This window comes from Bradyrhizobium sp. AUGA SZCCT0222, from assembly GCF_018130205.1.
GTDB lineage: Bacteria > Pseudomonadota > Alphaproteobacteria > Rhizobiales > Xanthobacteraceae > Bradyrhizobium.
This window is the reverse complement of the sequence record NZ_JAFCLX010000032.1, coordinates 1-82,836: the sequence shown is the minus strand read 5'-3', so window position 1 is coordinate 82,836 and position 82,836 is coordinate 1. Positions and strand designations below refer to the sequence as shown.

Annotated in this window: 86 protein-coding genes and 1 tRNA gene; 68 read left to right on the top strand and 19 right to left on the bottom strand. The window is 62.7% G+C overall.

Features of this window, described 5'->3' with window-relative positions:
• Positions 1–382 precede the first annotated feature (382 nt).
• Positions 383–1,168 carry an SDR family NAD(P)-dependent oxidoreductase gene (locus JQ629_RS25160; RefSeq protein ID WP_212414907.1) on the bottom strand — a complete coding sequence of 262 codons (786 nt, stop codon included), beginning with the start codon at positions 1,166–1,168 and terminating at the stop codon, positions 383–385.
• A 197-nt stretch (positions 1,169–1,365) separates the two neighbouring features.
• Between JQ629_RS25160 and JQ629_RS25155 the strand changes: the two genes are divergently transcribed.
• Positions 1,366–2,094 carry a histidine phosphatase family protein gene (locus tag JQ629_RS25155; protein WP_212414906.1) on the top strand — a complete coding sequence of 243 codons (729 nt, stop codon included), beginning with the start codon at positions 1,366–1,368 and terminating at the stop codon, positions 2,092–2,094.
• Between the two features lie 117 nt (positions 2,095–2,211).
• Positions 2,212–2,979 carry an SDR family NAD(P)-dependent oxidoreductase gene (locus JQ629_RS25150; RefSeq protein ID WP_192733886.1) on the top strand — a complete coding sequence of 256 codons (768 nt, stop codon included), beginning with the start codon at positions 2,212–2,214 and terminating at the stop codon, positions 2,977–2,979.
• 124 nt (positions 2,980–3,103) lie between these two features.
• Here JQ629_RS25150 and JQ629_RS25145 read toward each other — a convergent pair whose 3' ends face one another.
• Positions 3,104–4,327 (bottom strand): serine hydrolase domain-containing protein, encoded by a 1,224-nt coding sequence (locus JQ629_RS25145; protein WP_212414905.1) that lies wholly within the window; start codon positions 4,325–4,327, stop codon positions 3,104–3,106.
• A gap of 174 nt (positions 4,328–4,501) precedes the next feature.
• Between JQ629_RS25145 and JQ629_RS25140 the strand changes: the two genes are divergently transcribed.
• The 14 genes from JQ629_RS25140 to JQ629_RS25075 all read left to right on the top strand — a co-directional run bounded on the left by JQ629_RS25140 (position 4,502) and on the right by JQ629_RS25075 (position 24,516).
• Positions 4,502–4,577 (top strand) — tRNA-Trp (locus JQ629_RS25140).
• Positions 4,578–4,605: 28 nt separating this feature from the next.
• Positions 4,606–4,881 carry a hypothetical protein gene (locus tag JQ629_RS25135; RefSeq protein ID WP_212414904.1) on the top strand — a complete coding sequence of 92 codons (276 nt, stop codon included), beginning with the start codon at positions 4,606–4,608 and terminating at the stop codon, positions 4,879–4,881.
• Positions 4,882–5,204: 323 nt separating this feature from the next.
• Positions 5,205–5,396, top strand: coding sequence for a preprotein translocase subunit SecE (secE, locus tag JQ629_RS25130; RefSeq protein WP_192733883.1), 192 nt, complete (start codon positions 5,205–5,207; stop codon positions 5,394–5,396).
• A gap of 20 nt (positions 5,397–5,416) precedes the next feature.
• Positions 5,417–5,947 carry a transcription termination/antitermination protein NusG gene (gene nusG / locus JQ629_RS25125; protein ID WP_192734252.1) on the top strand — a complete coding sequence of 177 codons (531 nt, stop codon included), beginning with the start codon at positions 5,417–5,419 and terminating at the stop codon, positions 5,945–5,947.
• Between the two features lie 137 nt (positions 5,948–6,084).
• The gene (rplK, locus tag JQ629_RS25120) at positions 6,085–6,513 is read left to right on the top strand and encodes a 50S ribosomal protein L11 (protein WP_065728804.1); all 429 of its coding nucleotides are present in this window, start codon (positions 6,085–6,087) and stop codon (positions 6,511–6,513) included.
• A 6-nt stretch (positions 6,514–6,519) separates the two neighbouring features.
• Positions 6,520–7,212, top strand: coding sequence for a 50S ribosomal protein L1 (rplA, locus tag JQ629_RS25115; RefSeq protein ID WP_192733881.1), 693 nt, complete (start codon positions 6,520–6,522; stop codon positions 7,210–7,212).
• An 81-nt stretch (positions 7,213–7,293) separates the two neighbouring features.
• Positions 7,294–8,247, top strand: a complete 954-nt coding sequence (locus JQ629_RS25110; protein WP_212414903.1) for a 2-hydroxyacid dehydrogenase — start codon at positions 7,294–7,296, stop codon at positions 8,245–8,247.
• Positions 8,248–8,852: 605 nt separating this feature from the next.
• Complete coding sequence (rplJ, locus tag JQ629_RS25105) at positions 8,853–9,371, top strand: 50S ribosomal protein L10 (RefSeq protein WP_211998079.1); 519 nt, start codon at positions 8,853–8,855, stop codon at positions 9,369–9,371.
• Between the two features lie 52 nt (positions 9,372–9,423).
• The gene (gene rplL / locus JQ629_RS25100) at positions 9,424–9,801 is read left to right on the top strand and encodes a 50S ribosomal protein L7/L12 (RefSeq protein WP_192733878.1); all 378 of its coding nucleotides are present in this window, start codon (positions 9,424–9,426) and stop codon (positions 9,799–9,801) included.
• 457 nt (positions 9,802–10,258) lie between these two features.
• On the top strand, positions 10,259–14,377 hold the full coding sequence (rpoB, locus tag JQ629_RS25095; RefSeq protein WP_212414902.1) for a DNA-directed RNA polymerase subunit beta: 4,119 nt from the start codon (positions 10,259–10,261) through the stop codon (positions 14,375–14,377).
• Positions 14,378–14,532: 155 nt separating this feature from the next.
• Positions 14,533–18,732 carry a DNA-directed RNA polymerase subunit beta' gene (gene rpoC / locus JQ629_RS25090; RefSeq protein ID WP_212414901.1) on the top strand — a complete coding sequence of 1,400 codons (4,200 nt, stop codon included), beginning with the start codon at positions 14,533–14,535 and terminating at the stop codon, positions 18,730–18,732.
• Positions 18,733–18,879: 147 nt separating this feature from the next.
• Positions 18,880–19,971 (top strand): helix-turn-helix transcriptional regulator, encoded by a 1,092-nt coding sequence (locus JQ629_RS25085; RefSeq protein ID WP_212414900.1) that lies wholly within the window; start codon positions 18,880–18,882, stop codon positions 19,969–19,971.
• Between the two features lie 311 nt (positions 19,972–20,282).
• Positions 20,283–22,337, top strand: a complete 2,055-nt coding sequence (locus JQ629_RS25080) for an FAD-dependent oxidoreductase (RefSeq protein WP_212414899.1) — start codon at positions 20,283–20,285, stop codon at positions 22,335–22,337.
• A gap of 139 nt (positions 22,338–22,476) precedes the next feature.
• Positions 22,477–24,516 carry an ABC transporter ATP-binding protein gene (locus JQ629_RS25075; protein WP_212414898.1) on the top strand — a complete coding sequence of 680 codons (2,040 nt, stop codon included), beginning with the start codon at positions 22,477–22,479 and terminating at the stop codon, positions 24,514–24,516.
• Here the strand turns inward: JQ629_RS25075 and JQ629_RS25070 are convergent.
• Complete coding sequence (locus JQ629_RS25070) at positions 24,456–25,682, bottom strand: FAD-dependent oxidoreductase (RefSeq protein ID WP_212414897.1); 1,227 nt, start codon at positions 25,680–25,682, stop codon at positions 24,456–24,458. The genes JQ629_RS25075 and JQ629_RS25070 overlap by 61 nt on opposite strands.
• A gap of 699 nt (positions 25,683–26,381) precedes the next feature.
• Between JQ629_RS25070 and rpsL the strand changes: the two genes are divergently transcribed.
• The 33 genes from rpsL (at position 26,382) to JQ629_RS24905 (ending at position 47,549) form a co-directional block, all read left to right on the top strand.
• A complete protein-coding gene (gene rpsL / locus JQ629_RS25065) occupies positions 26,382–26,753 on the top strand; it encodes a 30S ribosomal protein S12 (RefSeq protein WP_057849132.1) in 372 nt (123 codons plus the stop codon).
• Between the two features lie 15 nt (positions 26,754–26,768).
• On the top strand, positions 26,769–27,239 hold the full coding sequence (rpsG, locus tag JQ629_RS25060) for a 30S ribosomal protein S7 (protein ID WP_192733871.1): 471 nt from the start codon (positions 26,769–26,771) through the stop codon (positions 27,237–27,239).
• Between the two features lie 30 nt (positions 27,240–27,269).
• Positions 27,270–29,342 (top strand): elongation factor G, encoded by a 2,073-nt coding sequence (fusA, locus tag JQ629_RS25055; RefSeq protein WP_212414896.1) that lies wholly within the window; start codon positions 27,270–27,272, stop codon positions 29,340–29,342.
• A gap of 39 nt (positions 29,343–29,381) precedes the next feature.
• Positions 29,382–30,572 (top strand): elongation factor Tu, encoded by a 1,191-nt coding sequence (tuf, locus tag JQ629_RS25050; protein WP_192733869.1) that lies wholly within the window; start codon positions 29,382–29,384, stop codon positions 30,570–30,572.
• 89 nt (positions 30,573–30,661) lie between these two features.
• Entirely contained in the window at positions 30,662–30,970 is a 309-nt protein-coding gene (rpsJ, locus tag JQ629_RS25045; protein ID WP_002712302.1) for a 30S ribosomal protein S10, read from the top strand.
• A gap of 53 nt (positions 30,971–31,023) precedes the next feature.
• The gene (gene rplC, locus JQ629_RS25040; RefSeq protein WP_192733868.1) at positions 31,024–31,746 is read left to right on the top strand and encodes a 50S ribosomal protein L3; all 723 of its coding nucleotides are present in this window, start codon (positions 31,024–31,026) and stop codon (positions 31,744–31,746) included.
• A gap of 1 nt (position 31,747) precedes the next feature.
• Positions 31,748–32,368, top strand: coding sequence for a 50S ribosomal protein L4 (rplD, locus tag JQ629_RS25035; RefSeq protein ID WP_192733867.1), 621 nt, complete (start codon positions 31,748–31,750; stop codon positions 32,366–32,368).
• Positions 32,365–32,664 carry a 50S ribosomal protein L23 gene (locus JQ629_RS25030; protein ID WP_192733866.1) on the top strand — a complete coding sequence of 100 codons (300 nt, stop codon included), beginning with the start codon at positions 32,365–32,367 and terminating at the stop codon, positions 32,662–32,664. The genes rplD and JQ629_RS25030 overlap by 4 nt, the downstream gene beginning before the upstream one ends.
• A gap of 12 nt (positions 32,665–32,676) precedes the next feature.
• On the top strand, positions 32,677–33,510 hold the full coding sequence (gene rplB, locus JQ629_RS25025) for a 50S ribosomal protein L2 (protein WP_211998086.1): 834 nt from the start codon (positions 32,677–32,679) through the stop codon (positions 33,508–33,510).
• 12 nt (positions 33,511–33,522) lie between these two features.
• Positions 33,523–33,801 carry a 30S ribosomal protein S19 gene (rpsS, locus tag JQ629_RS25020; protein ID WP_027536815.1) on the top strand — a complete coding sequence of 93 codons (279 nt, stop codon included), beginning with the start codon at positions 33,523–33,525 and terminating at the stop codon, positions 33,799–33,801.
• A 10-nt stretch (positions 33,802–33,811) separates the two neighbouring features.
• Positions 33,812–34,198 carry a 50S ribosomal protein L22 gene (gene rplV / locus JQ629_RS25015; protein WP_212269286.1) on the top strand — a complete coding sequence of 129 codons (387 nt, stop codon included), beginning with the start codon at positions 33,812–33,814 and terminating at the stop codon, positions 34,196–34,198.
• Between the two features lie 17 nt (positions 34,199–34,215).
• A complete protein-coding gene (gene rpsC / locus JQ629_RS25010) occupies positions 34,216–34,914 on the top strand; it encodes a 30S ribosomal protein S3 (protein ID WP_192733863.1) in 699 nt (232 codons plus the stop codon).
• A gap of 30 nt (positions 34,915–34,944) precedes the next feature.
• On the top strand, positions 34,945–35,358 hold the full coding sequence (gene rplP / locus JQ629_RS25005) for a 50S ribosomal protein L16 (protein ID WP_027536812.1): 414 nt from the start codon (positions 34,945–34,947) through the stop codon (positions 35,356–35,358).
• Positions 35,359–35,363: 5 nt separating this feature from the next.
• Entirely contained in the window at positions 35,364–35,570 is a 207-nt protein-coding gene (gene rpmC / locus JQ629_RS25000; protein ID WP_192733862.1) for a 50S ribosomal protein L29, read from the top strand.
• 10 nt (positions 35,571–35,580) lie between these two features.
• Entirely contained in the window at positions 35,581–35,829 is a 249-nt protein-coding gene (gene rpsQ / locus JQ629_RS24995; RefSeq protein ID WP_192733861.1) for a 30S ribosomal protein S17, read from the top strand.
• Positions 35,830–35,909: 80 nt separating this feature from the next.
• Entirely contained in the window at positions 35,910–36,278 is a 369-nt protein-coding gene (gene rplN / locus JQ629_RS24990) for a 50S ribosomal protein L14 (protein ID WP_011473865.1), read from the top strand.
• Complete coding sequence (gene rplX / locus JQ629_RS24985; protein ID WP_212035207.1) at positions 36,278–36,592, top strand: 50S ribosomal protein L24; 315 nt, start codon at positions 36,278–36,280, stop codon at positions 36,590–36,592. The genes rplN and rplX overlap by 1 nt, the downstream gene beginning before the upstream one ends.
• Positions 36,585–37,142 (top strand): 50S ribosomal protein L5, encoded by a 558-nt coding sequence (gene rplE / locus JQ629_RS24980; RefSeq protein WP_192733859.1) that lies wholly within the window; start codon positions 36,585–36,587, stop codon positions 37,140–37,142. Before rplX ends, rplE begins: the two co-directional genes overlap by 8 nt.
• A 44-nt stretch (positions 37,143–37,186) precedes the next feature.
• The gene (gene rpsN, locus JQ629_RS24975) at positions 37,187–37,492 is read left to right on the top strand and encodes a 30S ribosomal protein S14 (protein ID WP_192733858.1); all 306 of its coding nucleotides are present in this window, start codon (positions 37,187–37,189) and stop codon (positions 37,490–37,492) included.
• A gap of 14 nt (positions 37,493–37,506) precedes the next feature.
• The gene (gene rpsH, locus JQ629_RS24970; protein ID WP_192733857.1) at positions 37,507–37,905 is read left to right on the top strand and encodes a 30S ribosomal protein S8; all 399 of its coding nucleotides are present in this window, start codon (positions 37,507–37,509) and stop codon (positions 37,903–37,905) included.
• A 14-nt stretch (positions 37,906–37,919) separates the two neighbouring features.
• Positions 37,920–38,453 (top strand): 50S ribosomal protein L6, encoded by a 534-nt coding sequence (gene rplF / locus JQ629_RS24965; RefSeq protein ID WP_192733856.1) that lies wholly within the window; start codon positions 37,920–37,922, stop codon positions 38,451–38,453.
• Between the two features lie 11 nt (positions 38,454–38,464).
• A complete protein-coding gene (rplR, locus tag JQ629_RS24960) occupies positions 38,465–38,824 on the top strand; it encodes a 50S ribosomal protein L18 (protein WP_192733855.1) in 360 nt (119 codons plus the stop codon).
• Between the two features lie 62 nt (positions 38,825–38,886).
• The gene (rpsE, locus tag JQ629_RS24955; protein WP_028349043.1) at positions 38,887–39,462 is read left to right on the top strand and encodes a 30S ribosomal protein S5; all 576 of its coding nucleotides are present in this window, start codon (positions 38,887–38,889) and stop codon (positions 39,460–39,462) included.
• Between the two features lie 41 nt (positions 39,463–39,503).
• Entirely contained in the window at positions 39,504–39,695 is a 192-nt protein-coding gene (gene rpmD, locus JQ629_RS24950) for a 50S ribosomal protein L30 (protein WP_212414895.1), read from the top strand.
• Between the two features lie 83 nt (positions 39,696–39,778).
• Positions 39,779–40,267 (top strand): 50S ribosomal protein L15, encoded by a 489-nt coding sequence (gene rplO, locus JQ629_RS24945; RefSeq protein ID WP_212269284.1) that lies wholly within the window; start codon positions 39,779–39,781, stop codon positions 40,265–40,267.
• Positions 40,268–40,414: 147 nt separating this feature from the next.
• Complete coding sequence (gene secY / locus JQ629_RS24940; protein WP_192733852.1) at positions 40,415–41,746, top strand: preprotein translocase subunit SecY; 1,332 nt, start codon at positions 40,415–40,417, stop codon at positions 41,744–41,746.
• Positions 41,743–42,951, top strand: coding sequence for a preprotein translocase subunit SecY (locus JQ629_RS24935; RefSeq protein ID WP_212414894.1), 1,209 nt, complete (start codon positions 41,743–41,745; stop codon positions 42,949–42,951). Before secY ends, JQ629_RS24935 begins: the two co-directional genes overlap by 4 nt.
• Positions 42,948–43,805: an adenylate kinase gene (locus JQ629_RS24930; protein WP_212414893.1), complete on the top strand. Its 858-nt coding sequence runs from the start codon at positions 42,948–42,950 to the stop codon at positions 43,803–43,805. The genes JQ629_RS24935 and JQ629_RS24930 overlap by 4 nt, the downstream gene beginning before the upstream one ends.
• A 184-nt stretch (positions 43,806–43,989) precedes the next feature.
• Positions 43,990–44,358 carry a 30S ribosomal protein S13 gene (gene rpsM / locus JQ629_RS24925; RefSeq protein WP_192733849.1) on the top strand — a complete coding sequence of 123 codons (369 nt, stop codon included), beginning with the start codon at positions 43,990–43,992 and terminating at the stop codon, positions 44,356–44,358.
• Positions 44,359–44,479: 121 nt separating this feature from the next.
• Positions 44,480–44,869: a 30S ribosomal protein S11 gene (gene rpsK / locus JQ629_RS24920; RefSeq protein ID WP_192733848.1), complete on the top strand. Its 390-nt coding sequence runs from the start codon at positions 44,480–44,482 to the stop codon at positions 44,867–44,869.
• A 118-nt stretch (positions 44,870–44,987) separates the two neighbouring features.
• Positions 44,988–46,019 (top strand): DNA-directed RNA polymerase subunit alpha, encoded by a 1,032-nt coding sequence (locus tag JQ629_RS24915; RefSeq protein ID WP_192733847.1) that lies wholly within the window; start codon positions 44,988–44,990, stop codon positions 46,017–46,019.
• Between the two features lie 186 nt (positions 46,020–46,205).
• Positions 46,206–46,622 (top strand): 50S ribosomal protein L17, encoded by a 417-nt coding sequence (rplQ, locus tag JQ629_RS24910; RefSeq protein ID WP_192733846.1) that lies wholly within the window; start codon positions 46,206–46,208, stop codon positions 46,620–46,622.
• A 132-nt stretch (positions 46,623–46,754) separates the two neighbouring features.
• On the top strand, positions 46,755–47,549 hold the full coding sequence (locus tag JQ629_RS24905; protein ID WP_212414892.1) for an SDR family NAD(P)-dependent oxidoreductase: 795 nt from the start codon (positions 46,755–46,757) through the stop codon (positions 47,547–47,549).
• A 103-nt stretch (positions 47,550–47,652) separates the two neighbouring features.
• Here JQ629_RS24905 and JQ629_RS24900 read toward each other — a convergent pair whose 3' ends face one another.
• From JQ629_RS24900 to JQ629_RS24885, 4 genes are all read right to left on the bottom strand, one after another.
• Positions 47,653–48,060 (bottom strand): hypothetical protein, encoded by a 408-nt coding sequence (locus tag JQ629_RS24900; RefSeq protein WP_212414891.1) that lies wholly within the window; start codon positions 48,058–48,060, stop codon positions 47,653–47,655.
• A 218-nt stretch (positions 48,061–48,278) separates the two neighbouring features.
• A complete protein-coding gene (locus JQ629_RS24895) occupies positions 48,279–49,772 on the bottom strand; it encodes an amidase (RefSeq protein ID WP_212414890.1) in 1,494 nt (497 codons plus the stop codon).
• A gap of 7 nt (positions 49,773–49,779) precedes the next feature.
• Entirely contained in the window at positions 49,780–50,757 is a 978-nt protein-coding gene (locus JQ629_RS24890) for a Bug family tripartite tricarboxylate transporter substrate binding protein (protein WP_249135258.1), read from the bottom strand.
• A 128-nt stretch (positions 50,758–50,885) separates the two neighbouring features.
• A complete protein-coding gene (locus JQ629_RS24885; RefSeq protein WP_212414889.1) occupies positions 50,886–51,899 on the bottom strand; it encodes a zinc-binding alcohol dehydrogenase family protein in 1,014 nt (337 codons plus the stop codon).
• 120 nt (positions 51,900–52,019) lie between these two features.
• On the opposite strand from JQ629_RS24885, the gene JQ629_RS24880 reads away from it, so the two are divergent.
• The 4 genes from JQ629_RS24880 (at position 52,020) to JQ629_RS24865 (ending at position 55,910) form a co-directional block, all read left to right on the top strand.
• Positions 52,020–52,397 (top strand): winged helix-turn-helix transcriptional regulator, encoded by a 378-nt coding sequence (locus JQ629_RS24880; RefSeq protein ID WP_212414888.1) that lies wholly within the window; start codon positions 52,020–52,022, stop codon positions 52,395–52,397.
• A gap of 74 nt (positions 52,398–52,471) precedes the next feature.
• Positions 52,472–53,863 carry a DegQ family serine endoprotease gene (locus JQ629_RS24875; RefSeq protein ID WP_212414887.1) on the top strand — a complete coding sequence of 464 codons (1,392 nt, stop codon included), beginning with the start codon at positions 52,472–52,474 and terminating at the stop codon, positions 53,861–53,863.
• Entirely contained in the window at positions 53,860–55,203 is a 1,344-nt protein-coding gene (locus tag JQ629_RS24870; RefSeq protein ID WP_212414886.1) for a replication-associated recombination protein A, read from the top strand. Before JQ629_RS24875 ends, JQ629_RS24870 begins: the two co-directional genes overlap by 4 nt.
• A 107-nt stretch (positions 55,204–55,310) precedes the next feature.
• Positions 55,311–55,910 carry a tetratricopeptide repeat protein gene (locus JQ629_RS24865; RefSeq protein WP_349631318.1) on the top strand — a complete coding sequence of 200 codons (600 nt, stop codon included), beginning with the start codon at positions 55,311–55,313 and terminating at the stop codon, positions 55,908–55,910.
• Positions 55,911–55,916: 6 nt separating this feature from the next.
• Here JQ629_RS24865 and JQ629_RS24860 read toward each other — a convergent pair whose 3' ends face one another.
• Positions 55,917–56,819 (bottom strand): alpha/beta hydrolase, encoded by a 903-nt coding sequence (locus JQ629_RS24860; RefSeq protein ID WP_249135260.1) that lies wholly within the window; start codon positions 56,817–56,819, stop codon positions 55,917–55,919.
• A 293-nt stretch (positions 56,820–57,112) separates the two neighbouring features.
• On the opposite strand from JQ629_RS24860, the gene JQ629_RS24855 reads away from it, so the two are divergent.
• The gene (locus JQ629_RS24855; protein ID WP_212035189.1) at positions 57,113–58,312 is read left to right on the top strand and encodes an RluA family pseudouridine synthase; all 1,200 of its coding nucleotides are present in this window, start codon (positions 57,113–57,115) and stop codon (positions 58,310–58,312) included.
• Positions 58,313–58,449: 137 nt separating this feature from the next.
• A complete protein-coding gene (locus tag JQ629_RS24850; RefSeq protein ID WP_212414883.1) occupies positions 58,450–59,676 on the top strand; it encodes an amidohydrolase family protein in 1,227 nt (408 codons plus the stop codon).
• 1 nt (position 59,677) lies between these two features.
• On the opposite strand, the gene JQ629_RS24845 is transcribed toward JQ629_RS24850, so the two are convergent.
• Positions 59,678–60,133, bottom strand: a complete 456-nt coding sequence (locus JQ629_RS24845) for a hypothetical protein (RefSeq protein ID WP_249135257.1) — start codon at positions 60,131–60,133, stop codon at positions 59,678–59,680.
• 147 nt (positions 60,134–60,280) lie between these two features.
• Between JQ629_RS24845 and JQ629_RS24840 the strand changes: the two genes are divergently transcribed.
• The 4 genes from JQ629_RS24840 (at position 60,281) to JQ629_RS24825 (ending at position 64,028) form a co-directional block, all read left to right on the top strand.
• Complete coding sequence (locus tag JQ629_RS24840; RefSeq protein WP_212414882.1) at positions 60,281–61,057, top strand: ATP12 family chaperone protein; 777 nt, start codon at positions 60,281–60,283, stop codon at positions 61,055–61,057.
• Between the two features lie 69 nt (positions 61,058–61,126).
• Positions 61,127–62,707: a flagellar hook-length control protein FliK gene (gene fliK, locus JQ629_RS24835; protein WP_212414881.1), complete on the top strand. Its 1,581-nt coding sequence runs from the start codon at positions 61,127–61,129 to the stop codon at positions 62,705–62,707.
• The gene (locus tag JQ629_RS24830; protein ID WP_212414880.1) at positions 62,704–62,970 is read left to right on the top strand and encodes an EscU/YscU/HrcU family type III secretion system export apparatus switch protein; all 267 of its coding nucleotides are present in this window, start codon (positions 62,704–62,706) and stop codon (positions 62,968–62,970) included. The genes fliK and JQ629_RS24830 overlap by 4 nt, the downstream gene beginning before the upstream one ends.
• Before the next feature lie 239 nt (positions 62,971–63,209).
• A complete protein-coding gene (locus JQ629_RS24825) occupies positions 63,210–64,028 on the top strand; it encodes a penicillin-binding transpeptidase domain-containing protein (protein ID WP_212414879.1) in 819 nt (272 codons plus the stop codon).
• Between the two features lie 179 nt (positions 64,029–64,207).
• Here JQ629_RS24825 and JQ629_RS24820 read toward each other — a convergent pair whose 3' ends face one another.
• Both JQ629_RS24820 and JQ629_RS24815 read right to left on the bottom strand, forming a co-directional pair.
• Positions 64,208–65,209, bottom strand: a complete 1,002-nt coding sequence (locus JQ629_RS24820) for a dienelactone hydrolase family protein (RefSeq protein ID WP_212414878.1) — start codon at positions 65,207–65,209, stop codon at positions 64,208–64,210.
• Positions 65,210–65,283: 74 nt separating this feature from the next.
• Positions 65,284–65,634 (bottom strand): DUF4260 domain-containing protein, encoded by a 351-nt coding sequence (locus JQ629_RS24815; RefSeq protein ID WP_502753292.1) that lies wholly within the window; start codon positions 65,632–65,634, stop codon positions 65,284–65,286.
• 192 nt (positions 65,635–65,826) lie between these two features.
• Between JQ629_RS24815 and JQ629_RS24810 the strand changes: the two genes are divergently transcribed.
• A complete protein-coding gene (locus JQ629_RS24810; protein WP_192733829.1) occupies positions 65,827–67,359 on the top strand; it encodes an acyl-CoA carboxylase subunit beta in 1,533 nt (510 codons plus the stop codon).
• Between the two features lie 105 nt (positions 67,360–67,464).
• Here JQ629_RS24810 and JQ629_RS24805 read toward each other — a convergent pair whose 3' ends face one another.
• Together JQ629_RS24805 and JQ629_RS24800 are read right to left on the bottom strand one after the other, a co-directional pair.
• Positions 67,465–67,626 (bottom strand): hypothetical protein, encoded by a 162-nt coding sequence (locus tag JQ629_RS24805; protein ID WP_212414876.1) that lies wholly within the window; start codon positions 67,624–67,626, stop codon positions 67,465–67,467.
• Positions 67,627–68,109: 483 nt separating this feature from the next.
• Positions 68,110–69,114, bottom strand: a complete 1,005-nt coding sequence (locus tag JQ629_RS24800; RefSeq protein WP_212414875.1) for an alpha/beta fold hydrolase — start codon at positions 69,112–69,114, stop codon at positions 68,110–68,112.
• Positions 69,115–69,388: 274 nt separating this feature from the next.
• Here JQ629_RS24800 and JQ629_RS24795 point away from each other — a divergent pair, with 274 nt between their 5' ends.
• Positions 69,389–69,736: a hypothetical protein gene (locus JQ629_RS24795; RefSeq protein ID WP_212414874.1), complete on the top strand. Its 348-nt coding sequence runs from the start codon at positions 69,389–69,391 to the stop codon at positions 69,734–69,736.
• A gap of 48 nt (positions 69,737–69,784) precedes the next feature.
• Here JQ629_RS24795 and JQ629_RS24790 read toward each other — a convergent pair whose 3' ends face one another.
• Both JQ629_RS24790 and JQ629_RS24785 read right to left on the bottom strand, forming a co-directional pair.
• Complete coding sequence (locus tag JQ629_RS24790; RefSeq protein WP_212414873.1) at positions 69,785–70,303, bottom strand: hypothetical protein; 519 nt, start codon at positions 70,301–70,303, stop codon at positions 69,785–69,787.
• Positions 70,304–70,558: 255 nt separating this feature from the next.
• Complete coding sequence (locus JQ629_RS24785) at positions 70,559–71,764, bottom strand: glycerophosphodiester phosphodiesterase family protein (protein ID WP_212414908.1); 1,206 nt, start codon at positions 71,762–71,764, stop codon at positions 70,559–70,561.
• A 211-nt stretch (positions 71,765–71,975) separates the two neighbouring features.
• Here JQ629_RS24785 and JQ629_RS24780 point away from each other — a divergent pair, with 211 nt between their 5' ends.
• Positions 71,976–72,290 (top strand): hypothetical protein, encoded by a 315-nt coding sequence (locus JQ629_RS24780; protein WP_212414872.1) that lies wholly within the window; start codon positions 71,976–71,978, stop codon positions 72,288–72,290.
• 235 nt (positions 72,291–72,525) lie between these two features.
• Positions 72,526–72,897 carry a twin-arginine translocation signal domain-containing protein gene (locus JQ629_RS37965; protein WP_212414871.1) on the top strand — a complete coding sequence of 124 codons (372 nt, stop codon included), beginning with the start codon at positions 72,526–72,528 and terminating at the stop codon, positions 72,895–72,897.
• 214 nt (positions 72,898–73,111) lie between these two features.
• On the opposite strand, the gene JQ629_RS24770 is transcribed toward JQ629_RS37965, so the two are convergent.
• From JQ629_RS24770 to JQ629_RS24760, 3 genes are all read right to left on the bottom strand, one after another.
• Entirely contained in the window at positions 73,112–73,495 is a 384-nt protein-coding gene (locus JQ629_RS24770; RefSeq protein ID WP_212414870.1) for a hypothetical protein, read from the bottom strand.
• A 95-nt stretch (positions 73,496–73,590) separates the two neighbouring features.
• Positions 73,591–73,854 (bottom strand): GCG_CRPN prefix-to-repeats domain-containing protein, encoded by a 264-nt coding sequence (locus JQ629_RS24765; protein ID WP_212414869.1) that lies wholly within the window; start codon positions 73,852–73,854, stop codon positions 73,591–73,593.
• A gap of 182 nt (positions 73,855–74,036) precedes the next feature.
• Positions 74,037–74,735 (bottom strand): ArsR/SmtB family transcription factor, encoded by a 699-nt coding sequence (locus tag JQ629_RS24760; protein WP_212266116.1) that lies wholly within the window; start codon positions 74,733–74,735, stop codon positions 74,037–74,039.
• Positions 74,736–74,887: 152 nt separating this feature from the next.
• Between JQ629_RS24760 and JQ629_RS24755 the strand changes: the two genes are divergently transcribed.
• Positions 74,888–75,196 (top strand): NIPSNAP family protein, encoded by a 309-nt coding sequence (locus tag JQ629_RS24755; RefSeq protein ID WP_212414868.1) that lies wholly within the window; start codon positions 74,888–74,890, stop codon positions 75,194–75,196.
• Positions 75,197–75,262: 66 nt separating this feature from the next.
• A complete protein-coding gene (locus JQ629_RS24750) occupies positions 75,263–76,075 on the top strand; it encodes an isocitrate lyase/PEP mutase family protein (RefSeq protein WP_212414867.1) in 813 nt (270 codons plus the stop codon).
• A gap of 98 nt (positions 76,076–76,173) precedes the next feature.
• On the opposite strand, the gene JQ629_RS24745 is transcribed toward JQ629_RS24750, so the two are convergent.
• The gene (locus JQ629_RS24745) at positions 76,174–76,581 is read right to left on the bottom strand and encodes a hypothetical protein (protein ID WP_212387978.1); all 408 of its coding nucleotides are present in this window, start codon (positions 76,579–76,581) and stop codon (positions 76,174–76,176) included.
• 161 nt (positions 76,582–76,742) lie between these two features.
• Between JQ629_RS24745 and JQ629_RS24740 the strand changes: the two genes are divergently transcribed.
• From JQ629_RS24740 to JQ629_RS24730, 3 genes are all read left to right on the top strand, one after another.
• Complete coding sequence (locus tag JQ629_RS24740; protein WP_212266120.1) at positions 76,743–77,384, top strand: trimeric intracellular cation channel family protein; 642 nt, start codon at positions 76,743–76,745, stop codon at positions 77,382–77,384.
• 311 nt (positions 77,385–77,695) lie between these two features.
• Positions 77,696–81,187: an indolepyruvate ferredoxin oxidoreductase family protein gene (locus tag JQ629_RS24735; RefSeq protein WP_212414866.1), complete on the top strand. Its 3,492-nt coding sequence runs from the start codon at positions 77,696–77,698 to the stop codon at positions 81,185–81,187.
• A 281-nt stretch (positions 81,188–81,468) separates the two neighbouring features.
• On the top strand, positions 81,469–81,813 hold the full coding sequence (locus JQ629_RS24730; RefSeq protein WP_212414865.1) for a hypothetical protein: 345 nt from the start codon (positions 81,469–81,471) through the stop codon (positions 81,811–81,813).
• Positions 81,814–82,836 lie beyond the last annotated feature (1,023 nt).

Below are 82,836 nucleotides of genomic sequence, written 5' to 3'. Positions count from 1 at the left end.
CACGGCATAAGCCGTAAAGCCATTGCGCAGGGAAGGCCGGGTGTTCACCGCTGCCCTGTATGCTCGTGTGCAGCCTACTTAGTGCAAACCGCACACGGGACCGCGGGTGCAGCGCGCACCCGGTCTTCCCTGCGCCCTCTATTTGAAGGGCGGGAAGTTGCTGGCAAAGCTCGGGCGCAATGCGTCGCGAGAAAGCGAAACTGCGTTTAGACCACGGTGCATCTACAATCACCGCCGTCGTCCCGGGCTTGACCCGGGACCCATAACCACAGGAAGAAGTTTTGCGAACGGTCTCTGTTACAAAGCCTCTACCGAGAGATCACGCGGTATGGGTCCCGGCGTTCGCCGGGACGACGCGTTGATGGAGTTGGGGACGCAGCAATCAAACCGGCTTGCCCGCATACGGCATCGACGCCGTCAAACCGCCGTCGACCGGGATCGCCTGGCCGTTGACGTAGGACGCGTCGTCGCTGGCGAGGAACAATCCCATCGCCGCGAGTTCATGCGGCTGGCCCGCGCGCTTCAAGGGATTGAGCTGGCCGATCTTGCCGTCGGTGCCGCGCTGTTTGGCGTTGTCGAAGATCGGCTTGGTCATGCCGGTTTCGATCAGGCCCGGGCACACTGCATTGATGCGCACGCCGGTGCCGGACAGCGAATAGGCGGTCGTTTGCACCAAACTGATCACGCCGGCCTTGCTCGCGCCATAGGGATGTCCGCTGGCGCCGGCCTTGAGACCTGCGACGGAAGCGGTGCAGACGATCGAGCCGGACTTCTGCCTGATCATGTGTGGCATCGAATGCTTGATCGCGAGGAACGGTCCGATCAGGTTGATGCGCAGCACTTCCTGCCAGTGCTCCACCGTCTGTTCGGGAATCGGAACCAGCCCGCCGCTGACGCCGGCATTGGCCCAGATCGCATCGAGCTTGCCGTATTTCGACACCGCCTTGTCGATGAAGGCCTTCACGTCGGCTTCCGATCCCGCATCCGCCATCACGGCTTCGACAATGCCGCCGGCGTCACTGACGAGCTTTGCGGTTTCCTTCACCGCTTCGCTGCGATCGACCGCAATCAGTTTTGCGCCTTCCCTGGTGAACAACAAGGAGGCTGCGCGTCCGATGCCGCTGCCTGCGCCGGTGATGATGACGGATTTGCCTTCGAGGCGGCCCATGAGTTTCTCCCTGGTGTGGATTTGGTTATAGCGTTTTCAAGCGAAGTGGCTACCGGTTCGCGTGAAGAAAACGCGTCAGACATAGATACGCTTGCCGCCTTGCGGAATTTCAAACAAGATTTCAAACGCTGAAGTCACTTGAGACGTTGCGTGCTCTGACGTACAGCGACAGTGAACACTATTGAAGGGTGCCAGCGATGTCCAATACCGACAAGTCAGTAGCTGCTCCGAAGGCCGGAGTGGTTACCACGCGCTGGTGGTGGGTGCGGCATGCGCCGGTCCGTGAGGATGGCGGCTGCATCTACGGACAAAAGGATCTGGGCTGCGACACCAGCGATCGCGTGGTGTTTGATGCGGTCGGAAAAATCCTGCCGCGGGGCGCGGTCTGGTATTCAAGCAACCTGAAGCGCACGCATCAGACCGCGGATGCGATCTGGGCCGCCGGATTTCCGAGGCCCGCGGACATGCCGCACATCAAGGACTTTGCCGAACAGCATCTCGGCGAATGGCAGGGCATGAATCGCGCGGCGTTTCTGGCCAGCCGTCCCGCCGGTAGTCATTGGTTCGCGGCGATCGACGAACCCGCGCCCGGCGGCGAGAGTTTCATGGATCTCTACAACCGTGTCTGCGGCGCGATCGAGCGCATCACGAAGGAGCATGCCGGCAAGGACGTGATTGCCGTGACCCATGGCGGAACGATCAAGGCCGCGGTCGGTCTTGCGCTCGGTGGGTTGCCGGAAAAGGGCCTCGCCTTCGACATCGATAATTGCTCGGTGACGCGGCTCGATCACGTCGCAAGCGAGAACCATTCGATCTGGCGGCTGCCGATGGTCAACCAGCAGCCGTGGATTGCGGACGCCTCGCACAATGCGATGCATCAGCCGGCCGGGCCGGAGATCGTGCCGCCGGCGACGAAGCTTGCGTGAGGCGTCATTCCGGGACGGTCCGAAGGACCGGGCCCGGAATCTCGAGATTCCGGGTTCGATGCTTCGCATCGCCCCGGAATGACATTAAGTTGAAAAACCAACAACTGGGAGAGAGACATGAGCTTGTTCGACATGAAGGGCAAAGTCGCCGTCATCACCGGCTCCACGCGCGGCATCGGCCTTGCCATCGCGGAACGGATGGCCGAGCACGGCGCCAAGGTCGTGATCTCCTCGCGCAAGCAGGACGTCTGCGATTCCGTCACCAAATCGATCAACGAAAAATTCGGCAAGGGTACGGCGGTCTCGATCGCGGCGAATATTTCGAGCAAGGAAAACCTCCAGAACCTGGTCGATGAATCCAACCGCGCCTTCGGCAAGATCGACGTGCTGGTCTGCAACGCCGCGTCCAATCCTTACTATGGTCCGCTCGGCGGCATCTCCGACGATCAGTTCCGCAAGATCCTGGACAACAACATCGTCGCCAACAACTGGCTGATCAACATGGTCGTGCCGCAGATGATCGAACGCAAGGACGGCTCGATCATCATCGTGTCTTCGATCGGCGGTCTGAAGGGTTCGACCGTGCTCGGCGCCTATGCGATCTCGAAGGCTGCCGACATGCAGCTCGCGCGCAACCTCGCCTGCGAGTATGGCAAGCACAACATCCGCGTGAACTGCATCGCGCCCGGCCTGATCAAGACCGATTTTGCCAAGGCGCTGTGGGACAATCCCGATACCCTGAAAGCCTCAACCGCGCGTTCGCCGCTGCTCCGCATCGGCACCCCCGACGAGATCGCCGGCGCCGCCGTGTTCATGGGATCGGCGGCCGGCGACTTCATGACCGGCCAGACCATCGTGATCGATGGGGGAGCTACGATTAGTTGATCTCTATTTTGTCGTCCCGGCGAAGGCCGGGACCCATACGCCGTGTCGCCAATTATCGCTGACGACACGTCGTTACGGATGGGCCGCAGAGTATGGGTCCCGGCCTGCGCCGGGACGACAAGAGTCACTCCACCGCCGCGTACACCAAATTCCGCAACATCGTGCGGATGTACTCCCGCTGGCCCGGGCCCTGCATCATGAACACCGCGAACAGGTCCTCCTTCGGGTCGATCCAGAAGAACGTCCCGGCCATCCCGCTCCAGAAGAAGTTGCCGCGCGAGCCCGGGAACGGCGCCATGCCGTCATGGGTGCGGACCGCAAAGCCGAGGCCAAAGCCGTGGCCGGCCGGCATCAAGGGCGAGTCGACCTTGACTGACGGGGCGAGGTGATCGGACGCCATCAGTTCCAGCGTCTTGCGGCTGACGATCCTGACGCCGTCAAGCGTGCCGCCATTCAGCAGCATCTGGCTGAAGCGGGCATAGTCCATCGTGGTCGACACCAGTCCGCCGCCGCCGGATTCCATCACCGGCTTATCGAGCATGTTGAAGAGCTGGACCTTGTCGCCGTTCCAGGGATCGGTCGGGAACGCCTCGGCCAGCCGGCCGGCGTTTTCCTCTCCGGTGTGGAACGCGGTCTCCGCCATCTGCAGCGGCGCCAGGATGCGCTCGGTCAGGAAGGCGCCGAGCGAGTTGCCGGAGATGACTTCGATGATGCGGCCGAGGATATCGGTGGAGCGGCTGTAATTCCATTCGGCGCCGGGCTGGCAGATCAGCGGCATGCTCGCGACCATCACCGCATGTTCCGCATTGGTGATCTTGCGGCTGCGCAGCCGCGACTGCTGATAGAGCTGTTGCACCAGCCCGTTGCCGGTATGGTCGTAAGTGATACCCGAAGTGTGGCGCAGCAGGTCCTGCACCGTCATCTGCCGCGTCAGCGGCACCAGATCGAGCTGGCCGTTGTGCTCGACGCCGACCTTCTGGCCGGCGAATTCGGGAATGAATTTCGCGACGGGGTCGCTGAGCAGGAAGTGGCCGTCCTCGATCAGCATCATGATGCCGATCGAGACGATCGGCTTGGTCATCGAGAAGATGCGGAAGATGCTGTCCTGCGCCATCGGCGCGGACAAGATGGGCGCCTGCCGGCCGATCGCGTCGAACCAGCCGATCTGGCCGCGGCGGGCCACCAGCACGGTCGCACCCGGCAGGGTTCCCTTGTCGACCTCGCGCTTGAAGGCGTCCGACATGCGTTGCAGGCGGGTGGCGGAGAGTCCGATCTGTTCGGGCTTGGCGTGGGGGAGGGACGGGGTCTGCGGGGCGGCGGCGTGTTTGGGGGCGGTCTGCGCGTTCATGGTCTCTCCCATTGCTCTTGTTGTTATGGCAGGAGGGAAGTTTGGCGCAGAACCCTTGACTTGAACAGGCCGGTCACCGATTTCCAGAGGGCCGTTCACGGCTTCGCCCTTGCAATCGGGGCATCGCCTATGCTTGAAACGGGCCGAAACCGGCGGCGACGCATGGTTCGCGATAGGGGTGTAGCTCAGTTGGTAGAGTACCGGTCTCCAAAACCGGTTGTCGCAGGTTCGAGCCCTGCCGCCCCTGCCAGTTAAATCAAGGATTTGAAATCAAGGACTTGGTCGAGGTTCCTGCCGCCAGTCCGGAACTAGCCGAAGAAGGCGACGACCACTGCCATATCCGAAGTCGCGGGGGCGAGGCCGCGCAGATTCGCGTCAATCACGCGCCGGCAGGCATCGATGGTGACGGTATCGCCGAGGTCGTTGGCTGCGTCGAGAACGCTCCAGGCGATGTCACCTGCAGGTCCGTCCTGGCCGGTCTGGGGTTGGCTAGCAGCGACATCGTCACCTCATGGTCCATCAAGGGGACGGTCAGGATGGCGGGGAGCCTTTAAGAACCCGATCACGCTCTGATTCGGATTTGAGGGGCGCCCGGCACCGCCGGTTAACCAAGGGCCTTCGGGCCGGCCCGGGGCGTTTCCCCGGCCCAGGGGCCCTTCCGCCGGCCGGCGCATACCTTGACCTTTTGCCCGACTGGCAGTAGATACCCGCCACCTGCTGCCGGCCCGTTATGCGGATATCCGGCGCGGCTTTGAAATCCCCCGAACAATCGAGCCCGCTTGGCGGCTCATCCTTCGAGAGAGGGCTGGGCGCTAGAGGGCTGTTCGGATTCACTTAAATTCAGACATTCGTTTCACGAAGGACGCGGTACCCAACGATGGCTCTCAGCCCGTTCAAGTTCCTGCAGGAAGTGCGTTCGGAGACCGCCAAGGTCACCTGGCCGACCCGCCGCGAAGTGACCATCACCACCATCATGGTGTTCATCATGGTGGCGCTGTCTTCGATCTTCTTCTTCGCCGCGGATATGATCATCCGCTATCTCATTACCTTCCTGCTGGGCGTCCACTGATGAGCACCGGAACCCAAACGATGGACAAGCGCTGGTATATTGTTCACGCTTATTCGAACTTCGAGAAGAAGGTCGCGGAATCGATCCGCGAACAGTCCAAGCAGCGCGGGCTGGAGGAACTGTTCGAGCAGGTGCTGGTGCCGACCGAAAAGGTCACCGAAGTGCGCCGCGGCCGCAAGATCGACGCCGAGCGCAAGTTCTTCCCGGGCTACGTGCTGGTGAAGATGAAGCTGACCGACGAGGCGTTCCATCTCATCAAGAACACGCCCAAGGTAACCGGCTTCCTGGGCGCCGAAAACAAGCCGATGCCGATCTCGGAATCCGAGGCGATGCGGATCCTGCACCAGGTGCAGGAAGGCGTCGAACGTCCCAAGGCTTCGGTGTCGTTCGAAATCGGCGAGAACGTCCGCGTGGCCGATGGGCCGTTCGCGTCGTTCTCCGGCGTGGTCGAGGAAATTGACGAGGCACGCAGCCGCGTGAAGGTCGCGGTGTCGATCTTCGGCCGCGCGACGCCCGTCGAACTGGAATTCGGTCAGGTCGAGAAGGTCTGATCGTCTTGACCTCTTCCCGCATGCGGGGAGAGGGAAAAGTGCCGTGGGAGGAGATGGGTGATCGCCAGTCATCCGTTGAACCGCACCACGGTCCTGTGAAGCTTCCGGATGATCCGGAGCAACATGAGGAGTGACGTATGGCAAAGAAAGTGACCGGATACCTGAAATTGCAGGTGCCGGCGGGTGCTGCGAATCCTTCGCCCCCGATCGGTCCCGCGCTTGGTCAGCGCGGTCTCAACATCATGGAATTCTGCAAGGCGTTCAACGCCCAGACGCAGAAAGAAGAAAAGAACACCCCGATTCCGGTGGTGATCACGATCTACGCCGATCGTTCGTTCACCTTCGAGATGAAGACCCCGCCGATGTCCTTCTTCCTCAAGCAGGCCGCCAAGATCCAGTCCGGTTCGAAAGCCCCGGGCCGCGACAAGGCCGGCCAGGTGACCAAAGCGCAGGTGCGCGAGATCGCCGAGAAGAAGATGAAGGATCTCAATTGCGATTCCGTCGAGTCGGCCATGAAGATGGTCGAGGGCTCCGCCCGTTCGATGGGTCTGGAAGTTGCGGGGTAACGGACCATGGCAATCGGAAAACGTTTGAAGAAGGCCCGCGAGGGCGTCGACCGCGAGAAGCTCTATCCGCTCGCGGACGCCATCAAGATGGTCAAGGAACGCGCCAAGTCGAAGTTCGACGAGACGATCGAGATCGCGATCAATCTCGGCGTCGATCCGCGTCACGCCGACCAGATGGTCCGCGGCGTGGTGACCCTGCCGAACGGCACCGGCCGCACGCTCCGCGTCGGCGTGTTCGCGCGCGGCGCCAAGGCGGAAGAAGCCAAGGCTGCGGGTGCTGACGTCGTCGGCGCCGAAGACCTGGTCGAGAAGGTGCAGGGCGGTGCGATCGATTTCGATCGTTGTATCGCCACCCCCGACATGATGCCGCTGGTCGGCCGCCTCGGTAAGGTGCTCGGTCCGCGCGGCATGATGCCGAACCCGAAGATCGGCACCGTGACGATGGACGTCGCCACCGCCGTGAAGGGCGCCAAGGGCGGCTCGGTCGAGTTCCGCGTCGAGAAGGCCGGCATCGTGCAGGCCGGCATCGGCAAGGCCTCGTTCACCGAAGAAAAGCTGGTGCAGAACGTCAAGGCGCTCGCGGATGCGGTCTCCAAGGCGAAACCCGCCGGCTCCAAGGGCACCTACATCCAGCGCGTGGCGGTCTCCTCCACCATGGGCCCGGGCGTCAAGGTCGAGCCGGGCACGCTGCTCGGTTAAGGTCTTGCGGCACTGACGAGAAAACAGGGCGGAATCGGGTGACCGGTTCCGCCCTTTGCTTTGCGACAGGGAAGGAACAACATGCCCGAGAAAGTCCTGGTCTATTCGCGCTTCCCAAAAGCCCTGATGGTGCGGATCGGTGAGCGCTACGAACTGCTGGATGCCGCGGGCAAGCCACCGAACGAGACGTTCTCGGCCGAACAACTCTCCGGCATTCGCGCGATGATCACGGCAGGCGGCACACCGCTCAGCGCCAACACGATGGACCAGATGCCGAAACTGGCCGCCATTGTCTGTTACGGCACCGGATATGACGGCGTCGATCTTGCCGCCGTCGCCAAGCGCAACATTGTGCTCGGCCACAGCCCGGGCGCGAATGCCGCCTCCGTTGCCGACATTGCGGTGACGCTGATGCTGGCCGCGACAAGGCGCTTGCTGGTGGCCGATGATTACGTGCGAAGCGGTAGCTGGGCCGGCGCAAAGCCATCGCCGATGATGCGTCCGCAGCCCGGCATGCTCCGGCGTAAAATCGGCGTCTACGGCATGGGGGAGATCGGCCGCAAGATCGCCGCGCGTGTCGCAGCCTTCGAGACCGAGGTCGGCTATTTCAGCCGCAGCCAACACGACGTGCCGTATCAATATTTTCCGACGCTCGAGGCGCTCGCGGAATGGTGCAGCGTGCTGATGATCGCCGTTCGCGCCGGCAGCGACACCCATCACGTGGTCGATGCCAATATCCTGAACAAGCTCGGCAAGGACGGCTACGTCATCAACATCGCGCGCGGTTCGGTGATCGATCAGCAGGCGCTGGTCGCGGCGCTGACCGACCAGACCATCGCCGGCGCCGGCCTCGACGTCTACGCCAGGGAGCCGCATGCGCCGGACGCGCTGACGGCACTGCCGAACGTCGTGCTGTCTCCGCATATCGGCGGTCACACGCTGGAATCGCACGTGGCGATGCAGGACTGTGTGATGGCCAATCTCGAGGCGTATTTCGCCGGCAAGCCGTTGTCTTACGCGGTCAAGCTCGGCTGATTGCCGGCCGCTGGCAACGCCTGGACGGGCGGGAACAGTGCCGGGAAGGGGCGTTTCCCCATATGTGGCCGCGGCCTGAATTTTGCCCTTGGCAAGACGGGCGAGACTCGGTAAAGAACGGCTTCCGGGCGTGCTGGCCGTTGCTGGCACGTCTGTGCTCGCATTCCGAAAACCCGATACGGTAGGAGATCATTCCTTTCTGGACATCCGCTATGGATTGCTCGAAAGGGAGGAAACCCATCGTCAGGCTGGAATGCGGCAGGGGGCGTCCGGCTTGCCGGATAACCTCGATCCTGTCCAAGACTGCAGGCGCCCAAGTTGAAATTTGTACTGAAATACAAATTTCTTCAACGGCTTAATAGCATAGCCTGCACAGACGGGTGAAGACCGGATTTTGCTTGGCGTCGCGTTATGCGGCGCTTGGGCCGATTTGGTTCGAACCTCGACACCCCGCGCCATCTGGCTCGGGAGGGCAGGCTTTTCAATGTCGTCTTGCCCGACGTGTCCGAAGGACTGGTGTCTTGAGGTCAGGTTTTGGGTGAGACGGTGGGTGCAACCCGGCGGTCTCGCCTCACGCGAAGGCCGCCAACCGGAGAGAGCTTGCTGTGGAAAGAGCGGCAAAAAAGGACGCGGTTGAGGCGCTGAACGGGGTCTTCAAGACCACCAGCGTTGCAGTCGTCGCCCACTATTCCGGCCTCACCGTGGCCCAGATGCAGAAGCTGCGCATGCAGATGAAGCAGGCGGGTGCGTCGGTGAAGGTCTCGAAGAACCGTCTCGCCAAAATTGCTCTTGAAGGCACGGATGTCGTTGCCATCGGTTCCCTGCTGAAGGGACCGACCGTGATCGCCACTTCAGACGATCCGGTAGCGGCGCCGAAGGTTGCCATCGAATTCGCCAAGACGAACGAGCAGTTCGTCATTCTCGGCGGCTCGATGGGTAAAACCGTCCTGGATGTTAACGGCGTGAAGGCACTTGCCTCGCTGCCGTCACTCGATGAACTGCGCGCAAAGCTTGTCGGCCTCCTGGTGGCGCCGGCGACCAAGATCGCTCAGCTCTCGACTGCGCCCGCGGCCAAGCTCGCGCGCGTCGTCCAGGCCTATGCCTCAAAGAGCGAAGCGGCCTGACCCTTCGCAAATCAAACCTGGTTCGAACCAATACGTTTAAGGAAACAGATCAATGGCTGACTTACAGAAAATCGTCGACGACCTCTCGAGCCTGACCGTGCTCGAAGCTGCCGAGCTCGCAAAGCTCCTTGAAGAAAAGTGGGGCGTGTCCGCCGCTGCCGCCGTTGCGGTTGCCGGTCCGGCCGGTGGTGGCGCTGCCGCCGCTCCCGCTGAAGAAAAGACCGACTTCACGGTCGTCCTCGCCGCCGCCGGCGAGAAGAAGATCGAAGTCATCAAGGAAGTCCGCGCCATCACCGGCCTGGGCCTCAAGGAAGCCAAGGACCTCGTCGAAGGCGCGCCGAAGCCGGTCAAGGAAGGCGTCAACAAGGACGAAGCCGAGAAGATCAAGGCCCAGCTCGAAAAGGCCGGCGCCAAGGTTGAACTCAAGTAACGCAAGTTACTTGAGACAAGGTCCCGGGCGGGGCGCAGCTGCACCCGGGATCGATGCAAAAGTCGTGCTATGGGACAACCGGACGCACGGCGTACACAAAAATGTGTGGGGATTCGCGGGGTTAACCCTCGAATCTCCACTATTGTCATCCCATATCGGGCTGGCAGCAGGAAAATACGGTAGGCGGCGGGAACGGCAGGGTTCTCGGCGTAAGCCGTTGGGAGACAGTCAAATTTCGGGCTTTTTCAGTCCGTGAAGCGATGGTTGGACGGGCGAGGTGCAGTCATGCGCCTCGCGCGTCGTTTTGCGTTTTGAAGGTCTGGAGAACGGATTTGGGACTTAATTCCTGAATTTGGGCTTGGTTCCGGCGAAGCGATTCGAAAATTCAACCCGGGGGCGGCGGCAGTCGCGCTTCGGAAGGTTCGTCCATCAAGGGCGACGAAAATGAGAGGCCACGATGGCGCAGCAGACATTCACCGGTCGCAAACGCATCCGCAAGTTTTTTGGACACATCAAGGAAGTCGCAGAGATGCCGAACCTCATCGAGGTTCAGAAGGCGTCCTATGACCAGTTCCTGATGGTCGATGAGCCGGTCGGCGGCCGTCTGGACGAGGGCCTGCAGGCGGTCTTCCGTTCGGTGTTCCCGATCTCGGATTTCTCCGGCACCTCGATGCTGGAGTTCGTCCGCTATGAATTCGAACCGCCGAAATACGACGTCGACGAGTGCCGCCAGCGCGGCATGACCTATGCGGCGCCGCTGAAGGTGACGCTGCGCCTGATCGTGTTCGATATCGACGAGGAAACCGGCGCCAAGTCGGTCAAGGACATCAAGGAGCAGGACGTCTACATGGGCGATATCCCGCTCATGACCATGAACGGCACCTTCGTCGTCAACGGCACCGAGCGCGTCATCGTCTCCCAGATGCACCGTTCGCCCGGCGTGTTCTTCGACCACGACAAGGGCAAGACCCATTCGTCCGGCAAACTGCTGTTTGCCGCCCGCGTGATTCCGTACCGCGGTTCGTGGCTCGACATCGAGTTCGACGCCAAGGACATCGTGTTCGCGCGCATCGACCGCCGCCGCAAGATCCCCGTGACCTCGCTGATGTATGCGCTTGGTCTCGACGGCGAGACGATCCTGTCCACCTTCTACAAGAAGATCAACTACAAGCGCGCCAAGGAAGGCTGGCGCGTGCCGTTCGACGCCACCCGTTTCCGTGGCTACTCGACCATCAACGACCTGATCGACGCCGACACCGGCAAGGTCGTGCTCGAGGCGGGCAAGAAGCTGACCGTGCGCAGCGCGCGCCAGATGCAGGAAAAGGGCCTCAAGGCGCTGCGTCTGTCGGACGAAGAACTGATCGGCAACTATCTGGCCGAGGACCTCGTCAACCCGAAGACCGGTGAAATCTACGCCGAAGCCGGCGAGGAACTGACCGAGAAGTCGCTGAAGGCGCTCAACGAGCAGGGCTACAAGGAACTGCCGCTGCTCGATATCGACCACGTCAATGTCGGCGCCTACATCCGCAACACGCTGCATGCCGACAAGAACATGACGCGTGAAGACGCGCTGTTCGACATCTACCGCGTGATGCGTCCCGGCGAGCCGCCGACCATCGACTCGGCGCAGACCATGTTCCAGTCGCTGTTCTTCGACTCTGAGCGCTACGACCTGTCCGCGGTCGGCCGCGTCAAGATGAACATGCGCCTCGAGCTCGACGCGCCCGACACCCACCGCACGCTGCGCAAGGAAGACATCCTGGCCGTCATCAAGACGCTGGTAGACCTGCGCGACGGCAAGGGCGAGATCGATGACATCGACCATCTCGGCAACCGCCGGGTGCGTTCGGTCGGCGAATTGATGGAAAACCAGTACCGCATCGGCCTGTTGCGCATGGAGCGTGCGATCAAGGAGCGTATGTCCAGTGTCGATATCGACACCGTGATGCCGCAGGACCTGATCAACGCCAAGCCGGCGGCTGCCGCGGTGCGCGAGTTCTTCGGCTCCTCGCAGCTGTCGCAGTTCATGGACCAGACCAACCCGCTGTCGGAGATCACCCACAAGCGCCGTCTCTCGGCGCTTGGACCGGGCGGTCTGACCCGCGAGCGCGCCGGCTTCGAAGTGCGCGACGTGCATCCGACGCATTACGGCCGTATCTGCCCGATCGAAACGCCGGAAGGCCCGAACATCGGTCTGATCAACTCGCTGGCGACCTTTGCGCGCGTCAACAAGTATGGCTTCGTCGAAACGCCTTACCGCAAGGTCAAGGACGGCCGCGTCACCGAGGAGGTCGTGTACCTCTCGGCGATGGAAGAGGGCCGTTATCGCGTGGCGCAGGCCAACGTGCCGCTCGACGCCAAGGGCCGCTTCACCGAGGACCTGATCATCTGCCGTCACGCCGGCGAAGTGTTGCCGATCACGCCGGACAAGGTCGACTACATGGACGTGTCGCCGAAACAGCTGGTTTCGGTTGCCGCGGCCCTGATCCCGTTCCTCGAGAACGACGACGCCAACCGCGCGCTGATGGGCTCGAACATGCAGCGCCAGGCGGTGCCGCTGGTTCGCGCCGAGGCGCCGTTCGTCGGCACCGGCATGGAAGGCGTGGTTGCGCGTGACTCCGGTGCTGCGATCGCGGCGCGCCGTTCCGGCGTGATCGACCAGATCGACGCTACCCGCGTCGTGATCCGCGCCACCGAGGATCTCGATCCCACCAAGTCGGGCGTCGATATCTACCGGCTGATGAAGTACCAGCGCTCCAACCAGTCGACCTGCATCAACCAGCGTCCGCTGGTGAAGGTCGGCGACATCGTCAAGAAGGGCGACATCATCGCCGACGGTCCCTCGACCGATCTCGGCGAACTCGCGCTCGGCCGCAACGTGCTGGTCGCGTTCATGCCGTGGAATGGCTACAACTTCGAAGACTCGATCCTGCTCTCCGAAAGAATCGTGAAGGACGACGTCTTCACCTCGATCCACATCGAGGAATTCGAAGTGATGGCCCGCGACACCAAGCTTGGTCCTGAGGAAATCACCCGCGACATTCCGAACGTTTCGGAAGAAGCGCTGAAGAATCTCGACGAAGCCGGTATCGTCTACATCGGCGCCGAAGTTCGCGCCGGCGACATCCTGGTCGGCAAGATCACGCCGAAGGGCGAAAGCCCGATGACGCCGGAAGAAAAGCTGCTGCGCGCCATCTTCGGCGAAAAGGCTTCCGACGTCCGCGACACCTCGCTCCGCGTGCCCCCGGGCGTGCAGGGCACCATCGTCGAAGTGCGCGTGTTCAACCGTCACGGCGTCGACAAGGACGAACGCGCTCTGGCGATCGAGCGGGAAGAGATCGAGCGTCTGGCCAAGGACCGCGACGACGAACAGGCGATTCTCGACCGTAACGTCTACGGCCGTCTGGCGGAGCTCCTGGAAAATCGCCAGGGCATCGCCGGTCCGAAGGGCTTCAAGAAGGACACCAAGATCACCCGTGCGGTGCTCGACGAGCATCCGCGCTCGCAGTGGTGGCTGTTCGCCTCGCCCAACGACAAGCTGATGGCCGAAATCGAGGCGATGCGGAAGCAGTACGACGAATCGAAGAAGGGCCTTGAACAGCGCTTCCTCGACAAGGTCGAGAAGCTGCAGCGTGGCGACGAATTGCCGCCCGGCGTGATGAAGATGGTCAAGGTCTTCGTCGCGGTGAAGCGCAAGATCCAGCCCGGCGACAAGATGGCCGGCCGTCACGGCAACAAGGGCGTGGTGTCCAAGATCGTTCCGATCGAGGACATGCCGTTCCTCGAGGACGGCACCCATGCCGACATCGTGCTCAATCCGCTCGGCGTGCCCTCGCGCATGAACGTCGGTCAGATTCTGGAGACGCATCTCGGCTGGGCCTGCGCGGGCCTCGGCAAGCGCATCGGCCAGACCATCGACGCCTATTATCAGAAGCAGGATCTCAAGCCGCTGCGCGAGACCCTGAAGAAGATCTATGGCGACGATGAAACCATCAAGACGCTGAACGACAACGAGTTGATGGAACTCGGCCGCAATCTCAGCCACGGCGTGCCGATCGCAACGCCGGTGTTCGACGGTGCCAAGGAAGCCGACATCGAGGAAATGCTGAAGCTTGCCGGCTTCGACGCCTCGGGCCAGTCGACCGTCTATGACGGCCGGACCGGCGACGCCTTCGACCGCAAGGTGACAGTGGGCTACATCTACATGCTCAAGCTGCACCATCTCGTGGACGACAAGATCCACGCGCGTTCGATCGGACCGTACTCGCTCGTTACCCAGCAGCCGCTGGGCGGCAAGGCGCAGTTCGGCGGCCAGCGCTTCGGCGAAATGGAGGTCTGGGCGCTCGAAGCGTACGGCGCCGCCTACACGCTGCAGGAAATGCTGACCGTGAAGTCGGACGACGTCGCCGGCCGTACCAAGGTGTACGAGGCGATCGTTCGCGGCGACGACACGTTCGAGGCGGGTATCCCGGAATCGTTCAACGTGCTGGTCAAGGAAATGCGCTCGCTCGGCCTCAACGTCGACCTGCACAACTCCAAGATCGGCCCGGCCACGACGTCCGAGGCGGCAGAGTAACGCTTACGATTTCATGTCCGGCGCATGCGGGCGAAGCTAAGTCTTCGCTCAGATGTGCCGGGCATTCGCACTCCGCTCGGACGTTGAGCAGGGCGCGCGCTGACAAAGAATTTCGAATTTGCTGCCGGTGACGATCGGCACGCGAGGAGAAGACGATGAACCAAGAAATTATGAATCTCTTCAATCCGACGACGCCGGCTCAGGTCTTCGACCAGATCCGGATTTCGATTGCGTCTCCGGAGAAGATTCTGTCGTGGTCGTATGGCGAAATCAAGAAGCCGGAGACCATCAACTACCGTACCTTCAAGCCCGAGCGCGACGGCCTGTTCTGCGCCCGCATCTTCGGGCCGATCAAGGACTACGAATGCCTGTGCGGCAAGTACAAGCGGATGAAGTACAAGGGCATCATCTGCGAAAAGTGCTCGGTCGAAGTGACGCTCTCCCGCGTTCGTCGCGAGCGCATGGGCCATATCGAGCTGGCGGCGCCGGTTGCGCACATCTGGTTCCTGAAGTCGCTGCCGTCCCGCATCGGCCTTCTGCTCGACATGACGCTGAAGGATCTCGAGCGGATCCTGTACTTCGAATATTACGTCGTGCTGGAGCCGGGCCTGACCGCGCTCAAGGACCGTCAGCTGCTGTCGGAAGACGAGTATCTGAAGGCGCAGGACGAATACGGCCAGGACAGCTTCACCGCCATGATCGGCGCCGAAGCGATCCGCGAGCTGCTCAAGGGTCTCGAGCTCGAAAAGCTCGAGCAGTCGCTGCGCGCCGAGATGCAGGAAACTGAATCCGACATCAAGCACAAGAAGCTCGCCAAGCGCCTGAAGATCGTCGAAGCGTTCCGCTATTCCGGCAACAAGCCGGAGTGGATGATCCTGACCGTGGTGCCGGTGATTCCGCCGGACCTGCGTCCGCTGGTGCCGCTCGACGGCGGCCGCTTTGCGACCTCGGACCTCAACGACCTCTACCGCCGCGTCATCAACCGCAACAACCGCCTGAAGCGGCTGATGGAGCTGCGCGCGCCCGACATCATCATCCGCAACGAAAAGCGCATGCTGCAGGAGGCCGTCGACGCTCTGTTCGACAACGGCCGCCGCGGCCGTGTCATCACCGGCGCCAACAAGCGTCCGCTGAAGTCGCTGGCCGACATGCTCAAGGGCAAGCAGGGCCGCTTCCGGCAGAACCTGCTCGGCAAGCGCGTCGACTATTCCGGCCGTTCGGTGATCGTGGTCGGTCCCGAACTGCGGCTGCATCAGTGCGGCCTGCCGAAGAAGATGGCGCTCGAACTGTTCAAGCCGTTCATCTATTCGCGGCTCGACGCCAAGGGTCTGTCCACCACGGTGAAGCAGGCCAAGAAGCTGGTCGAAAAAGAGCGTCCCGAGGTCTGGGACATCCTCGACGAGGTCATCCGCGAGCATCCGGTGCTGCTGAACCGCGCGCCGACGCTGCATCGCCTCGGCATTCAGGCGTTCGAGCCTGTCCTGATCGAGGGCAAGGCGATCCAGCTGCATCCGCTGGTCTGCGCCGCGTTCAACGCCGACTTCGACGGCGACCAGATGGCCGTGCACGTTCCGCTGTCGCTCGAAGCGCAGCTGGAAGCGCGCGTCCTGATGATGTCGACCAACAACATCCTGCATCCGGCGAACGGCCAGCCGATCATCGTGCCGTCGCAGGACATCGTGCTCGGCCTCTATTACGTGTCGATCATGCGCGAAGGCCTGCCCGGCGAGGGCAAGATCTTCGGCGAGATGGCCGAACTCGAGCACGCCCTGCATTCGAAGGTCATCCACCTCCACACCAAGATCAAGTACCGGTGGGAAGGCATCGACGAGACCGGCAAGGTGTCCAAGCGCTGGATCGAAACCACCGCGGGCCGCGTCATGCTCGGCAATCTGTTGCCGAGCTCGGCGAAGATTTCGTACGACATCATCAACAAGCTGATGACCAAGCGCGAAATCTCCGGCGTCATCGACCAGGTCTACCGCCACTGCGGTCAGAAGGAGACGGTGATCTTCTGCGACCGCATCATGGCGCTCGGCTTCTACAACGCGTTCAAGGCCGGCATTTCGTTCGGCAAGGACGACATGGTCGTGCCGCACTCCAAGTGGAAGATCGTCGACACCACCCGTACGCTGGCGAAGGATTTCGAGCAGCAGTACAATGACGGCCTGATCACCCATGGCGAGAAGTACAACAAGGTGGTCGACGCCTGGTCGAAGGCGACCGAAGAAATCGCCAAGGAGATGATGAAGGAAATCTCCTCGACCAAGAAGAACGCCAAGGGCGCCGACGCCGACATCAACTCGATCTACATGATGGCGCATTCGGGCGCGCGCGGTTCGCCGGCCCAGATGCGTCAGCTCGCCGGTATGCGCGGCCTGATGGCCAAGCCGTCGGGTGAGATCATCGAGACGCCGATCATTTCCAACTTCAAGGAAGGTCTGTCGGTGCTCGAATACTTCAACTCGACCCACGGCGCCCGCAAGGGCCTCGCGGACACCGCGTTGAAGACCGCGAACTCGGGCTACCTGACGCGCCGTCTGGTCGACGTGGCGCAGGACTGCATCATCACGCAGGACGATTGCGGCACCAAGCTCGGCATCAAGATGCGCGCCATCGTCGATGCCGGCACGGTCGTGGCCTCGCTGGCGTCCCGCATTCTCGGCCGCACCGCGGGCGAGGATCTGCGCGATGCCGCGACCAACAAGGTCGTGGTCAAGCGCGGCACGCTGATGGAGGAGACTCACGTCGACGCCATCCAGCAGGCCGGCATCCAGGAAGTGAAGATCCGCTCCGCCCTGACCTGCGAACTCGTCAACGGCATCTGCGGCAAGTGCTACGGCCGCGATCTGGCCCGCGGCACGCCGGTCAACCATGGTGAAGCGGTCGGCGTCATCGCGGCGCAGTCGATCGGCGAACCCGGCACCCAGCTGACGATGCGTACGTTCCACATCGGCGGCGCGGCGCAGATCAACGAGCAGTCGTTCATCGAGTCGAACTTCGACGGCAAGGTGACCATCAAGAACAAGGCCATCGCCAAGAACAGCGAAGGTCATCTGATCGCGATGGTCCGCAACATGGTCGTTGCGATCACCGACGCCGACGGCACCGAGCGTGCGACCCACCGCATTCAGTACGGCGCGCGCATGCACGTCGATGAAGGCGACATGGTCAAGCGCGGCCAGCGGATCGCGGAATGGGATCCGTACACCCGTCCGGTTCTCACCGAAGTCGAGGGCAGCATCGGGTTCGAGGACCTGGTTGAAGGTCAGTCGATCTCGGAAACGCTCGACGAATCCACCGGTATCGCCAAGCGCGTCGTCATCGACTGGCGCGCGTCGCGGGGCGGGGCGGATCTGCGTCCGGCCATCGTGGTCAAGGGCAAGGACGGCAAGGTGCTGAAGCTCGCGCGTGGCGGCGATGCCCGCTACATGCTGTCGGTCGACGCCATTCTGTCGGTCGACACCGGCGCGAAGGTGAAGGGCGGCGACATCCTGGCGCGTATTTCCACGGAAAGCGCCAAGACCCGCGACATCACCGGCGGTCTGCCGCGTGTGGCCGAACTGTTCGAGGCCCGCAAGCCAAAGGATGCGGCGATCATCGCGGAAATCGCGGGCACGATCCGCTTCGGCCGCGACTACAAGAACAAGCGCCGCATCTCGATCGAGCCGATGGACAAGACCGAGGAGACCAGGGAGTACCTGATCCCCAAGGGCAAGCACATCCATCTGCAGGACGGCGACATCGTCGAAAAGGGCGATTTCATCGTCGAAGGCAATCCGGCACCGCACGACATCCTGGCGATCAAGGGCATCGAGGAACTCGCGGCCTATCTGGTCAACGAAATCCAGGAAGTCTATCGGCTGCAGGGCGTGCTGATCAACGACAAGCACATCGAGGTGATTGTCCGTCAGATGCTGCAGAAGGTCGAGATCACCGACCAGGGCGAGACCGACATGATCTCGGGCGAGCAGGTCGACAAGATCGAGTTCGACGCGCTCAACGTCAAGGCCAAGGAAGAGGGCAAGAAGCCCGCCACGGGAACGCCGGTTCTGCTCGGCATCACCAAGGCGAGCCTGCAGACCCGCTCGTTCTTCTCGGCGGCCTCGTTCCAGGAGACCACCCGCGTGCTCACCGAAGCCGCCGTCAACGGCAAGGTGGATCCGCTGGAAGGCCTCAAGGAGAACGTCATTGTCGGTCGGCTGATCCCGGCGGGCACCGGCGCCTCGATGGCCAAGATCCGCGAAGTCGCGGTCAAGCGCGACAAGCTGATTCTCGACGAGCGCGAGAAGCAGGCCGCGATCGTGCCGACCGCTCCGGAAGCGGAACCGCTGGCGCTGCCGCCCGCGGAATAGGGACCTGTCCAGTTCCGCCCAACAAGAAAGCCGGCTGCGAAGCCGGCTTTTGCTTTTTACAACGCGGGGTCCCGACGCTTCACGCCCAACAACGGTGTGTGCTATCAGTATGGAATTTGGTGAACAACACGCTCCTTACGATTCCCCATGAGCGACTCAATTTCAGAACATTTGATCGACCGCATTTACGAGGCGGGGCTCATTCCTTCCCTTTGGCCGGCTGTGCTTGGCGAGCTCGGTGCGGCGACCAGCGGTAGCGGCGGGTTTATGTTCGCCGTGCGGGACGGATACGTCAGCGCGGTCAACTCAGTCGAATATGACGAGACCATGCCGCTCTTTCTGAGGGACGGATGGAGTGAACGCGACCCGAATCTGCCGCGCGCCATCGCGCTGAATCATGCAGGCTTCCTCACGGACGGCGATCTTCTGTCGGATGAGGAAATTGCAACCAACGAAGTCTATTGCAATTTCTATCGCAAATACGGCCTCGGCTACCGGGCCGGCACGATCATCCCGATACCGAGCGGCGATTCGATCGCAATCGTCGTGCCGCGGCACCAGGATCTTGGTCCGGTGCCACGCGAGATCGTCACCTTCCTGGATGGACTGCGGCCGCATTTGGCGCGGGCATCGCTTACGGCAAACCGCCTTGGCTTCGAGCGCGCACGCGCCCAGGCGGAGGCGTTGCAGGCGCTGGGCCTGCCCGGCGCGGTGCTGCGTGCGCGCGGCCAGGTGTTCGCGGCCAACGGCCTGTTCGAAGCCTTGATGCCTTCGCTGTTTGAAGACCGTGCCGAGCGCGTGACAATGACGGATGCTACGGCGGATGCGCTGCTGGCCGAAGCGCTCGCCGCGCGGCCGCTTGGGGATGGCCGGATCATCAAGTCCATACCGGTTGCCGCGACGGAAAATTATCTGCCGATGGTCTTGCACGTCATTCCCGTCCGTGGGGCCGCGCGCGACATCTTCACACAAGCGAGCGTGCTGCTGGTGGTGACGCCGGTCGATCGCGCCGCGGTGCCGACCGCCGAGGTCCTGCAAGGCCTGTTCGACCTGACGCCGGCGGAAGCGCGTGTGGCGCGGGGCATCAGCGAAGCCCGCACGGTCGAAGTGATCGCGGGGACGCTTGGTGTCAGCCGCGAAACGGTGCGCTCTCAGCTCAAGTCCGTGCTCGCGAAAACAGGCCTTTCGCGGCAGCAGGAACTGATCAGTCTGCTCGCCGGCAAGGCGTTCCCGAAATAACGAAACGTCCGCGGGAATCCGAAGGCGCACTCCACGTCTGCGGGAATAACGCCCCGGCGGAGCCGCTTGCCGCTAACGTGGCTGCGAATTCACACACGTCGACGCCCGATCAACCACCGGCGCCGAAACCCCCGTAAGAGTACGGATTCGGATAAAAAAGCGCAGTTATGGCGGGCTCCTTGGCGCTTTCCGGCATTGCTGCGATGCGCGGACCTGCTTTGTTCATCTTCCCTTCAGGGTGAAAAGCGCTTTTGCTAAGGAGACTTAAACCGGCTGCACTTTGGGGGCAGGCGGGAACTTGCGGAAAACACATGCTCGATCTTGCAATCGTAGGCGGCGGCCCGGGCGGGCTGATGAGCGCCTGGTATCTGAAGAAGAAGCTCGGCGACCTCTGCCGCATCACGATCTACGAGGCGTCCGACCGGGTCGGCGGCAAGATCGTCACGCGCAAATTCGATTCGGCGCCCGCGATGTACGAGGCCGGCGTTGCCGAGATCTATGATTACTCGATGACCGGACCCGATCCGCTGCGCGAGCTGATCCAGCATTTCGGCCTGCAGACGATTCCGATGGACGCCGAGCAGGTGCAGTTCGACGGTGAACTCCTCAACGACGTGCCGGGCATGCGCCGCAAATACGGTGCAAAGACCGCAGCCGCGATCGAGGGCTTTCGCAAGCGCTGCAGCGATATGGTGTCGCCGATCGAATATTACGAAGGCGTCGGCGCCCACGACAACGAGCATCCGTGGGCCTACATGACGGCCGAGGAGCTGCTTGAGAAGTTCGTCGACGACGATACCGCCAAGCGCTTCTTCAAGGTGATGGCCCGCTCGGACATCGCGACCGAGCCCCACAACACCAACGGGCTGAACGCGCTGAAGAACTTCGTGATGGATGTCGACGGCTATATCGGGCTGTATTCGATTCAGAACGGCAACGAACAACTGGTCGATTGCCTGCGCAGCGAAGTCACCGCCGATATCCAGCTCAATCATCGGGTGCTCCAGGTCGGCAAGACGCCCTCCGGCCGCTATCAGCTCAACATGATGAACGGCAAGGGACCGGAGACGCGGGACTTCGATCTCGTGGTGATGTGCCTGCCGCATTCCTGGCTCGGCACGATGCGCTGGAACGGCGAGCAGTTGCGCAAGTCGATGGTCAAGCACGTCGCCTATTTCGACCGGCCCGCGCATTATCTGCGGGTCTCGATCCTGTTCGACGAACCGTTCTGGGGCGAGAAGATCCCCGGTGCCTGGTTCATGTCGGAGGCATTCGGCGGCTGCTGCGTCTACAATGAGGGCGCGCGTCATGATGTGGGCAAGCATGGCGTCCTGAACTGGCTGATCGCGGGTTCCGATGCGCTGGCGTTTGCGAATCTCAGCGATCAGGAACTGATCGACGCCGCGTTGAAGTCGCTGCCGGCGGCGCTCGGCAACGCCCGTGACTATTTCAAGGAAGGCAAGATCCATCGCTGGCTGTCGTCGGTGAACGCGCTGCCGGGCGGCTTGCCGGTGCGCGACGTCATGACCAACCACCGGCCCGAGCCGAAGGAACATCCGGGGATCGTCGTGGTCGGCGACTATCTGTTCGACTCCACGCTGAACGGACTGCTCGACTCCTCCGACGCCGCCACCGACATCATCGTCTCCGAGATGATGCGGCTGCGCCGCGCACGCGCGCAGGCGGGCGGGTCGCTCTCCGACAAGATCGATCGCGATTATTTCCAAAATTATCGCGGGCTTGGCCCCTACAGCGAGGTCTGGAGCGAGTTTACCGACCCGGCCTATCTGACGGACCTGATCAAGATCGTCTGGAACCGGGCGAGGGGCTACAAGCTCCTGATCGCCGGCTCGGCCAGCGGCGAACTGGTCGGCGCGCTGCGCGAGCGCGGCATCGACGCCTGGGGCATCGAAAACAACCGCGCCATCCATGCCCGGACGCCGAAGGCGCTGAAGAAATTCAACAAGCTCGGATCGATCGTCGATATGCCGTTCAAGGACGGCGAGTTCGATTTTGTGTTCGAGACCAGCCTGTGCCACGTCGCGGAGAAGCAGGTCCCGCGCGCCGTGCGCGAACTGAACCGGGTGATCAAGACCGGACTGCTGTTCGGCTCCGTCACGTCGGACACGCCGCCGGCGCTGATCGACCGCTACGACCTGCTGCGCGGGGTGAAGAAGCTCAGCACCTGGTGGGAATGGTCGGAGTTGTTCTTCGGAAACGGATTCGACCTCTCAATGCATCGCCGCGACGTCACCGATGCATTGTGGGCGGCGACGCTTGCCGCCAACAAGGGGCCGGGACAGTGGTACGCCGACTCCGACAGCCTGCGCTATTCGTTCTTCGACAAGGTGGAGTCCGAAGACTGATCGGCAGCCGCCGCTACTCGGATTGTTTGCCAATTGTTTTGCCGAATTCATCCTGATCGCATAGGATCGGCGCGGTAGCGTCCACCGCTATCGCGTTTCGATTTGCGGTCATGCCGGCCGTGCAGCATCGGTTGGTTTCATGGCGCCAAAGCCTCCTTCTTCGGATCAGAATCCCGCGCCAGCGGACGATCCTGAGCTTGCGAAGAGGCTCGCGCTCGAGGCTGTCGCCAGCGGCAAGCCGGCCGGCGTGCCCGCCGCCGATGACGGCATAAAAGACAAAAAAGCCAAGAAGGACGAGGACGACGACGAGCTGGAGCTCGACGACGATGACGACGAGGACCTCGTCGTCTTCACTGCGAAGGAAGCCGCCGGCGCGATGGCGACCGTCTACGGCTTCGTCAGGCCGTATCTGGGCAATTACAGGAAGCCATTGGCGATCGTCTCCTTCGGCGTGCTGGTCGAGACGCTGTTCAACGTCATCATGCCGCTCAGCCTGAAGTTCCTGATCGACGACGCGCTCGGCGAAGAGGATTTCCAGGCGCTGTACAAGATCCTCGGCGTGCTCGCGGTCGCCGGCATCATCACCTCGATCGTCGCGATCTGGTATGAGCGCTGGGATGCGCGGCTGGCGGCCGGCATCATTTCCGATGTCCGGACGCGGTTGTTCGAGCATGTCCAGAGCTTGCCGACGAGCTATTTCGCCCGCACCAAGCGTGGCGAAATTCTCTCGCGCTTCTCGATCGACCTCTCGGCGTTCGAGGGGGCGGTCAAGACCTTTGCCAACAGCGCGGCGCTGCCGTTCCTGGAACTGATCGCCGGCATCATCCTGATGCTGTTCCTGAACTGGCAGCTCGCGGCCGTCGCGCTATTGGTGTTTCCGATCACGCTGATCGGCCCGCGGATCCTGACGCCAAAGGCGGTGCAGGCCAATTACGAGCAGAAGCTGAATGAATCGGCGCTGCTCGGCATGGTGCAGGAAAACGTCGCGGCCCAGGCGGTGGTGAAAGCCTTCAGCCTGCAGCGCCGCGCGTTCAGCTGGTTCTCCCTGCGCAACCAGGATGTCCGCATCAAGACCGCGTCCGCGGTGTTCCTGTCGACCATGGTGGAACGCACCGTCACCATCTCGGTGCTGTTGCTGCATCTGGTGGTGCTCGCGATCGGCGCCTATCTCGCCACCACGGGCCAGATCACCATCGGCACCTTCGTGACCTTCGAGAGCGCGTTCTGGGAGGTGTCCTACAACATCGCCCATCTGATGCATTTCATTCCGGTGTCGATCCAGGCGGCCGCATCGGTGCGGCATATGCAGGAACTGCTGGACGAGCCGACCCGCGGGGCCGACCGCGCCGGCGCGCCCGATCTGCCGCGCATCACCAACGACATCACCTTCGATCGCGTGACCTTCCAGTACGAGGGCAGCGAGACGCCGGTGCTCGACAATCTCAGCCTCAAGCTCAATGCCGGCAAGCGCATCGCCATCGTCGGACCCAGCGGCTCCGGCAAGAGCACGCTGCTCAATCTGATCCTGCGCCTCTACCAGCCCGACGAGGGGCGCCTGACGATCGACGGCGTCGACGTCCGCCGCGTCACCCTGGAATCGCTGCGCCGGAGCATGGCGGTCGTGTTCCAGGAGAACATGCTGTTCAACATGTCGATCCGCGAAAACATTCGGCTCGGCAAGGAAGGCGCGACCGACGAAGAGGTCGAGGAGGCCGCCAAGAAGGCCGAGATTCACCAGTACATCATGAGCCTGCCGCAGAGATACGACACGCCGGTCGGCGAACGCGGCGATACGCTGTCGGGCGGCCAGCGCCAGCGCATCGCGATCGCGCGCGCCGTCATCCGCAATCCGTCCGTCCTGCTGCTCGACGAGGCGACGTCCGCGCTCGACCAGACCACGGAAGCTGCGATCAATCGCACGCTGCTGAAGGTCGCGGAGGGACGCACCATGATCTGGTCGACGCACCGACTGACGTCGGTGGTCGAGATGGACGAGATCATCGTGATTTCAAACGGCAAGGCGATCGAGCGCGGCTCGCACGCGGAACTGCTTGCCCGCAATGGCGCCTACCGCAAGCTCTGGGACGACCAGGGCCACAGGCCGCACAATGCGGCCGGTCAGGCCGACGACGACAATGAAGACGACGATGATGATGAGGACGAGGACGACGAGGAGTGAGCGTGGGTTTTTGCTTCCGCGCTGATTGCCTTGCGTAGCCGTCGCAAATTGCCTTCGCCAAACCACGCCAGGAACCGCGCCAGGCGTTGTGCGCGCCAGTAGATGCCGCGGTCCAGGGTGACCTTGCGGAAGCTGAAGGCCTTCGCCATCGACCAGGCGTCGCAGGCCTGCTTGACCGGATCTTCGTAATAGGACGCGATCTTGGCTTCGTTCATGCCCTCGGTCGTCAGCCAGGCGGGAATATGGACGTTGCAGAGCTGGGTAACGTCAGTGAGTACCTTGTCGGTGCCGGTGCCTGTGACGGGGCAGGTGGTCGCGAAGGCGTCGCCGACCAGGACGATGCCGGGCTGCCGATAGCCTGTGCTGACGTGGAGATCCGCCGGCCTGATCTTGACGTCGCCTGACACGGTATATTCGCCGGTGATGCGGCGTAGCCGCGGCAGCGCGGCATTCATGGTCTCGACCGGCTTTTGCCGCATCTCGCGCAGCCAGGGATCGTCGGCCTCGCGATAGGCGAACAGATTCGCCCGCATCTTCGTGCCGACCGGAAACAGCGTCAGATAGGGGATACGGCCGCTCGGACGTTCCGAGAAATACGTCAGCGCGGGAAATTCGAAAGCGGTGCGACCGGCCGGCGCAAGGTCGAATCCGATCGAGATCGAGTGGCACGCGCTAATGATCTGGCGTTCGATGCCGAGATTGCGGCGGAGCCCGATATTCAACCCATTGGCCAGCACCACCAGCCGCGCCGAGATCGTTTCGCCGTTCGAGAGCGTGAGCTTCTGGCGATCGTCGCTGGTCGAGACATCCGTGACCTTGGCGTAGACCAGCTCGGCAGGTTTGGAGATTTCGGCCCGAATCGCCATGATCAGCGCGTCATACATGATGCCGAACTGCTGGCTCGGCCGCTTGTCGAGCAGATAGCCGGCCCGCGCGATCCAGTTTTCGCCGTCATGGGTGGTCGCACGCAGCAGCGAATCGGCGAATCCGGTCTTGTCCAAAAGGTCGACCTGGGTGCCGCCGCTCAGCTTTTCGACGCGAAAATCGAACGGATAATTTTCATGCGGGTCGATCAGGAGCGTCGGAATCCCGGCGCGTCCGAGCATCGCGGCCGCGGTCGAGCCGGCGAGGCCGCCCCCGATAATTGCAATGTCGGTGTACCGCATAGGAATTTCCGGCCTTGAAGGGCTAGTTTTGCGCCGGGAAAGGCAAATAAAGGCTTAGCTTGGCAATCCGCTTTGGACGGGAACCCGGGGAATTATGTTTCTGGATATATTTACCCGGGTAAAATAGGCGAGAATCGCTGGTGCAGCTCGATTCGAAGAAGCGGGGAGTGCCGCCGATTTCGCTACGCACCGATTCATGCGAAGCTCTGAATCTGCAGGTACCATAGGCGTTTCCTGCGTTGTCGTTTCGCTTGACTTAGCTACCCACGGCTTATAGAAGACCCCCACTTCACGACAGGCGGTGAGCGTCGCCAGCGTCGGAACGGAACACCCTTCAAATCCTTATGGACCCAAATCCTTCTGGACTGAGACGGGCACCAACCTCGACGAATGCCGCTCAAACGCTGTCGATCATATAGCTAGGCAATGCCAGTGCGATTTTAGTTCTCTTGAGCACGTTCTCTTGAGAGTGAACTCGGATGCATGACCTCGGTAGCAGGCCGAACAGCGAACGCTGATCGGCCTTCAGTCGCGGTCCTCTGTGGCGTCGAAGCGCTTTCCGCTCAGCAATGAGTGGTTGGCGCGATTTCGTTTTGCGTGGGTGTTTTCCGTGCAAGGCGGCCGAACGGGGCGGCTAGTCCCGAGAAGAATTTGCGAAACCATCTCCGGTTTCGCGCGAACTAAAGGGTGAAGGCTGACATGCCGACGATCAACCAGCTGATCGCAAAACCGCGTACCGTGCAGAAGTCGCGCAAGAAGGTGCCGGCGCTGCAGCAGTCGCCGCAGAAGCGCGGCGTTTGCACGCGCGTCTATACCACGACCCCGAAGAAGCCGAACTCGGCGCTTCGTAAGGTTGCCAAGGTGCGCCTGACCAACGGCTTCGAAGTGATCGGCTACATCCCGGGTGAAGGCCATAACCTTCAGGAGCACTCGGTGGTCATGATCCGCGGCGGCCGCGTCAAGGATTTGCCCGGCGTGCGCTACCACATTCTCCGCGGCGTCCTCGATACCCAGGGCGTCAAGAACCGTAAGCAGCGTCGTTCGAAGTACGGCGCGAAGCGTCCGAAGTAAGCGGGAACAGCCAAGATGTCTCGTCGCCATTCAGCTGAAAAGCGTGAAGTGAACCCGGATCCGAAGTTCGGGAACATCATCATTACGAAGTTCATGAATTCGATCATGTACGACGGCAAGAAGTCTGCCGCCGAGAGCATCGTCTACGGCGCGCTCGCCATGATCGAGGCCAAGACCAAGCAGGGCCCGCTGCCGGTGTTCGAGCAGGCGCTGGAAAACGTCATGCCGACCATCGAAGTGCGTTCGCGCCGCGTCGGCGGCGCCACCTACCAGGTGCCGGTTGAAGTGCGTTCCGTCCGCCGTCAGGCGCTCGGCATTCGCTGGATCATCACTGCGGCGCGCGATCGCAACGAGAAGACCATGACGGAGCGGCTCTCCGCCGAACTGCTCGACGCGTCGAATAACCGGGGTAACGCCGTCAAGAAGCGTGAAGACGTGCACCGGATGGCTGAAGCCAACCGCGCCTTCTCGCACTATCGCTGGTAACGGCGAAACACGGATTTTAAGGAACAACCCATGCCCCGCGTTCATGCCATAGAGAACTACCGCAACTTCGGTATCATGGCGCATATCGATGCCGGCAAGACCACGACCACCGAGCGCATCCTTTATTACACCGGCAAGAGCCACAAGATCGGCGAAGTGCACGAAGGTGCCGCGACGATGGATTGGATGGAGCAGGAGCAGGAGCGCGGCATTACGATTACGTCGGCTGCGACCACCGCGTTCTGGGAAGGCAAGCGCCTCAACATCATCGACACTCCCGGCCACGTCGACTTCACCATTGAAGTCGAGCGTTCGCTGCGCGTGCTCGACGGCGCGGTATGCGTGCTCGACTCCAACCAGGGCGTTGAACCCCAGACCGAAACCGTCTGGCGTCAGGGCGACAAGTACCGCGTTCCGCGCATCGTCTTCGCCAACAAGATGGATAAGACCGGCGCCGACTTCTACAAATGCATGCAGGATATTGTCGATCGCCTCGGCGCCAAGCCGATTGCGATCCAGCTGCCGATCGGCTCCGAAAACAACTTCAAGGGCCTGGTCGATCTCGTCCGCATGAAGGGCGTGATCTGGGAAGAAGAGAAGCTCGACGCCAAGTTCGTCGACATCGATATTCCCGAGGACATGGTCGAGAAGGCCAATGAATATCGCGAGAAGCTGCTGGAAGCCGCCGTCGAACTCGACGACGACGTTCTTGCTGCTTACCTCGACGGCAAAGAACCCGATGTCGCGACCTTGAAGCGCATGATCCGCAAGGCCGTGCTGACCGGCGCGTTCTTCCCGGTGTTGTGCGGTTCGGCGTTCAAGAACAAGGGCGTGCAGCCGCTGCTCGACGCGGTCGTGGACTATCTGCCGTCGCCGGTCGACGTGCCCGCGATCAAGGGCATCGATGAAGACGGCAACGAAGTCACCCGCAAGGCCGACGACAAGGAGCCGCTGGCTCTGCTCGCGTTCAAGATCATGGACGACCCGTTCGTCGGCACCATCACCTTCTGCCGCATCTATTCGGGTGTGCTGATGAGCGGTACCGGCGTGGTCAACTCGACCCGCGAGAAGAAAGAACGTATCGGCCGCATGCTTTTGATGCATGCGAACAACCGCGAAGACATCAAGGAGGCCTATGCGGGCGACATCGTCGCGCTGGCCGGCCTGAAGGAAGCGCGCACCGGTGACACGCTGTGCGATCCCGACAAGCAGGTGATCCTGGAAAAGATGGAATTCCCGGAGCCGGTGATCGAAATCGCGATCGAGCCGAAGTCGAAGGCCGACCAGGAAAAGCTCGGCGTCGCGCTGGCGAAGCTCGCTGCGGAAGATCCGTCGTTCCGCGTGTCGACCGACCAGGAGTCCGGCCAGACCATCCTCAAGGGCATGGGCGAACTCCACCTCGACATCAAGGTCGACATCCTGCGTCGTACCTACAAGGTCGATGCGAACATTGGTGCGCCGCAGGTGGCGTTCCGTGAGCGCGTCACCAAGAAGGCCGAGGTCAAGTACACGCACAAGAAGCAGACCGGCGGTACCGGTCAGTTCGCCGAAGTGTCGATCGTGGTCGAGCCGAACGAGCCCGGCAAGGGCTACGAGTTCGAGTCCAAGGTTGTTGGTGGTTCGGTGCCGAAGGAATACATCCCCGGCGTCGAAAAGGGCCTCAACAGCGTGATGGGCTCGGGTGTCGTCGCCGGCTTCCCGGTGGTCGACGTCAAGGTGACGCTGGTCGACGGCAAGTATCACGACGTCGACTCGTCGGCGCTGGCCTTCGAAATCGCATCGCGCGCGGCATTCCGCGAAGCGCTGACGAAGGGCAAGTCCGTCCTGCTCGAGCCGATCATGAAGGTCGAAGTGGTGACCCCGGAAGACTATACCGGTTCGGTCATCGGCGATCTGAATTCGCGGCGCGGCCAGATCCAGGGTCAAGACATGCGCGGCAACGCCAACGTCATCAACGCGATGGTGCCGCTCATGAACATGTTCGGGTACGTGAATAACCTGCGCTCGATGAGCCAGGGACGCGCGACCTTTACCATGCAATTCGATCACTACGCGGAAGCACCCGCGAACGTGTCCGCAGAAGTCCAGAAGAAGTTTGCCTGATTGTCGTTGGCGGCAGTCAACGATTAAACGGAGAGTCAAATGGCCAAAGCAAAATTTGAACGTAACAAACCGCACTGCAATATCGGAACCATCGGTCACGTCGACCATGGCAAGACTTCGCTGACCGCAGCGATCACCAAGGTGCTGGCTGAAACCGGCGGTGCGACGTTCACGGCGTACGACCAGATCGACAAGGCGCCCGAAGAAAAGGCGCGCGGCATCACGATCTCGACCGCTCACGTCGAATACGAAACCGCGAACCGGCACTACGCCCACGTCGATTGCCCGGGCCACGCCGACTACGTGAAGAACATGATCACCGGTGCGGCGCAGATGGACGGCGCGATCCTGGTGGTGTCGGCCGCCGACGGCCCGATGCCGCAGACCCGCGAGCACATCCTGCTCGCCCGTCAGGTCGGCGTTCCCGCGCTCGTCGTGTTCCTGAACAAGTGCGACATGGTCGACGATCCGGAACTGCTCGAACTGGTCGAGATGGAAGTCCGCGAACTGCTCTCGAAGTACGAATTCCCGGGCGACACCATCCCGATCATCAAGGGTTCGGCTCTCGCCGCCCTCGAAGACAAGGACAAGAAGCTCGGCCACGATGCGGTTCTCGAGCTGATGAAGGCCGTCGACGAAAGCATCCCGCAGCCGGCGCGTCCGATCGACCAGCCGTTCCTGATGCCGGTCGAAGACGTGTTCTCGATCTCGGGCCGCGGCACCGTGGTGACCGGCCGTGTCGAGCGCGGCATCGTCAAGGTCGGCGAGGAAATCGAAATCGTCGGTCTGCGCGATACCCAGAAGACCATCGTCACCGGCGTCGAAATGTTCCGCAAGCTGCTCGATCAGGGCCAGGCCGGCGACAACATCGGTGCGCTGCTGCGTGGTACCAAGCGCGAGGAAGTCGAGCGTGGCCAGGTGCTGTGCAAGCCGGGTTCGGTCAAGCCGCACACCAAGTTCAAGGCTGAGGCTTACATCCTGACCAAGGAAGAGGGCGGTCGTCATACCCCGTTCTTCACCAACTATCGGCCGCAGTTCTACTTCCGCACCACCGACGTGACCGGCGTCGTGCATCTGCCCGAAGGCACCGAAATGGTGATGCCGGGCGACAACATCGCGATGGAAGTGCACCTGATCGTGCCGATCGCGATGGAAGAGAAGCTCCGCTTCGCGATCCGCGAAGGTGGCCGCACCGTCGGCTCGGGTGTCGTCTCCGCCATCATTGAGTAAGCGAACAGGAATTGGCGAGTTGCGGATGAAATCATCCGCTACTCGCTAGCCACCATTCGCAAATACGACGACAAAGAAAGACAGCGGCAATGAACGGCCAAAATATTCGCATCCGTCTCAAGGCGTTCGACCATCGAATTCTCGATACGTCGACCCGCGAGATCGTGAACACGGCGAAACGTACCGGTGCTCAAGTTCGCGGACCCATTCCGCTGCCCACCCGCATCGAGAAGTTCACCGTCAACCGTTCGCCGCACGTCGACAAGAAGAGCCGTGAGCAGTTCGAGATGCGCACCCACAAGCGCCTGCTCGACATTGTCGACCCGACCCCGCAGACCGTCGATGCTTTGATGAAGCTCGACCTGGCCGCCGGTGTCGACGTCGAGATCAAGCTCTAAGATTTTTTTAGATCGTCCGAAGTTAGCGGACAGAAAGAACAGGAAGCACGCCGATGCGCTCCGGAGTGATCGCACAAAAGGTCGGGATGACGCGGGTCTTTACGGAGACCGGTGAACATATCCCTGTGACCGTGCTGAAGCTGGGCAATTGCCAGGTTCTGGGCCACCGCACGACCGAGAAGAACGGTTACGTTGCGCTGCAGCTCGGATCCGGTACCCGCAAGACCGTCTATCTGCCCAAGGCAGAGCGCGGCCAGTTTGCGGTGTCCAAGGTCGAGCCCAAGCGGAAGGTCACCGAGTTTCGCGTGTCTGAGGACGCGCTGATCCCGGTTGGCGCCGAAATTCAGGCGGACCATTTCGTGGTCGGCCAGTTCGTCGACGTCACCGGCACCTCGGTCGGTAAGGGTTTTGCCGGCGGCATGAAGCGCTGGAATTTCGGCGGTCTTCGCGCCACCCACGGTGTGTCGGTTTCGCATCGTTCGATCGGTTCGACCGGCGGACGTCAGGATCCCGGCAAGACCTTCAAGAACAAGAAGATGCCCGGTCACATGGGCGTCGATCGCATCACCACGCTCAATCTGCGCGTCGTGCAGACCGACGTCGAGCGCGGCCTGATCCTCGTCGAGGGTGCCGTTCCCGGCTCCAAGGGCGGATGGATCTCGGTGCGTGATGCGGTGAAGAAGCCGTTGCCGAAGGAAGCTCCGAAGCCCGGCAAGTTCAGGGTTGTCGGCGGCGCCGAGCAGGCTGCTGCACCGGCCGAGCAGGAGGGCGCGTGAGATGGAACTGAAAGTCACGACCCTTGAGGGCAAGGAAGCCGGTTCGGTCCAGCTGTCCGATGAGATTTTCGGCCTGGAGCCGCGCAAGGACATCATCCAGCGCTGCGTCAACTGGCAGCTCGCCAAGCGTCAGGCCGGCACGCACAAGACGCAGGGCCGCGCCGATGTCTGGCGCACCGGCAAGAAGATGTACAAGCAGAAGGGCACCGGCGGTGCTCGTCACGGTTCGGCCCGCGTTCCGCAGTTCCGCGGCGGTGGCCGTGCGTTCGGTCCGGTGGTGCGCTCGCACGCCTTCGCCTTGCCGAAGAAGGTGCGCGCACTGGCACTTCGCCATGCGCTCTCCGCCAAGGCAAAGGACGGCGGGCTGATCGTGATCGAATCGGCGACGCTCGAGGCCGCCAAGACCAAGGCTCTGGTCGGACATTTCTCGGGTCTCGGCCTGACCAATGCGCTGATCATCGACGGCGCCGAGGTGAACACCGGTTTCGCGACCGCGGCCCGCAACATTCCGAACATCGACGTGCTGCCGATCCAGGGCATCAACGTCTATGACATTCTGCGCCGTCACAAGCTGGTGCTGACCAAGTCGGCGGTGGATGCGCTGGAGGCGCGCTTCAAATGAAGAATATCGATCCGCGCCATTATGACGTGATCGTTGCCCCGGTGGTGACCGAAAAGGCAACGGTAGCGTCCGAGCACAACAAGGTTGTGTTCAAGGTCGCCTCCAAGGCGACCAAGCCGCAAATCAAGGAAGCCGTCGAGAAGCTGTTCGACGTCAAGGTGAAGAGCGTGAACACGCTGGTCCGCAAGGGCAAGACCAAGGTGTTCCGCGGCAATTTCGGTTCGCAGTCGGATGTGAAGCGGGCGATCGTGACCCTCGAAGAGGGCCACCGCATCGACGTCACCACCGGACTATAAGGCGTTACGACGATGGCATTGAAAACATACAATCCGACGACGCCGGGCCAGCGCCAGCTGGTGATGGTCGACCGTTCGGCGCTGTACAAGGGCAAGCCGGTCAAGGCATTGACCGAGGGCAAGCAGAGCAATGGCGGCCGCAACAACACCGGCCGTATCACGGTTCGCTTTCGTGGCGGTGGCCACAAGAAGGCCTACCGGATGGTCGATTTCAAGCGCGACAAGGTCGACGTTTCAGCGACCGTCGAGCGCCTGGAATACGATCCGAACCGCACTGCGTTCATCGCGCTGATCAAGTATGCCGACGGCGAGCAGGCCTATATCCTGGCGCCGCAGCGGCTGGCCGCGGGCGACACCGTCGTTGCCGGCAACTATGTCGACGTGAAGCCCGGCAATGTCATGCCGCTCGGCAACATGCCGGTCGGCACGATCGTCCACAATATCGAGATGAAGATCGGCAAGGGCGGCCAGATCGCACGTTCCGCCGGCACCTATGCGCAGATCGTCGGCCGCGATCAGGACTACGTCATTCTGCGTCTGAACTCGGGCGAACAGCGCCTGGTGCACGGCCGTTGCCGCGGCACCATCGGCGCGGTGTCGAACCCCGATCACATGAACATCTCGATCGGCAAGGCCGGCCGTACCCGCTGGCTGGGCTGGCGTCCGCATAACCGCGGCGTCGTCATGAACCCGATCGACCATCCGCACGGCGGCGGCGAAGGCCGCACCTCGGGCGGCCGCCACCCGGTGACCCCGTGGGGCAAGCCGACCAAGGGCAAGAAGACCCGTTCGAATAAGTCGACCAACAGATTCATCCTCCTAAGCCGCCACAAGCGGAAGAAGTAAGGAACGCCGGACATGGTTCGTTCAGTCTGGAAAGGCCCGTTCGTCGAGGGTTCTCTGCTCAAGAAAGCAGATGCCGCGCGCGCGTCCGGCCGTCACGACGTCATCAAGATCTGGAGCCGCCGCTCGACCATCCTGCCGCAGTTCGTCGGCCTGGTCTTCGGTGTCTACAACGGCCAGAAGCATGTGCCGGTATCGGTCAACGAGGAAATGGTGGGTCACAAGTTCGGCGAATTCTCGCCGACCCGTACCTTCCATGGCCATTCTGGCGACAAGAAAGCCAAGAAGGCTTGAGGAATAAGCGATGAGCAAACCAAAGCGCGAAAGAGTGCTCGCGGATAACGAGGCCAAGGCTGTGGCCCGGATGCTGCGCGTGAGCCCGCAGAAGCTTAATCTTGTCGCGCAGCTGATCCGCGGCCGGAAGGCGTCTGCGGCACTGGCCGACCTGCAGTTCTCGCGCAAGCGGATCGCGGTCGACGTCAAGAAGTGCCTGGAATCGGCGATCGCCAACGCCGAGAACAACCACGACCTCGAGGTCGACGATCTGGTCGTCGCCGAGGCCCATGTCGGCAACGGCATCGTGATGAAGCGTTTTTCGCCGCGCGGCCGTGGCCGTTCGGGTCGTATCTACAAACCATTCGCACACCTGACCATCGTGGTTCGTCAGGTCGAGGCCGAGGCTGGCGCTTAAGAGCGCAGGAGAAGACGATGGGTCAAAAAATCAATCCAATCGGACTGCGTCTCGGCATCAACCGTACGTGGGATTCCCGTTGGTTCGCCGGCAAGAACGAATACGGCAAGCTGCTGCATGAGGACGTCAGGATCCGTGAGATCCTGCACAAGGAACTCAAGCAGGCAGCCGTCGCCCGCATCGTGATCGAGCGTCCGCACAAGAAGTGCCGCGTGACGATCCATTCGGCGCGTCCGGGCGTCGTGATCGGCAAGAAGGGCGCCGACATCGACAAGCTGCGCAAGCGGGTTGCCGACATCACGGCTTCCGACGTCGTCATCAACATCGTCGAAATCCGCAAGCCGGAACTCGACGCCACCCTGGTCGCCGAATCGATCGCCCAGCAGCTCGAGCGTCGCGTCGCATTCCGCCGCGCCATGAAGCGCGCGGTGCAGTCGGCGATGCGTCTTGGCGCCGAAGGCATTCGTATCAACTGCTCGGGCCGTCTCGGCGGCGCCGAAATCGCGCGTATGGAATGGTATCGCGAAGGTCGCGTTCCCTTGCACACGCTGCGCGCCGACGTCGATTACGGCGTGGCGACTGCGTTCACGACATTCGGTACCTGCGGCGTCAAGGTCTGGATCTTCAAAGGCGAGATCCTCGAGCACGATCCGATGGCCCAGGACAAGAAGATGGCCGAAGGCGACAATACCCGTCCGCGTCGCGACGCTGCTTGAGACATTAGAGAAGGTTTGAGGGCGTAAGCCATGATGCAACCAAAGAAAACGAAGTTCCGGAAGGCGCATAAGGGCCGTATCCACGGCGTTGCGACTTCGGGCGCGACGTTGTCGTTCGGACAGTTCGGCCTGAAGGCGATGGCGCCCGAGCGCATCACCGCCCGTCAGATCGAAGCCGCACGCCGCGCGCTGACCCGTCACATGAAGCGCGCCGGCCGCGTCTGGATCCGCATATTTCCGGACCTGCCGGTGTCGAAGAAGCCCGCCGAAGTGCGCATGGGCTCGGGCAAGGGTACGCCGGAACTGTGGGTGGCCCGGGTCAAGCCTGGCCGCGTGATTTTCGAGATCGACGGCGTCACGGTGCAGACCGCAAAGGAAGCGCTCTCGCTCGCCGCTGCCAAGCTGCCGATCAAGACGCGCTTCGTCGCGCGCATTGCGGAGTAACCGTCATGGCCGAGATGAAAACCGCCGACATTCGCGCGATGAGCGACGATCAGAGGGAGGACGCCGTCCTCAACCTGAAGAAAGAGCGTTTCAACCTGCGTTTCCAGCGCGCCACCGGGCAGCTGGAGAACACCACGCGGCTGCGTGAAGCCCGCCGCGATATCGCCCGTATCAAGACCATCGCCGCGCAAGCGCGCGCGAAGAAGAAGTAAGAGGCCGGATATGCCGAAACGAACCCTTCAGGGCGTGGTCGTGAGCGACAAGCAAGCCAAGACGATAGTGGTGCGCGTCGATCGCCGCTTCACCCACCCGATCTACAAGAAGACGATCCGTCGCTCCAAGAACTACCACGCGCACGACGAGAACAACGAGTTCAAGCCGGGCGACATGGTGTGGATCGAGGAGAGCAAGCCGATCTCGAAGTTGAAGCGCTGGACGGTTGTCCGGGGCGAACAGAAGAAAACGGCCTGAAGCAGGTCGGGCTTAGCCTGACTGGTTTTGGGAAATTTTAAGCGCGTTTCAGCGCATCAGAAAGAGGACGAGGTGCATCAATGATTCAGATGCAGACCAACCTCGACGTGGCCGATAATTCAGGCGCACGCCGTGTCATGTGCATCAAGGTGCTTGGGGGCTCCAAGCGCCGCTATGCCACCGTGGGCGATGTTATCGTTGTGTCGATCAAGGAAGCGATTCCGCGCGGCAAGGTGAAGAAGGGCGACGTGATGAAGGCTGTCGTGGTGCGGGTCCGCAAGGACATCCGCCGCGCCGACGGCTCGGTCATCCGCTTCGACCGCAACGCCGCCGTGCTGATCAACAATCAGTCGGAGCCGGTCGGCACCCGTATCTTCGGGCCCGTGCCGCGCGAGCTGCGCGCCAAGAACCACATGAAGATCATTTCACTTGCGCCGGAGGTGCTGTGATGGCTGCCAAGATCCGCAAGGGTGACAAAGTCATCGTGCTGAACGGCCGCGACAAGGGCCGTACCGGCGAAGTATTCGAGGTTCGTCCCGACGAGAACAAGGCACTCGTGCGCGGCGTCAACCTCGTGAAGCGTCACCAGAAGCAGACCCAGGCCCAGGAAGGCGGCATCATCTCCAAGGAGGCGCCGATCCACCTGTCCAACATCGCGTATGTCGGCAAGGACGGCAAACCGACCCGCGTGGGCTTCAAGATTCAGGCTGATGGCAAGAAGGTACGCATTGCCAAGAGCTCGGGAGCAGAGATCGATGGCTGAAACCGCTTATGTGCCGCGCCTGCGCGTGGAGTATGACAAGAGCATCCGCAGCAAGCTGACTGAACAGTTCGGCTATGCCAACGTCATGCAGGTGCCGCGTCTCGACAAGGTCGTCCTCAACATGGGCGTCGGCGATGCCGTCAACGACCGCAAGAAGGCCGAGACCGCGGCCGGCGACCTGTCGCTGATCGCCGGCCAGAAGGCGATCGTGACCTATTCGCGCGTCGCGATCGCGACCTTCAAGCTGCGTGAAAACCAGCCGATCGGCTGCAAGGTCACGCTGCGCAAGGCCAAGATGTACGAGTTCATCGACCGCCTGGTGAACGTGGCGCTGCCGCGCGTGCGCGACTTCCGCGGCCTCAATCCGAAGAGCTTCGACGGCCGCGGCAACTATTCGCTCGGCCTCAAGGAGCACATCATTTTCCCCGAAATCGACTTCGACAAGGTTTCGGAAGCCCGCGGCATGGACATCACGGTTTGCACCACGGCGCAGACCGACGACGAGGCGCGTGCCTTGTTGACCGCTTTCAATTTCCCGTTCCGGCAGTGAGACGCAGTTAAAGCCTCTCAAACGCGGAAACCCAGGAGCCAAGCATGGCAAAGAAGAGTTCAATCGAGAAGAACAACCGGCGCAAGCGGATGACCAAGAACGCCGCACCCCAGCGCGCGAAGCTGAAGGCGATCATCGCCGACAAGACCAAGCCGATGGAAGAGCGCTTCGCCGCGACGCTGAAGCTTGCCGAGATGCCGCGCAACTCGTCGGCGACGCGCATCCGCAACCGCTGCGAACTCACCGGCCGTCCGCGTTCGGTCTATCGCAAGAACAAGCTCAGCCGCATCGCGCTGCGTGAACTCGGCTCCAAGGGCCTGGTTCCCGGGCTCGTGAAGTCGAGCTGGTAAGGGAGGGTCGTCAGATGTCTACGCACGATCCGATCAGCGATCTCATCACCCGCATCCGCAACGCGCAGATGCGCTCGAAGTCCAAGGTTTCGACCCCGGGCTCGAAGATGCGCGCCAACGTGCTCGAAGTGCTGAAGTCCGAGGGTTACATCCGCGGCTACGCCAGCGTAGAGCATTCGTCCGGCCGCAGCGAACTCGAGATCGAACTGAAATATTTCGACGGCGAGCCGGTCATTCGCGAAATCGAGCGGGTGTCCAAGCCAGGCCGTCGGGTTTACGCCTCGGTGAAGAACCTGCCGCGCGTGAACAACGGTCTCGGTATTTCGGTCTTGTCGACACCGAAGGGAATCATGGCTGACCACGAAGCGCGTGAAGCGAACGTGGGCGGCGAAGTTCTCTTCACGGTGTTCTGAGGAAGGATTCTAGCATGTCACGTGTTGGCAAACGGCCCGTGCCGATCCCGTCCGGTGTGACGGCGACCGTCGAAGGGCAGACCGTCAAGATGAAGGGGCCGAAGGGCCAGCTTCAGTTCGTCGTGCATGACGACGTCGAGGTGAAGTTCGAGGACGGCGCGGTCAAGGTCGCGCCGAAGCTCGAAACCAACCGGGCGCAGGCCATGTACGGCACCGCGCGCGCGCAGGTCGCAAACCTGGTCGAGGGCGTCACCAAGGGTTTCGAGAAGAAGCTCGAGATCACCGGCGTCGGCTACCGCGCCGCGCTGCAGGGCAAGAACCTGCAGCTCGCGCTCGGCTACAGCCACGACGTCGTCTACGCGATCCCCGATGGCATCACCATCGCGGTGCCGAAGCCGACCGAGATCACGATCACGGGCAATGATTCCCAGCGCGTCGGTCAGGTTGCGGCCGAAATCCGCGCCTATCGTCCGCCGGAGCCCTACAAGGGCAAGGGCGTGAAGTACGCCAACGAATTCATCTTCCGCAAGGAAGGCAAGAAGAAGTAACGGAGCCGGCCATGTCACTGAAAGTTACAAATGCCCGGCGCAAGCAGCGTGTGAGGAATTCACTGCGCCGCTCCGCCAATGGACGTCCGCGTCTGTCGGTGTTCCGCTCGTCGAAGCATATCTATGCCCAGGTCATCGACGACCTGAAGGGCGAGACGCTGGCTTCCGCGTCGTCGCTGGAAAAGACGATGCGCGAGAGCGGCAACACGGGCGCCAACATCGATGCGGCCAAGGCCGTCGGCAAGCTGCTGGCGGAACGTGCCGTGCAGAAGGGCGTCAAGGAAGTGATATTCGATCGCGGTCAGTATCTGTATCACGGGCGCGTCAAGGCGCTTGCGGATGCGGCCCGCGAAAGCGGATTGAGCTTCTAACAACCGATTTTGAACCAAGATGAAGGACAGGGGCGTTAGGCTCCCTGAGATTGGAAAACACCATGGCAGGTGAACGCGAACGCGGCGGACGCGAACGGAGCAGGGATCGCGAAGAGCGCGACAGCGAGTTCGTCGACAAGCTGGTCCACATCAATCGCGTGGCGAAGGTCGTCAAGGGCGGCAAGCGCTTCGGCTTTGCGGCGCTGGTCGTGATCGGCGACCAGAAGGGTCGGGTCGGTTTCGGTCACGGCAAGGCGCGCGAAGTTCCCGAGGCGATCCGCAAGGCGACGGAATCGGCGAAGCGTAACCTGACGCGCGTTGCTCTGCGCGAAGGCCGCACGCTGCATCACGATATCGCCGGCCGTCACGGTGCGGGCCGCGTCTATCTGCGCGCAGCCCCCGCCGGTACCGGCATCATCGCGGGCGGTCCGATGCGCGCGGTGTTCGAAACGCTCGGCATCCAGGACGTGGTGGCGAAGTCGATCGGCTCGTCGAACCCCTACAACATGGTTCGCGCAACCTTCGACGCGCTGAAGCATCAGGATTCGCCGCGTTCGGTGGCGGCGCGCCGCAACATCAAGGTGTCCACGCTGCAGTCGCGCCGCGTCGGTGGCGATGCCGAAGTGGTGGCTGAATAAACAATCAGGCGCAGCTTCCCGCGCCGTTCGGAGTCAAGACGATGGCCAAGGCCGCAAAGATGATCAAGGTCGAGCAGACTGGCAGCGCAATCCGCCGCCACCACTCGCAGCGTGCGACGCTGATCGGCCTCAAGCTCAACAAGATCGGCCGGGTTTCCGAGCTGCAGGATACGCCTGCAATTCGCGGCATGATCAGCAAGGTTCAACATCTCGTCCGCGTCGTCGGCGAGTAAGCAAGACAGGGAGGAGCATGATCCCGAAAAGTGGGGACCGGTTTTCGGTCAAGATCATGCTCCATAGATAAGGGAATTTCGCGATGAAGCTCAGCGATATCGCCGACAACGCCGGCTCGCGCAAGAAGCGCATGCGCGTCGGCCGTGGCATCGGTTCAGGCAAGGGCAAGACTGCGGGCCGCGGCGGCAAGGGCCAGACCGCGCGTTCGGGCGTGCGCATCAAGGGCTTCGAGGGCGGCCAGATGCCGCTGCATCGGCGCCTGCCGAAGCGCGGCTTCAACAACATCTTCAAGCTCGATTTCGCCGAGATCAATCTCGACCGCCTGCAGGACGCGATCGATGCCAAGCTGGTCGATGTCAACGAAACCGTCACCGCCGAATCGCTGGTGAAGACCGGCGTGCTGCGCCGCGCCAAGGATGGCCTGCGGCTGCTCGGCCGCGGCGAAATCAAGGCCAAGCTCGCCATCGAGGTGCATGGCGCCTCGAAATCCGCGATTGCGGCGGTCGAAAAGGCTGGCGGTACGGTGAAGGTTCTGGCTCCGGCCAAGAAGGAAGAAGGCGAGGCGGCGTAACATCTGCGTCATTGCCCGCCGCGGCGCGGGCAATGCGCCGATTGAACGATGGACTTATCGAAGCCGAGCACCAAATAATGTCCGGCGTCTGCCGATGGGCCCCATCAGGGGCCCGCGGCGTGAGGGACGGCGGGAGAAAGCCTAGACATGGTCTCAGCAGCAGAACAACTCGCGGCAAACCTCAATTTCTCTGCGCTCGGCAAAGCCGACGAACTGAAGAAGCGCATCTGGTTCACACTGGGTGCGCTGCTTGTTTATCGGCTCGGCACCTACATTCCGCTGCCCGGCATTGATCCCGCGGCCTGGGAGCAGGTGTTCAAGTCCCAGGCCGGCGGTATTCTCGGCATGTTCAACATGTTCGCCGGCGGCGGTATCAACCGCATGGCGATCTTCGCCCTGAACATCATGCCGTACATCTCGGCGTCCATCATCATCCAGCTTCTGACCACGGTTTCGCCGCAGCTCGAGGCGCTGAAGAAGGAAGGCGAGGCCGGCCGCAAGACGCTGAACCAGTATACCCGCTATCTTACGGTGATCCTCGCCGCGTTCCAGTCCTATGGCATCGCGGTCGGCCTGCAGGGCGCCGGTAACGTCGTCAGCGAGCCCGGGCCGTTCTTCCTGATCTCCACCGCGATCACGCTGACCGGCGGCACGATGTTCCTGATGTGGCTTGGCGAGCAGATCACCTCGCGCGGCATCGGCAACGGTATTTCGCTGATCATCCTGGCCGGCATCGTCGCCGAGTTGCCCTCGGCGCTCGCCAACATGCTCGAACTCGGCCGTCAGGGTGCGCTGTCGACCGCCCTGATCCTGGTCGTGATCGTGATGGCGGTCGTCGTGATCGCCTTCATCGTGTTCATGGAACGCGCGCAGCGGCGGCTCCTGATCCAGTATCCGAAGCGCCAGGTCGGCAACAAGATGTTCGAGGGCCAGTCCTCGCATCTGCCGCTCAAGCTCAACACCTCGGGCGTGATCCCGCCGATCTTCGCCTCATCGCTGCTGTTGCTGCCGACCACGGTTGCCAACTTCAACGCCGGCAAGGGTCCGGAGTGGTTCCAGTGGCTCAACACCCAGCTCAGCCACGGCCGTCCGCTATTCCTGTTCTGTTATCTCGCGCTGATCGTGTTCTTCGCGTTCTTCTATACCGCGATCGTGTTCAATCCGACCGAGACCGCGGACAATCTGAAGAAGCATGGCGGCTTCATCCCCGGCATCCGTCCGGGTGAGCGTACCGCCGAATATATCGACTACGTGTTGTCGCGCGTTACGGTGCTCGGCGCGATCTATCTCGCCATCGTCTGCCTGATTCCTGAAGTTCTGATCTCCTACGCCGCGGTGCCGTTTTACTTTGGCGGAACCTCGCTTCTGATCGTCGTCAGCGTGACGATGGATACGGTGGCGCAGGTGCAGGGCTATCTGCTCGCCCATCAGTATGAAGGGCTGATTCGTAAATCCAAGCTCAAGGGTCGCCGTCGATGAAGTCTGAGCTGCCGCGCCGGATCGCGATCACGATCGGCGCGCTGCTCATCTTCCGGCTCGGCACTCATATCCCGCTTACGGGCCTCTCGCCACAGATGCAGGCAGGCCTGCTGCTTTCATCGGGCGCTGCCGCCCGCATTTCGATTTTCGCGCTCTTCATCATTCCCTATCTGAGTGTCGCGATCGTCATGCAGCTTGTCGCTGTGGTGTGGGGCAGGCTGAGCGCGCTCGAACGATCGGGTGAGGCCGGCCGCCGCAAGATTGCCCGCTTCACGCTGATCCTGACGCTGCTGCTTGCGGCATTCCAGGCCTTCGGCGTCGCGTCCGGTCTTCAGGACGTTCCCGGCCTCGTCACCGAGCCCGGCGGCTGGTTCCTGCTGTCGGCCACTGCAACGATGGTGGGCGGCGTGTTCTTCCTGGTCTGGCTCAGCGAACAGATCACCCGTCACGGGATCGGCAACGGGCTCGCGCTCATTCTGTTCGTCGGCATCATCGTTTCGCTTCCGGCAGATATTGCCGCCACATTCCAGCTGCTGGGACAGGGCGCGATCTCCGGCAGCCTTCTGCTGCTGCTGGCGATCCTCGCGGTCGTGGGCGTCGCTGTCATCGTGCTCGTCGAAGGCGCGCGGCGGAACGTGCCGGTGCAATATGCCGCGCGCCAGGCGGGAACACGCCTGCTTCCCGCGCGCTCCTCGGTGCTGCCGATCAAGATCAACAGCGCCGGGTTCCTGATCCCGGCCACCGTGACGCCGTGGATTTTCTATCTTCCGCTGGTGCTTGCGACCCTGGCCTTCGGCCAGACACCGACGCTCGCCGTCGCCTACGACCACATCCAGTTCGCCCGGCCGCTCCACATGATCCTCGGATCCATTGCGGTCTTCGTGCTGGCTTTCATCTATACCGCCTATGTGCTTGATCCCGCGCGCATCGCCGAGGTCTTGCACAAGCGGGGCGGCGCGATTACAGACGTGGCGCCGGGCGAACCCACCGCCGACCATCTCGATCGCGTCGTGACGTTGACGACCTTCGTCGGAGCCGTCTACCTCGTGGCCGTGTCGCTGATTCCGGAAGCCCTGGTGGCTTACGGTAAGCTGCCCTTTCTTTTTGGTGGTGGGTCGGCGCTGATTGTGGTTTGCACTATCCTTGATATCAAAACGCAGGTGCGCGGGCATTCGCTCACCAACCCGGGGGGCGAATTGTCATGAGATTGATCCTTTTGGGGCCGCCGGGTGCGGGCAAGGGGACCCAGGCGCAACGGCTGGTCCACAAACACGACCTGATCCAGCTCTCCACCGGCGAGATGCTGCGCGCTGCGGTGGCCGCCCAGACGCCGATCGGCTTGCAGGCCAAGGACATCATGGCGAGCGGGTCGCTGGTGCCGGATGAAATCGTAATCGGCATCATCTCCGACCGCCTCGACCAGCCCGACATGAAGAACGGTTTCATCCTCGACGGCTTTCCGCGCACGGTGCCGCAGGCCGCCGCCCTCGATGAGCTGCTGAAGAAGAAGCACATCAAGCTCGACGCCGTGATCGAACTGCGCGTCAACGAGAGCGCGCTGCTCGACCGCGTCGAGAGTCGCGTCGCCGAGATGCGGGCGAGGGGCGAGGAGGTCCGAATCGACGACACTCCGGAGGTGCTGTCGAAGCGGCTGGCGAGCTACCGGACCCTGACCGAGCCGCTGATTCACTACTATTCGGAGCGGCGGAAGCTGCTCACGGTCGATGGCATGATGACCATCGAGCACGTCACCCGGGAAATTAACCGGATCCTGTCCGCGATCGGCGCGGTGGAACCCAAGCCGGTCAAGGCTTCAGCCCCGGCCAAACAGGCCAAGGCAGGCGCCAGGAAGACCGCCAAGCCATCTGGCAAAAAGCCTGCCAAAACAGCCAAGAAGGCCGCCAAATCCGCTCCAAAGGCCGCCAAATCGGCCTCCAAGGGGGCAAAAAAGGCCAAAAAGGCGACCAGGAAAACTGGCAAGAAAACGGCCAAAAAGGCGGTCAAAAAGCCCGCCAAGAAGGCCGTGAAAAAGGTCACGAAAAAGCGAGCTAAACGATAGAGACGGTTGACGAAACCGAGTTGAATCCTTTAATAAGCCCCGCATCCAAGTCGGATAGTTTCAGACGATGCCGGGCCCCAAAGAATCTGAGGGGACGGGCGTCGTGTTCGCGTTTGCGGACACCTGCCCGAGTTAGCAAGAACATAGCCCGGTCCGCGAGGGATCGGTGACAGGAGAGAAGTCCGTGGCCCGTATTGCCGGCGTGAATATCCCGACCAACAAGCGCGTCTTGATCGCGCTCCAGTACATCCATGGCATCGGCCAGAAGAACGCGGCCGAGATCATCGAGAAGGTGAAGATTCCCGCCGAGCGCCGCGTCAGCCAGCTCAGCGACCAGGAAGTTCTGCAGATCCGCGAAGTCATCGACCGCGACTATCTGGTCGAGGGCGATCTTCGTCGTGAAGTCGGCATCAACATCAAGCGTCTGATGGACCTCGGCTGCTATCGCGGCCTGCGTCATCGCCGCGGCCTGCCGGTGCGCGGCCAGCGCACCCACACCAATGCGCGCACGCGCAAGGGCCCGGCCAAGTCGATTGCCGGCAAGAAGAAATAAGCTCGCGAACAGCTGACGCGAGGCGGCGAATTTCCATTCGCTCCTCACCGTCTGCTTTTCGCGTTTTAGGTGTAGCCGCTGGCACTACGGCGGCGTTTGAGATCACAGGAAAGGTTTTGGAATGGGCAAGGAAGCCACCCGCATACGCCGCCGCGAACGCAAGAACATCGCCTCCGGCATCGCGCATGTGAATTCGTCGTTCAACAACACGACCATCACCATCACCGACGCGCAGGGCAACACCATTGCCTGGTCGTCGGCCGGCACGATGGGCTTCAAGGGTTCGCGCAAGTCGACCCCCTATGCCGCGCAGGTCGCGGCCGAAGACGTTTCCAAGAAGGCGCAGGAACACGGCATGCGCACGCTGGAAGTGGAAGTTGCGGGCCCCGGTTCGGGCCGTGAGTCGGCGCTTCGCGCGCTGCAGGCGGCGGGCTTCACCGTCACATCGATTCGCGACGTGACGACGATCCCGCACAATGGTTGCCGTCCGCGCAAGCGTCGGCGCGTTTGATTTTTTGGTCGCGGGCGGATTTATCCGCCGCGCGATTGCCTTGGAATTTCGACAGCCGCGGGCTGATCCGCGATCTCCAACGTCAGTTGCGGGCACGACTGGCCCAAAGGACTGACACATGGGTGACACAGTGACGATCCAGAAAAATTGGCAAGAACTTATCCGACCGAACAAGCTGCAGGTAACGCCGGGCACCGATGCGGCCCGGTTTGCGACCGTTGTCGCAGAACCCCTCGAGCGCGGCTTCGGCCAGACCCTCGGTAACGCGCTGCGCCGCATCCTGCTGTCGTCGCTGCAGGGTGCAGCTGTGCAGTCGGTGCACATCGACGGCGTGCTGCACGAGTTCTCCTCGATCGCGGGCGTTCGCGAGGACGTCACCGACATCGTGCTCAACATCAAGGACATCTCGATCAAGATGCAGGGCGAAGGCCCCAAGCGTATGGTCGTGAAGAAGCAGGGCCCGGGCGTCGTCACCGCCGGCGACATCCAGACCGTCGGCGACGTCGTGGTGCTCAATCCCGACCTGCAGATCTGCACGCTGGACGAGGGCGCGGAAATCCGCATGGAATTCACGGTCGCTGCCGGCAAGGGCTACGTCGCCGCCGAGCGTAACCGTCCGGAAGACGCGCCGATCGGCCTGATCCCGGTCGACAGCCTGTTCTCTCCGGTCCGCAAGGTCTCCTACAAGGTCGAGAACACCCGCGAGGGCCAGATCCTCGACTACGACAAGCTGACCATGACGATCGAAACCAATGGTGCGATCACGCCGGAAGATTCGGTGGCCTATGCCGCCCGCATCCTGCAGGATCAGCTCAACGTGTTCGTGAACTTCGAAGAGCCGCGCAAGGAAGTGGCGCAGGAGATCATCCCCGATCTCGCGTTCAACCCGGCGTTCCTCAAGAAGGTCGACGAACTGGAGTTGTCGGTGCGTTCGGCAAACTGCCTGAAGAACGACAACATCGTCTACATCGGCGACCTCGTGCAGAAGTCGGAAGCGGAAATGCTCCGTACCCCGAACTTCGGCCGCAAGTCGCTGAACGAGATCAAGGAAGTGCTGGCCCAGATGGGTCTGCATCTCGGCATGGAAGTGCCGGGCTGGCCGCCGGAGAACATCGACGAGCTCGCCAAGCGCTTCGAAGACCACTATTGAGACTTAGTCATTCCGGGGCGATGCGTCAGCATCGAACCACAGATGCGCAATTGCGCATCGGGGAATCTCGAGATTCCGGATCGCCGCTTCGCGACGTCCGGAATGACACCGGGCGAACGCAGGCGGCCCACCTGAGCAACAAGTCCGACGAACCGTCGCGACAGAATAAGTATTGAGGAATTCAACATGCGTCACGGCAAGGTTCACCGGAAGCTCAACCGCACCGCCGAGCATCGGAAAGCGATGTTCGCCAACATGTGCGCGGCGCTGATCAAGCACGAGCAGATCGTCACCACGCTGCCGAAGGCCAAGGAATTGCGCCCGATCGTCGAGAAGCTCGTCACGCTCGGCAAGAAAGGCGGTCTCGCCATGCGCCGCCAGGCGATCTCCGAAATGCGCGACAAGGATCAGGTCAGGAAGCTGTTCGACGTGCTGGCGTCCCGCTACAAGGACCGCCAGGGCGGCTACACCCGCATCATCAAGGCCGGCTTCCGCTACGGCGACAACGCCCCGATGGCCGTGATCGAATTCGTTGACCGCGACGTCGATGCCAAGGGCAAGGACTCCGGCCCGGTGCAGGAAAAGTCCGCCGAAGCGGCGTAAGGTTTTCCGAAATCAGTTTCCAAAAGCGGCGCTTCGGCGCCGCTTTTTTTTGGCATCACCTGCAGGTGACCAGCGATTGCGGCCACGTCCGCCGCTTCCGATATCTCCGTCATCAATGAAGGGAGATATCCAGTGAACATCGATCTTTCGGGAAAAACCGCGCTGGTGACGGGCTCGACCGCCGGCATCGGACACGCTATCGCCAAGGGCCTCGCCGCGACCGGCGCCAGCGTGGTCGTCAATGGACGCTCGCAAGCCAAGGTCGATGCCGCGTCAGCGGCGATCACCAAGGCCGTTTCCGGCGCCAAGGTCCACGGCGTGGCCGCCGATGTATCGACCGCTGCGGGATGCAAGGCGCTGCTGGCCGCGTTGCCCAGCGTCGACATCCTGATCAACAATGCCGGGATATTCGAGCCCAAGGGCTTCTTCGATATTCCCGACGAGGACTGGAGCCGCTTCTACGAGGTCAATGTGATGTCGGGGGTGCGGCTGTCGCGCGCCTATATGCCGGGCATGTTGACGCGCAATTGGGGCCGCATCGTTTTCATTTCCTCGGAATCCGGGTTGAATATTCCAAAGGAGATGATCCATTACGGCATGACCAAGACCGCGCAGCTCGCGGTTGCGCGGGGCCTTGCGGAACTGACCCGTGGCACCGCGGTGACGGTCAACTCGGTATTGCCGGGGCCGACGATGTCGGAGGGCGTCGAGACCTTCGTCAGGGATCTGGCAAAGCAGAATGGCCAGTCGGTGGAAGAGGCGGCTTCCAGCTTCGTGAAACAGCATCGCCCGACCTCGCTGCTGCAGCGCTTTGCCAGCGTTCAGGAGATCGCCAACATGGTGGTGTATGTCAGCTCGAAGGAAGCCTCCGCCACCAACGGCGCCGCGCTCCGTGTCGAAGGCGGGATCGTGCAAACCATCGCGTGAGGCGGCGCCGGCGTGTGTGCACGGCGCGGCGTCGCATATCCGACTAACGCGAACTGCCTAAGACAAAAAGGGCCGCCATTTCGGGCGGCCCTTTTTAGTGCAACTACCAGCGGCGGTAGTAAGCGCGATGGTACCGTGGACCGTAGTAGCGCGGACCGTAGGCGTAGACCGGACGATATACGCGGCGAACATAGGGACCGCCATAGTAGCCGCCGTAGTAGGCCGGTGCGTAACCGCCACCATAATAGGCGGGCGCGTACCCGCCGCCGTAATACGCTGGCGCGTAGCCGCCGCCATAGTACCCGTAGCCTGGGCCGTAATACCCGTAGCCTGGACCGTAGGCGTAAGCGTTCGACGCAATGCCGCCGATCACCGCTCCCGCCAGCAGTCCGCCAGCGATCCCCGGAAAAAATCCGCCGCCGCGCCAGCGCGCTTCCGCGGGCGAGGGCGCCGCGACCGCCGTCAGACCGAGGACGGCCGCAAGTGCCAGAATCAAAGGTGCTTTCCTCATGGAACACTCCTTTCCGTAAATCCGCAAACCAGACATTCAACAAACCTATTCAAGTGAAGTTCGTTGCACGCGGCAAGCGGCCGGACGGCTGGGCGGCAGATTTTAATATTCATGAACGCCGGTTCAGGCGGCTCCGCATGCCGCCTTTGCAAGGCCCAGGGCGCTCCCTGGCCGGCTGGAACCCCGCGCTGCGCGTGGCGCCCGCGATGCCTGCATCGTCAGCCGAAATCGCGGAATCCCGGCTTGCCGGCAATCGGCTTCTGGCGGCCCAGCCAGGCGAGGTCGGGAACGGGACGGGCGGTCGCCGGATTGGCTGACAGCAGCGCCTCGATCCCGCGGGCCACCGACAGCGTCGCGAGATCGCCGCCTCGCGGTCCGATCACCTGGATACCGAACGGCATTCCGGCGCCGTCGCGGCCCGCCGGTATCGCCACCGCGGGATGTCCGACATTGGTGACCGCATAGGCCATCGCCAGCCAGTGGAAATAGGATTTTGTCGGGCTGCCATCGATGACGGCAGGGTATAATTCCGACCACGGTCGCGGGCTGATCGTGATCGCGGGCGCGAGAACGAAATCGTGCTCGCCGAAAAACTTCTGCCAGCGCCGATACATCTCGGTCTGCATCGACAGTGCGCGCGCGACGTCGAGCGCCGAATAGCCGAGGCCCTCGGCCACGTTGTCGCGAATGTTGGGGCCGACCTTGTCCGGATGTTTTTCCGCAAGTTCGCGGTGGCGGCCGAGGAAGGCGACCGCGCGCAGGACCGCGAACACGTCGTCGGCATTGCTGCAATCCGGATGGGTCCATTCGACGCTGCGGAACGCCGATCCGAAGGTTGCAAGCTTGGTCCTGAAGGTTTCGGCGATCGCGCGCTCCGTTGGCGCGAAGCCGAAGTCGGTCGTTGCCGCAATTCGCAGAGCGCCAAGGTCGGTCGCCGGTGGGTCGCGATAGGCTGATGGCGCTGGCGAGCCGCCGGCGTGAAGGATCGCAGAAAGCGGATCCCGCGCGTCGCGGTCCAGCATGCAGGACAGCATCAGGCAGGTGTCCGAAACGGTGCGTGCCATCGGGCCGAGCTGCGAGATTTGCAGCCAGGCCATGTTGCGGCTGTTGCTTGCAATCAACCCGGGCGAGGGACGGAATCCCACCACGCCGCAAAAGGCGGCGGGATTGCGCACCGATCCGCCGGTGTCGGAGCCGGTCGCCAGCGGCACCATGCCGGTGGCAAGCGCCACCGCCGATCCGCCGGACGAGCCGGCTGCGGACCGATCGGGGTCGAAGGGATTGCCCGTCGCGCCATGCAGCGCGTTGCGGGTGTTGCCGCCCGCGCCCCATTCGGGGACGTTGGTCTTGCCGACGACAACAGCTCCGGCGCGCCTGAGCATCGCGACGATGGCTTCGTCGCTCCTGGCAATATTGTCGGCGAACAGCACGCTGCCGAAACTCGTCGGCAGTCCCTTGGCGTCGATCAGGTCCTTGACCCCCAGCGGCAGCCCGTGCAGCGGGCCGAGCTGATCGCCGCGCATCACAGCGGCCTCGCTCTGTCGCGCCGTCGCGCGCGCAGAATCAAACCCACGCGCGATCATGGCGTTCACCGCCGGATCGATCGCCTCGATGCGGCCGATGCAGCTATCGAGCAGTTCGACCGGCGAAAGCTTGCGCTCGCCGATCAGCGCCCGCGCCGTCACCGCGGAGAGGTCGCAGGGTTCGGTCATATCAGGATCACTCCTCCTTGATACCTGCGGCCTGCGCCAGCGCCTTCATCTCGCCGATTTCCTTGCCGACGAATCCCGGCCAGTCCGTATAGCGCTTGAACGCAGGCTCGAATCCGACCTTCTGGAAGCGCTCGATCACCGCCGGGGTCGCGATCGCCTCTTCAAGCATCCCCGCCAGCCTGTCGCGGATCGCGGCGGGCGTTCCCTTTGGCACGACCAATGTACCCCAGGAGATGATGTCGGCCTTGGGATAGCCGAGTTCGGCGAGCGTCGGAACATCCGGGAGGAACGTCGAGCGTTTGGCAGAGAAGATGGCGAGCGGCCGTACGGTGCCTGCCTCGGCCTGAGGCTTGACCGCGATCACCGTGTCGACGTGATACTCGATATGCTTGCCGATCAGATCGTTCATCGCCGGCGCGCTGCCCTTGTAGGGCAGGTGCACCATCTTGATGCCGGCGCTCGACTTGAACAGTTCGCCGGCAAAATGGGAAATGGTCGCCGCGCCAAAGGAAGCCAGCGACAGCTTGTCGGGATTGGCCTTGGCGGCGGCGACGAGGGCGGCGACATCCTTGATCGGGTTGTCGCGATGGGTCACCAGCACCATGCCGATGGTGCCGATCTGGCCGATCGGCTCGAAATCCCTGGCGCTGTCGAAGGGCACGGTCTCTTTGACCGCGTTCTGCAGGGTGAAGGTAGAGTTCGAGGAAAAGAACAACGTATAACCATCCGGCGCGGCATTGGCCGCCTCCCGTGCGCCGATGGTGGTGCCGCCGCCGGGGCGGTTCATGACGATCACCGGCTTGCGGAGCCGCCCTTCCAGTTCGCTGGCGATAATGCGGCCGACGACATCGGAGGCCCCGCCGGCCGGGAAGGGCAGGATCAACTGGAGCTGCTTTTCGGGATAGTTCGCCTGCGCCACCGCCACGTTGGCGCTTCCGATCAGGCCGGCCGACGCCATCGCGGCCAATAGAAACTTCCGTATCATGTCGAACACGTACTCCTGTCTTACCTAAACCCCGGCAATTCGCGCCGGGGTTATGGTGACAGTCGTCCCGGATCGAAGGAACAAGAGTCCCCTGAATCGGCTCCCCGATCAACCCAATTATGGGCCCGCTACCATCCCTCCAGCACGATCTTGCCGCGCGACTTGCCGCTCTCCAGAAGCGCATGCGCGCGTTTGAGGTTGGCAGCGTTGATGGTGCCAAAGGCCTGGTCGAGCGTGGTGCGCAGCACGCCCTTGTCGATGAGGTCGGCGACGTCGTTCAGCAGCATATGCTGGGCGATCATGTCCGGCGTCTGGAACGACGAGCGCGTGAACATCGATTCCCAGTGCACTGAGATCGCCTTGCCCTTGAAGGCGCTCATGGTGAATTCCGGGGGATCGTCGATCAGGCCGAACTTGCCCTGCGGCGCCATCAGGTCAGCGATTCCCTTGTAGTGCTGATCGGTGTGGGTGAGGCTCGCGACGAGCGCGACCGGCGGCACTTTCAGCTGCTCGATCTGCTCCTTCATCGGCTTGCCATGATCGATCACGGCATGCGCGCCGAGATCGAGGCACCATTTTTGCGATTCCGGCCGGGTCGCGGTGGCAACTACGGTGAGGCCCGTGAGGCGGCGCGCGAGCTGGATCAGGATCGAGCCGACGCCACCGGCGCCGCCGGTAATCAATAGCGTGCGCGGATCGACGCTCTTGCCCGGCACCGCGCCGAGGCGATCGAAAAGCAATTCCCAGGCGGTGATCGAGGTGAGGGGAAGCGCGGCGGCCTGCGCAAAGGAGAGTGATTTCGGTTTGCGGCCGACGATGCGTTCATCGACCAGGTGGAATTCCGAATTGGTGCCCTGGCGCAGGATCGAGCCGGCGTAGAACACTTCATCGCCCGGCTTGAACAGCGTCACGTCCGGCCCGACCGCATCGACAACACCGGCGGCGTCATAACCCAAAATCTTGCTCTCGCCTTCGGGCGGCGCGGCGCGCTTGCGGACCTTGTAGTCGACCGGGTTGGCCGAGATCGCCTTCACGGCGACTCTGACGTCGCGGCCTTTCGGCTCGCCCTTGGCGGTCTCGAAATCGATCAGCGAATTCGCGTCCTCGATCGGGAGCGATTTTTGGTATCCGACGGCCTTCATGGCTGGGGGTCTCCTGTTCGAAGCGACGACTTCAGCCTACCTGTCGCGCTGGCATCAATTTGGCAAGTACTGTAAAATCGGGGAACTAGTCCCTGTTTGGATACTATTGGAAAATAACGCATGAAAAGGCGGAATTTTGCCCATCGGCCGGGCTGCGCGGTGGAAGCCACGCTCGATCTGATCGACGGCAAGTGGAAGGGCGTGATCCTGTTCCACCTGCAGGCCGGCACCCAGCGATTTGGGGAGTTGCGGCGGCGGATGCCCGGCATTACCCAGCGCATGCTGACCAAGCAGCTGCGCGCGCTGGAGGATGACAAACTGGTGGTCCGCAAGGTCTATGCCGAGGTGCCGCCGCGGGTCGAGTATACCCTCTCGGAGCTCGGCGAGAGCCTGCGCCCCGTGATCGATACGCTGAAGGCGTGGGGGGAGAGCCATCGGGACAGGCTGTCCTGTGGACCTGCGCCGGAAACCATCAAAGCGCCCGATCGCGCAGCGTAGTTGTGTACCGCTTTGTCTTCTCTCGTTGCCGCCTCGCACCTATATCTGACGCACCAAATTACGGGATTTCTTGCATGTTGATTCGCTCTCTTGCCCTGCTCCTGGTTTCCGCGATCGTTGCCACGCCGGCGCTGGCGCAGGACCGCCGCGTGCCGTCGTCGGGAGCCGAGCTGCGGCTGTCCTTTGCGCCGATCGTGCAGCGGGTGCAGCCGGCGGTGGTCAACGTCTATGCCGCCAAGACCGTGCAGAACCGCAATCCCTTGCTGGACGATCCGATTTTCCGCCGCTTCTTCGGCGTGCCCGGCCAGCAGCCCGAGCAGATGCAGCGTTCGCTGGGTTCGGGCGTGATGGTCGATGCCTCCGGCCTCGTCGTCACCAACAACCACGTCATCGAAGGCGCCGATCAGGTCAAGATATCGCTGGCCGACAAGCGCGAATTCGAAGCCGAGATCGTGCTGAAAGACAGCCGCACCGATCTGGCGGTGCTGCGCATCAAGGACTCCAAGGAGAAATTCACGACGATCGACTTTGCCAATTCCGACGAATTGCTGGTCGGCGACGTCGTGCTCGCGATCGGTAATCCTTTTGGCGTCGGCCAGACCGTGACGCAAGGCATCATCTCGGCGCTGGCGCGCACGCAAGTCGGCATCACCGATTACCAGTTCTTCATCCAGACCGATGCCGCGATCAACCCCGGCAATTCCGGCGGCGCGCTGGTTGACATGACCGGCAAGCTTGCGGGCATCAACACCGCGATTTTCTCGCGCTCCGGCGGCTCGCAGGGCATCGGCTTTGCGATTCCCGCCAACATGGTGCGCGTGGTCGTGGCCTCCGCCAAGAGCGGCGGCAAGGCGGTGAAGCGCCCGTATCTCGGCGCCAGGTTGCAGGCGGTGACGCCCGAGATCGCGGAGACGCTGGGGCTGAAGTCGCCGACCGGTGCGCTGGTCGCCAACGTCGCGGCGAACAGCCCGGCAGCGCGCGCCGGATTGAAACTGTCCGACCTGATCGTGGCCATCGATGGACAGGTGATCGACGATCCCAACGCGTTCGACTATCGCTTTGCCACCCGTCCGCTGGGTGGTTCGGCGCAGATCGACGTGCAGCGCGCCGGCAAGACCGTGAAGCTGACGATGCCATTGGAAACCGCGCCCGACACCAATCGCGACGAGATCGTGCTGACCGCGCGCTCGCCGTTCCAGGGCGCGAAGGTCGCCAATATCTCGCCGGCGGTGGCCGATGAACTGCGGCTGGACGCTTCGACCGAAGGCGTCGTCGTGATCGATCTCGCCGATGGCGGAACGGCCGCCGGCGTCGGCTTCCAGAAGGGCGACATCATCCTCGCGGTCAATAGCCAGAAGATCGCCAAGACCAGCGATCTCGACAAGGCGTCCAAGACCTCGGCGCGGATCTGGCGCATCACGGTGGTGCGCGGCGGCCAGCAGATCAACGTGACGCTCGGCGGATGAGCCCGAAGCAGCCACGCGAAGCTGCCAATCTCTTTGCCGCGGCAGGGATGGAGCAGGACGCGCCGCGTCCGCTGCCGGACCGGCTGCGCCCGCAGTCATTGTCAGATGTCGTCGGCCAGGATCACATCCTCGGCCCCGACGGCGCTCTGACGCGAATGCTGGAAACGCGCACGCTGGGCTCGCTGGTGTTCTGGGGACCGCCCGGCACCGGCAAGACCACGGTGGCGCGGCTGCTCGCCGATGCCACCGAACTGCATTTCGAGCAGATCTCCGCGGTATTTTCCGGCGTCGCCGATCTGAAGAAAGTGTTCGATGCCGCGCGCGCCCGCCGCGAGACCGGCAAGGGCACGCTGCTGTTCGTCGACGAGGTGCATCGCTTCAACCGTGCGCAGCAGGATTCGTTTTTGCCCGTGATGGAAGACGGCACCGTGGTGCTGGTCGGCGCAACCACCGAAAATCCGTCGTTCGAACTCAACGCGGCGCTTCTCTCGCGGGCGCGCGTGCTGGTGTTTCATTCACTTGATGCGGTGGCGGTGGAGCAGCTCTACGCCCATGCCGAAAAGATCGAGGGCAAAAAGCTGCCGCTTGATGCCGAGGCCCGCGCCGTGCTGGTGCGGATGGCCGATGGCGACGGCCGCGCCGCGCTGACGCTCGCCGAAGAAGTCTGGCGCGCCGCGCGCAAGGGCGAAGTCTTCAATGCCGAGAAGTTGCAGGACATCCTGCAGCGCCGCGCCCCGATCTACGACAAATCCGCTGACGGCCACTACAATTTGATCTCGGCGCTGCATAAGGCGGTGCGCGGCTCCGATCCGGATGCGGCGCTGTATTATCTCGCGCGCATGATGGACGCCGGCGAAGACCCGCTGTTCCTGGCGCGCCGGGTGGTGCGCATGGCGGTCGAGGACATTGGACTTGCCGATCCGCAGGCGCTGGTGATCTGCAACGCCGCCAAGGACGCCTATGATTTCCTCGGCCATCCCGAGGGCGAACTGGCGATCGCGCAGGCCGTGATCTATCTCGCCACCGCGCCGAAATCGAACGCCGCCTACAAGGCCTTCGGCGCGGCGATGCGCACGGCGAAGGAGGGCGGTTCGCTGCTGCCGCCAAAACACATTCTCAACTCGCCGACCAAGCTGATGAAGTCGGAAGGCTACGGTTCCGGCTACGAATACGACCACGATGCGCCCGATGCGTTTTCCGGCCAGGACTATTTCCCGGACGCGCTGGGACGCCAGACATTTTATGATCCGCCCGACCGCGGCTTCGAGCGCGAAATCCGCAAGCGGCTGGACTATTGGGCGAAGCTGCGGCGCGGGCGCGGCGGGGGAAGTGCTGAATGATTGGTCTGAAGTGCCGTGGCTTGTTCGCTTTCGCGTGCGCCCTTCTTGCCGTGGGGTTTGCGCATTCCGCGTTGGCTGACACCGTGGAAGTTGCGCCGGGGATACAGGTGACGAAGCGTACCTATGCGGCGCCGAGCAAGGAGCAGCCGTTCTTTGGATTCGCAGCCAAGACCGACGCGGAGCGGGAGGAGGACGACAAGTTCGTCAAGGCGCTGGTGCAGGCGACCGGGACCAAGGAGAAGGCCCTGGACGAAGTGGTCAAGCGTGGTTGGCGGGCGCTTGGATCGGGCAAGTACCCCGAAGCTGCACTGCGATTCAACCAGGCCTACCTCGTCGCTCCCGAACAGAGCGTCGTCTATCACGGCCTGGCGGCGATCGCGCAAATCCGCTTCAAGGATCCCGACTACGCCGAAGAGCTATTCCGGATTGCGCAGAAGCAGCCCAATCCGTTGAAGATGCTGAATGCTGACTACGGCCGGGTGCTGCTGGTCGCCAAGCGGCCAAAGGAGGCGCAGCCGGTGCTGGAGCAGGCGGTCAAGGACACGCCGGACTTCGGCGACGCCTGGATCAATCTTGCCCACGCCCGCCTGCAAAATGGCGACCGCGAGGCTGCCTGCGCGGCGGCCGACGTGGCGATGAAACAGCGTCCATCCAGCAACGCGAGCGTCGATCTCAACCGGTTGCGGAATGACGCGCAGTGCAAGTGAGATCCGTCACTTCCCCGCCTTCACGAACTCCATAATCTCATCAGTCAGCCGCGTATCCGCGGTGTTGATCGCGTAGACCTCCGACATGTGGCTGTGCTGCGGCAGCATGAAGGTGCGCGCGCACCCCTCGGCGCTTTTGCAGGTGGCCTGTTTCAGCAATTCGTATTGCTCGATGAAGCGCGGTGGATCGAGTTCGGCGGCAGTGGCCATCAACGGAATCTTTGTCTCCAGCAAGCCTCGCAGCGAGGATCGCTCGGCATAGCGCGAGGGATCGGAACCGAAATAGGTGATCTCGGCGTCGCCGACCGGCGATGCCGTCAGGTCGTAGATACCGGAGACCATGATCGCGCCGGCGAGGCCGCCGCCTTTCACCTTGTGAAGCTCGGGATGCGATACGTAGTTGGCGACATGCACCGCGCCGGCGGATTGCCCCATCAGGAAGATACGATCGGGATCGCCGCCACGCTCGCGGATTTTCTCGGTCACCCATTGCACCACGGACGCAAGGTCTTCGGCGCTGGCTGGATACACGAATTGCGGCGCCAGGCGGTAGGTGGCGTTGACGCCGACGAAGCCGTTCTTCACCGCCCACAGCATGATGTTGTCGTAAAAGGGACTGCCGGGATTGCGCTTGTTGCCGGCAACAAAGCCGCCGCCGTGGATGAAGATCAGCACCGGCCGCGCGGATGAATTGGTGTCCGGCGTAAACACGTCCAGCAGATGCCGCTCCGCCGCGCCGTATTTGACGTCGCGCTCGGTCTTGACGCCCTCATAGGGCTCCTTTTGCTGCATCGGCGCGTAGAGCGCGGCCGTCTTGGGCGGGTCGATGGTGCGCCCGAGCTCCAGCAGCTTCCACGCCAGATCTTCCGACATCGGGGGCTGCTGTGCGAGGGCTGAACCCGCCCACATGGCTGCGATCACGCCCAGGAACACCTTCACGGCCCATGTCGTCGATTTCATCCCGCTACTCCCATTTGCTTCTAAACCATAATCCGGCCGCTGCCGCCTGGCCGCCGACAAGGCTGACAAGCTTCCGCACGCGCACACGAGTATCAGGTGGATCTGGCGCGAGGCCAAATGCAGCGGAAATTGAAGCCGGATCGGCCGGGTTTTGCTCCGACATTCCCCGGAACGGGCTGATTCACCGTGACGATTCGCTGCATTTGCGCTAGGCAACGACCTTATCCGGAGCCAAGCCAATCATGAGCCGTCGCGTCAAAAAACCTCTCCGCCCGGCGGGCGACCGCCCCAAGGGCGCGCGTCCCTATCGGGGCTCGAAAGCCGAGCGGCCGGCCCATCGTCCGGGCGGCAAACCGCCGGCGCGCTTTGCAGCCGCGGCGCCCCGCGCGCCGAAACCGGCGCCCTATGTTCCGGAGCCGGAGAAAGTGGTCGCCGAGCCGCCGCCGCTGCCGACCAAGGTCCAGACCGTGGTGGTGACCGCGGACGAGAACAACATGCGCGTCGACCGCTTTCTCGAGGCGCGTTTTCCGGGCCTGTCGTTCTCCCACATCCAGCGCATCGTCCGTAAAGGCGAGCTGCGCGTCAACGGCAAGCGCGCCGACAGCAAGGACCGGATCGAGGAGGGGCAGAGCATCCGGATTCCGCCGCTCAAGCTCGATACGCCGAAGGTCGGCGGCACGCTCTCGGAAGCCGCGACCAAGACGCTGCAGGCGCTCAAGGACATGATCCTGTTCGAGGACGCCGACGTCATGGTGCTGAACAAGCCCGCGGGGCTTGCGGTGCAGGGCGGCTCCGGCATTACGCGCAATGTCGACGACATGCTGGAAGTGATGCGCGATGCCAAGGGACAAAAACCAAGACTGGTGCACCGGCTGGACCGGGAAACGTCGGGCTGTCTGTTGATCGCAAAAACGCGCTTTGCCGCCACCGCGCTGACCGGCTCGTTCCGCCATCGCTCGGCGCGAAAGATCTACTGGGCGATGGTGGCGGGCGTTCCGAAGCCGAAGCAGGGCCGCATCTCGACCTATCTCGCCAAGGAAGAGAGCGAGGACGACACCATCATGCGGATCGCCAAGCATGGCGACGAAGGCGCCAGCCACGCGGTAACCTACTATGCTGTGGTCGAGACCTCGGCGCAAAAACTCGCCTGGGTGTCGCTGAAGCCGGTGACCGGGCGAACCCATCAATTGCGCGCGCATATGGCGCATATCGACCATGCCATCGTCGGCGATCCCAAATACTTCAACAAGGAAAACTGGGACCTGCCGGGCGGCATCCAGAACCGCCTGCATCTCTTGGCGCGCCGGATCGTGATCCCGCATCCGCGTGGCGGCGTGATCGACGCGACCGCGCCGCTGCCGCCGCACATGCTGCAATCCTGGAACCTGCTTGGCCTCGAGGCCGACCGCTTCGATCCGATCGAGAACGCGCCGGAGGAGTAGGGCGTTCGATCCGTCCATGCGCCGCCATCAACTTTTCGGGAGCGCAACAACGATCAAATCGAGGGCGTGCTAATCAGCTATCGCCCGGTCCGGTTTGTTTTGGCGCCAGGCTGCCATCGTGAACAAGGGATCGGTATATGACCGCGACTTGGCTCCGCGCTGCGTTTTTCTGTTTTCTTCTGGGTGAGGCTGCCTCGCTCGGCGCGCCAGCCAGAGCGGAAACTTTCGCGCTCGTCGGTGGCCGCGTCTACGCATCGCCCGACACAACGCCGCTTGCCGATGCGGTGGTTGTAGCGACCGACGGCGTCATCACCGCGATCGGCAGCCGCAGCGAAGTGCAAGTCCCGCAGGATGCCCGCGTGATCGATTGCACCGGCAAGACCGTTGTTGCCGGCTTCTGGAACAGCCACGTTCATTTCACGGAAGAGGTATGGAAAGACGCAGCAAGCGCGCCGGCCGCGGCACTTGAAGCGCCGATGCGGGACATGCTGACCAAATGGGGCTTCACCACGGTATGGGATCTCGGCTCCGACCCCAGAGCTTCCCTGCCGCTGCGCGCGCGTATCAACGCCGGCAATGTCGCAGGTCCCAACATTCTGCTTGCCGGCAATATGTATCCCAAGGGCGGCCATCCCATTTATGTGCCGCCCGAGGTGGAGGTCCCCGAAGTGGCGACCCCGGATGAAGCGGCAAAGAGGGCACGCGACTTTCTCGCGATGGGCCATAACGGCATCAAGCTGTTTACCGGAGCATTCATGGGCGACAAGCCCGTCGTGAACATGGACACTGCCGTCGCCAAAGCTGCGGTCGATGTCGCCCATGCCGAGGGCAAACCGGTATTTGCCCATCCGCAAAATACGGTCGGCGTCGAAACCGTGATCGCCGCCGGCGTCGATGTCATGGCGCACACCGTTCCCAGTCAACGCGGCGGCTACACGCCGGAGCAACTCGCGCAGTTCAAATCGCAGGGTATTGCACTGACGCCGACGCTGTCGCTTTTCACGACGATCGTGCTCGACCCCGCCGTTACGGCCCGCATCATTGCTGCCACCGTCCATCAACTCAAGCAGTTTTCGGAGAATGGCGGCGTCGTGCTGTTTGGAACCGATGTCGGTTTCATCAAGCTCTATGACACGTCGCTCGAATACGAGCTGATGCACCGCGCGCTTTCGGAACGCGAAGTACTGGCAACGCTGACGACCAATCCCGCCAAATATTTCAAGGCGCCGAAGAAGGGCAGGCTTGAAAAGGGCTTTGACGCGGATTTCGCGGTTCTGGAAGGCGATCCCATGACCGATGTTCGCAACCTCGCCAAGGTCGCTTACACCATCCGCGCGGGCAGGGTGATCTATCAGAAACCCTGAGCTAGCGCTTGAACTGCGCGAGAAACAGCCGCAGTGAATCGTGCGGGCTTTCGATGTCCGAAATCACCCAGCCGTCAGGCCCCTTGACGGCGATGAAATTCAGCGTGACGGCGCGGCCGTTATTATTGAAGCTGGCGGTGACATAGGTCTTGTCGAATTCCGTGCGCAGGATTTTTGTCGAGACCGGGCCGATTTTCCAGCTCGGGCTCTGCACCATGAAATCGTACGGCGCCTCGCGCGGGGCGATCCACGCGCTTCGAAGACTGCGGTCGAAAAACTGCTCCGCGATTTCGGCGCTGCGCGGCAATCCCTTCGAGAGGTCCGACGAGCCCTTGCCGTAATAGGCGTAGACATTGCGGACCAGGGATTCCGGCGTGCGGAACCCGGCTTGCGCGGGCAGGGCGGCCAAAACAGCCGTCGAAATCAGGATCGCAGCAAGGAATTTCGCGGCTTTCATGGGCTCTGTCTCGGGCCTTATCCTGGTTTCACCGGGCCTATTTTGCCGGTAAATGACATCAGGCGAAAGCCTTCCGGGCGGCTCGAATTGGGGTGTTTTCTCCGCTGAACCGGTGTCCATTTCGCCCAAAAGCGCTATAAGGCGCGGATGCGTGAATTATTCGATGAAGTGGCCGGCCAGTCTCCGTTCGACCCCGAGGAGGCGGTGCGGCGCGCGACGCGCGTGCCGCAGCGCAAGCGCTTTTATACCAGTGCCGGCGTCGGCGAGGCGGATGGTGGCTTTACCGTCACGCTCGACGGCAAGCCGATCCGCACGCCCTCCGGCCGCCATGTCGTCGCGCCCAACGCTGTTATCGCGGAGGCGATCGCGGCGGAATGGAATGCGCAAGTCGAGACCATCAGCCCCCTGACGATGCCGTTGACGCGGTTCGCCAACAGCGTTGGCGAAGGGGTGATCGATCGCGTCGACGCCGTCGCCGACGACGTCGCGAAATATCTCGGCACCGATTTGCTGTTCTATCGCGCCGGCCATCCCGAAGCGCTGGTCGCAAAAGAAGCCGCGCATTGGGACCCCGTGGTGTTCTGGGCCGCCAACGAACTCGGCGCGCATTTCATGCTGGCCGAGGGGATCGTGCACGTCACCCAGCCGGAGCCTGCGATCCAGGCGGCACGAGCGGTGTTTCCAGGCGATCCCTGGTCGGTCGCGGCGCTGCATGTGGTGACGACACTGACGGGCTCGGCGCTGCTCGCGCTGGCGCTCTTCCACGGCGTACGCAACGCCGACGAGGTCTGGGCCGCCGCCCATGTCGACGAGGACTGGAACATCGAAAAATGGGGCATAGACGACGAAGTCGCGGCCCGCAGGGCAGCCCGGCTGGTCGATTTCACCGCCGCGGTCACCATTCTGAAGGCCTTGAAGCCCTGAATCAGGTGGTCGGTTAACGAGAGGTTTACGACGCCGGGGTAGCCTCAAGCCCTGGCCGAGACCTCTGATATGGCGATCTCTATCAACAATTCGGTGCTTCCGGTGCTTGCCGCCCAAGAGGTCGGCGGTGTGGCGCCCGAGCTCGTGCTGGCGCAGGGCAGTGTGGTCAATGCGCAGGTCCTGAAGGTTCTCGACGCCAATCTGGTGCGGATCGCCATCGCCGCGCTCTCTATCGATGTGGCCACGGAGATTCCGCTGCAGGCGGGACAGTCGCTGCAACTGGCGGTGTCGCAGACCAAGGACGGAATCAGGCTTGCACTGGTCGGGCAGGGTGGCGTCGCCAATGATGCCGTCACGCTGTCGCCGCAGGCGCTGGTAGATGCCGCGGCCAACCGGCCGACAATCGTAGCCCCCTCCAAAAACGTCCTGACGCCGCTGGAGCGCGCGGCGGTGTCGGTCGCGGCGCAGAGTGCGGCGACCGAGCAGGACAGTCTCGCGCCATTATTCGCCAATCTCGGCGCCGCGGTATCATCCGCCAACCTGCCGCCGAAACTGCAAGCGGCCATCGCGCAGGTGCTGGCGCAACAGACCAGCCTCGACCAGAATCTCGACGGCGGTGACATCAAGACCGCGTTCCAGAAATCCGGAATTTTCCTCGAGGCGTCGCTGGCCTCGGGCGCGGTGCCATCGTCGGGCGCGCCCGATCTCAAGGCCGCGCTGATCGTGCTGCGCCAGACGCTGCAATCGGCGCTCGGCGGGGACGCAACGGTGACCACGAAAGCGGCGCCGGCCCAGGCCGGTTTGCCGAATGCCGCCCCCAGCCTTGCGCCTTCTGGGACTCCCGATCTCGACGTCCACGAAATCCTGCTGCCGCAGGCGCGGCTACCTGTGGCTCAGGAAACTGCCCAAACGCGCGGTGGCCTGCAGGGCGCGCTCGCCCAGGCCCTCAATTCCGGACCGAGTGCGGGCGCGACCATGAACCTGCTGCAGGAAGCGCTGCAGCAACTCGGCACTCCCGCGCGCACGGCAACACTATCGAAGGCGGCTGTCGGCGACGACGTCACCGTTCACACCAATACGCCGCCGCCGCCGTTTCGCGGCGCATCCCCGACGGCGCAGCCGGTCGCGTTACCCTCGCTCGCGCCGGACGCGCCGCTCGCCACCACGGCGCATCATCTGCTCGACGACACCGATGCGGCGATTGCGCGGCAGACCCTGCTGCAGGTCGCCTCGCTGCCGGACCGCATCGATGTTACAGGCCCGAAGGTCGACGCGACGACGCCGCGCTGGAATTTCGAAATCCCGTTCGTGACGCCGCAGGGCACGGCGATGGCGCAGTTCGAGATTGCCCGCGACGGCAGCGCCGCCGACGTCGAGGCCGCCAAGCGGGTGTGGCGGGCGCGGTTTTCGCTCGACGTCGAGCCGACGGGGCCGATTCATGCGCTGGTGTCGCTGGTCGGCGAGAAGACCTCGGTGAGAATGTGGGCGGAACGATCAGCCACCGCCGCGCAGCTGCGCGCCGGCGCATCGGAATTGAGCCAGGCGCTGAGCCGGGCCGAACTGCAGCCCGGCGAGATCGTGATCCGTGACGGCGCGCCGCCGCAGGCCGCCCCCGCCAAAGCCGGGCATTTCCTGGACCGCGCGCTATGAGCATCGAGGTCCGCAATCAGCTCGCGGTCGCGCTGCACTACGACAAGAAAGGCGCGCCGCGCGTCGTCGCCAAGGGCAAGGGCACCATCGGCGCCAAGATCATCGAACTCGCCAAGGCCCACGACATCCCGATCGAGGAGAACGAGGTGCTGGCGGGCGCACTGTCGCATGTCGAGATCGGCGACGAAATCCCGGAAGAGCTCTACAAGGCGGTCGCCGAAGTGCTGATTTTCGTGCTGCGGCTGTCGGGGCGGATTCGGTAGCTATCGTTTGGGGCCTTATGGTTCGAGACGCGCGGCCTTGCCGCGCTCCTCACCATGAGGGTCTCAGACCTCATCCCCGCGTGAGCGTAAGCTCATCGCTGGAGGAGCATCGCAAAGCGATGCGTCTCGAAGGATGGCGGCATCGGGAAAATCCAGCATCTGGCAACCTATTGTCATCGTTTTACCACGATGCCATCCGCATCCTCCGCCGCTCTCCTCAAACGTTTCGGATACCTCCCGTGATCAATCGCCGCCATGCGCTCGGACTTGTTGCCGCCGCGAGCCTTTTGCCTTCGCGCAGCTTCGCCAATGTCTCCTATCAGCGCAGCGAATTTCGCGACGATCTGGCAAAACGGTTTTTCGACCTGGGAACGGTCGGTACCTTCGTCGGCTACAAGGTCGACGATTATCTGATGATCGCCAGCGACAAGGTCCGCTCCGGCGAGGCGAGGCTGCCGGCTTCCACCTTCAAGATTCCGAATTCGCTGATTGCGCTGGAGACCGGCGTGGTCGAGGACCCCGACAAGGATATCTTCAAGTGGGACGGTGTGACCCGCAGCATCGAGGCGTGGAACACGGACCACACGCTGCGTTCGGCGATCGCGGTCTCCGCGGTGCCGGTCTATCAGGAGATCGCCCGGCGCATCGGCGCAGAGCGGATGCAGAAATATCTCGACCTGTTCGAATACGGCAACCGCGACATCGGCGGCGGCATCGATCAGTTCTGGCTGACCGGCAAGCTGCGCATCGACCCCGTGCAGCAGATCGATTTCATCGACCGGCTGCGCCGCGGCGTGCTGCCGGTCGGCAAGCGTAGCCAGGATCTGGTGCGCGACATCCTCCCCGTAACGAAAGTCGGCGACGCCACGATCCGCGCCAAGAGCGGTCTGCTGGGCGCCGAGCAGGGCAAGCCGTCCCTGGGCTGGATGGTCGGCTGGGCCGAGAAGGGCAACATGCAAACCGTGTTCGCGATGAACATGGATTGCAAGGAGCCCGCCCACATCGCCGCGCGCATGACGGTGACGCAGCAATGCCTCGCGGATATCGTCGCGATTTGATCAGCTGAGGACAGGCTTTTCTTCCCTTCTCCCCTTGTGGGAGAAGGTGGCGCGAAGCGCCGGATGAGGGGTCTCTATCCGCCGTGAGATTCATCGTGAGGAGAGAACCCCTCACCCCAACCCTCTCCCACAACAAGGGGAGAGGGAGCCTACCGCCGCCGTCGAAGCATCGATAGCCGTTACCCCAATTTGAACAGCGCCAGCAAAAAGTCGCTCACGGCCTTGCGCGCTTCCGCGGCGGTCGCCGGGTTGCCGCCGACATGCGGGTTGAGCTCGATGCAGGCATCCTTGTAGCTGAACGGCGCCTTGGTATCGGCATTCATCAAGACACCGCCTTCGCCCTCGCTGAGCTTGCAGCTGCGCGCGGTCTGTGAATTGGCCGAGACCGTCGTCGTGCTGAGGCCGAGCAGGCCGGAATCGAAGCCGTGCGGGGAGTCCGGATATTCGGTCAGCACCACGTCGCGCTTGGCTTCCTGCAGCCGCGCCAGATAGGCCTTGCAGCTCGACACCGGATTATAATCGTCGGGTGTGCCATGATGGATCCGGATCGGGCGCGCTGCAACGTCGGTGTCGGTGGCATAGCTCGTCGAGCAATCCGGATAGAACGGGATATAGGCGGCGAATTGCACGCCGGATTTGTTCCAGAGTTTCTGGAAGCGATCGAGGCTGGCGTAGAGCGTGGCCTGTCCGCCGCGCGAAAATCCCATCAGCACGATTCGCTCAGGGTCGACGCGCGGATGCTTGGCGAGGATCTCCAGCGCGCGGTAGATGTCGACGATGAAATTGAGCCGGCCGAGCAGGCCCTGGTTCGGACCAACAGCGGTGAGACCGCGGCCGGAGAAGCCGTCGATCACGAAGGTCGAAATCCCCAGGCTGTTGAGCTGACGCACCCACGGATCCATCCCGGCGCCGACGCCGCTCGAGCCGTGCATCAGCACCACGACCGGCAGTTTTCCAGTGCCTTGCGCGATGCGGAATGAACCGGCGACGGTGACCTGCTTGCCGTTACTGTCGCCGTTCAAAAATTGCTGGTCCGAAATCGTCAGCGACGGGATCGCGTAGATTTCGGTCCGCGCGGCGACGTCCCTAGGGATCGATTGCGCGTTGGCCTCAAGCGAGCTCAGGAGAATCCCGCCGCAGAAGATCGCGGCCGTAACGGCGAAGCGCCAGTCTCTCAGCATCGGTGTACCCCCAGTGTTTTTCGTTGTGGGGGCAACTAGACCAAGCAGGGTAATGCCTGTCAAACCGGACAGCCCTAGGTCGATTTCTTCCCGATCCGCCCGAGATGGGTGAAGCCAAACCCGGTGGCATATTTCAGCCCGTAGCCGAGCGCGCGGTCGAAGCCGATATGGGCGAGCCAGATCATCGCGATCGACAGCACCAAAGGCTCGGCCGTCACAAAGCCGACCGTCATCAGCGCCATCGGCACCATGTAGGTGTGGGCGGCATTGTAGAGCATCGCGCCGAAGCGCGGCCCGAAAAAATAGGCGGCGAAGCTGAGGTCGGGCGCCAGGAACAGGGCGGCGTAGACCCACCACGATCCGTCCCAGACCCAGTAGAGCAGCGTCATCCCCAAAAACAGCGCCAGGCCTTCCAGCCGGAGCATGGTTCGCAGGCCCCCGGTAACGGTCCCGGCAGGCTCGGCGGTCGCAGTATCCGTCAATTGCATCCCCTGTGCAGAGGTGCGGATATAGGTGCATTTCCGCACCGGTACCAGAGGGCATGGAGGGGTGTTTCCGGTTCGCAAAAGGCCGTGTTAGAACCCCGGCCAATTCGGACCTATGACGGGCGGCAGCACATGAAAGATATCCTGGACACCCTCGAAGAACGGCGCGCCGGCGCCAAGCTCGGCGGCGGCGAGAAGCGCATCGAGGCGCAGCACGCCCGTGGCAAGCTGACCGCGCGGGAGCGCATCGAACTCCTGCTCGACAAGGGCTCGTTCGAGGAATTCGACATGTTCGTCGAGCACCGCTCGGTCGAATTCGGTATGGAAAAGAACAAGATCCCCGGCGACGGCGTCGTCACCGGCTGGGGCACCGTGAACGGCCGCAAGACTTTTGTATTCGCGAAAGACTTTACCGTGTTCGGCGGCTCGCTCTCCGAGACCCACGCGCTGAAAATTACAAAACTGCAGGACATGGCGATGAAGGCGCGGGCGCCGATCATCGGGCTCTATGATGCCGGCGGCGCGCGCATCCAGGAAGGCGTCGCGGCGCTTGCGGGTTATTCCTATGTGTTCCGTCGCAACGTCATCGCCTCAGGCGTGATCCCGCAGATCTCCGTCATCATGGGCCCCTGCGCCGGCGGCGACGTCTATTCGCCCGCGATGACCGACTTCATCTTCATGGTGAAGAACACGAGCTACATGTTCGTCACCGGGCCCGACGTGGTCAAAACCGTCACCAACGAGGTGGTCACGGCCGAGGAACTCGGCGGCGCCTCCGTGCACGCCACGCGCTCCTCGATCGCCGACGGCGCGTTCGACAACGACGTCGAGACGCTGCTGCAGATGCGTCGGCTGATCGACTTCCTGCCCTCTAACAACACCGACGGCGTGCCGGAATGGCCGAGCTTCGACAATATCGAACGCCTCGATATGTCCCTGGACACGCTGATCCCCGATAATCCGAACAAGCCCTACGACATGAAGGAATTGATCCTGAAGGTCGTGGACGAGGGCGACTTCTTCGAGATCTCGGAAACGTTTGCCAAGAACATCGTCACCGGCTTTGGCCGCATCGCCGGCCGCACCGTCGGCTTTGTCGCCAACCAGCCGATGGTGCTGGCGGGCGTGCTCGACAGCGATGCATCACGAAAGGCCGCGCGCTTCGTTCGGTTCTGCGACGCCTTCAACATCCCGATCGTGACGTTCGTGGACGTGCCGGGCTTCCTGCCGGGCACCGCGCAGGAATATGGCGGCCTGATCAAGCACGGCGCCAAGCTGCTGTTCGCCTATTCGCAATGCACGGTGCCGCTGGTGACCGTCATCACCCGCAAGGCCTATGGCGGCGCGTTCGACGTGATGGCGTCCAAGGAAATCGGCGCCGACATGAACTACGCCTGGCCGACCGCCCAGATCGCCGTGATGGGCGCCAAGGGCGCGGTCGAGATCATCTTCCGCAGCGACATCGGCGATGCCGACAAGATCGCCGCCCGCACCAAGGAATATGAAGACCGCTTCCTGTCACCGTTCATTGCGGCCGAGCGCGGCTATATCGATGACGTCATCATGCCGCATTCGACAAGAAAGCGGATCGCGCGGGCGCTGGCGATGCTGAAAGACAAGAAGGTCGAGATGCCGGCGAAGAAGCACGACAATTTGCCGTTGTAGGCGATCGTTGCTTCGTAGGGTGGGTTAGCGAAGCGTAACCCACCATTCTTTGATCTTCGCGCCGGCAATTGATGGGTATCGCTTCGCTCCACCCATCCTACGCTGCTAATTCGCGGTGTCTTGCTCGGCCCGCCCGGCCGCAAATCTCGACCAGAAAAAATCCACCACTCCGAGGCCGGCCAGCGCCCATGCGAAAAATAATTCGGCCCTCAAATAGATTTTCGCGCCGACCAGGCCGCCCCAATGGGTCAGGATGATGCCTGTCACGATCAGGACCGTGCTTCCTTCCAGGGTGGGGGCTTCTCGCCCAAACGCACGAAGCGTGACTGCGAATGCCAGAACAGGACAGCCACGGCGCCGAAGGCAACCGCGGCGAGGAGATAGAAATCTGGCATCGAAAGACACGTTTCACCGCATGACGCTTGCGCGTACCGGGCCAGCTTGCAACGGTAGGTAACATGAGCCACGCCGCCAAACAGCAGGATAAAGCTCGTCAAATGACCGAGCGCGCGGAGTTCCGCACCTCGCCGGGTGGTCCAGGCGCTAAAGCGGATGGCGGCTTCGCGAACCGTCCTGTTGCGGCATTGGGTTAGTTGCATGGCCGGTTAGACGGGGCGACGGGCCGGTGGGTTCATCTCCCAGAAGCCGGTGCAGGGTGGGCAAAGGCGCACTTGCGCCGTGCCCACCATCAAGACCGTTGCGCGGAATGGTGGGCACGCTGCGCTTTGCCCACCCTACGAAGCTGCCCTGCTAGTGGGCCGCGAGAAACCCCAGCACCAACTCATTGTATTTCGCCGGCGCCTCCAGAAACACCAGGTGCCCGGTACCCGGGATCACCTCGGCGCGAGCGTTCGGCATCTTGGCGGCGAGGGCTTGGGCGAGGTCGGCGTTGTGGCCCATCTTCGGCCGCAGCGCTTCGGGGGCGTTGGCTTTGCCCGGCGCGTTGTGATCGTCGGCGCCCATGATGAACAGGGTCGGCCGCGCGATGAGCGGGATTTCATGCGCCACCGGCTCGCGGTAGATCATCTGCGCGGAGCTTACGAAGGCGCGCAGCCAGCGCGGATATTCGGCGCTGCCCTTGATGTTGAAACGTGCATCGATGAACGGCGTCACCTGGTCCGCCGGCAGTTTTAGCGCATAATTGGTCTCGAGCTGCTTGCGATATCCGTCAGCGGTCAATTTGTCCTCGTTCTCCAAAATCTTTTCGGTCGGCGTCGGCGGCACATAGAGACGGTAATCCTCGAGCCCGATCGGCGCGGTCAGCACGAGATGGTCGACGCGGTCAGGGTAGGCGCGGGCGATCCGCACGCCGAGCATTCCGCCGAGCGAATGGGCGACGATGTCGGCCTTGGCGATTTGCAGATGATCCAGCAGCGCCATCGTGTTGCGCGCCAGCGTGTCGAAATGCAGCTCGCCTTGCGGCTTGGAGGATTTGCCGAACCCGATCTGGTCCGGCACCACCACGCGATAGCCCGCGTCCGAAAGCGTCCTGATCACCGGCGCCCAATAGCTCGACGGGAAATTGCGGCCGTGCAGCAGCACCACGGTGCGTCCGTTCGGCTGCACTGGGGCGACATCCATATAGGCCATCCGCACTTGCTCGCCGTCGTTGGTGAGCGGCAGCAGGCTGACCGGATAGGGATAGGCGAATCCTTCCAGCCCGATGCCATAGGGCTCGCGCGTGGCGGCGCTGGCTGGTGCATGAAGTGAAGCGAGCAGGGCGCTGGCGAGCGCCGCGGCACAAAGACGATTCATTGGGAACTCCGACGGCGGTGATCTCGCGTGGCGGCATCGGAATCACGACGCGATGTCCACTTCAGGCAACGACATACCGGCGTTATGGTTTCGAGTGGAAGGGGGGAGCCCTTCACGAAACGTCACCATCGCTTGATCGGGATCGCCCGCCATGAGCGGCGCGGACAAGTCGCGCCAGCGATCCTGCGTGCTCAGGCCTGAAGCCCGACGCCTTGATCACCGGCGCCCCCAGCGCGTAAGGTGATTCTCCACCAATTCCGGTATCTACCCTTCAATGATTGAAGACGACCCGACTGAAGAGATTTCACGGATCGAAGCGCGGCTTGAGGAGCTTGCCGAGGCCGCCGAGCGATGCCGGAAGTATATTCTGGCTTCCAAGGCGGCCGTCGCCGGCGGCGCCGCCTTGCTGCTCGTCACGATGCTCGGCCTGTTAGGGGCCGGTCAGACGGCAGCCCTCGGATCGATCGCGATGATCCTTGGCGGAATTGTCTCGCTCGGATCGAATGTCAGCACCTTGCGGCAGACGGAGGAAGCCATCGGCGCCGCCGAGCTGCTCCGGTCCGATCTGATCAGCAGGATCGACCTGCGGATGGTCGCCGACGCGCCGATGAAGCTGGCTTGACGTGTGGCGGTCGCCTTGATGGATGCAACCGCGCGTGCGGGCCAACAACTACTGTTTTGATCCGGTCCAGCTTCCGACACATCCATCGGATCGCCGGAACGAACCGGAGCCGCTGCGGCCCGAGAGACGGCCGGACATGGTCCAACTCAGGCTCCCGGCGCTTCCGACCCCGGAGACGGAGCCATTCGGGCTGACTTGACCGGTGCCATATTGGCCCACCATCTTGCCGCTGGTGACGACCACCGTATCGGTGGAGCTGGCGCAGGTGTTCCCTACGCTGCGAAGAACCCACGCTCCATCGAAATTGCCACCGCCGCCGCCACTTCCGGCACCCCTGTTTCGCGATGCCCGGCGCGGCTCCTGCGCTTCGGGCTTGCTGGTTCGCGCCGGCTTTGAGCGTTCAACCGCCCGCGGCGTCGCGCGCGAACCGGACAGCGACTTTTCGTCATTGCCGATGCTGCCGCCCGCGCTCCCTGATTGCGCGCGCGCCATATCGGGCAAGGCGACAATGGCGAGCGTGGCTGACAGCAGGGCGGCCTTGACGAAATATCGAATGACGTTTTGCATAATAAATTGGTGTCCAAAAAGGGAGGGTCCTGGGGACCCACGGCAAAACAGCGCCGATCTACAGCAAGACTTGCCGGTCTCGCCGCACTCGTCAAGCGCTGCGCCCTTCGGACTTTGGTCTGTGTGCCGCTAAGCGGGGCAGTGCCGTAGGGTGGGTTAGCGCAGCGTAACCCACCATCTTTGTGTCGGTCATCGCATCGGTGGGTTACGCCTGCGGCTAACCCACCCTACGATTCTACGATTCCGGTTAGCTTCTCACTTCATCCCCATGCAACTCGCATAGAACGTCGTGGTCGCCGGCCAGTCCGAGAACATGCCGCGGATGCCGACCTGTTTTGCGAGCACATCGAGCACCGTCAGCGTGTCGCCGTCGCGGTCGATGGCCGGCTTGATGGAGCGATGATAGAAGCCGCCGCCCTTGTTGAGCGGGCCGTCGCGCTCCAGCGACCAGCCGATCAGGTCGAGGCCGGCGGCCTTCGCGGCCTTGGCGTATTCGGACGGGATGATTTCCTTTTTGTCGTTCAGCGTCAGCATGGTCCAGATCGGCGGCGCCAGGATTCTGACGCCCGATGCCTTCAGCTCGGCCATCGACGGCTTCCAGGTCTCGGGCTTGCCGGGATCAAGACCCTGCTTCTCGTAGCGGTCCTCGAGATAGACCGCCTGCGCGCCAAAGTCGGGTTCGGCCTTTACCCAGAACAGCACGTCGGAAAGATTAAAGCTTTGCGCGAACACGTCGCTCGCCGGAACGCCCGCGGCCTTGTAGGCCTGCAGCATTTGCGCGGCATACTTCTCCTGGGTGTAGTCGCCGTCGAACGGCATCGGCACTTCGGGCGACTTCAGCTCGGGCGTGAACTTGGCGCCGAGGCTCTTGATCAGCGCGATACTTTCGTCATGCGTCATCAGCGTGCCGGAGGCGGCGTAGAGATCCGTCCGCCACCGCGGCGTGCCGTTCTGGTAATCGGCCACGTTGGTGGCATCAGGATTGAAGCTGTCCATTTTCGCGGTCAGCGACTTGAACTCGGCGAGCGTGATGTCGCTGGTGCAGCACTTGGCGGAGGCCTTCTTGCCGGCGGCCGGGTCGGACGGGCTGAATCCTTGCGTGCATTTCGCAGCGAGCGCCGGCACCGACAGGATGTTGGTGGTGGTGTGCAAATCGCATTGTGCATGCCGACAGACCAGCTGGCGGTCTTTGGTGAAGGTCACGTCACATTCGATGATGCCGGCGCCCATCCGGGCTGCGGCGGTATAGGATTCCCTGGTATGTTCAGGGAATTGCATCGCCGCGCCGCGATGGCCGATCGAGAAATCGGTCTTGTGAAACGGGCCGGTGCACTGGCTGAGCTTTTCCTTGAGCGGGCCATCCTTCATCTTGTCGACGAGGTAGAACGGGCGCGGGCCGATCTGCGCCTCGCGCGGCAGGGGCACGCTTTGCGCCGCGGCGGGGGCGACGGGCGCAAACATCGCGAGCGCGGAGAGCAGAACCAGAAGGCGGCGAGCGTGCATGAACGAACCTCGGAAGTGGCGGTGTCTCGGAAGTGGCAGTGTAAAGAACGGATATCACCACGACATTATGACGTCTGCGTGTGGGGTTGCGCTCGCTCGGCGTTTATCTACAGTTTACGGGGTCGCACGGCGGCGATCTTACGCAAAATAACAATCGGGAGGAACCGAAATGCCCAAAACCCTGTTCGTCGTCCGCGCCACCGTGACGGATGCCGCAAAGCGTCAGGCGTTCGATGCCTGGTATTCGCGCGAGCATCTGCCGGACGCGGTCAAATCGTTCGGCGCCGAGAAAGCGTGGCGCTACTGGAGCCTCAGCGATCCCGCACTGCATCACGCGATGTATCAGTTTTCCGACGAGGCCGCGCTCGATCGCGCGACCAAAGCTCCCGACATGACCCGACTGATCGCCGATTTCAACCGCGACTGGCCCGACGTGACGCGTACGCGCGAAGTGCTGGTGCTGGCCGAGGAGTTTGGGAAGTAAGCTCCGCTGTCGTCCCGGCCTTGAGCCGGGACCCATACGCCGCGGCCACTGTTGTTGGAAAAGGAAGATACGACCAGCGTGTAAAACAATGACCGCCAGTGGTTATGGGTCCCGGCCTTCGCCGGGACGACGTTAGTGGCGGACGGCAAACCTGAACGCGCAGTTCAGCTGGCATTCATCTCGGCGCACCGAAACTCTCCTGCTCAATCCAACCGATCGCAGAGGAGGAGATGTCATGGAGCGCCGACACTTTCTGAAACTCGCCTTTGGATTTGCGGCAGGTGGTATCGCACTTGCGGCCGGCGCACAGGCCGCCCCGCTGACGCCGCAGCCGCTGGTTCCGGACGGCCAACTCCCCGCCAATCCGGATGCGCAACCCGCCGTCACGTCTGGCGATGAGGTCGATCGGCTTCAGCCAGAAGAAGTGCGCGGGGGCCGAGGTCGTGGCCGTGGCTGGGGCCGTGGCCGCGGATGGGGCCGTCGTCGCTGGGGCTGGGGCCGTCGTCGTTGGGGTTGGCGCCGCCGGCGCTGGGGCTGGCGCCGCAGGCATTACGGCTGGCGTCGCCGCTACTGGCGCCGTCGCTACTGGCGTCGCCGCTACTGGTAAGGTTCGTGGGTACGGGGCGGGGATGGCATTTGCCGTCCCTGCCTTGTTCGGCTCGGCGTGAACTTCATTCCATCGTGCTATTCAATATTCCGCGAAGTCTCGAAATTCGCCTGCGTGTCCTGCGTATGAAGGTGCTTCAGCCTTCCGCGTTCTTCGATCAGATAAAAATGGTTTCCGACGATACCGGCCTCGTTGCGGGCGCCGCGAAACACGATCATGCGGCTGTTGGCGCGGCTGACGACGGGACTGACACCTCGTGCCAGCCCGAGACCGTGAACAGCTCGATGATCTTGCCGGTGCGCGCATCGAGCAAGGTGGGCGCGACGCAGCTCGAGCCGCAGGGCAGCTTGACCACGATGTAACGGCCCGCCGCATCGATCTTCCCGTCGTCGGCTGCGGCGAAAAAATTCTCCCGGCGGGCGCGCAAATCCGGCGTCACCAGCTGCGGTTTTGCGACTTTGCCGGCGTGGACCCTGACCGGATAATCCGCGAATTTGGGCGGTGCTTCGGCACGCGCCGATAGGGTGAGGCAGGCCAGCGCGAGCGCGGTGGCGACAGATCGGTGAGAGTTCTTGGCTGGTTGCCCGGAAACGTGCATCCCGCTTCGTCTGCGCAACAAGCGCCGACGTTCAATGCCGTTCTGCCCATAAAAAAGCCCCGCCGGAGCGGGGCCTTTTGCCGAATTAAATCATGTTACCGAACGCGGCAGCGCCCGTAGGCCCAGACCATGCCGTAGGGGCAAACCCGGCCGCCGGGCCGCACAACCACAACTGGGGCCCGCACAACCGCCCGCGGGGCGACGTAGACGGCGCGCGGCGCCACCACAACGGCGCGCTTGGGCTGGCAGCCGCCATAGGGACCGCGATAATAGCCAGGGCCGCATCCGCCCGCGGCGTTGGCCGCGCTGAAGCTCGCAAACGAGGCTGCGACCAAGACTGCAGCGAAAAGGTACTTCATGTTTTCTCCCGATTTTAAGCCGCCATGCGGCGCGGTTCCGAACCTAGTCACGGAGACCTGAATAGAAAATGAATGTTGTCGATTCGTGAAACAGCAGCAAGAAATTGCCGGTTGAGCGGCTGTCACATTCCCGTTGCCGCGCCTCATTTGCGGCCAATTCGTAAACAAACGGGCTGCACGAATTAAGCTTCGCTCGGGCCGAACAGCGCCGCGAACCGCTTCTCGCCGTTGCGCGTGAAATTGACGACGCGGCTGCCCGGCGCGGTATCGCGCGCGGCCCAGTTGAGTTCGGTGAACCGGCTCATGACAGCCGCACCCAACGTGCCGGCGAGGTGGTGTCGCCGTTCGCTCCAGTCGAGGCAGGCCTTGCAAACCGGCCGGCGCGGATGCGCCAGCGTGTCGGCGTCGATCTGCAGCGACTTCGCCATGAAGCGCTTGCCTTCACCGGTGAGTTCGATGGTCTCCTTGCTTTGCCGGACCAGCTTCTGCTTCTTCATGCTGTCGAGCATTTGCACGCCGAGATCGCCGGCGAGGTGGTCGTAGCAAATCCGCGCCCGGCGCAGCGCCGGATCCTTTGGTCCGGTGCGCACGCGCATGTGGCCGGCACGGGCCGCAAGCCCCGCCAGGCCCTCGAGCACGCCGGCGACATCGGGGTCGGCGAGGCGGTAATAGCGGTGACGGCCCTGCTTCTCCTGCTCGATCAGCCCGCCGGCTTCCAGCTTGGCCAGATGCGAACTCGCCGTCTGCGGCGTGATCCCGGCCTCGTGCGCCAGCTCGGTCGCGGTCAGCGCGCGCCCGGTCATCAGCCCGGTCAGCATGTTCGCGCGCGCGGGATCGCCGACCAGGGAGGCAACCATTGCGATGTCGGGGCCTGCTTTCATAGTTCGATGATAGCCGAAGCATCGACGACGATCAAGCGGGTAGTGTTGCCTCGAACGTCATTGCGAGCGAAGCGAAGCAATCCATCGCCACACGCGGAGGAATGGATTGTTTCGTCGCTTCGCAATGACGAAAACAAAGACCGGAGAACCACATGACCATCACCGTCTTCATCCGCTACCAGCTCGATCCGTTCAAGCGGGCGATGTTCGAGGAATACTCGAAAAACTGGCTCAGCATCATTCCGAAATGCGGCGGCGATCTGATCGGCTACTGGATGCCGCATGAGGGCACCAACAACATCGCCTTCGCACTGATCTCGTTCGACAGCCTCGCGGCCTACGAGAGCTACCGGGCGCGGCTGCGCACCGACAAGGAAGGCATGGCCAATTTCAGCTTCGCCGAGGCGAACCAGTTCATCCTCGCCGAAGAGCGCACGTTCCTGCGCAAGGTCGTGGCGTGAGCGTCTGGCGGAGGCGGCGTCGCGTACCTATGTTGGCCGCGCCAACAAACAATTCGGGGAGTGACCATGCTGACAACTGCTGACAAACGCGCCGCCTTCAAGAAGTTGCACGAGAGCGGCTGCTTCATCATTCCCAATCCGTTCGACGTCGGCAGCGCGAAGGCGTTGCAGCATCTCGGCTTCAAGGCGCTGGCGTCCACCAGCGCCGGTTTTGCCTGGGCCATCGCCAAGGCCGACAACCGCGTCACCGTCGACGACGTCTGCGATCATCTCGCCGCGATCTCTGCTGCGGTCGACATTCCCGTCAATGCCGATTTCGAGGACGGCTTTGCGCATGAGGCGGACAAGGTCGGCGTCAACGTCGCGCGCGCGGTCAAGACCGGCATCGCCGGCCTTTCGATCGAGGATTTCACCGGCGACAATGCCAAGCCGCTGTTCGATCGTGAGCTCGCCGTCGATCGCATCAGGGCGGCGCGCCAGGCGATCGACGCCGACAATAGCGGCGTCCTGCTCACCGGCCGCTGCGAGGCGTTCCTGCGCGGGGTGAAGGATATGAAGCTCGTAATCGACCGGCTCACCGCCTATGCCGAGGCCGGCGCCGACGTTCTCTATGCGCCCGGAATCTCGACGCCGGAAGAAATTTCGGCGGTCGTGAAAGCGGTCGCGCCAAGACCCGTCAATCTTTTGGTCGGCGCGGCCGGGCCTTCGTTGCAGGTTGCCGGCGATCTCGGCGTCCGCCGTATCAGCGTCGGCGGTGCGCTGGCGCGGATGGCGTGGGCCGGCTTCATGAAGGCGTCGAAGGAGATGGCGGAGCAGGGCACGTTCACGGAGTTCGCGCACGGCTATCCCGGCGGCGAACTCAACAAGATGTTCAGCTAACACCGCCAACAAAAAACGCACAAAGAAAAACGCAGCGGGCGAAATGCCCGCTGCGCTTTCGTTTCAGATCACTCGTCAGATTACGCTTGCCTCAGCCGTTACTGTTTGGCCGGTGCGTCGGCCGGAGCGGGCGGGGCCGCCGGCGAGGGCGCTGCCGGACGCGGCGGCGCGGCACCGGTGGTCGTGCCGGGCTGGTTGTTGGACTTCGGCGTTACGTCACGCATGCCCGGAGGCGCCGCGGGGGTAGCCGGCTGTGTCTGCGCGGTCTGGCTGGACGGCGTGGTGCCGGCCTCGTTCACGCTGGTATTGTTCAGACCATAGAACAACGCACCCATCACCACGGCGATGGCAATCGCGAACATCGCGATCTTGGTGCCGTTGGCCGGAGCCTCGGCGAGCTGCGGGTCGGCCTGTATCTCGTTGTCGAGACTGTTCATACGTGCCTGACGGCGGATTTCGTCATCACTCAGATTGGCGCGATACGGGTCGTTCGGATTGTAGGTCATCAATCAGTTCCTCCGTTAGAACCCCAAAGTGTTTAGCGGAGATACAATGGCTGGCGCGGCCGGATGTTCCGCGTCAATCTTGCAACCGGTTAATGATGGAACCCGTGATTCGGGGTTCCATCGGATCACGAGGTTGCGAAGAGGCTGCATAAGAGGTTGCCATGTGGGCCCTGCCGCCCAGCGATACCGTGCTGCACCTGTTGTCTTATGTGGCGCTGACCGCGCAGGCGATGACGGCCGCCCTGGCCGCCGGGCGCCGCAGCATGGATTGGGCCGGCGTATGCATGCTGGGTTGCATTACCGCGCTCGGCGGCGGAACCATCCGTGACGTGCTGCTCGGGCACTACCCGCTGGTCTGGGTGAAGAACCCGTCCTACCTGGCGCTGACCGCGATTGCGGCTTTCGTGACCATCCTGATTGCGCGCCATGTGCACCGGCTCAACCTCGCATTCCTGGTGCTCGATGCGATCGGCCTCGTGGTGTTCACGATGGCCGGCTGCGACGTCGCCCGGCAAGTCGGCGCGCCGTTGCCGATCGTGATCGTCGCCGGCATGATCACGGGCTGCGCCGGCGGCGTGCTGCGCGATATCCTCTGCAACGACGTGCCGCTGCTGTTTCGCTCCGAACTCTACGCCAGCGTTTCCGTCGTCACCGGGCTGTTCTACGTCACCGCCTTCGGGTTGCAGTTGAATCACGAGCTCTGGACCGGATTGACGTTCGTGCTCGGGCTGACGCTGCGGCTGCTCGCGATCCGCTACAAATGGGAAATGCCGAAATTCGTCTTCGGCGGCGATCAACGCTAACCGACGAACGCAGCGCACCATAGCGATTCAGCCAGAATCGCCTGCAGCCAAAGGCCGCCTGGGGCGTTATCCCCAAACGCAGGGCAGCCGGCGACGTCATGCCGTTTCGTGCCGGGGCGGTCCGGCGACACAAAGCGAAACCGGCCGGCGTTCTTCCCGGCACGAAATTGCGATCTTTGATCGCGCGGCTGCCTTGCCGAGATTTGTGGTGCGGGAAGCGGAAAATCCGACATAGACTGGTTCTAAGAAGTTCTGACACCTACATAAAACACAGCTGTCGCGATCAAAGCGGACGGCAAAAGAGGGCTTAAATGGGAATCAACCAGGGTCCGATCAGTCTCGATCAGAAATACACCCAAGGAAGCGGCCATATCTTCCTGACCGGCATCCAGGCGCTGGTGCGGCTGCCGATGGCGCAGATCCGCCGCGACCGCGCCGCCGGGCTCAACACCGCAGGCTTCATTTCAGGCTATCGCGGCTCGCCCCTTGGCGGTTACGACCAGCAGCTGTTCGCCGCCCGCAAGCATCTCGAGCAATACAACATCAAATTCCAGCCCGGCGTGAACGAGGATCTTGCGGCCACCGCGGTCTGGGGCTCGCAGCAGCTCAATCTGTCGCCCGGCGCCAACTATGATGGCGTGGTCGGTATCTGGTACGGCAAGGGCCCCGGCGTCGATCGCTGCGGCGACGTGTTCCGTCACGGCAACGCGGCGGGCTCGGCCAAGAACGGCGGCGTACTGGTTCTCGCGGGCGACGACCATGGCGCCAAATCCTCCACCGTCCCGCATCAGTCGGACCACGCCTTCATGTCGGCGCTGATGCCCTATCTCTATCCCTCCAGCATCCATGAAATGATCGAGATGGGTTTGCTGGGTATCGCGATGTCGCGCTACTCCGGCTGCTGGGTCGGCATGAAGGTGATCACCGAGACGGTGGAAACCACCGCCGAGATCGACCTCACCGACGAGATGACGCCGTTCGTGATCCCGACCGATTTCGAACTGCCCGAAGGCGGCCTCAACCTGCGCTGGCCCGATGACCGCTTCGCCCAGGACCGCCGCCTGCAGGACTACAAGGGCTTCGCCGCGATCGCCTTTGCCCGCGCCAACAAGGTCAACCGCGTCACCATGGATTCGCCGAACGCCCGCTACGGCATCATGGCATCAGGCAAGAGCTACGAGGATATCCGCCAGGCGCTGCGCGAACTCGGCATCACGCCTGAAATCGCCGCCAAGATTGGTCTCAGGCTTTACAAGATCGGCATGCCCTGGCCGCTGGAGCCGGAAGGGGTCAGGCAGTTCGCTGTGGGTCTCGAAGAAATCTTCATCATCGAAGAGCGCCGCGAGATCGTCGAGAACCAGGTCAAGCAGGAGCTGTTCAACTGGCGCGACGATGTCCGTCCCCGGATCATCGGCAAGATGGACGATCACGACAAGCGCTTCCTGCCGTTTGCCGAGGAGCTCAGCGTCGCCTCGCTGGCAAGCTCGCTGACCGAGCGGCTGCTTCGACTTAATCTCAATCCCGAAATCGCAGCACAGCTGCGCGCCAAGGCCGACTGGTTCAACGGCCGGCAGGCGACGCAGATGCAGGCGGTCGCGCCGATCACCCGCACGCCGTATTTCTGTTCGGGTTGCCCGCACAACACCTCCACCAAGGTGCCGGAAGGCAGCCGCGCCTTTGCCGGCATCGGTTGCCACTTCATGGCGCTGTGGATGGACCGCTCGACCGAGACATTCACCCATATGGGCGGCGAGGGCGTGCCCTGGGTCGGCGTCGCGCCTTTCACCAAGGAAGAGCACGTGTTCGCCAATCTCGGCGACGGCACGTATTTCCATTCCGGCAGCCTCGCGATCCGCCAGGCGGTCGCCTCCGGCGCCAACATCACCTACAAGATCCTTTATAACGACGCGACCGCGATGACCGGCGGCCAGCATGTCGACGGCGAATTGTCGCCGCAGCAGATCACCTTCCAGCTTCACGCCGAAGGCATCCGCGAAATCTATCTGGTCTCGGAAAATCCCGACGCCTATCCGGCCTCCGAGATCGCGCCCGGCGTCAAGACCGCGCACCGCGACGACCTCGACACCGTGCAGAAGACGCTGCGCAAGGTAAAGGGCGCCTCTGCGATCGTGTTCGTGCAGACCTGTGCCGCCGAAAAGCGCCGCCGCCGCAAAAGGGGAACGCTGGAAGACCCGGCGCGTCGCGTCATGATCAATCCCGCCGTCTGCGAAGGCTGCGGCGATTGCTCGGTGCAGTCGAACTGCATTTCGGTCGAGCCGCTGGAGACGGAGCTCGGGCGCAAGCGCACCATCAACCAGTCGACCTGCAACAAGGACTATTCCTGCCTGAAGGGCTTTTGCCCGTCTTTCGTCACCATCGACGGCGGCAAGATGCGTAAACGCGCGGCGGCGGGTGTCGGCGATATCGGCGAACTGCCGGAGCCTGCGTCGCGCCCGACGCTGGATCGGCCCTATAACGTCGCGGTCGGCGGCGTCGGCGGCACCGGCGTGCTGACCATCGGTGCATTGCTCGGCATGGCCGCGCATATCGAGGGCAAGGCCAGCATGATCCTCGACATGTCCGGCCTCGCCCAGAAGGGCGGCGCGGTGCTGAGCCATGTGCGTCTGTCCGAACACACCGCCGACGTCACATGTTCGCGCATCGTCACCGGCACCGCCGATCTCGTGCTTGCGGCCGACGAGGTGGTGGCCGTTTCCAAGGAAACCATCACGCTCTGCGAATCCGGCCGCACCACCGGGATCATCAACACCCACCTCATTCCGATCGCCGATTTCATCCTCAACCGCGATTTCAATTTCCAGGCCCGCAAGGTCAACCACGTGTTGGAGACCGCGCTGCGCAAGGATTCGTCGTTCTTCGATTTCACAAAACCTGCCGAAATGCTGCTCGGCGATTCCATCGCCACCAACATGATGATGATGGGTTTTGCCTATCAGAAGGGCCTGCTGCCGCTCTCGGCCAAGGCCATCGAACAGGCGATCGAGGTCAACGGCGTTGCGATCAAGCTGAACATCCAGGCATTCCAGCTCGGACGTCTGGCCGCACACGACCCCGCAAAGCTGATCGCGATGATGAAGGATCAGGACGGGAGCGTCGCACCCAAGACGCTGGACGCGATGTCGCTCGACGAGATCATCGCCCACCGCAGCAACCTCCTGACCGAGTATCAGGACGCGAAACTCGCCGCCCGTTACCAGGCGCTGGTAAAGCGGGTCCGCGACGCCGCCATCGATGGCGGCTATGGCGAGGCCTTGCCGCGTGCGGTCGCGATCAACTATGCAAAGCTGCTCGCCTACAAGGACGAGTACGAAGTCGCGCGGCTCTACACCGACGGCCGCTTCGAAAAGCAGCTTCGCGACCAGTTCGAGGGCGACTTCAAGTTCAATTTCAACCTCGCGCCGCCGATCCTCGGTGGCGGCCTCGATGCGCTGGGCCGGCCGAAGAAGCGCGCGTTCGGCGCGTGGATGATGCCGGTGTTCCGGATGCTCGCGAAGATGAAGGGTCTGCGCGGTACCGCGTTCGACATTTTCGGCCACAGCGCCGACCGCAAGCTGGAACGCGACCTGATCGCCGGCTATGAGAAGGACGTCGCAACCGTGCTCGGCCTGCTGTCGCCGCTCACGCTCGACATCGCGGTCGAAATCCTCTCGCTGCCCGACCGCATCCGCGGCTACGGCCCGGTCAAGGAAAAAGCGGTGCACGACGCCAAGGCGCGCTACACGCAACTGGCCGCCGATCTCGTCAACCCGCCGCCGGCGCCAAGGCAGATCGCGGCGGAGTAGGGCGCCAAATCCTCATGGTGAGGAGGCGCGAAGCGCCGTCTCGAACCATGAGGCCCCGATCTCACCCGCGGCCATCCTTCGATACGACCACTTCATTGCTCCTCCGTCAGTCCGGGGCGCGCCTCTTGGCGCGAACCCGGAATCCATTTGCCCGCTAGCTGCGCTGTGAAATGGATTCCGGGTTCGTGCTTCGCACGCCCCGGAATGACGGCAAAAAGCTGGTGATGTAAGGTGGGTTAGCGAAGCTCAACCCACTACTTCTGAAATGCCCAAGGTGAGACATGGAGTCGGCCAAGAGGATCGTCACACTCACGCCGCTCAACGAACTCTGGAATAGTAACGGACGGCTGGATGCTCGCCGAGCTGAGGAGGTCGGGGAGACAGACATTGCGCGGCTACTGCAAGCGGGTTCGAGCTTCGTGGTTGCTGACGTGGGGCATCCTCTGCAGTGGATATCCGATGCTGATCGCTTTGCCTTCTGGGAGACCGAGGTTAAGTGTCGGTTGGTACCTCCAGATGTCGATGGCTTCCACCCTGACGATTATCCAGGCAGCTACTGCTACGTCGCGACAATGTGGAAGGGGGCATCGACCGCATCGGTCGTTGTTCTGGAAAAGCATCACTGATCTCATTCCTCATGGTGAGGAGGCGCAAACCGCCGTCTCGAACCATGAGGCCCCGATCTCACCCGCGGCCATCCTTCGAGACGGCCGCTTCGCGGTCTCCTCAGGATGAGGTTGGTATGTGCGGCGCGTAAGGTGGGCAAAGACGCGTAGCGTCGTGCCCACCATCTCTCAACAATCGCGGTAATAACCGCACTCTGCGCACCGTCGTAAAACGCAAAAGACCTCCGAGCCGAAGCTGGAGGCCTTCACTGTCACGAGGGGTACATCCGCCCTTCGCGACCACCACTGGGGCGCATCGCTGCGCTATGGTTGATAGTCATAATCCATGACCGTCAACGTTTTATGACGTTGAAAGTTTCTTTGGCATAGACGCGCTGCGCGCACTCGCGGCCGACCTCGTCAACCCGCCGCCGGTGCCGTGGCAGATCGCGGCGGAGTAGCGGGCGCTCTCATATTGTCGTCGTACCGGCCTTGAGCTCAGATGCGCAATTGCGCATCGGGGGACCCATACTCCGTGACGGTGATGTTGTAAAAGAACGCGGATAACTAACATCTCGCAAACAATTACGGCCTGTGGTTATGGGTTCCGGCTCCTGGTGCGCAATTGCGCACCGGGCCGGGACGACGGAGAGAGCAGAATCCGCCTTACGGACCAGGTTTCGTCATTGCGAGCGAAGCAATGCCCCCATTCTTCATGCGGCGCGATGGATTGCTTCGCGGAGCCTGTCATCGGGCGCGCATTCGCGCGACCCGGTGGCTCGCAATGACGGTGTGGAGGGAGCGGGTGCGACAAAACAACCCGACGGGCAAATCAGTTCTGATTTACGGAAATCGTGTCAAGCTCTAAATTTCCGAAAATCAAAAATATTTCTCTTCCCTTCGGCCCAAATCACCGGCACATTCTCGCCATCCCGTCCCACTCAGAGGGGCGTTGGCCATCGTCACAACGAGGGGCGGGGATGCGGTGGACGCTGATGTTGCGATTGACGGTCGCGGCAAAGGCGTACGGCAAAAGCGTGTGGT

Coding starts and splice junctions, on each gene's coding strand:
- JQ629_RS25160 (WP_212414907.1), bottom strand. CDS start 1,168: ATGGGCCGCCTCGAAGGCAAATCCGTCATCATCACCGGCGCAGGCAGC.
- JQ629_RS25155 (WP_212414906.1), top strand. CDS start 1,366: ATGTCCAATACCGACAAGTCAGTAGCTGCTCCGAAGGCCGGAGTGGTT.
- JQ629_RS25150 (WP_192733886.1), top strand. CDS start 2,212: ATGAGCTTGTTCGACATGAAGGGCAAAGTCGCCGTCATCACCGGCTCC.
- JQ629_RS25145 (WP_212414905.1), bottom strand. CDS start 4,327: ATGAACGCGCAGACCGCCCCCAAACACGCCGCCGCCCCGCAGACCCCG.
- secE (WP_192733883.1), top strand. CDS start 5,205: ATGGCTCTCAGCCCGTTCAAGTTCCTGCAGGAAGTGCGTTCGGAGACC.
- nusG (WP_192734252.1), top strand. CDS start 5,417: ATGGACAAGCGCTGGTATATTGTTCACGCTTATTCGAACTTCGAGAAG.
- rplK (WP_065728804.1), top strand. CDS start 6,085: ATGGCAAAGAAAGTGACCGGATACCTGAAATTGCAGGTGCCGGCGGGT.
- rplA (WP_192733881.1), top strand. CDS start 6,520: ATGGCAATCGGAAAACGTTTGAAGAAGGCCCGCGAGGGCGTCGACCGC.
- JQ629_RS25110 (WP_212414903.1), top strand. CDS start 7,294: ATGCCCGAGAAAGTCCTGGTCTATTCGCGCTTCCCAAAAGCCCTGATG.
- rplL (WP_192733878.1), top strand. CDS start 9,424: ATGGCTGACTTACAGAAAATCGTCGACGACCTCTCGAGCCTGACCGTG.
- rpoB (WP_212414902.1), top strand. CDS start 10,259: ATGGCGCAGCAGACATTCACCGGTCGCAAACGCATCCGCAAGTTTTTT.
- rpoC (WP_212414901.1), top strand. CDS start 14,533: ATGAACCAAGAAATTATGAATCTCTTCAATCCGACGACGCCGGCTCAG.
- JQ629_RS25085 (WP_212414900.1), top strand. CDS start 18,880: ATGAGCGACTCAATTTCAGAACATTTGATCGACCGCATTTACGAGGCG.
- JQ629_RS25080 (WP_212414899.1), top strand. CDS start 20,283: ATGCTCGATCTTGCAATCGTAGGCGGCGGCCCGGGCGGGCTGATGAGC.
- JQ629_RS25075 (WP_212414898.1), top strand. CDS start 22,477: ATGGCGCCAAAGCCTCCTTCTTCGGATCAGAATCCCGCGCCAGCGGAC.
- JQ629_RS25070 (WP_212414897.1), bottom strand. CDS start 25,682: ATGCGGTACACCGACATTGCAATTATCGGGGGCGGCCTCGCCGGCTCG.
- rpsL (WP_057849132.1), top strand. CDS start 26,382: ATGCCGACGATCAACCAGCTGATCGCAAAACCGCGTACCGTGCAGAAG.
- rpsG (WP_192733871.1), top strand. CDS start 26,769: ATGTCTCGTCGCCATTCAGCTGAAAAGCGTGAAGTGAACCCGGATCCG.
- fusA (WP_212414896.1), top strand. CDS start 27,270: ATGCCCCGCGTTCATGCCATAGAGAACTACCGCAACTTCGGTATCATG.
- tuf (WP_192733869.1), top strand. CDS start 29,382: ATGGCCAAAGCAAAATTTGAACGTAACAAACCGCACTGCAATATCGGA.
- rpsJ (WP_002712302.1), top strand. CDS start 30,662: ATGAACGGCCAAAATATTCGCATCCGTCTCAAGGCGTTCGACCATCGA.
- rplC (WP_192733868.1), top strand. CDS start 31,024: ATGCGCTCCGGAGTGATCGCACAAAAGGTCGGGATGACGCGGGTCTTT.
- rplD (WP_192733867.1), top strand. CDS start 31,748: ATGGAACTGAAAGTCACGACCCTTGAGGGCAAGGAAGCCGGTTCGGTC.
- JQ629_RS25030 (WP_192733866.1), top strand. CDS start 32,365: ATGAAGAATATCGATCCGCGCCATTATGACGTGATCGTTGCCCCGGTG.
- rplB (WP_211998086.1), top strand. CDS start 32,677: ATGGCATTGAAAACATACAATCCGACGACGCCGGGCCAGCGCCAGCTG.
- rpsS (WP_027536815.1), top strand. CDS start 33,523: ATGGTTCGTTCAGTCTGGAAAGGCCCGTTCGTCGAGGGTTCTCTGCTC.
- rplV (WP_212269286.1), top strand. CDS start 33,812: ATGAGCAAACCAAAGCGCGAAAGAGTGCTCGCGGATAACGAGGCCAAG.
- rpsC (WP_192733863.1), top strand. CDS start 34,216: ATGGGTCAAAAAATCAATCCAATCGGACTGCGTCTCGGCATCAACCGT.
- rplP (WP_027536812.1), top strand. CDS start 34,945: ATGATGCAACCAAAGAAAACGAAGTTCCGGAAGGCGCATAAGGGCCGT.
- rpmC (WP_192733862.1), top strand. CDS start 35,364: ATGGCCGAGATGAAAACCGCCGACATTCGCGCGATGAGCGACGATCAG.
- rpsQ (WP_192733861.1), top strand. CDS start 35,581: ATGCCGAAACGAACCCTTCAGGGCGTGGTCGTGAGCGACAAGCAAGCC.
- rplN (WP_011473865.1), top strand. CDS start 35,910: ATGATTCAGATGCAGACCAACCTCGACGTGGCCGATAATTCAGGCGCA.
- rplX (WP_212035207.1), top strand. CDS start 36,278: ATGGCTGCCAAGATCCGCAAGGGTGACAAAGTCATCGTGCTGAACGGC.
- rplE (WP_192733859.1), top strand. CDS start 36,585: ATGGCTGAAACCGCTTATGTGCCGCGCCTGCGCGTGGAGTATGACAAG.
- rpsN (WP_192733858.1), top strand. CDS start 37,187: ATGGCAAAGAAGAGTTCAATCGAGAAGAACAACCGGCGCAAGCGGATG.
- rpsH (WP_192733857.1), top strand. CDS start 37,507: ATGTCTACGCACGATCCGATCAGCGATCTCATCACCCGCATCCGCAAC.
- rplF (WP_192733856.1), top strand. CDS start 37,920: ATGTCACGTGTTGGCAAACGGCCCGTGCCGATCCCGTCCGGTGTGACG.
- rplR (WP_192733855.1), top strand. CDS start 38,465: ATGTCACTGAAAGTTACAAATGCCCGGCGCAAGCAGCGTGTGAGGAAT.
- rpsE (WP_028349043.1), top strand. CDS start 38,887: ATGGCAGGTGAACGCGAACGCGGCGGACGCGAACGGAGCAGGGATCGC.
- rpmD (WP_212414895.1), top strand. CDS start 39,504: ATGGCCAAGGCCGCAAAGATGATCAAGGTCGAGCAGACTGGCAGCGCA.
- rplO (WP_212269284.1), top strand. CDS start 39,779: ATGAAGCTCAGCGATATCGCCGACAACGCCGGCTCGCGCAAGAAGCGC.
- secY (WP_192733852.1), top strand. CDS start 40,415: ATGGTCTCAGCAGCAGAACAACTCGCGGCAAACCTCAATTTCTCTGCG.
- JQ629_RS24935 (WP_212414894.1), top strand. CDS start 41,743: ATGAAGTCTGAGCTGCCGCGCCGGATCGCGATCACGATCGGCGCGCTG.
- JQ629_RS24930 (WP_212414893.1), top strand. CDS start 42,948: ATGAGATTGATCCTTTTGGGGCCGCCGGGTGCGGGCAAGGGGACCCAG.
- rpsK (WP_192733848.1), top strand. CDS start 44,480: ATGGGCAAGGAAGCCACCCGCATACGCCGCCGCGAACGCAAGAACATC.
- JQ629_RS24915 (WP_192733847.1), top strand. CDS start 44,988: ATGGGTGACACAGTGACGATCCAGAAAAATTGGCAAGAACTTATCCGA.
- rplQ (WP_192733846.1), top strand. CDS start 46,206: ATGCGTCACGGCAAGGTTCACCGGAAGCTCAACCGCACCGCCGAGCAT.
- JQ629_RS24900 (WP_212414891.1), bottom strand. CDS start 48,060: ATGAGGAAAGCACCTTTGATTCTGGCACTTGCGGCCGTCCTCGGTCTG.
- JQ629_RS24895 (WP_212414890.1), bottom strand. CDS start 49,772: ATGACCGAACCCTGCGACCTCTCCGCGGTGACGGCGCGGGCGCTGATC.
- JQ629_RS24890 (WP_249135258.1), bottom strand. CDS start 50,757: ATGATACGGAAGTTTCTATTGGCCGCGATGGCGTCGGCCGGCCTGATC.
- JQ629_RS24885 (WP_212414889.1), bottom strand. CDS start 51,899: ATGAAGGCCGTCGGATACCAAAAATCGCTCCCGATCGAGGACGCGAAT.
- JQ629_RS24880 (WP_212414888.1), top strand. CDS start 52,020: ATGAAAAGGCGGAATTTTGCCCATCGGCCGGGCTGCGCGGTGGAAGCC.
- JQ629_RS24875 (WP_212414887.1), top strand. CDS start 52,472: ATGTTGATTCGCTCTCTTGCCCTGCTCCTGGTTTCCGCGATCGTTGCC.
- JQ629_RS24870 (WP_212414886.1), top strand. CDS start 53,860: ATGAGCCCGAAGCAGCCACGCGAAGCTGCCAATCTCTTTGCCGCGGCA.
- JQ629_RS24860 (WP_249135260.1), bottom strand. CDS start 56,819: ATGTGGGCGGGTTCAGCCCTCGCACAGCAGCCCCCGATGTCGGAAGAT.
- JQ629_RS24855 (WP_212035189.1), top strand. CDS start 57,113: ATGAGCCGTCGCGTCAAAAAACCTCTCCGCCCGGCGGGCGACCGCCCC.
- JQ629_RS24850 (WP_212414883.1), top strand. CDS start 58,450: ATGACCGCGACTTGGCTCCGCGCTGCGTTTTTCTGTTTTCTTCTGGGT.
- JQ629_RS24845 (WP_249135257.1), bottom strand. CDS start 60,133: ATGAAAGCCGCGAAATTCCTTGCTGCGATCCTGATTTCGACGGCTGTT.
- JQ629_RS24840 (WP_212414882.1), top strand. CDS start 60,281: ATGCGTGAATTATTCGATGAAGTGGCCGGCCAGTCTCCGTTCGACCCC.
- fliK (WP_212414881.1), top strand. CDS start 61,127: ATGGCGATCTCTATCAACAATTCGGTGCTTCCGGTGCTTGCCGCCCAA.
- JQ629_RS24830 (WP_212414880.1), top strand. CDS start 62,704: ATGAGCATCGAGGTCCGCAATCAGCTCGCGGTCGCGCTGCACTACGAC.
- JQ629_RS24820 (WP_212414878.1), bottom strand. CDS start 65,209: ATGCTGAGAGACTGGCGCTTCGCCGTTACGGCCGCGATCTTCTGCGGC.
- JQ629_RS24815 (WP_502753292.1), bottom strand. CDS start 65,634: ATGCTCCGGCTGGAAGGCCTGGCGCTGTTTTTGGGGATGACGCTGCTC.
- JQ629_RS24810 (WP_192733829.1), top strand. CDS start 65,827: ATGAAAGATATCCTGGACACCCTCGAAGAACGGCGCGCCGGCGCCAAG.
- JQ629_RS24800 (WP_212414875.1), bottom strand. CDS start 69,114: ATGAATCGTCTTTGTGCCGCGGCGCTCGCCAGCGCCCTGCTCGCTTCA.
- JQ629_RS24795 (WP_212414874.1), top strand. CDS start 69,389: ATGATTGAAGACGACCCGACTGAAGAGATTTCACGGATCGAAGCGCGG.
- JQ629_RS24790 (WP_212414873.1), bottom strand. CDS start 70,303: ATGCAAAACGTCATTCGATATTTCGTCAAGGCCGCCCTGCTGTCAGCC.
- JQ629_RS24785 (WP_212414908.1), bottom strand. CDS start 71,764: ATGTTTGCGCCCGTCGCCCCCGCCGCGGCGCAAAGCGTGCCCCTGCCG.
- JQ629_RS24780 (WP_212414872.1), top strand. CDS start 71,976: ATGCCCAAAACCCTGTTCGTCGTCCGCGCCACCGTGACGGATGCCGCA.
- JQ629_RS37965 (WP_212414871.1), top strand. CDS start 72,526: ATGGAGCGCCGACACTTTCTGAAACTCGCCTTTGGATTTGCGGCAGGT.
- JQ629_RS24770 (WP_212414870.1), bottom strand. CDS start 73,495: ATGCACGTTTCCGGGCAACCAGCCAAGAACTCTCACCGATCTGTCGCC.
- JQ629_RS24765 (WP_212414869.1), bottom strand. CDS start 73,854: ATGAAGTACCTTTTCGCTGCAGTCTTGGTCGCAGCCTCGTTTGCGAGC.
- JQ629_RS24760 (WP_212266116.1), bottom strand. CDS start 74,735: ATGAAAGCAGGCCCCGACATCGCAATGGTTGCCTCCCTGGTCGGCGAT.
- JQ629_RS24755 (WP_212414868.1), top strand. CDS start 74,888: ATGACCATCACCGTCTTCATCCGCTACCAGCTCGATCCGTTCAAGCGG.
- JQ629_RS24750 (WP_212414867.1), top strand. CDS start 75,263: ATGCTGACAACTGCTGACAAACGCGCCGCCTTCAAGAAGTTGCACGAG.
- JQ629_RS24745 (WP_212387978.1), bottom strand. CDS start 76,581: ATGACCTACAATCCGAACGACCCGTATCGCGCCAATCTGAGTGATGAC.
- JQ629_RS24740 (WP_212266120.1), top strand. CDS start 76,743: ATGTGGGCCCTGCCGCCCAGCGATACCGTGCTGCACCTGTTGTCTTAT.
- JQ629_RS24735 (WP_212414866.1), top strand. CDS start 77,696: ATGGGAATCAACCAGGGTCCGATCAGTCTCGATCAGAAATACACCCAA.
- JQ629_RS24730 (WP_212414865.1), top strand. CDS start 81,469: ATGGAGTCGGCCAAGAGGATCGTCACACTCACGCCGCTCAACGAACTC.